General features: G+C 44.9%; 88 protein-coding genes, 1 tRNA gene and 3 pseudogenes (1 of these 92 running past the window's edge). 41 read left to right on the top strand and 51 right to left on the bottom strand.

Going from position 1 to position 115343, the window contains the following annotated elements; genetic code table 11:
* From BN3912_RS08675 to BN3912_RS08635, 9 genes are all read right to left on the bottom strand, one after another.
* A protein-coding gene (locus BN3912_RS08675; RefSeq protein WP_023983676.1) for an electron transfer flavoprotein subunit beta/FixA family protein crosses the window boundary here: on the bottom strand, positions 1-670 show its 5' portion. 200 nt of this gene lie to the left of the window's left edge; 670 of the gene's 870 nt are visible here — the first part of the coding sequence; the start codon lies at positions 668-670; its stop codon lies beyond the left edge, outside the window.
* Positions 671-2065: 1395 nt separating this feature from the next.
* Positions 2066-2479, bottom strand: a complete 414-nt coding sequence (gene tsaE, locus BN3912_RS08670) for a tRNA (adenosine(37)-N6)-threonylcarbamoyltransferase complex ATPase subunit type 1 TsaE (protein ID WP_004369774.1) — start codon at positions 2477-2479, stop codon at positions 2066-2068.
* A gap of 18 nt (positions 2480-2497) precedes the next feature.
* On the bottom strand, positions 2498-3289 hold the full coding sequence (locus tag BN3912_RS08665; protein WP_023983680.1) for a hypothetical protein: 792 nt from the start codon (positions 3287-3289) through the stop codon (positions 2498-2500).
* Positions 3290-3298: 9 nt separating this feature from the next.
* Positions 3299-4852, bottom strand: coding sequence for a T9SS response regulator signal transducer PorX (gene porX / locus BN3912_RS08660; protein ID WP_023983681.1), 1554 nt, complete (start codon positions 4850-4852; stop codon positions 3299-3301).
* Positions 4853-4855: 3 nt separating this feature from the next.
* Entirely contained in the window at positions 4856-8299 is a 3444-nt protein-coding gene (gene porW / locus BN3912_RS08655) for a type IX secretion system periplasmic lipoprotein PorW/SprE (RefSeq protein ID WP_036859057.1), read from the bottom strand.
* Positions 8283-9110 carry a metal ABC transporter permease gene (locus BN3912_RS08650; RefSeq protein WP_023983683.1) on the bottom strand — a complete coding sequence of 276 codons (828 nt, stop codon included), beginning with the start codon at positions 9108-9110 and terminating at the stop codon, positions 8283-8285. The genes porW and BN3912_RS08650 overlap by 17 nt, the downstream gene beginning before the upstream one ends.
* A 1-nt stretch (position 9111) precedes the next feature.
* Entirely contained in the window at positions 9112-9504 is a 393-nt protein-coding gene (locus tag BN3912_RS08645; protein WP_023983684.1) for a hypothetical protein, read from the bottom strand.
* A 4-nt stretch (positions 9505-9508) separates the two neighbouring features.
* Positions 9509-10753: a 3-phosphoshikimate 1-carboxyvinyltransferase gene (locus tag BN3912_RS08640; RefSeq protein ID WP_023983685.1), complete on the bottom strand. Its 1245-nt coding sequence runs from the start codon at positions 10751-10753 to the stop codon at positions 9509-9511.
* Positions 10754-10772: 19 nt separating this feature from the next.
* Positions 10773-11945 (bottom strand): zinc-dependent metalloproteinase lipoprotein, encoded by a 1173-nt coding sequence (locus tag BN3912_RS08635; protein ID WP_023983686.1) that lies wholly within the window; start codon positions 11943-11945, stop codon positions 10773-10775.
* Positions 11946-12363: 418 nt separating this feature from the next.
* Between BN3912_RS08635 and BN3912_RS08630 the strand changes: the two genes are divergently transcribed.
* A tRNA-Pro gene (locus BN3912_RS08630) sits at positions 12364-12439 on the top strand.
* Positions 12440-12747: 308 nt separating this feature from the next.
* Here BN3912_RS08630 and BN3912_RS08625 read toward each other — a convergent pair.
* On the bottom strand, positions 12748-13482 hold the full coding sequence (locus tag BN3912_RS08625) for a hypothetical protein (RefSeq protein ID WP_023983687.1): 735 nt from the start codon (positions 13480-13482) through the stop codon (positions 12748-12750).
* Positions 13483-13487: 5 nt separating this feature from the next.
* Positions 13488-14369 carry a hypothetical protein gene (locus BN3912_RS08620; protein WP_023983688.1) on the bottom strand — a complete coding sequence of 294 codons (882 nt, stop codon included), beginning with the start codon at positions 14367-14369 and terminating at the stop codon, positions 13488-13490.
* A gap of 423 nt (positions 14370-14792) precedes the next feature.
* On the opposite strand from BN3912_RS08620, the gene BN3912_RS08615 reads away from it, so the two are divergent.
* The 9 genes from BN3912_RS08615 to BN3912_RS08575 are packed head-to-tail and all read left to right on the top strand — an operon-like array spanning position 14793 to position 28064.
* Positions 14793-17048, top strand: a complete 2256-nt coding sequence (locus BN3912_RS08615; RefSeq protein WP_195906776.1) for a TonB-dependent receptor family protein — start codon at positions 14793-14795, stop codon at positions 17046-17048.
* Between the two features lie 50 nt (positions 17049-17098).
* Entirely contained in the window at positions 17099-20473 is a 3375-nt protein-coding gene (locus BN3912_RS08610) for a SusC/RagA family TonB-linked outer membrane protein (RefSeq protein ID WP_023983690.1), read from the top strand.
* A gap of 12 nt (positions 20474-20485) precedes the next feature.
* Positions 20486-22006: a RagB/SusD family nutrient uptake outer membrane protein gene (locus BN3912_RS08605; protein ID WP_023983691.1), complete on the top strand. Its 1521-nt coding sequence runs from the start codon at positions 20486-20488 to the stop codon at positions 22004-22006.
* Positions 22007-22030: 24 nt separating this feature from the next.
* Entirely contained in the window at positions 22031-23002 is a 972-nt protein-coding gene (locus BN3912_RS08600) for a putative zinc-binding metallopeptidase (RefSeq protein ID WP_023983692.1), read from the top strand.
* Positions 23003-23007: 5 nt separating this feature from the next.
* Positions 23008-24042 (top strand): DUF4302 domain-containing protein, encoded by a 1035-nt coding sequence (locus BN3912_RS08595; protein ID WP_023983693.1) that lies wholly within the window; start codon positions 23008-23010, stop codon positions 24040-24042.
* A 54-nt stretch (positions 24043-24096) separates the two neighbouring features.
* Entirely contained in the window at positions 24097-24723 is a 627-nt protein-coding gene (locus BN3912_RS08590; protein ID WP_023983694.1) for a hypothetical protein, read from the top strand.
* 12 nt (positions 24724-24735) lie between these two features.
* Entirely contained in the window at positions 24736-25929 is a 1194-nt protein-coding gene (locus BN3912_RS08585; protein ID WP_023983695.1) for a DUF4856 domain-containing protein, read from the top strand.
* Between the two features lie 23 nt (positions 25930-25952).
* Positions 25953-27125: a fibronectin type III domain-containing protein gene (locus tag BN3912_RS08580; RefSeq protein ID WP_023983696.1), complete on the top strand. Its 1173-nt coding sequence runs from the start codon at positions 25953-25955 to the stop codon at positions 27123-27125.
* Between the two features lie 24 nt (positions 27126-27149).
* Positions 27150-28064 carry a hypothetical protein gene (locus BN3912_RS08575; protein ID WP_023983697.1) on the top strand — a complete coding sequence of 305 codons (915 nt, stop codon included), beginning with the start codon at positions 27150-27152 and terminating at the stop codon, positions 28062-28064.
* Positions 28065-28590: 526 nt separating this feature from the next.
* Here the strand turns inward: BN3912_RS08575 and BN3912_RS08570 are convergent.
* From BN3912_RS08570 to BN3912_RS08550, 5 genes are all read right to left on the bottom strand, one after another.
* The gene (locus BN3912_RS08570; protein WP_023983699.1) at positions 28591-29652 is read right to left on the bottom strand and encodes a relaxase/mobilization nuclease domain-containing protein; all 1062 of its coding nucleotides are present in this window, start codon (positions 29650-29652) and stop codon (positions 28591-28593) included.
* Positions 29642-30067, bottom strand: a complete 426-nt coding sequence (locus BN3912_RS08565) for a plasmid mobilization protein (RefSeq protein ID WP_023983700.1) — start codon at positions 30065-30067, stop codon at positions 29642-29644. Before BN3912_RS08565 ends, BN3912_RS08570 begins: the two co-directional genes overlap by 11 nt.
* A gap of 361 nt (positions 30068-30428) precedes the next feature.
* Complete coding sequence (locus tag BN3912_RS08560) at positions 30429-30863, bottom strand: DUF3408 domain-containing protein (RefSeq protein ID WP_023983701.1); 435 nt, start codon at positions 30861-30863, stop codon at positions 30429-30431.
* 4 nt (positions 30864-30867) lie between these two features.
* Positions 30868-31872: a toprim domain-containing protein gene (locus BN3912_RS08555; protein ID WP_023983702.1), complete on the bottom strand. Its 1005-nt coding sequence runs from the start codon at positions 31870-31872 to the stop codon at positions 30868-30870.
* Between the two features lie 237 nt (positions 31873-32109).
* On the bottom strand, positions 32110-33495 hold the full coding sequence (locus BN3912_RS08550; RefSeq protein ID WP_036859219.1) for a virulence-associated E family protein: 1386 nt from the start codon (positions 33493-33495) through the stop codon (positions 32110-32112).
* Positions 33496-33846: 351 nt separating this feature from the next.
* On the opposite strand from BN3912_RS08550, the gene BN3912_RS08545 reads away from it, so the two are divergent.
* The 10 genes from BN3912_RS08545 to arsB all read left to right on the top strand — a co-directional run bounded on the left by BN3912_RS08545 (position 33847) and on the right by arsB (position 40140).
* Positions 33847-34149, top strand: a complete 303-nt coding sequence (locus BN3912_RS08545; protein WP_023983704.1) for a helix-turn-helix domain-containing protein — start codon at positions 33847-33849, stop codon at positions 34147-34149.
* 11 nt (positions 34150-34160) lie between these two features.
* A complete protein-coding gene (locus BN3912_RS08540; RefSeq protein WP_023983705.1) occupies positions 34161-34466 on the top strand; it encodes a helix-turn-helix domain-containing protein in 306 nt (101 codons plus the stop codon).
* A 276-nt stretch (positions 34467-34742) separates the two neighbouring features.
* Positions 34743-35069 carry an ArsR/SmtB family transcription factor gene (locus BN3912_RS08535; RefSeq protein WP_005800946.1) on the top strand — a complete coding sequence of 109 codons (327 nt, stop codon included), beginning with the start codon at positions 34743-34745 and terminating at the stop codon, positions 35067-35069.
* A 76-nt stretch (positions 35070-35145) separates the two neighbouring features.
* Entirely contained in the window at positions 35146-35379 is a 234-nt protein-coding gene (locus tag BN3912_RS08530; protein ID WP_023983707.1) for a thioredoxin family protein, read from the top strand.
* Between the two features lie 9 nt (positions 35380-35388).
* A complete protein-coding gene (locus BN3912_RS08525; protein WP_023983708.1) occupies positions 35389-35832 on the top strand; it encodes a nitrophenyl compound nitroreductase subunit ArsF family protein in 444 nt (147 codons plus the stop codon).
* A 1-nt stretch (position 35833) separates the two neighbouring features.
* Positions 35834-36541 carry an aromatic aminobenezylarsenical efflux permease ArsG family transporter gene (locus tag BN3912_RS08520; protein WP_023983709.1) on the top strand — a complete coding sequence of 236 codons (708 nt, stop codon included), beginning with the start codon at positions 35834-35836 and terminating at the stop codon, positions 36539-36541.
* Between the two features lie 35 nt (positions 36542-36576).
* The gene (arsD, locus tag BN3912_RS08515; protein ID WP_023983710.1) at positions 36577-36903 is read left to right on the top strand and encodes an arsenite efflux transporter metallochaperone ArsD; all 327 of its coding nucleotides are present in this window, start codon (positions 36577-36579) and stop codon (positions 36901-36903) included.
* Positions 36904-36928: 25 nt separating this feature from the next.
* Positions 36929-38641 carry an arsenical pump-driving ATPase gene (gene arsA / locus BN3912_RS08510; RefSeq protein ID WP_023983711.1) on the top strand — a complete coding sequence of 571 codons (1713 nt, stop codon included), beginning with the start codon at positions 36929-36931 and terminating at the stop codon, positions 38639-38641.
* A gap of 5 nt (positions 38642-38646) precedes the next feature.
* Positions 38647-39075: an arsenate reductase ArsC gene (locus BN3912_RS08505; RefSeq protein ID WP_023983712.1), complete on the top strand. Its 429-nt coding sequence runs from the start codon at positions 38647-38649 to the stop codon at positions 39073-39075.
* Between the two features lie 12 nt (positions 39076-39087).
* Complete coding sequence (gene arsB, locus BN3912_RS08500) at positions 39088-40140, top strand: ACR3 family arsenite efflux transporter (RefSeq protein WP_023983713.1); 1053 nt, start codon at positions 39088-39090, stop codon at positions 40138-40140.
* 234 nt (positions 40141-40374) lie between these two features.
* Here the strand turns inward: arsB and BN3912_RS11990 are convergent.
* The 3 genes and pseudogenes from BN3912_RS11990 to BN3912_RS08490 all read right to left on the bottom strand — a co-directional run bounded on the left by BN3912_RS11990 (position 40375) and on the right by BN3912_RS08490 (position 43360).
* Positions 40375-40789 (bottom strand): annotated as a pseudogene (locus BN3912_RS11990) (hypothetical protein).
* A 63-nt stretch (positions 40790-40852) separates the two neighbouring features.
* A complete protein-coding gene (locus BN3912_RS08495) occupies positions 40853-42079 on the bottom strand; it encodes a site-specific integrase (RefSeq protein ID WP_023983715.1) in 1227 nt (408 codons plus the stop codon).
* 51 nt (positions 42080-42130) lie between these two features.
* Entirely contained in the window at positions 42131-43360 is a 1230-nt protein-coding gene (locus BN3912_RS08490) for a site-specific integrase (protein WP_023983716.1), read from the bottom strand.
* A 432-nt stretch (positions 43361-43792) separates the two neighbouring features.
* On the opposite strand from BN3912_RS08490, the gene dnaG reads away from it, so the two are divergent.
* Complete coding sequence (dnaG, locus tag BN3912_RS08485; protein WP_023983717.1) at positions 43793-45733, top strand: DNA primase; 1941 nt, start codon at positions 43793-43795, stop codon at positions 45731-45733.
* Positions 45734-45984: 251 nt separating this feature from the next.
* Here the strand turns inward: dnaG and BN3912_RS08480 are convergent, their stop codons facing one another.
* Together BN3912_RS08480 and BN3912_RS12325 are read right to left on the bottom strand one after the other, a co-directional pair.
* Positions 45985-47457, bottom strand: coding sequence for a fimbrillin family protein (locus BN3912_RS08480; RefSeq protein WP_023983718.1), 1473 nt, complete (start codon positions 47455-47457; stop codon positions 45985-45987).
* 2 nt (positions 47458-47459) lie between these two features.
* A complete protein-coding gene (locus tag BN3912_RS12325) occupies positions 47460-47621 on the bottom strand; it encodes a hypothetical protein (RefSeq protein ID WP_004369738.1) in 162 nt (53 codons plus the stop codon).
* 602 nt (positions 47622-48223) lie between these two features.
* Here BN3912_RS12325 and BN3912_RS08475 point away from each other — a divergent pair.
* From BN3912_RS08475 to cls, 3 genes and pseudogenes are all read left to right on the top strand, one after another.
* A pseudogene (locus BN3912_RS08475) lies at positions 48224-49531 on the top strand (alpha-L-fucosidase).
* 105 nt (positions 49532-49636) lie between these two features.
* Positions 49637-51340 carry a hypothetical protein gene (locus tag BN3912_RS08470; protein WP_023983721.1) on the top strand — a complete coding sequence of 568 codons (1704 nt, stop codon included), beginning with the start codon at positions 49637-49639 and terminating at the stop codon, positions 51338-51340.
* A 5-nt stretch (positions 51341-51345) separates the two neighbouring features.
* Positions 51346-52770 (top strand): cardiolipin synthase, encoded by a 1425-nt coding sequence (gene cls / locus BN3912_RS08465; protein ID WP_023983722.1) that lies wholly within the window; start codon positions 51346-51348, stop codon positions 52768-52770.
* Between the two features lie 113 nt (positions 52771-52883).
* Here cls and BN3912_RS08460 read toward each other — a convergent pair whose 3' ends face one another.
* Genes BN3912_RS08460 through BN3912_RS08450 form a run of 3 tightly spaced genes read right to left on the bottom strand, consistent with a single transcriptional unit; the run spans position 52884 to position 54698 of the window.
* On the bottom strand, positions 52884-53423 hold the full coding sequence (locus BN3912_RS08460; RefSeq protein WP_023983724.1) for an RsmD family RNA methyltransferase: 540 nt from the start codon (positions 53421-53423) through the stop codon (positions 52884-52886).
* A complete protein-coding gene (locus tag BN3912_RS08455; protein WP_023983725.1) occupies positions 53420-54247 on the bottom strand; it encodes a DUF3822 family protein in 828 nt (275 codons plus the stop codon). The genes BN3912_RS08460 and BN3912_RS08455 overlap by 4 nt, the downstream gene beginning before the upstream one ends.
* On the bottom strand, positions 54222-54698 hold the full coding sequence (locus BN3912_RS08450) for a hypothetical protein (RefSeq protein ID WP_023983726.1): 477 nt from the start codon (positions 54696-54698) through the stop codon (positions 54222-54224). The genes BN3912_RS08455 and BN3912_RS08450 overlap by 26 nt, the downstream gene beginning before the upstream one ends.
* 180 nt (positions 54699-54878) lie before the next feature.
* On the opposite strand from BN3912_RS08450, the gene BN3912_RS08445 reads away from it, so the two are divergent.
* Both BN3912_RS08445 and BN3912_RS08440 read left to right on the top strand, forming a co-directional pair.
* Complete coding sequence (locus BN3912_RS08445; protein ID WP_023983727.1) at positions 54879-56354, top strand: ATP-dependent DNA helicase; 1476 nt, start codon at positions 54879-54881, stop codon at positions 56352-56354.
* A 194-nt stretch (positions 56355-56548) separates the two neighbouring features.
* Positions 56549-56953: a hypothetical protein gene (locus BN3912_RS08440; RefSeq protein WP_023983728.1), complete on the top strand. Its 405-nt coding sequence runs from the start codon at positions 56549-56551 to the stop codon at positions 56951-56953.
* Positions 56954-57076: 123 nt separating this feature from the next.
* Here BN3912_RS08440 and nadB read toward each other — a convergent pair whose 3' ends face one another.
* Positions 57077-58660 (bottom strand): L-aspartate oxidase, encoded by a 1584-nt coding sequence (gene nadB, locus BN3912_RS08435; RefSeq protein ID WP_023983729.1) that lies wholly within the window; start codon positions 58658-58660, stop codon positions 57077-57079.
* A gap of 143 nt (positions 58661-58803) precedes the next feature.
* On the opposite strand from nadB, the gene BN3912_RS08430 reads away from it, so the two are divergent.
* Genes BN3912_RS08430 through BN3912_RS08420 form a run of 3 tightly spaced genes read left to right on the top strand, consistent with a single transcriptional unit; the run spans position 58804 to position 61665 of the window.
* A complete protein-coding gene (locus BN3912_RS08430) occupies positions 58804-59208 on the top strand; it encodes a PH domain-containing protein (protein WP_023983730.1) in 405 nt (134 codons plus the stop codon).
* Positions 59205-60476 (top strand): D-alanyl-D-alanine carboxypeptidase/D-alanyl-D-alanine endopeptidase, encoded by a 1272-nt coding sequence (gene dacB, locus BN3912_RS08425; RefSeq protein ID WP_004369716.1) that lies wholly within the window; start codon positions 59205-59207, stop codon positions 60474-60476. Before BN3912_RS08430 ends, dacB begins: the two co-directional genes overlap by 4 nt.
* A 16-nt stretch (positions 60477-60492) precedes the next feature.
* Positions 60493-61665 (top strand): mechanosensitive ion channel family protein, encoded by a 1173-nt coding sequence (locus tag BN3912_RS08420; protein WP_023983732.1) that lies wholly within the window; start codon positions 60493-60495, stop codon positions 61663-61665.
* A 24-nt stretch (positions 61666-61689) separates the two neighbouring features.
* On the opposite strand, the gene BN3912_RS08415 is transcribed toward BN3912_RS08420, so the two are convergent.
* The 3 genes from BN3912_RS08415 to BN3912_RS08405 form a co-directional block, all read right to left on the bottom strand.
* On the bottom strand, positions 61690-62913 hold the full coding sequence (locus BN3912_RS08415; protein ID WP_023983733.1) for an aspartyl protease family protein: 1224 nt from the start codon (positions 62911-62913) through the stop codon (positions 61690-61692).
* Between the two features lie 17 nt (positions 62914-62930).
* A complete protein-coding gene (locus BN3912_RS08410; protein WP_023983734.1) occupies positions 62931-63485 on the bottom strand; it encodes a peroxiredoxin family protein in 555 nt (184 codons plus the stop codon).
* Between the two features lie 115 nt (positions 63486-63600).
* On the bottom strand, positions 63601-64548 hold the full coding sequence (locus tag BN3912_RS08405; protein WP_023983735.1) for a DMT family transporter: 948 nt from the start codon (positions 64546-64548) through the stop codon (positions 63601-63603).
* A 149-nt stretch (positions 64549-64697) separates the two neighbouring features.
* On the opposite strand from BN3912_RS08405, the gene BN3912_RS08400 reads away from it, so the two are divergent.
* Both BN3912_RS08400 and BN3912_RS08395 read left to right on the top strand, forming a co-directional pair.
* On the top strand, positions 64698-65519 hold the full coding sequence (locus BN3912_RS08400) for an AAA family ATPase (RefSeq protein WP_004369711.1): 822 nt from the start codon (positions 64698-64700) through the stop codon (positions 65517-65519).
* Between the two features lie 28 nt (positions 65520-65547).
* Entirely contained in the window at positions 65548-66585 is a 1038-nt protein-coding gene (locus BN3912_RS08395; RefSeq protein ID WP_023983736.1) for a DUF4435 domain-containing protein, read from the top strand.
* On the opposite strand, the gene BN3912_RS08390 is transcribed toward BN3912_RS08395, so the two are convergent.
* The 7 genes from BN3912_RS08390 to dxs form a co-directional block, all read right to left on the bottom strand.
* Positions 66539-67360, bottom strand: coding sequence for a hypothetical protein (locus BN3912_RS08390; protein WP_023983737.1), 822 nt, complete (start codon positions 67358-67360; stop codon positions 66539-66541). The two genes, BN3912_RS08395 and BN3912_RS08390, sit on opposite strands and share 47 nt — an antisense overlap.
* Before the next feature lie 15 nt (positions 67361-67375).
* Positions 67376-68176 (bottom strand): hypothetical protein, encoded by an 801-nt coding sequence (locus BN3912_RS08385; protein ID WP_023983738.1) that lies wholly within the window; start codon positions 68174-68176, stop codon positions 67376-67378.
* Complete coding sequence (locus BN3912_RS08380) at positions 68166-68894, bottom strand: ABC transporter ATP-binding protein (protein WP_023983739.1); 729 nt, start codon at positions 68892-68894, stop codon at positions 68166-68168. The genes BN3912_RS08385 and BN3912_RS08380 overlap by 11 nt, the downstream gene beginning before the upstream one ends.
* 441 nt (positions 68895-69335) lie before the next feature.
* Positions 69336-70298 (bottom strand): type I phosphomannose isomerase catalytic subunit, encoded by a 963-nt coding sequence (locus BN3912_RS08375; RefSeq protein WP_023983741.1) that lies wholly within the window; start codon positions 70296-70298, stop codon positions 69336-69338.
* Positions 70299-70350: 52 nt separating this feature from the next.
* A complete protein-coding gene (locus BN3912_RS08370) occupies positions 70351-71808 on the bottom strand; it encodes a TrkH family potassium uptake protein (protein WP_023983742.1) in 1458 nt (485 codons plus the stop codon).
* 41 nt (positions 71809-71849) lie between these two features.
* Entirely contained in the window at positions 71850-73193 is a 1344-nt protein-coding gene (trkA, locus tag BN3912_RS08365) for a Trk system potassium transporter TrkA (protein WP_023983743.1), read from the bottom strand.
* The gene (dxs, locus tag BN3912_RS08360; protein WP_036859075.1) at positions 73190-75097 is read right to left on the bottom strand and encodes a 1-deoxy-D-xylulose-5-phosphate synthase; all 1908 of its coding nucleotides are present in this window, start codon (positions 75095-75097) and stop codon (positions 73190-73192) included. Before dxs ends, trkA begins: the two co-directional genes overlap by 4 nt.
* 510 nt (positions 75098-75607) lie before the next feature.
* Between dxs and BN3912_RS08355 the strand changes: the two genes are divergently transcribed.
* Positions 75608-77014 carry a C1 family peptidase gene (locus tag BN3912_RS08355; protein WP_023983745.1) on the top strand — a complete coding sequence of 469 codons (1407 nt, stop codon included), beginning with the start codon at positions 75608-75610 and terminating at the stop codon, positions 77012-77014.
* Between the two features lie 99 nt (positions 77015-77113).
* Here BN3912_RS08355 and BN3912_RS12590 read toward each other — a convergent pair whose 3' ends face one another.
* From BN3912_RS12590 to BN3912_RS08335, 6 genes are all read right to left on the bottom strand, one after another.
* A complete protein-coding gene (locus BN3912_RS12590) occupies positions 77114-77242 on the bottom strand; it encodes a hypothetical protein (protein WP_262502680.1) in 129 nt (42 codons plus the stop codon).
* Complete coding sequence (locus BN3912_RS12585) at positions 77239-77367, bottom strand: hypothetical protein (RefSeq protein WP_023983746.1); 129 nt, start codon at positions 77365-77367, stop codon at positions 77239-77241. Before BN3912_RS12585 ends, BN3912_RS12590 begins: the two co-directional genes overlap by 4 nt.
* Positions 77367-78977, bottom strand: a complete 1611-nt coding sequence (locus BN3912_RS08350; protein ID WP_023983747.1) for a RagB/SusD family nutrient uptake outer membrane protein — start codon at positions 78975-78977, stop codon at positions 77367-77369. The genes BN3912_RS12585 and BN3912_RS08350 overlap by 1 nt, the downstream gene beginning before the upstream one ends.
* Positions 78978-78981: 4 nt before the next feature.
* The gene (locus BN3912_RS08345; protein WP_023983748.1) at positions 78982-81684 is read right to left on the bottom strand and encodes a SusC/RagA family TonB-linked outer membrane protein; all 2703 of its coding nucleotides are present in this window, start codon (positions 81682-81684) and stop codon (positions 78982-78984) included.
* Between the two features lie 121 nt (positions 81685-81805).
* On the bottom strand, positions 81806-82207 hold the full coding sequence (locus BN3912_RS08340) for an FMN-binding protein (RefSeq protein WP_023983749.1): 402 nt from the start codon (positions 82205-82207) through the stop codon (positions 81806-81808).
* 634 nt (positions 82208-82841) lie between these two features.
* Complete coding sequence (locus tag BN3912_RS08335; RefSeq protein WP_023983750.1) at positions 82842-83741, bottom strand: diaminopimelate dehydrogenase; 900 nt, start codon at positions 83739-83741, stop codon at positions 82842-82844.
* Positions 83742-83947: 206 nt separating this feature from the next.
* Here BN3912_RS08335 and ruvA point away from each other — a divergent pair, with 206 nt between their 5' ends.
* The 4 genes and pseudogenes from ruvA to cysK all read left to right on the top strand — a co-directional run bounded on the left by ruvA (position 83948) and on the right by cysK (position 95063).
* Entirely contained in the window at positions 83948-84562 is a 615-nt protein-coding gene (gene ruvA / locus BN3912_RS08330) for a Holliday junction branch migration protein RuvA (RefSeq protein WP_023983751.1), read from the top strand.
* A 289-nt stretch (positions 84563-84851) separates the two neighbouring features.
* A pseudogene (gene sov / locus BN3912_RS08325) lies at positions 84852-92261 on the top strand (T9SS outer membrane translocon Sov/SprA); the annotation flags it as partial.
* 526 nt (positions 92262-92787) lie between these two features.
* The gene (locus BN3912_RS08320; protein WP_023983753.1) at positions 92788-94083 is read left to right on the top strand and encodes an O-acetylhomoserine aminocarboxypropyltransferase/cysteine synthase family protein; all 1296 of its coding nucleotides are present in this window, start codon (positions 92788-92790) and stop codon (positions 94081-94083) included.
* A gap of 32 nt (positions 94084-94115) precedes the next feature.
* Positions 94116-95063, top strand: a complete 948-nt coding sequence (gene cysK, locus BN3912_RS08315; RefSeq protein WP_023983754.1) for a cysteine synthase A — start codon at positions 94116-94118, stop codon at positions 95061-95063.
* A gap of 99 nt (positions 95064-95162) precedes the next feature.
* On the opposite strand, the gene BN3912_RS08310 is transcribed toward cysK, so the two are convergent.
* Positions 95163-95681, bottom strand: coding sequence for a hypothetical protein (locus tag BN3912_RS08310; RefSeq protein WP_036859222.1), 519 nt, complete (start codon positions 95679-95681; stop codon positions 95163-95165).
* A gap of 492 nt (positions 95682-96173) precedes the next feature.
* On the opposite strand from BN3912_RS08310, the gene BN3912_RS08305 reads away from it, so the two are divergent.
* The gene (locus tag BN3912_RS08305; RefSeq protein ID WP_023983756.1) at positions 96174-96770 is read left to right on the top strand and encodes a GNAT family N-acetyltransferase; all 597 of its coding nucleotides are present in this window, start codon (positions 96174-96176) and stop codon (positions 96768-96770) included.
* A 49-nt stretch (positions 96771-96819) separates the two neighbouring features.
* On the opposite strand, the gene nhaD is transcribed toward BN3912_RS08305, so the two are convergent.
* Both nhaD and BN3912_RS08295 read right to left on the bottom strand, forming a co-directional pair.
* The gene (gene nhaD / locus BN3912_RS08300) at positions 96820-98160 is read right to left on the bottom strand and encodes a sodium:proton antiporter NhaD (RefSeq protein WP_023983757.1); all 1341 of its coding nucleotides are present in this window, start codon (positions 98158-98160) and stop codon (positions 96820-96822) included.
* Between the two features lie 104 nt (positions 98161-98264).
* On the bottom strand, positions 98265-99932 hold the full coding sequence (locus BN3912_RS08295) for a formate--tetrahydrofolate ligase (RefSeq protein ID WP_023983758.1): 1668 nt from the start codon (positions 99930-99932) through the stop codon (positions 98265-98267).
* 577 nt (positions 99933-100509) lie between these two features.
* Here BN3912_RS08295 and BN3912_RS08290 point away from each other — a divergent pair.
* Positions 100510-102060, top strand: a complete 1551-nt coding sequence (locus tag BN3912_RS08290) for a thiol-activated cytolysin family protein (protein ID WP_023983759.1) — start codon at positions 100510-100512, stop codon at positions 102058-102060.
* A 287-nt stretch (positions 102061-102347) separates the two neighbouring features.
* On the opposite strand, the gene BN3912_RS08285 is transcribed toward BN3912_RS08290, so the two are convergent.
* The 7 genes from BN3912_RS08285 to BN3912_RS08255 form a co-directional block, all read right to left on the bottom strand.
* Entirely contained in the window at positions 102348-103355 is a 1008-nt protein-coding gene (locus BN3912_RS08285; protein WP_023983760.1) for an L-rhamnose/proton symporter RhaT, read from the bottom strand.
* 12 nt (positions 103356-103367) lie between these two features.
* Positions 103368-104618: an L-rhamnose isomerase gene (locus BN3912_RS08280; protein WP_023983761.1), complete on the bottom strand. Its 1251-nt coding sequence runs from the start codon at positions 104616-104618 to the stop codon at positions 103368-103370.
* A gap of 20 nt (positions 104619-104638) precedes the next feature.
* Positions 104639-106114: a rhamnulokinase gene (gene rhaB / locus BN3912_RS08275; RefSeq protein WP_023983762.1), complete on the bottom strand. Its 1476-nt coding sequence runs from the start codon at positions 106112-106114 to the stop codon at positions 104639-104641.
* A gap of 357 nt (positions 106115-106471) precedes the next feature.
* Entirely contained in the window at positions 106472-107281 is an 810-nt protein-coding gene (gene rhaD / locus BN3912_RS08270; protein ID WP_023983763.1) for a rhamnulose-1-phosphate aldolase, read from the bottom strand.
* Between the two features lie 150 nt (positions 107282-107431).
* On the bottom strand, positions 107432-109018 hold the full coding sequence (locus BN3912_RS08265) for a Na+/H+ antiporter (RefSeq protein ID WP_023983764.1): 1587 nt from the start codon (positions 109016-109018) through the stop codon (positions 107432-107434).
* Between the two features lie 189 nt (positions 109019-109207).
* Entirely contained in the window at positions 109208-109750 is a 543-nt protein-coding gene (locus BN3912_RS08260; RefSeq protein WP_023983765.1) for an outer membrane beta-barrel protein, read from the bottom strand.
* Positions 109751-110043: 293 nt separating this feature from the next.
* Positions 110044-111153 (bottom strand): DUF3239 domain-containing protein, encoded by a 1110-nt coding sequence (locus tag BN3912_RS08255; RefSeq protein ID WP_023983766.1) that lies wholly within the window; start codon positions 111151-111153, stop codon positions 110044-110046.
* A gap of 363 nt (positions 111154-111516) precedes the next feature.
* Here BN3912_RS08255 and BN3912_RS08250 point away from each other — a divergent pair, with 363 nt between their 5' ends.
* Genes BN3912_RS08250 through BN3912_RS08240 form a run of 3 tightly spaced genes read left to right on the top strand, consistent with a single transcriptional unit; the run spans position 111517 to position 115338 of the window.
* Positions 111517-112086, top strand: coding sequence for a sigma-70 family RNA polymerase sigma factor (locus BN3912_RS08250; protein ID WP_230204604.1), 570 nt, complete (start codon positions 111517-111519; stop codon positions 112084-112086).
* Positions 112083-112763 (top strand): DUF4974 domain-containing protein, encoded by a 681-nt coding sequence (locus tag BN3912_RS08245; RefSeq protein WP_023983769.1) that lies wholly within the window; start codon positions 112083-112085, stop codon positions 112761-112763. The genes BN3912_RS08250 and BN3912_RS08245 overlap by 4 nt, the downstream gene beginning before the upstream one ends.
* A gap of 37 nt (positions 112764-112800) precedes the next feature.
* The gene (locus BN3912_RS08240; protein WP_064972300.1) at positions 112801-115338 is read left to right on the top strand and encodes an outer membrane beta-barrel family protein; all 2538 of its coding nucleotides are present in this window, start codon (positions 112801-112803) and stop codon (positions 115336-115338) included.
* Positions 115339-115343 lie beyond the last annotated feature (5 nt).

Here is a 115343-nt window from a genome sequence, read left to right as displayed (position 1 = left end):
GACGCTCTTCATAGAGCGAACTCCAAGGCTCATCCCCCTTACGTTCCATCGGACATGTGGCATACTTGTACTTCATTACGAGCTTGGCATTGCAAGGACGTGCGGGGGCTGCACTGCCATTCACGGTAATAACCACCGGTAACGGAGCCTCAACGGTCTCCACACCTCCATCGATATGACGCCTTATAGTAGCCACACCGTTCTCTATCTTGAGTATTTCTTCGGCATAAGTTACTTGGTTCAAGCCCAATTTCTGAGCCACCTGCGGCCCCACCTGTGCCGTATCGCCGTCGATAGCCTGTCGGCCACCGATCACCACATCCACGTTTCCGATCTTCTTAATAGCAGTAGCTAAGGCATAAGAAGTAGCCAGCGTGTCGGCTCCGGCAAACAGACGGTCAGTGAGCAGCCACCCTGTATCAGCCCCGCGGTACAGTCCTTGGCGTATAATTTCACCAGCGCGTGGAGGTCCCATAGTGAGTACGCCAACGGTCGAGCCCGGGTTTTGCTCCTTTAAACGGAGAGCCTGTTCCAAAGCATTCAAGTCTTCAGGATTGAAGATTGCGGGAAGTGCAGCACGATTTACGGTACCTTCTGCCGTCATGGCATCCTTACCCACATTTCTTGTGTCAGGTACTTGCTTGGCAAGTACAACAATTTTCAAACTCATATAATACTAATAAATTGTGATAGTTGCATTTATACGATCTTTCGTTCCGGCCGGTCGACTCATCGAAATTATTATTTTCTATCGGCCGAAGCACCATAATCCAGCGTGCAAAATTAGTGCTTTTTTACTTGTCAGCCAAAGAAATATCTCTAAAAATGCACAAAACAAGGTTATATGTGCACAGAATAGATGTTTTGTGCAATACTTTCAATTTTAGCAAATAAATATAGCGACCAATATTAGCAATACAAGGTAAACGCAATACTCCTTCCAGTGAGAGGAGATGAAACGATATACGAGTTTAACGATATTAGACAAATTGACATTTTTATGCAAACATTTAATTCATAAATAAAGTTTCTTGCGGGCATAATACGTATGTTCTTGTTATTCTTATCACTTTACCATACCAGAAATAGACATTGATTATAAAACAATTACAGCGTCGTTAAAGCTGATTACATGACAGCAGGATTTAGCTTAAACACGGTTTCTCTCAACCTTACACCCCCTTTATAATAAGTATATGTATATCCTGTATCAACGATACAACATAGCTGAAATTGTACTAAGAAATAAAGATAAAGCAACTTACTGCGTAAAAAGCCGTTTTTTCTCCTTTCTTCTAAACAATGTAAAAAATGAGAAAATCTCTAAGAAAAAGTAAATGAATGCAAAAAACACTTTTGCTCTATAATGGAAATCGTTCTTTTATTGTAATAATATTGAAGGTAAATGCCAACTGCGAAGTCCGCATTTTCCATTTTTAGTAGTTATTTCTTTTATAACTCTCTATGAAATCCCGATCCATTTTCTTTACTCGTCGTGATGACGAGAACAGGATCGGGATTATTGTTTTCGTAGTATTAGAGCATTGAATTCATGAGAAAAAATATAATTTGTGCAGATTATAATAAAAAATGCAGATAATATTTAAATTATTTATTTTTGTATTTGAAGATTATTATTCGCAGAAATTTAATTGTATTTATACAAAAAATAATGGAAATGAAACAAAGATTATTTACAATGGTCGTTGAGTTGTACCGATTTTATTGCATGCCATAACGGTAACCTAATGTCGAGAACAGGAGACCAAGAGTAGTAGAGAGGCGGCAAATCCATATAGCTATTGTGTGAAAGAAAATGGCATCGCCATGACTTATTATATTCAGGAAATAGATATTGTCGTTAGTTTAAAAGCAGACTTTAAGCATCTGTTCAAGCGATTCCCTAAAATGGTAGAACATATCGATAGTAAGGAATTCTGTCTTAAAGAAATGAGAAAACTTCCATTTTCACTATTGGTGAAATTAGATACGATCCTTTCTAAAAAGCAGAATAGAACCGAAAAGCGTAGAAATGTATTCATTTCTACGCTTTCCGATTTAACATCTAAAACTCAACGGTTCTGGAACCATCGTTATTTGTGGTAATCGTTACCTTCGTTGCATCTGCAGGCAAGAGCTCTTCAATCAGCTCCGGCCATTCGATAAAACATAGATGTCCGCTGTAGAAATAATCCTCGTAACCCATATCGTACACCTCTTCGAGTTTTTTGATGCGGTAGAAATCGAAATGATAAATATGCTCGTTATTCTGAAGACAACTATATTCGTTGACGATGGCAAATGTAGGCGATGTGATTACATCGTCTACTCCCAAGCATTCGCATAAAGCTTTGATGAATGTAGTTTTGCCTGTACCCATTTTTCCATAAAAGGCGAAAACGGTTCCGTTGCCCTTGTGTTCAAGAAACAGCTTAGCTGCAGCATGAATGTTATCTAAAGATTTGATATTAATTTTCATATTGATAATTTTTATATGTTATATTAAAGTGTTGAGCAGGTATATAACCAATGCGATGACTAAGAAAACAAAACTTGCGGAAAGATAGATATGCGCACTCCTCGGTTTAGATTTATAAAAAAGCAACATGCATAAGATACCGACCGGTGGTCCGAACAATAAGCACACTATAAGTAGTATCCATGATATTTTGTCTTGCTCGGCAATTGTGATCGCCTTTATATCGTCGTGACGTAAAAAGTGCATCGCAATCTTATTTTTCACTTCCATATCACTCGTATTATAAAAGGTGTAATAGGTATGCTCTTTACTTATAATTTTGGCATAACTACGGTATAGAAAAACTTGTGTAATATTCTGCCACGGCGTTTCGTACACTATTTCTGCCGGTCTTACCCATTCGTAAATCAACGATACGCCTTTGTCGGAGAGCTTTATTGCAGGGAATTTCTCTTTTGAACAGTTAAATTGCCACGATAACCTGACGAGTTTAAAGATACATATGAAAAGAGTTATGAGCAGTGCTATCAGCCCTACGGCGACATGTATGGTACTCCCACCCAATACACCTATAAAGGCGAAAAGCGTTCGAAAGTGCATATCTTTGGGATTGAAAAAGATCAATTTGAGATATATCCACAAACTATCGGGATAAGGACAAACGATTGTTTTATTTATCTCTCTCTGCAACGGCAACGGGATACACGAACGACGTATGCTGATGATACGCCACACGAGGTCTATCAATGTAACGAAAATCAGCAATTCTATGATTACTGCAAAGAAAACGATAAGAGTATTCGATGTCATCAGTTTTGTTTATCTCTTTCTCGGCGTAACTGTTATCAACGGAATGAGCATTTCTTCCATACTGATACCGCCGTGCTGGAAAGTGTCTTTGTAGTAAGAAACGTAATAGTTGTAGTTGTTCGGGTAAGCAAAGAACATATCGCCCGAGGCGAATACATACGATGTACTGAGATTGGGTGCCGGCAGTTGCGCTTTCTTTGGTTCCTTAATAGTAAAGACATCTTTAGAATCGTAGTTGAGATTTTTGCCCAATTTATATCTTAGGTTGGTATTAGTGTTACGGTCGCCTATAATCTTGATGGGCTTAGATACTCTGATGCTGCCATGATCAGTGGTAATAATAATTTTGTAGTCGGATTGTGAAAGTTGTTTAAAAAGTTCCGACAGCACGGAATGACGGAACCAACTGAGCGTAATGCTACGATAGGCAGATTCGTTATTAGCCAGCTCGCGTACCATTTTAGATTCTGTACGTGCATGAGAGAGCATGTCTATAAAATTGATCACCAATACATTCAGATCATTTTTTTGTAAGGTATTCAGTTTTTCCATGAACTTTTCGGCCCCCGTAGAATCGTTGACTTTGTGATAACTATAAGTATCATGACGCCTGAAACGCTCTATCTGCGTTTGTATAAGTGGGCCCTCGTTGAGATTTTTACCTTCTTCTTCATCTTCGTCAACCCACAGGTCAGAAAACATCTCTGCTATTTTATTCGGCATCAATCCGCTAAAGATGGCATTACGAGCATATTGGGTTGCAGTGGGAAGAATACTCATGTAGATATCTTCTTCGATATCGAACATATCGCCAATTTCCTGTGCAAGCATTCTCCACTGGTCGTAGCGAAAGTTGTCGATAACGATGAGAAAGACCTTATTACCGGCATTGAGCAATGGAAAAATCTTCTTCTTAAAGATGTCGGGACTCATTAAAGGACGCTCTTGTGTCGCCTCATCTACCCAATCCAAATAATTATGTTTGATATATTTGGCAAATCCATTGTTGGCTTCTTCTTTTTGCATCTTAAGCATTTCGGTCATATTGCTGTCGGTAGAACTAAGTTCGAGTTCCCAATGCACAAGACGTTTATACACATCTACCCAATCTTGAAAAGATCGACAGGTCATTATTTTCGTTGCAATATCTTGAAAATTCTGTTGATAACCGCTTTGTGTAACCTCCGTAACTATCTCCTTACGATGGATATTTTTCTTTAATGTAAGCAGAATTTGGTTAGGGTTGACGGGTTTAATCAGGTAATCGGCTATTTTAGAACCAATAGCCTGATCCATAATATTCTCTTCCTCGCTCTTGGTAACCATTACCACGGGCGTCGCCGGACTGATTTCTTTAATGCGCTGCAACGTCTCCAATCCGGAGAGGCCGGGCATCATCTCGTCTAATAGAACGAGGTCATAAGTGCGTTGCATACACTGTTCAATGGCATCAGTCCCATTGCTTACCGTCGTTACATCGTATCCCTTCTTCTCTAAAAAGATAATATGACTTTTCAAGAGTTCTATCTCATCGTCTACCCAAAGTAATAATCCGTTGCTCATATTCTAAAATCCATCTAAATCATAATATTCGTCTTCAAGATCGAATTGCTTTTTCTTATCTTGCTTCTTATCTTCTTTTTCCGCGTTGTTTTTCTTATTATTCGCATCTTTTGTTCCGTCCTTGCGGTTCTTTGTTCTCAAACCGTCGTCGAAATATATGCCGGTGTCTTCTTTCTTATGCGTTATACTCTGCGGCTGTTTCTTAGGTTGCGGTTTAACCGGCGCAACAGGCACCGTCGTCGATGGGTTTGTCTGTATAGTCGGCACATTAGCAGAGGAGGCTTCCGACTGACTGTTATCAGTCTTTATTTTAGGTACAGACTCCGGTTGCGGCTTAACAATAGTTCCTTCTTCAACAACAGTCGTGTTCGTTTGTTCTTTCTTGTTACTCTCCGGTTCTTTTACAACAACAGTTCCCGATTGCCTTTGTGTACTCGTATTATTTTGCGGTTCATCAGGAATAACTGTCGTGCCCGAGTTTGCAGGAAGTGTTTCTTTTTCTTCATCGGGAATAACAATCGAACTGTTGCCGGAAGGAGATACATCAAGCCCGTTATCAATAAAAATGCCATCGTCGAGCATATTATCAATGTCACGCTGCGTAGGTACATTGTTCGCCGGCTCCTTCTCTGTCACGATTTCCTCAGGTTCAGAAAGTAACCGGAAAGTACTTACTTTCAATGGAGCAAAGTGTTTGTTGTAGAAAGCATCGTAATCATCATAGCTATATTGTCCGCCCAGCAATTCAAGGTTCTTATTGCTGATGATTACCATACGACTTTTACCCAGCCGCTGGGTAATACCTTTCTGTTTAGACAGCTGCCTGCCGTACTGCAATGCCTCATCATAACTGCGGAAACCCGATACCAGCATGCGATGCAGGCCGTCGGCATCTTCAATTTCGATACCGAAACTTCTAACCATATAGCTCGTAAAATTGTACTTTGCAATTTCGTAAAGAAGCTGATGCTCGTTAACAGAATCGGGATTATACACGAGCATGAAAACAAAATCAGCATTACGCTCGTTGGAGAATTTGCGTGCGGCAATGGAATCACTGTCGCTAAGTACGGCTACACGACGCTGCCATACGTTGTCGATATCGAACCTGCCTCCCCGAAGTTTCTTCCCTGCATTCACGCCGTTTACAATCATGCCGGCCATCTCGCTCAACTTACTTTCAGGATATTTTTCTATGATTGTTTTCATGTTGTCAAGACATCCGTTCGCATTCCCGTTGTTGAGTTTGCTCAATCCATCGATAAAAATAAACTTATCACGGTTCTTTCCAAGCGGGAAACGCATTTCGGATATATGTGTATTTCCGCTTACTTCCGAATATCGATCTGCTTTGAAAGCAGCGTAGGTAGCTGCATAAAGAGAGTCTTCGATATGCTTTCCCAAAACTGCATTTTCTTTAAAATAAGGATCGGTAAGTATGGCAGTCCATTCGCTTTTGGGGTATTGCAGTTTTAGTTTCTGAATGTAGCTTTCTGCCAATGAAGGCATATTAAGCCTCGAATATAGCAGGAACAAGTGATAATAAGCATTATCCGTATGTTCATAGTCGGGATATGATTCGGTAAGTCGCCGCAACGCTCTCTCACTTAGCTTCAGATTATCAAGATAATCTTTAAAGATAACGCCCGAATTGTAAAGACCATCTTCTATTATCAGGTTACTCGCCTGAAGCTGTTCTTGGGTAAAAGGTATCTGTGCAAGGTAATATTCTCGTTTATGAGGATCGTTCTGTGCATCGTTTGTCAACTGTTTCAACGAGTCTTCTATTTCAGCTTGTCGTGCTAGAGAGTCACGAATGGCATCCGTCATGGTATCAACTTCTCCGGTATGAGCAACAACTGTTTTGTTAATGCGTTGCCAATTATCAATATTTTCGCGCTTTCCCCAAAGCTTTTGAAAAGCGATTTTCCCTTGATTTACCGCCATTTGATTATAGAAATACCATTCTCCGTTTTGACTATTGATACCGAGTGTCGATGGATTGGTATTGTTCTGCGGATTATTTATATCTCCCATACCGCTATTGGCTGCCTGCACTGCTTGCGAATTTTGCTCTGCCAACCTATTGGCTTCTTCCTTTTCTTTCTTTTTTAAAGCCTCAATCACTCGGTCAATGGCGGCATTACGATCATGCTCGTTCATCTTTGCAAGAACCTGCAATGAGTCTTGTAAATGCACCGCATCGGTATACGGTACCAATTTATCGAGCACCTTAGAGCGTTTCTCCAACTGTTCGTAATCGTCTCTCTCCTTATCGAGCAGCCCAATAGCAGTATTATAGCAACGTTGGGCATCGCTGAACTTTTCTTTTATCCAATACAGATCGCCCAACTTCAGTAGCAGTACACCTTTCTCAATACTATTACGAGTAGATTTTATATTGCCTTTTTCATAGGCAGATATAGCATTAGAAGTATCTTTCTGTGCCAGATAGATATTTCCTATAGCATAATATACTTGGTCGAGATAGTCTTTGTTATTGTCTGAAACAGCCATACGTTTCAGACGATTGATCATCTGTTTCGACCGACTACCTGCCATTACTTCGGTCATGGCAATACGGGCATTGAACTCCACCTCGTAAGGTGGAGCCAGCCTGATGACATGTTTATATGCTTTATAAGCAAGTTCTCGGTGTCCTAATGCATTCTCGAGCTGTCCCATGAGATACCATTCGCGTGCTTTTTGCTTTCTTCGCATCTCATGTCTGATCACTTTCCGAAGATAAGGAATGGCTTTTTCGTAGTTGCCGGTATGGATGTAATAGTCGGCATAGGTATAGTCCCATTCCTTTTGAGCACGCCAATGAATGGAGTCACGTTCCATGTTTCGAATAACATCTTCGGCATCATACAGCCATCCTTGTTCGATATAACTCTTGGCAAGCCATGCACGTGCCCGACCATAAATGGCCGGTTGCGTTTGATAGAGGCGACTCATATAAGAAAAGGTGGAAGCAGCTTCATCGAATTTACCTTGATGAAATTGCGAACGTCCCATAAGAAGCCATGCTTTCCATAGAAAGGGATTATACTCTTTGCGGTTCAACCATTCGATGTCTCTCTCTGTTTTTCGTCTGTTTTTTGTCCATTCCGGTCGCTTTTTAATACTGTGGAGTTTGATTGCTTTCTCACATTTTTCAATGGTTCTATCAAAGTTTCCCTTGCCTAACCCTATACTATTCTTATTTCCTACGGTATAGAGAGGAATCAATTCAGTAAAGTTATCTTTATTTCCTTTTTCCTTTTCAAGCGAACCGTCGATATAGGCAAGCGAACCATTATAGTATATATTATACCGTGCATTGAAAGAATGCCACCAACGATTTTTAGCAGTATTTCTCTGCGTAGAACATCCTATCAGCAATATTATTACGGCTACAGATAGGAACAGGGGGATTATATGTTGCTTATCGGGCAATCTCACTCTTATAAAACTTCATTTGTATTGTTTTTATTGCCTTAACCAAAGCATAAATGATGATACTTATAAAGATGATTGCAGCACCGGATGGCACATTCAGCCAATAACTGATGGCGAGTCCGCACAAACAGTCTATCCATCCTATCAGTATGCTTATCAATATCATGCTTTTAAAACTATCGGTAAATATGTTGGCAGTCATGTGGGGAATAGTAAGCAGACTAATGGCCAACACGATACCTACCATTCGTAGTGTAGCAACAATTGTCATGGCTATGAGGATCATCATCAGATATTCCACAGCCGTTACAGGTAATCTCTGCGACTGGGCAAAACAGCTATCAAAGGCAATACAAAGAATGGTTCTGAACAACAGAACGAACGTTAATATCACGAGCAGCGTTATTACAGCGAGCAACCAAAGGTCTTGCTGCGTAATTGTAAGAATGCTTCCGAAAAGGAATGAGGGAAGATCGGGCATAAACCCGGGAGTAAGAAAGCAACATATAATACCGATACTCATACCGAATGTCCAGAATAGAGCTATGGCCGAATCTTCACGAACATTACCTCTATGCGACATCCATTGTATGCCGCAAGCGCTGAGGATGGCATAAATAAGAGCCGATGCGATGGGATTAATGCCGCACAACACGCCAATGCCGATGCCTCCAAACGATGCATGAGTAATGCCACCGCTTATGAACACCAAGCGTCTTGTAACGATATAGGTTCCTATAAAGCCGCAAAGAATGCTTGCCAACAGCGAACCTATGATCGCATTTTGGAAAAAAGTATATTGCAATATCTCCATTTTAATTGTTGTCTATAATCATGATAACCTCATCTTTCAATTGGTTAGGCAGGTTGATACCACGAAGTATGAGACTTCGATTCCATCCTTTCACCTCGTCTTGACGCATTGTGTAAAGTACATCCGCAAATTGTTCTACCTCTTTCTCCGTATAACTATCAGACGGTCGACCTTTAAAAATATCGAGTTCTTCGTCGTTATAATATTCTATATCTTTCAGCGATGCCTCCATCATACATTCCTGTTCGCATCGCTCATCTTCTCCTGTACAAGTAGCACAGGTAGGCACCGACGGTATTACTTTCTCTTCATTTCCATTTTTATGTTTGGAAAGAACCTCTGCGAGTACGCAAATAACGCCAAGCATGACCAACGAGATAACGAGATAGACCATCTTCTTATTTTTCGAGAATGGAGAAACCGGCACTTTTTATATCGTTCCAAAAAGCGGGATAAGATTTGGTTACCACCTGCGGATGGTTGATTGTTATACCGGGAAACCTATACGCAGCCGGAGCAAACGACAGTGCCATGCGGTGATCTTCGTAAGTATCTATCGGTTCCGGCGTTGGTGTGCAGTGTTCACCAGCCCATATCAACTCACTCCCGTTACTCTCCTTTACTAAACATCCGAGTTTTTTCAGTTCTTTCCGTAGCGCCTCTATACGATCTGTTTCCTTAATGCGTAGGCTGGCAAGGCCTGTAAAATGAAACGGAATTTCCATAAGTGCACAGCATACGACAAAGGTTTGTGCGAGGTCAGGAGAATTAATGAAATCGTAATCTAATCTTGGTACGGCACCTTCATGTCTTGTTAATATGACATCGGGGGCACGGTTCTCTTTCCTATTTTCAAAGGTTGTCTTGACACCAAGCAGCGAGAAAAGATATTTCACCACGGAATCTCCTTGTTTCGAGCCGTCGGTCAAGCCTCTCAATCTAAGCTTTGCATCCTTGTTACCCAATGCCATTATCTCGTACCAATACGAGGCCCCGCTCCAGTCGCTTTCGATTGTATAAGGTCTGCTCTGGTAGGATTTCGGCATAATAGTGATAGTATCGATATCACTCCACTCCGCATCAGCACCGAATTCTTTCATCATCCAGAGCGTTAGTTCTATATACGGACGCGAAGCAATCTCGCCATTAAGTTTCAATTCGAGCCCGTTCTTCAATGCCGGACCAATCATCAACAATGCCGAAATATATTGTGAACTTACGTCGCCCGCTATCTCTAAGTGCCCCCCATCGAGCTGTCTCCCTTTTATTTCAAGTGGCGGATAGCCTTCTTTGCCTAAATAAGTGATATCGGCTCCCAGATATCTCAGCGCTTCCACCAATATTTTGATAGGCCGCTGCTGCATGCGATCGGTTCCGGTTATGATATGATGCCCATCCGTTGCTGCCAGATAAGCCGTAAGGAAACGCATAGCGGTGCCAGCTGCTTTTATGTCTATTACTTCGGGCATATATCGCAATGCATGAACAATCACAGACGTATCGTCGCAGTCCGAGATGTTTTCGGGCAACAAACTGCCACCTGTCAGCGCATGTATAATCAGCGCACGATTACTGATACTTTTGGATGCTGGAAGTTTAATAATGGTGTCAATACATTCGGGAGCATAAATAGAATATTGCATATCTGCGAATAATATAAATCTATTTTACGAATACGATGGGTAAATCGAGCACCTTACCGGTTTCTTTACCGGTTCCCTTTGTTGTAACCAACCGTCTATTGGTGCCGGGCTGTAGTTTCGGGCCGGGTATAAGCGGACTGTAATACAACACTTTTCTAATTCTTTGCTTTTGCTCCGGCGAAAAACTGAAGCTATAGCTGATGGAATAATCCATCAGATTTTCCGAATAGAAATCACTACCATTACAATTGCTCCTTCTTAAAAGATATCTTATATCAATATCATCTTTAGAATAAGCCAGATAATTCTTCAATTCTCTTTGATAAGCAATACGGTTGTAGCTTGGCGTATCCTTACAAAAATCGGTATCTCCGCACGAGTCAACCATTTCATAGCTTTGGTCTTGGGTTCGTTGTGTGAATGTATGATGGAGTCCTAAGTAATGTCCTAGCTCATGAGCCAGCGTAACAATCACGTCAGACGAATTGTAATTATAAGATTTTTTTCCCTTATCGGCATCGTATCTTGTAGACTCTTCGTCGATATACAGACTATTGATGGAGGAGCAATAGGCGTATCCCAGATTTTCCTTAGACAGTGTAGTCTGATTAACAACGCTCAAACCGGCCAAAGCCGAATCATTCTTTATGACATAAGGCATATGACTGATGCCCAAAGTAATGCCATCGGTATCTTCATCTGTAGCAAAATTGTACACCATTATATTAATATATTCGTTCGGATTCCAAATATATTTCGTGTATGCTCTTCCCTTGCTTCCCATGATTTTGTACGGATCAATTGGATAATCTTCATCCCATTCGATGTATTCAACACCCGGTGACGCAAGTTTATTTCCTTTCTCATCGTTTGTGGCAAGCTGAAACTCAACATTTATATTCTCGCTCTTTCCGTAAATATTTCCTTTATAAAGTTCGTTCACACGAGAAAGAATGGTTGCCAGTCTGCTTTGCGAGACGTATTGTTTAGAGTTTGTTCTATTGTTATAAATTACATGGAATATTACAGGAAGCTTGTACACATAGCTGTCGTTGATCTCTTGGGTAGTGTTATCCTCATCCTGATCGTATTCAGTATTGTGTACTTGTTTTTCGTCCTCGAGATTGTCATCGCTTTTACAAGAAGCAACCAACAACGTTGTTGCTAATAACAAATACAGATATATCTTCATTTTTCTACATTATAATTAATGATGCAAAGTTACGAAATAATATAGATTATACGATATTTTGGAATAAAAGAATATAATAAAACAAATATTTATCTTTTTTCTGACATATACCAGCACCTTTATAAATAATTGGTTATCATTCTAATATAATCATCCAGAGTATGGAAGCATGACAATAATCTACTGTCAGAACATCTTTTTCCGACCACAGAAAGCGATATTTATCTTTCATACAATGAGCGTGTATGCCTTATACAACATAAATGTACGGCCGACAGAAAGCATGTCTACACAGTTTGTTTCCATCACCCGACTGGCTTACATCCTTAAAAATATGATTTAAGAATTAAAAAGTATCGGTTAAATTTGGTAGATTGCAGCAGAGTATGTACCTTTGCAATCGCTGAAAGGCAATATTCGGGATTTGGCGCAGTTGGTAGCGCACACGTCTGGGGGGCGCGAGGTCGCTGGTTCGAGTCCAGTAATCCCGACCATTTTAAGGTCAATCTATTAGAAGATAACGCATTATACTTTATCGGTAGTAAGGTAATCGGTGAAAAGTCGGTGAAGTATTTTATTGCATAGTTAATTACCAATTACAGGGTATTTCATTCCAAAAACTAAAGAAATATTTAAATTGTTATCGTTTTAAAATACCAAATAAAGTATATTTTATCTTGCATACACTATTGAATGTATGCATTTGGTATCAGATCATTTTAAATCGCTAACAATATTTATAAAGCCATCTGCATAAGGCAAACTCGGCTTTTCCAAACATACTTCAGTTTGCTTTCTGCCCTTACGAACCAACTTGTTTGTCGCTATTTTGCCTCCGTAAAATTCTTAGGTTTATATAAGAAAGTACGAAAGCACATATCGACATGCCGATAAGAAAGGCGATGAAGCCATACGAAGGCACGGTCGGTTCGGAAGTGTACCATATTCTATTGGGCAATATCTGTAATAGTATGAAACCTAAAACACCCGCAATCAGCGATACAGCGACAATGGCGCACCTTTTAAAATAGGTGGCTCCAAGGAAGTAAAGCGACACCACGAAGAGGTAGGTAGGAAAACCGTAGGCCTTACTCATATCATCGAAGCCGAACCCTTCGATCGCTATACACTCGTTGGACCGGCCTACAATGAAAGCATCCATTAAATAAATGCCGAATATCATGAACAGAAACGGCAGCAACACATAAATAAGCCACCGCACAAACCATTCCATGAATACGCTTACTTTGCGATGCAGACCGTTCTCCCCGTGCTCATCGCCGGCATCCCACATTGCCAAAGAGGCGATAACGGTGCCGGCAAACAACAATACGGGGAAAAGGTAAAGGGCAACTTCTCTCCCACTGCGACCGGAATTTCCCGTGGGCGAGCCCATTCCACTTATAGCCGTTATGAAAAGATCGACCAAAAAGAACACTATAAACACACAGATCGTAAACGCTATTCTGAACTTTTTCAGCGTGTTCCACAACGACGCAAAGCACACGTTGAATGTATTATCGTATTGTATTTCCATCGTCTTTACTTGTATTTGTTCCTGATTACTTTTGCAAGGGGAATACTGTCTTCCCCATAGGTCAGGTCGCCATAGGCTTTCTCTTTGACTTTTATCTTACCGTAAGAAGCGAAAGTAAGTTCTTCTATATTACCTTTTCCGGTAAAGAGCATGCTATCCACCTTGCACCGACTATCGCCAAATCTCACATATCCGTTCGCCTCTACTTCCATCTTCTTGATATGTGCCCGTCCCAGATCAAAGCCATACCATGACGAATAGAGATAATCGATTTGTGTATTACCGTAAAATCGCACATTTCCATTGTTATAGCACCCCAGACTTTTCAGCTTGGCATCTATGAAATACACCGAACAATCATTATCTATCTCTATGGCCCAAAGCGAGTTCATCACCGTTATGTAAACGAAAAGATTCCCACCTGAGTCTTCTTGCATTTCTCTTTCGTCGTCAAGGGAATAGAGGGGATGCTCCTCGTCCCATCCTCTCAATATACGCAGATCTTCATCCGAATACTTATGAACGAGCTTATGTTTCTCGTTTGTATCAAGGGCTGCGCCTTTCTTGGTAACGGTACAGCGCAGCATGCCGCCCACTCTCGTAACCTTAATCAAGTCTTTCGGGTATGTGATCCGGCATTTCTCCTGATCGTCGGTGGTACGAATAACGATGTTGACATTGGCCCATTCCGGTTGTCCGAAATAAAGAATTTCGCGTATTCCATGCATCCTTTTCGTAACAAAGCTATCTACATCCACCTCCATCCGGCCCAGATCGGCCAAACTATGAGGATTAAAACCCAAGGGAAGCTGCATTCCGAACCACCATAGACCGGCAAACGAAACGGCCAAGAAAGCTATTCCCAGTAAACAAGCAAACCTCTTCATTGCGGTATTTTTAACTTGGTACAAAGATAGACAATATATGTATATCACACAAACGGTAGAGATATTTTTTATATTCGGTATTTCTAAAACGGATAGCCATAGGTAATGTAACGGCAAAGTAAATTGTAATTAAACAAAATATGTAGAAAAACAGCCACACGAAAAGAACATACAGTGATATAATAACAAAAGAGAAAGGCTCTAAAGAATAAGTATCTCTCGGTCAATATAGCGTGTTTTTACAAAATACTAAGAAATGATGATTGCGAAGATAAACAAAAATAATTACCTTTGCCGCGAAATTTATAATTTATTTAAGAGTGAACTTATTCGCTTTATGACAAACGTTATTTGTTTGTAACAATCGTACCAGCGTGGGTATGATGACGGGAAAGAGGCCATATAAGTTTGATTTTTTTGATTATGCGTTATAGAATGAAAATGCTGCCCCTGCTCATTGCACTGACACCATTAGGCATGTATGCACAATTACAGGAAGGCTCAAAAGACGAAAGAAAGAACGCCATGACAGATTCGGTACACAGGATAACTGAGGTGGTGGTACGTTCCAATCAGATGTTAGGTAGTAAGTTCGAGGCTCGTAACCGCACGGGATCGGCTTATTATATCTCTCCACAAGAAATAGGAAGGTTCGGTTATACCGATATCAACCGTATGCTAAAGAGCGTACCGGGCGTGAATGTCTATGAAGAAGACGGCTTCGGCTTACGCCCGAATATCAGTTTACGCGGTACGAAAGCAGAGCGAAGCGAACGTATCTCGCTGATGGAAGACGGCGTGTTGGCCGCTCCGGCCCCTTATGCCGCACCGGCAGCCTATTATTTTCCTAATGCCGGACGCATGTATGCCATTGAGGTATTGAAAGGAAGCAGTCAGGTACAATACGGTCCGTTTACTACCGGAGGCGCCATTAATATGGTATCGACGCCAATTCCTAATAAGTTTACTGCCAAACTTAACACATCTTACGGCAGCTACAATACGCTCAAATCATATTTAAGCGTAGGAAACAAATTCAAGTACGTGGGATTTTTAGTAGAATATCTGCGCTATCAATCGGATGGATTCCGCAAGGATGAGCCAAACGAACGCACAGGATTCAAACGCAATGATCTCATCGTAAAACTCTCAGCACAAACCAACAAAACTGAAGGAGTAAATCACTTGTTTGAATTGAAGTTCGGTTTTGCCAACGAAAATTCCGATGAAACTTACTTAGGACTATCGGAAAACGATTTTGCTACACGCCCCTACTTCCGTTATGCGGGCGCTCAAAAAGACAATCTTCGAACTCGACACGCCCAATGGGTTGCCACTTACCTGATTGAAGCCGGCAACAAATTGAAAATAACCACAAACCTATATTACAATTACTTCTTCCGTAACTGGTATAAACTTAACGAAGTACGCGCCGGCATTACCAAGGCAGAGCGCCGATCGATTGATGATGTGCTCGCTGATCCGGAAACCAATAAAGATTATTTCGATATTGTTACGGGTAAAAAAGATTATATTGGCGAGGCTCTGATGTTGCGTGCCAACCATCGCGTGTACCATTCGCGTGGCGTACAGTCGAAAGGTGAATACCGTACAATGTTAGGCGGCGGCTATTTCACTGCAGAGTTAGGAGTGCGATATCATGCCGACAGTGAAGACAGATTTCAGCAAGACGACGGTTATTCTATACAAAACGGCCGTATGAGCCTGTTCTTAGCAGGGCTTCCGGGCAGCAATGCAAACCGCATAACCACTGCTCATGCTTGGTCTGGTTATTGGTTAGGAAAGTGGTCGAAAGGCATTTTTACCGTAACGGCCGGCATGCGTTACGAAGACGTAAAGCTGTTGAAACGCGATTATACCAAGGCCGATCCCCGTCGTACAGGCAAAGTACGCATAGAAACACCTAATCATGCACGGGCACTTTTGCCGGGTTTGGGCATCAATATGAGGCTGCTACCCATCTTTTCAGTATTCGGCGGTATTCATAAAGGGTTCGCCCCGCCCAGCGCCACGCTCAACCAAAAGGCCGAAAGTAGTGTGAACGTGGAAACCGGACTACGCCTCACGATGCAGAAGTTGAAGTTTGAAGCGATAATATTCAATAACAATTACTCCAATATGTTGGGAAGCGACTTGGCTGCACAGGGCGGTCAAGGCACGCTCGACCAGTTTAATGTGGGCAAAGCTGTTGTAAACGGTTTGGAATTGATGTTGCATTATCTGCCATTACCCAAGCGTTTCGCGGTGCAACTTCCTATCCAACTCTCTTATACTTATACCAACACCAAGATGAAGAACGCTTTCACAAGTTCGGCATGGGGTAACGTTGCTTATGGCGATGAAATACCCTATATTTACAAGCATGCCTTCAATGCACAGGTAAGTATCGAACACAAACGAGTGGAAGCCAACTTCGGCTTGCGCTACAACGGCGATATGCGAACCATACCCGGACAAGGAAAGATTGCAGAACGTGAGAAAATCCCTGCTCATCTTATCTTAGACGCCTCGTTGAAAGGGCATATCAACAAATACGTTACTCTAACTGTGAATGCTATCAACTTAACCAATCGTAAGTATTTGGTATCGCGACATCCGTCAGGACTTAGGGCCGGCCATCCGTTCGGTATCTACGGAGGATTACAAGTGCATCTATAAGAAACTACAATTTCTATTTAAACGACAAATAAACAGTTATTAATTCAATAATGTATATACAAGCAAATATTAAAAAAGTCTTTGCCGTGTGCCTATTGGTACTCGTATCGCTTGCCGCGATAGCACAATCCGGAGATATTATAACGGGTACAGTAAAGACGGAACAAGGCGAAACACTCGTGGGAGCATACGTCAATGTCGTGGGTACACAGATAAAAGCCGTTACGAATGCGAAAGGACAATTCACGATAAATGCTACACCGGGGCAAACTTTGCAGGTGAGCTATATCGGGATGGCTACACGACGAGTCAAGATAACAGCACTATCTATGGACATTACATTATATGACAACAGCCATCAGGTAGACGAAGTAGTGATAACAGGTTACCAAAATATCCGTAACAGGGTGTACACCGGTGCTGCAACATCGGTAAAAATGAACGACATCAAGCTCGAAGGAATTGCCGACGTATCTCGCATGCTCGAAGGGCGTGTGCCCGGTTTGTCGATACAGAATATATCGGGAACGTTCGGTTCAGCACCCCGCATCAACATACGAGGGGGCGCTTCCATCATCGGAAACGTGCAACCTCTCTGGGTTATCGATGGCGCCGTGTACGAAGATCTTGTACACCTAAGCATTGATCAGTTGGCATCCGGCGACGCCGTAACGCTGATTAGTTCTGCTGTATCGGGCCTCAATCCGGCCGACATACAAGACATACAAGTACTGAAAGACGCTTCGGCCACATCGGTATACGGCGCACGGGCATTGAATGGTGTAATCGTAATAACAACAAAGTCGGGCAGAAAAAACTCTCCCCTGCGTATAAGCTACTCTACGGAGAATACTGTACGTCTGAAACCCCGCTATGCCGACTTCGATTTACTGAATTCTCAAGAAACGATGTCGCTCTATCAAGAAATGAACGACAAGGGATATTTCGGCATCAGCAACTCTCTTTACGGAAGACGAAGCGGAATATATTACCAGCTATACAAAGGAATAAGCACCATCAATCCCGCCACGGGCACTTATTATCTTCCTAACACACCCGAGGCAAAGATGGATTTTCTGCGCAAACGAGAATATGCCAATACCAACTGGTTCGATCTTCTATTTACCATGAAGCCTATCACCAACCATTCTATAACGCTTTCCGGCGGCGGTAAAAATACGGCCACCTACGCTTCCATAGGCTTTTATTACGACGGAGGATGGACTATTGCCGACAATGTTCGCAGACTTACCGCCAATATAAAGAACACCTTCTACATCAACGATAAACTCATAACCACACTTACGGCACAGGGTAACATTCGTTCACAGAAAGCCCCGGGCACTATGCCGCAACGTAAAAACAACGCGATCGGTACCTTTGAACGCGATTTCGATATCAACCCGTTCTCGTATGCTCTCGGAACGAGCCGCACCCTTCGGCCTTACAACGAAAACGGCAGCCTTGAATATTATCGCAACAACTGGGCTCCGTTCAACATTCTGAACGAATATGCCAATAACAAAATGAACATCAACGTCTTAGACTTTAAGCTACAAGGCGAGGCAACCTATAGGGTGAACACCGATTTAGCTATAAAAACGTTGGTTTCTACACGGCAAGCATACACCACAACCACGCATGAAATATACGAAAATTCTAATGTAGTACAGGCATATCGCGCAAACGAAAATCCGTTCGTAGCACAGCAGAACATCTATTTAGTACACGACAAAGACAATCCGTTGCTGCAACCAAAGGTGGGATTGACACATGGTGGCATCCTTAACAAGACAGAAGCCTCGCTAAAAAGCTTCTTGGCACGTATTGCGTTCGACTTTGATAAACGTATCGACCAGCACGATGTAAAGGCTTTTGCCTTTACCGAAATACGTTCGGCCGTGCGTACCGTCAACCCTTTCCAAGGATACGGCATCCAATACGACAGGGGAAATCAGATATATACCAACCCGTTGATATTCGATAAACTTATCAACGAAGGCAATAGCTACTTCAATCTGCACAAACGAAACGACCGTGGAGTAACGTTCTCCTTTAACGGTACGTACGGTTATGCAGGCAAATACGTCTTCAATATGGTATTCAATTGCGAGGGTTCCAATACTTCTGGCAAGGGAGCAAGGGCTTTATGGCTGCCTACATGGAACATCGGAGCCAAATGGAACATAGACCAAGAGGCGTTTATGAAAGGCAACAGTACCATTTCAAGATTGGCCTTGCGTGCCAGCTACGGCCTTACGGCGAAGATGAACGAAGAAGCTATCAACGCCAATTCTATTTTTAAAGGCGGTATTGTAAACCGCTATCATTTCAAGGACCGAGAGAATAAACTCAATATTCTGCATCTTGAGAACAGAGACCTTACATGGGAAAAGATGTACGAGCTAAATATAGGTGTGGAATTGGGCCTGTTTAACAATCGCATCAGCACAACACTCGACGTGTATCAACGCAATACTTTCGATTTGATCGACCTTGTACGCACTTCTGGCGTGGGGGGGCAATACTACAAATATGCCAACTTCGGCGATATGCGCACACGAGGCATAGAGCTTGGCGTACATACCAAGAACATCGTAACAGGAACATTTAACTGGAGTACAAGCCTTACATTGAGTGCGATGAATCAGAAAATAACACGCCTGTTGAATACGCCTAATGCCTTCGATATGGTGGCAGGAAGGGGACGCGGCAATATCGTAGGCTATCCGAGAGGTTCGCTTTTCTCATTCAACTTTCAAGGATTGAACAACAATGGCCTGCCAACATTCGACTTCGGACTATATCCTTCCAGTCAAGGAGAGTACTCTAATATTGCCGGAGCCGACTTTCTTGATACGCAATATGCCAAATCATATCTCTTATATCATGGCCCTATAGAACCGCAAGTGATAGGCGGTTTGTCGAATACTCTTAAATATAAAGACTGGGAATTGTCGTTCTTCGTAACCATGCAGGCAGGAAATAAGATACGTCTGAACCCCACTTTCGATCCCGAATTCGGCGATCTTAATGTCTTTTCCAAATCATATTACAACCGTTGGCTCAATCCGGGAGATGAGTTAAAGACCGATATTCCGGTACTTCCGTCGCAGGAATTGATTGCGAAAGTGGGCAAAGAAAACATCGAACGTGCCTATAATACCTATAATTACTCACAGAAAATGGTTGCAGACGGAAGCTTTGTACGTATGAAAAATATATCGTTAGGATATAATATTCCTGATAAATTCCTTAAAAAGATGAAGCTACATACAATGAACTTGCGCCTAAATATCACCAATCCTTTCCTGATTTATTCGGATAAGAAGCTCAAAGGACAAGACCCGGAGTATTATAAATCGGGCGGTGTATCGCTTCCTACTCCCAAACAATATACCTTAACATTGAACATAGGTTTCTAACATAACAAAAATATGAAAAGAAATATATTGCTATTCACAGTAGCTTTGCTGTGCACAGGATGTAATGGCTTCCTTGATAAAAGTCCGGATTCGGAGCTTGATGTCGACATTAATTCGGAAGAAAAGATAGCAGAATTGCTCACCGGAGCTTATCCCGAGGCAAGCTACATCCCGTTCTTGGAACCGCGTACCGATAATGTCGATGAGCGTACCAACGGCATTCATTCTCGTTTGAACGAGGCTATGTTCTTTTGGGAAGACTACGATCAGGAAGATCTCGATACCCCCTTGAACTATTGGAATGCCTGTTACAAGGGAATTGCGCAAGCCAATAAGGCCTTAGAACTTTTAAGCCGTTATCCGAAAAGCGAACGCGTAAAAGCCCTATACGGAGAGGCTTTCTTGCTAAGAGCTTACCTACATTTCATGTTGGTCAACATTTGGTCGGAGCCATATGGTGGAAAATCCACCAATCCGGGTATCCCCTATATCACAAAACCCGAGAAAAATGCTTTGGTAGATTATCAACGCGGTACGGTTAACGAGGTATACGACCGGATAGAAAAAGACCTGAAATTAGGTATATCCTTGGTTTCGGATACCTATTACAAGCACCCCAAATTCCATTTCAATAAAAAGGCAGCCTATGCATTCGCATCTCGTTTCTATCTTATGAAAGGCGAATGGAAGCAGGTAATAGCCTATGCAGACTACGTACTTGGCGGAGATCCGAAGACACAACTAAGGCCTTGGACACAATATGCCAACGAATTAGAGTTCAATCACCAAAACCTTTATCGCAAATATGCCGCTACGAATGAACCTGCCAACCTGCTGTTGGTCAGCACAGAGTCACGTCTGGCACGCACAATACCTACAGATAAGTACGGTTCTACCTTCGGAACGGTAGACAAGATATTCGCCCAAAAGGGTATTGAAGGCGGGGGCGATTACTCCAAAATGAACTTCATAGGCACTTACATTTTCACGTCATCGGTAGCACCCGTTACAACCGGCCGTTATCTGGCTAAGTTCGACGAGCTCTCCAACTCGGAAAGTACAGGCACGAAACCGCGAGGCATTTATGTTACGAATGTGCTCTTTTCGACAGACGAGGTACTCCTAAACCGTATGGAAGCCCATGCAATGCAGAAAAACTATAATCGTGCCATCGACGATTTTCTGCAATATATGCAGGGGAAGTTCGGTTTTATGCCCTCGGTCAATAGAAACGTGTACACTTCTACAAATAGCGAGAACTACAATGTTTATACTCCATTCTACGGACTTACCCTGAAACAGCTTGCTATGGTGAAACTCTTTCTCGATTTCCGGCAAAAGGAATTCTACCAAGAAGGCCTGCGCTGGTTCGACATCCGTCGCTTCCATTTGGCCGTGAAACGCTCTTCGAAGAGTTCATACTATTTTCCTTTAGAGAAAGAAGATCCGCGAAAAGTGCTTCAGATACCGACCGAAGCCATTCAAAGAGGCCTTTCTGCCAACCCTCGCGAGCGCAACGAACCTCGCAGATAAACAGTATTATATAAAACAGGAACAATGAAAACGATAACTACAAAGATAATTCTTGCCATATGTACAGTCCTTTGGCTGGCGGCATGTAACAAAGAAACACTTAACGACAGAAGCGTTATAGACGACGGCAAGCAGCAGATAGAGCCTACACAATTGGATACTTGGATTCTCGAAAATATAACCAAACCCTACGGCATAGAGGTTATTTACCGCTGGGAAAAGCATGCCGGCGCCTCCGGAACATTCATCTATCCGCCGAAATTAGAGAATGTACGCTCGGTGCTCGAAGCAGTCAAGGAGCTGTGCATAGAGACCTACCGGTTGAAAGAGGTAGGCGGAGAAGATTTCTTGCTCGGCCGTGTACCCATCAAGATGTATCTGTACGGCGGAGGGAACCCCGATGAAAACGGGGTAGAACGCCTTTATAACCCGCAACTTACGGCGGCCGAGATGTGTATATATAATGTGAACGACTTTAATCCGGGCAATGCAGACAAGGTATTTGTACTGATGCGCAGCGTTTATCATCAGTTTGCCAAGCGTTTGATGCAGCTTATTCCTTATGATCGCGATAAGTTTTTAGCAATCAGCGGGCACCGTTACACGGGTTCCACCGAACTAATAGCCCCACCATTAAGTTATGCCCGTACGGGAAAGGAGAAATTTGGATTGGCCGACTATGCCAACAAAAGAGGGTTTTATACTATGCTCTCTTTCCTTTCTGCAGAAGATGATTTTGCCGAAATCATCAGTTCTACGCTTACCAGTACCCCCAAAGAGGTGTATGATGCCGGTATCATGGCGAAAACACCCGACACGGACATCGATCCCGAAGTGAACGCACGTTATGCCAAAGAGGCCGAACAAGCCTACAAAGAGTTTACGGAGAAGCAGGCTTTTGTGGATGAATACGTGCAGAAGAGCTGGCATATAAACCTTAAACAGATGCAGGTAACCAGCGTCAGAAGGATAAACTTTTACGTAAAACAGCATTAGAAAAAATGGATAAGATACGTTTATTTAAATATAGTTATATAGTATTGGCACTGTTGTTGGCGGGATGTTCGGGCAATGACGACGCATTCGACAAATCTCCCTCGCAACGCAGTAACGAAAGTATTACGGCTTTGAAGAACGAACTCGTGGGAGCTACTTACGGTTGGCGCGTGCTCTACTTCCCCAAAACCGACTCTCTGTTGTTCTCAAACCCCTCTGAAATTATCCCTCAAAATGGCTTCCGCGGGCGTTACGGTTACGGGGGCGACAGCTTTATCATGAAGTTCTCGGCCGACAATACGGTAGAGATGCTGGCCGACTTTACAAGCCGAACGGCCGTTGAAACCATGAAGAGCGAGTATTTGATAGGCCGCAACAGCTTCACACAGTTAAGTTTCGTTACCTATAATTATATACACCAACTCGTGAACGATCGCTTCGCAGGCTCGTCAGACTTTCTATATATGGGTAAGAACGAGGACGGTGATCTGATGTTCCGCACGGCATCTTACCTTCAGCCGGCACGCGAATATATCGTTTTCACCAAACTGAAAAGTGCTGAAGAGGCTGCAGATTTCGTACAAAAAGCTTATGCCAACCGCACTTTTTTCGAACAGATGGTGAACCCACAGCTACACATTCACAAGGGTGGGCGTACCTATTTCCGCAGCGATATATACATTAAACGAAACGTAGAAACCAATCGGGCCCTGCTTAAAGAGATAAAGGAAAAGAAATACTACCTGTTCCTTTTCACGCAAAAAAGAAATCCTATACCGGAATATCCTGCCAAAGAGATGACCGGTTTGGGCTCGGGATATGCCGGAACAGAGCATGGTATAACGTTCAGGGCAGGTTTGCGATACGATAACAAAACCATGTTTTTCGACTTTGAACGTAAAGGTAACCGTTTTATTGCCGAGCTGGTATCGGTATACGAGCCCTTGTTAAGGAGCACACGCATAGTAAGTAAGCACCTTCATCCGCAAGGTGAGCCCACCGGACTGCAGGCGGAAATATGGGATGCGGCGGCAGAATGACAGACAAACACATGATGTAAAGTTAATAAGTTATAGAAATAAGGACAATAGATTATGAATATAAATTTGATAAAATATGCTTTTATCGGCCTTGCTTTGCTCACTGTGGGCTGCTCGCACAGCAGTGAAGACTATGCAGACGAGGATTATGAGAAGCTTTTTCCATTCCCCGGAGTAGAGAAACCCAAGGTTTCGTATGAAGATCAGGTAGTGCAATTGGGCGATCCCGATGCCCCTATCTCGGATTATGTATATCCGGGAGTAGATATTACCGATAATGTTCGTAATTACAAGGTAACGCTCACGTGTTCGTTCACTGAGGTGGATATTGCAGGTGAACTTATTGACGAAGACGATTTAACCTCGCGGTATACCATCAGATATATAGATACCGACAAGCGTCTGCGTATCATATCGTCTAACAAACGAGACAGTACAGCACACATATTCCTAACCAACAACAAGGAAGATACTATAACCTTCACGGCAAAGTCGGGCTACCCTATGTACCTATGCGTTAACGGTGTGGGGCCTCGCAGTTCGTCTGTCAAAGCCAAGATATTGGCCATATCTGAAGATGGTTTTACGATTGTTAAACCTCTCAGCGTGCACGAATATCAGAACGAAGAAGGGCTCGACAAGATAAAAGCTCCGTTCTGCGGTTACATTATCTTACCCTAATGTATAAAGAATATGAAAAAGAATATTGCAATTTGTATAACATTGCTCGCTATACCGTTGATGTTCGCTTCATGTAACAGCTGGGAAGGCGAAACAGTAGAGTCGGCTTACAGAGAACCACAGGTACCCGATCCCTCTTATCAGTTTAAACGTAACGGCAATAGCAGTGTAGACTATCTGGAATGCAGCCTATTGCGAGATCCAATCGACTATATCTACAGCAGTTATCTGAAGAACGCCTTGATTATGTACAATGCCAACATGGAAAAAGTACAAGACTATTTTACCAACGGCGAATTCGGGTTAAAGCCCAAAGAGGAGTTGGCTGCATCTTCGCTGCACGAAGCCGACAGGGCGCGTATATTAAAAGATGTGGAAAACATTTTTACTACTACAGGTAAGCTGAGCGGACTGTCTCAACCCAGTCCGGGCACCTATCGTAATCAAAAGGCCCGCCAAGGACAAGGCGGATACGTGGGAACTTCCATCGGTGATATAAACATCGCCTTTGCCAATGAGAAAGGGGTAGTGGTGGCAGAAGTATTTAACGGTATCGTTTGGGGTGGCATCTATTTAGACAAAATACTCAATGTGCACCTTAACGACAGTCTGTACAACGACGCCCGTTTGCGCAAAGAACACGAAAACACCACCCTCCTACCGGGGCGAAATTATACAGAACTCGAACATCATTGGGACTTGGCTTACGGTTATTACCAGTATTGGTTGCCCTTTATACAAACAAATGCATTATCTGTATTACGCGAGAGCCGTATAAAAATCTATAATGCGTTTGCGCTCGGCCGTGCTGCTCTCACCGATTTTCGTTACGAAGAGGTGCACGTCCAGTTACAGATAATCCGTGCAGAACTATCGAAGGTGGCAGCCGTACGTGCCATGCATCTGCTCATAGGCGAGATAACTACTGTAAATATAGACGAGGATTTGAACAACGCCTTGGTATTTCTATCGCAAGGTTACGGTGCTCTTTACGCTCTTCAGTTCACCTTGCAGCAATCGGGCAAGCCCCATCTTTCTTACGATGAGGTAATGCATTACCTCTCTCTGCTTACCGCCGGAAACGGTTTATGGGACAAGGAACGACTGCTCTCTGCAGAAACTGTAGACGGTTCTCTTAAGAACATAGCCGCTTCCATAGGCAAACATTACGGCCTAACACCCGACGATATCAAGCGTTCCAACTAATTTTTAATACAAAATAATATATAATGAAACATAATATATATATCGCTTTGCTGCTGATGTTCTTACCTCTTGCAGCAAAAGCCCAATTAGGGAAAGAGCTTATTCCTAACGGAGGGTTCGAAGAATATGCCAAGACAACACCTCCATCTTCAGAAGATGAAAGCGATGAAGAAGACGAAGACAAGAAGAAAACAATGAATTTCGATCCTTATCAGAAGCCACTTTACTGGTATTTCAATTCTACCTTGGCCTATTCGAGGGTAAAAGATGCGCACCAAGGCATGTTTGCTGTGAAGGTTTATCCTAACGGCGGATCGTTCTTTTCGCGCGATAAAGACTTCAATCCATACCATATTATGGCCGATCCCGGCGGTGAATATCGTCTTTCCTACTGGTATAAAGGAACAGCAAAAAAACCAAATATCGTAGTTACGGTAGATTGGTATAAAGGTTCGAAATCTATCAAAAAGGATACACGTGCGGCTTGGAACGATAAAGCAAGTAACTTCTCGGATACTTGGCAACAGAAAACATTGACTTTCAAAGCCCCTGCCGGAGCAGACAGAGCTGGTGTAGGATTGTTTTTCGAGAGCGATCCGGAATCGGCAAATACCGGCGGTTACATTCTTATAGACGATGTTTCATTCGTACAGACCAAAGCGGTAACGCCATCAGCAAAGCTGGTTCCCCCCTCTAACATTAAAGCAGTGCCGCAACAGAGAGAAATAGAATTGTCGTGGAGTGCCGTCGATGAGGACGGTGTAAGCTATCAGATACTGCAGAATGAGCAAGTTCTTGCTACCACAAAGGCTACGTCTTACATAGTTGAACAGTTGGAACCGAACACATCTTACCAATTCAGAATACGCACAGTAAAAGGACCTGACGCCTCTGAACCATCTGCTCCCGTTACACGAAAAACCCAACAAATGAGCAGAGGAATAGACGAAGAAGGGCGTATACCTTATTTATATACGGTACGAGAGGTAGGAACTTGTACCCGAACCCTACGACTTTTCTACTACGACTTGGCCAACAAGGATGCACAAATAAGCTATTGGGTAGACGGTGTTGCCGTTACACCCGCCGACAGCAGTATTACCTTCGCAAGCAAAGGCGAACATCTGTTGCGGATAGAGATTGCTGAAACACCCGAACGCAAATGGGATATAGAGTATAAATTGATTGTGGATTAACAAATTATATCTATCGGAAAAAATATGAAACAGATAATAATATTTTCGCTGTTGTTGTTGTGCACGTTCGGTTTGGCTGCCTGCGATAAAGACAACAAACAGAATTTATCGGAAATACGAGTGGGTTCTGAAGATTTAAACGAAGTATCTCTCAATAAACTTTCTACCCGAACAATCCTGCTGAGCGGCGGTAACGGCAAATATACAGCCAACGTGGCCGACTCTAAGATTGCAGGTGTAAAGATAAGCAAAGATACATTGCGCATTAACGGAATATGGGAAGGGCGCACTTATGCCACGATCATATCGGGAGATTTCAAGAGACGTGTGGAGATTAACGTGGTGGTTCCGGAGCTTAGTATCAGCCAATCGGAGATACGACTTTATCCTCGCGACGAAAGTAAATTCGTTAGTTTGAACGGCGGAGGCGATATTGTAGACCTGAAAATAGATGATCCTGACAAGATTATGGATGCCAAGTGGAATGCCAAGACGAACATTCTGGAGATAAAAGCCAACTATGAAGGCGAAGCTATGATTAAGGTTATTTCGCAAAACAAGAAAGAAAAAACGCTGAAAGTTACGGTGCGTTGCGACGGTACGGCAGGCAAAGTGGGGATTTACGGCACCACTTCACACAACATATATGTACAGATGAATACCGTTATGGCCGTGCGGAAATCGGGCATAGGAGTATGGCTTTGCAGCGGTGCACGTCCTTATTCGTCGAGAAGGGTGTTGAAGATAACTCCCGCAATTGTCAACCCTATGGCCGGAACGTATGTGGACATTTCGCTGTCGATGACCTATCCGGACGAATTTGACGACAGCAATTTAAGAGAAGGTAACTACAAATTATACGTAGAGGAGGTAAGAGAAAAGGATGTAGTGCTTAGAGGTCGCGGATATAAATTCGTAATACCGTACGAGAAGAGATAGCTGCCGGCAGCGATGGAAATTCCGTGAAACACAGACTCCACCTGCATCCGCTCGCCTTAAACATAAGAATATTTATATATTGATCATAAACGAAGCCAAAGAGATTTCTCGTTATAACGCCGGAGGCCGGCACATCCATCCCCCGCAAAAAGGCTTAAATATCATCAAACTTTCCAACGGAAAAGTAATCAAACGCATCGAGAAATAAACTTGTAAGGTTCTTTTAACAATACAATCCCTCTAAAAGTCTTCCGGTTGCTTTTAGGGGGATTTTGCGTAGATGGCACAAGAAGATAATTCTTAAAATACAACTTATTGAAAATAAAGAAGTTACATTGTTAGTATAACTAAATAGGTAACGATTTGGAAACGAGCGAGCTACTTGGCTTCGCTGTTTTCTGCCTAACAAAGAACGCTTGTTATTCTGTTTGCAAAGATAATACTTTGTTACCGAATAACAAGCGTTTTTAATGAGATATTCTTCTTTCTGCATTTTTGTAATGCTGATTTTGTCGCTGTAATGGGATTATAATCCTCGTCCTCTCTTTTTCTTGTTAGCTTGGTTTCTGAGTTTGCGCTGCCATGCAGTTTCGGCATAGTCATCACCATGAGCGGATGGTGTAATCAAATCTCCTAATCCTTCCACTACGTCATCGATTGCGCTAATGGCTGCATCTGCTATTGTATCGATAGCCTGTGCAATCTGCGGAGTTTCTTTTGATGCTAGTGGTATGTATGAACGGCTTTTAGGTACAAGCTGATAGCCCTCATCAGATTGTTCTTTCTTTTCTGTCGGCTCTTGTACTGTTAGATGTGGTTTCCTTGATTCTTCCTTGTTGGTTGTTTCAAAGTTCTTCTGCAAGGAATGGTAGCCGAACTCCCTGCCGATTTCGGAAGCCTTGAAGGATTGCCCTGCGTATGAGAACTTCAAGCCATAGACCTTGCCCTGCTTGTTCTTCATACGCTCTATGGTAATGCCGTTTTTGTTCAATTCATAAAGGAACATGGAATGCTCCGTGACGCCTGTTCCTTTGTACTTGTCAAGCAAGGTGTAGCAAATCTTCTGCACCTGCTGCTTTGTTTGCTCTCTTGTAGGGCTGGCTTTTTCCTTTTGGTATTTCCTTTCTGCCTTGATCTCTTTTGCAATGGTCAAGCCTTTTTCCCTGCTGATTTCCTCTGCCACCCTTGCAGCCCTGTTGCTCACAAAAGTAGTATCATAGACCTCTCCATACAGACTGATGCGGTTGGCGATGATGTGAATGTGTGTGTTGTCGGTGTCCTTGTGCGTTACTGCCACCCATTGGTGGTTGTCAAGTCCTATTCGTTTGGCAAACAAATGGGCTATCCGCATAAGTTCTGACACAGGTAGCTTTTTCTCGTCCTGCGGTGCGATGCCGATTTCGATACGGAGAAACTTGTTCCTGCAACGGCGGTTGTAGTCGCTGACCACTTTCATTTCCTCATAGATAGCCTTTGGCTCCCTGCTGCAAAGGTTGTGGAAGGCAAGCCGATAACCGAGCTTGCCCTCTCTGAAAATATAGTCCAAAGCCGTGCTGCCGTGAGCTATCGCCTTACATTTACTTATCATTTCTTGTTAGATTTAAGACCTTATATATTTCATCATCCACACGAAAATGCGGGTCGTAAAATCGCTTAAATGCTTCTTTGGCACATAGCGAAAGGTTCTTTGTGATGAGTACCCACCTTTCGTCCTTGACCTTGATGAGATTGGAAACCTGCCCATAGAACCTTCCAGTATGCTGGAGAATGGCAATGGCTTCCCTCTCATTGTCTGTCATCTTGGGAACGGCTGTTACTTCTCCGTTAAGGAGTATTTCCCGACAATAATCGGAGAACTTCCGTCCCGTGCTTTCCGCCCTTGATTTGATACGCTGCTTCTCTTCACTGGTACATCTTACCTTGATGAACTCCGTCTTGTTCATCCGCTCATTTTCCTTATCCTGTTGCTGCCATCGGGTAGCTTTTCCTTTGTATCTTTTCATATAAGTTTCCTTGAAAGTTAATCATTGTAGATGATTTATTACCTCTAAATTCCTGAACGCTGACCGATGAGAACGGAGTGATTATGGTCTAATCTCCCCGATAGATAGACGAGGGGAGCAAGAGCAGTTTGTGGGTACAAACTGACGTCTTGCAATGTCAGTGATAAGACCATTTACGCACAAGGCGTTTTATAGTCGAAAAGCGAATGCCGTGCATTCTGTGTTTAACTGTGTTCGTGGTGTTCCCATCATTCAGTATGTTAGACAAATGTCTGTTACCATGTTCTCTAAAAAAGGGTTGAGGGTTTTGAGTGGAATAATAGCCCCTTTTCCCAAAAGTCCTCGCCCCTTTTCCTGTGATTTACAATCTCCTCCATTTCTCTATGTCCTCACCGTACTCCTCCAAATGAATGCGCACGATGTTCTCCACGAAACTTGAAAGGTTACTGCCTCTGTCGCCCAACCTGCGCACGATGAAGTCGGCACGCTCCTGCGTTTCTCGGCTCAGATAAACCGCCTTTCTGTTGGTCAATCTTGTCGGAACAAGGTAGGCTTGCTTGTAGGCTTCGAGCGTTTCCTTTCTCATCTTGGCACTGATGCGTCTTTGAACGGTTGCACTCTCAGTGTTCTGTGCAGATTCAGAGTGCGTAGTATTCTCTGTGTCCTGTTCGTTAGTAGGTCTTTCTGTTTCGGGAACTTCAGTCCCTTTCTGTGGAGTAGATTCGTACTCTGTTTCATCTTCCTCACCCAACAGCCATGAAAAATTTTTGTCCGTTGTCTTTGTTTTATTTTCCATTTTGCTATCTAATTTTATGTTTGACTTGTTTTGATTTCTTACTTTCCTTTTGCTCCGTAACCGACACCCGTGTCCGTTCCTGCGCTTTCTGCTGCACCTGTTTACGCATACGGCTGACATGAAACTCGTTGAGGTCTTTGAACCCTTTGTAATGTACGGACATATCCTCCACCTTGAAACCTGCCTTGACGAAATCATTGGTTGCCCTCCGTCCTGCTTCATCATTGTCAAGGAAGGCACGGATATGGGGCAGGTGTCGGTCGTTCAGACAGCGGACAGTCCTTGCCACATTGCTTACGGAGTTTAGCACAAGGCAGTGGCTGGCTATCTCCTCTTTCATTGAAAGAAAAGAAAGGAAATCCATAAATCCCTCAAACACGCATACAGGCAGTGGCTTGTCTATTGCGTGTTCTGTCTGTTTGTCCGTAAATATCAGAGTAATATCCTTCGGAGCTATCGTTCCTTTGAACGAACCATTATCCCGAAGTTCATACCCTCCTGATTGATTGGCAAAGCCGATGGCTTGATAGCGCCTGCCTCTTACCTCATAGCTGATACATTTTAGGAAAGGCTTTGCCTTTTCCAAATCAATGCAGCGTACCTTTGTAAGATACTCCTGCAAATGTGGCGGCAGGGTGTCTGATATGCTTATCAGTCTCCTTGCTTCGTTTGCAGCCATCGTTGGTTGGAGATTGTTTTGTGAGAGGTCATTGCGAGAACTATATGCTGTATCATCGGGAGCGGTCTGTCCCAAGCGGTGGATGGCTTCCGATAGCGTGCAGCCCTCCAATCGCATACAGAGGTCGATGATACTTCCGCCCCTGCCTTCGGCATAATCTATCCAGAGGTTCTCCTCTGTGTCCACCTTGAAACTCGGATGTGTTTCTGCACGCAACGGTGAGCGGTACAACGCATAGACTGGTGTTCTGCGTACAGGCTTGATGCCTTTCCTTTCAAGATACTCCAAAATGGGGTATCGCTTGATGCGTGATAAATCTTCTTCTTTCATTGTGATATGTTTTAATTGAATGGATTGAATCATTTTTGTTTGAATGACAATGGTGTATTTGAATGATATTTGAATGGTAGTTGAATGATTATTGAAAGAAATTCTCTTTTCAGAAGTTTTTCCCCTCCAAACTTTTTCATCTTTCTTCTTACTACATACTATTTTAAGTTAAGTAATTGATTTTCAATATATTTTTTGTAATATCAAGTCATACTACGAACTTACTACATGCGCCTACTACATTTGGTTGCTGCAATAACTTGGCAAGGGACAAGGGAGAATCTTCCTTACCTTATATACATAGATTGGACTGCCGCCCTCACGCCTCTTGCTCACTTTCTCAAAGCCTGCCCTTTTCAGGGCTTCGCCCATATGCTTTAAGGACAAGGGATGATGCGTGTAAAGTCTCAAGTAGGTGATTATCTCGGTGGTGGTCATATAGGTACAGTTGGGATTATCCTCCGCTGGCTTCTCAAAGCAGCGGAGCAGCAGTTCCATTTCTGCGGTCTGTACTTGGAAGTCTTCGCTCTCCCTGTATAGTTCCGTGATTTCATCATCGTCAAACCAATAGCGAAAGCCTGCGTTTAACAAGGCTTTCGCTTCGGCATAGACATTATCCATAGATATTGCCTTTGCACGCTCAATGTCAATGGAAAACACCTCAAAGGGAAGAAAACGCCTGCTGCCTGTGGGGTCGGTAAGGAAGTCATTGCCATTTACCGATGCAACGAAGCTCGCCAAGTGGGGGTGTTCCTCCACATATTTGTCATAGGGCATACGGTACTTGACCATCGGGCAGGTGATGAGGTTCTTCAACTCGTTTTCGTCACGCTTGTTGAGGGCTTTGAGTTGGTCATCAATGTTTACGATGAGGTTTTGCCCGATATAAGTCAGCGTGTCTTTCTCCTGCGGATATATCTTACCCGTGTAGCTGTAACCGTGCAGGGGTGGCGGACAGAGCAAATCCAAAAACGTGGTTTTGAACTTTCCCTGCTCGCCCGTCAGCACGAGGCAGGTGTGGTTACGGCACTCACGGTCGTCCATAGCGTTGGCGACCACTGCCACGAGCCATTTGGTAAGGTACGTCAGCCACTTGTCAGAGTTACGCACCACAACGCAACTTGCCAAGTCAGGAATGGCTTTCAATGAAAGGGAGGAAGCATTGCAGCAACTATTGTATTTGTTAGTGTTACCACAACTACTGCCTATATCCAGCAAGGGCAACGCTTTGAAATACTCCTGTATGGGATTGATGCGTGGCGAGAAACTACTCTCAATGATGGAATAGAGATTATCGGAAGAAGTAACAATACCCACATAGTTGTCAAGTTCCCTGCGGAGCGTGTTGATTTCATAGCGACCCACTTTTGAAAAGTGAGCCTCGTTCTTGCCACGGTATTCGGTTCGCCCCAACACTGTGTTGTATCTGAACTCATAATGGTTGGAGAGATATTCTTCTATCTCTGCGTTCTTGGAAGAGGTCTTTCTTTGTTTAGGTGTGCTATACTTTTCTTCCGTTTTACCTTTATTTGCGTTCGTTTTCATTATATGCCTGTTTTTGTTTCCAAGAGTGAAGTTATTAAGAGAACGGGAAAGTTCCAAGCATTCGGAGAGTGCTTGCATAATGTTGCGCACATTGGCAATGAATTTCTCACGAATTTTTGATAGGAAACAGTCGGAAAGCATGGATTTAAGCCCCAAACAAGAGGATAAATGCGTAAAGGATGCAAGAAAGACAGGTGCTTATTTGCTGCAATCCGCATCATATTGCATCGGCTAAAACGGATATGATAAAATGGAGTGAAGAAGCAAAGAAAGCTAAAATTAAAACTGCCTTTCCTTGTTTTTCCCTAAATTTCCCTACTGTTCCCTTGTGCTTTGAAGTATGACAAACACTCCCTACTTTTGCAAGCAGAAACGTGCGGTGAAGCGCAAAACAAGAAAAGGAATTACAGACAAAACAACAATAGAATTATGGGATATTTTATCATTACGGATTCAAACTGGGCAAAGCTGAGGAACGAGATACTCAGCCTTGCCGAGACCTGCTACAAGGCATTCGAGGAACATAGCAGGCATACCGATTGGCTGCACAACGGTGATGTGTGCAGGCTGCTCAACATCAGCAAGCGCACCTTGCAGCACTATCGTGATACGGGCGTATTGCCCTTTGCCCAAATCGGGCATAAGTGCTATTACAAGCGTGAGGACGTGGAGCAGTTACTCCAAACCAAAACAGAGAAATCAAAAACGGATAAAACTAAAATCAACAAATAGACACGAAGATTATGGAACAGGTTAGAGATTTGAAAATGAAGGCTGACGATATGCAGGTGGTGCTGTCCGCACTAAAAGGGGTAAGCAAGCGGATTAAGGAAGTGGCAGAAACACACAAACCACTGTTTGGTGGTGAGCATTTCCTGACAGGTAAGGAGGTATGCGAGCGGCTGTATATCAGCCCCCGTACCCTGCAGGACTATAGGGACAGGGGAATTATTTCCTACACGCAATTCGCAGGGAAGATACTCTATAAGTCCTCGGACTTGGAAAAGATGCTGAAAGATAATTATAGGGAACAGAAACAAGTGCCTTAGGATATTTAGATTACATTTCAAAAGTTAATCTAAAAGCTTATGATTTCACAAGTACCCTGCAAGAAGGAAGCGGCTATTCCTATGGATTTGGAAACCATAAGATGCTTTCACATAGAATCATTAACAACTTAGACTTGCGACTATAGCATAGGATTACTACTTATATTTTTCTGAGATACAGAAAAAAACGATTTTCCCCAAAAATAGCGATATTATTTGCATGTATCAGATATTGTTCGTAACTTTGCGAACAACAAAGAAGAAAGGAGAATTGGAGTGAAAGAGAAACAGTACACAACAGAGCAGGAACAGATTGCTCGTTTTGCCAAAGCAATGGGACATCCGGCACGGATGGCTATTCTTGCTTTCTTGGCAAAACAAGATAGTTGCTTCTTTGGTGATATTCACGAAGAGCTACCTATTGCTAAAGCAACCGTTTCGCAGCATTTGAAAGAATTAAAAGAAGCTGGCTTAATTCAGGGGGAAATAGAAACGCCCAAAGTCCGGTATTGTATAAACCGGGAGAACTGGGAACTTGCCCGAAAATTGTTTGCAGCTTTTTTAGGGGACTGTAAATGTAAAGGTACATCGTGCTGTGAATAGCAGTACTTTTTTTTGGAATAGTTGTTCGTAGTTCTACGAACTACGATTATTATATTAACTTTAAAATAAAATGACAATGGAAATTAAAGTATTAGGAACTGGGTGTTCAAGCTGTAAAGCCTTGTACGAAACTACCAAACAAGCTATTTCAGAATTAGGTTGCGATGCATCCCTTATCAAAGAGGAAGATTTATTGAAAATCATGGAGTATAACATTTTAGGGCTTCCAGCTTTGGTGATTGACGAGATAGTCGTATCAGCCGGAAAAAAGTTATCTCTTGCAGAAGTGAAAGAGTTGATAACCAAATAAAAATGAACTATGAGAAAATTATTTTATCTACTGATTGCAACGCTGGTCTTAGTTTCTTGTGGCAATGGTTCAAAGAAAAAGACCGGAGAAAACCAAGCGGAAGAAATACAGACTAACCGCATAGAGGTTCTTTATTTTCATGGAGCGCAACGGTGTATCACTTGCCGGGCGATAGAAACAAATACATTAGCCCTTTTGGATAGCCTTTATTCAAAAGAAAAAGCCGACGGTAAAATTATCTATAAGGTGATCGATATTTCAAAGAAAGAAAATGAAGCGATTGCAAACAAGTACGAAGTTACATGGTCGTCTTTATTTGTAAACGGCTGGAAAGACGGCAAAGAGAATGTAAACAATATGACCGAGTTTGGTTTTTCCAATGCGAAAAATGCACCGGACAAGTTTAAAGACGGAATTAAAAGCAAGATTGACGAATTATTAAGACAGTTGTAAGATGGATTTTCTTCAATCGCTATTAGATAACAGTTCTATTCCTGCTATTACAGCTTTTATATTGGGGATTTTAACGGCGGTCAGCCCGTGTCCGTTAGCGACCAACATAACGGCAATAGGATTTATTAGTAAGGACATAGAAAACCATCACCGGATTTTTATAAACGGATTGCTTTATACATTCGGCAGAATAGTAAGCTATACGGTTCTTGGCTTTATCCTTATCCCTATTCTCCGTGAGGGAGCAAGTATGTTTATGGTTCAAAAAGCCGTAAGCAAGTATGGGGAAATGCTGATTGCTCCGGCGTTAATCATCATTGGAATATTTATGCTTGATGTAATAAAACTCAATCTACCGAAAATTAATATTGATGGTAAAAGTTTGAAAAAGAGGACTAAAGGCGGTTGGGGGGCTATGCTATTGGGTATTTTATTCGCCCTTGCTTTTTGTCCTACCAGTGGAGTATTTTATTTCGGTATGCTTATGCCTTTGTCAGCAGCGGAAACGGGCGGGTATCTATTACCTGTAATTTACGCTATTGCTACGGGATTACCCGTAATCCTTGTTGCATGGATTTTGGCGTACAGTGTTGCCGGACTCGGTAAGTTTTATAACCGGATGCAAATATTCGAGAAATGGTTTCGTAAAATAGTTGCCATCCTCTTTATTGCGGTAGGAACTTATTATGCAGTAGTCTTTTTTCCATGAATAAATATGAAGTATCATTTCAAATAAAAAACAATATGAAAAAGATAGAAATTTTCGACCCGGCAATGTGTTGCCCTACGGGTCTTTGTGGAACAAACATTGACCCTGAATTGATGCGTATTGCGGTTGTTATCGAAACATTGAAAAAACATGGTATCATCGTTACCCGTCACAATTTACGTGACGAACCGCAAGTATATGTAAGTAATAAAACCGTAAACGAGCATCTGCAAAAACATGGGGCGGATGCACTGCCTATTACTTTAGTGGACGGTGAAATCGCTGTTTCAAAAACCTATCCTACCACCAAACAAATGAGTGAATGGACGGGTATCAATTTGGATTTTATGCCAGTAAAATAAGTTTGCACCAACTAATTATATAAAAATGAAAACATTTAATTTATCAAATATAGATTTGACGAAATACCTTTTCTTCACCGGAAAGGGCGGTGTTGGAAAAACTTCGATTGCTTGTGCTACTGCGGTAGGCTTGGCAGATAATGGAAAGAAAATACTTCTTATCAGTACAGACCCGGCCTCAAACCTGCAAGATGTGTTTAATCAAACACTGAACGGACACGGCACGGATATTCAAGAAGTTCCCGGCTTAACGGTCGTTAATCTCGATCCGGAACAAGCCGCAGCCGAATACAGGGAAAGCGTTATTGCTCCTTTCCGGGGACAACTGCCCGAAAGTGTAATTCAGAATATGGAAGAACAACTTTCAGGCTCTTGTACGGTAGAAATTGCTGCATTCAACCAGTTTTCCGACTTTATCACGGATGCTGATAAAGCAAAAGAATACGACCATATTATCTTTGATACAGCCCCCACGGGACACACGTTGCGAATGTTACAACTACCATCAGCGTGGAGTACATTTATCAGTGAGAGTACGCACGGTGCATCTTGCTTAGGTCAATTATCCGGTTTGGAAGAACGGAAAGGTATCTATAAGCAGGCAGTTGAAACACTTTTGGATGCAAACGCAACCCACTTAGTATTGGTTAGCCGTCCTGAAATCGCACCATTAAAAGAAGCCGCCCGTTCTTCACATGAATTGCAATTACTGGGAATTAAAAACCAGCTATTGGTAATCAACGGGCTTTTGCTGCAATTAGATGAAGCCGATAACGTATCGAAACAGATATATGACAGGCAGCAAAACGCCCTGAAACAGACCCCTGCGGAACTGCTGGAATATCCGTCTTATTATGTTCCTTTACGGTCATACAATTTATCTAATATTGCGAACATCCGCCAGATGCTTTACAATGATAATTTAACAAATGATGCGAACTATCAGCGGATTACCGATGCCAAAGGGATGGATGAACTGGTAAATGACCTCTATCAATCAGGAAAAAGGGTTGTTTTTACTATGGGAAAAGGCGGCGTGGGAAAAACCACTTTAGCCACTGAAATAGCCCTGAAATTAACAAAACTGGGTGCAAAGGTCCATCTTACCACCACTGACCCGGCAAACCATCTGAATTATAACCTTGCTGTTCAGGCTGGCATTACGGTAAGCCGGATTGACGAAGCGGAAGTGTTGGAAGCCTATAAAAACGAGGTTCGCAGTAAAGCTGCGGAAACAATAACAGCCGAAGATATGGAATATATAGAGGAGGATTTACGTTCACCGTGTACGCAGGAAATTGCAGTATTCCGGGCTTTTGCTGAAATTGTCGATAAAGCAGAAAATGAAGTCGTAGTAATTGACACCGCACCTACCGGACACACTTTGTTGTTGCTGGATGCAACGGAAAGTTACCATAAAGAAGTACAACGTACACATGGCGACACTCCCGCTTCCGTAAGAAAGCTGTTACCACGTTTGAGAAATCAGCAGGAAACAGAAGTCGTTATTGTGACCCTGCCCGAAGCAACACCCGTATTTGAAGCCGAACGCTTGCAAATGGATTTACAACGTGCCGGGATTAATAATAAATGGTGGATCGTGAATGCTTGCTTGTCATTAACTGACACCGAAAATTCTTTCTTGCGGGCAAAGGCGCAAAATGAATTGGTTTGGATTAAGAAAGTAGAAGAATTGTCAAAAGGAAATGCTGCCCTGATAGCTTGGAAAAATAAATAAAAAACATGAAGATTTTAATTCTTTGTACGGGGAATAGCTGCCGCAGCCAAATGGCACATGGCTTTTTACAATCATTTAACAATCAACTGGATGTCTTTTCAGCAGGAACAAAACCTGCTGAAAAGGTTAATCCGATGGCGGTAAAAGTTATGGATGAAATGGGTATAGATTTAGCCCACCATATCCCTAAAAGTGTAAACCTATATATAGGGCAGGAATGGGACTATGTTATTACGGTCTGCGGTGGGGCAAATGAGAGCTGCCCGATATTTACGAGTGAAGTAAGGAACAGGGTACATATTGGATTTGACGACCCTTCGGAAGCAACCGGAACACTGGAATTTATAATCAGTGAATTTCATCGGGTACGGGATGAAATAAAAGCTCGTTTCTATGACTTCTACCTGAACGAATTAAAACCACAATTAAGCTAAATATTTGTTATTATGGAAAAGAAACAAGGAATTGGATTTTTTGAAAAATACCTGACTATCTGGGTTGCCTTGTGCATCATTATTGGCATTGCCGTGGGACAATGGCTTCCGGCAATTCCGCAAACATTACGCAAATTTGAATATGCCAACGTGTCCATACCCATGGCAATCCTGATTTGGTTAATGATTTATCCGATGATGCTAAAAGTGGATTTTCAAAGTGTTAAGAATGTCGGCAAGCGTCCGAAAGGAATAATTGTCACTTGCGTTACAAATTGGCTGATAAAGCCATTTACCATGTTCGGAATAGCTTATTTGTTCTTCTATGTGGTTTTCAAAGCCTTTATACCTGCCGGATTAGCCGAAGAATATTTAGCCGGGGCGGTATTATTGGGGGCTGCACCTTGTACAGCTATGGTGTTCGTGTGGAGTTACCTTACTAAAGGGGATGCCGCTTATACACTGGTACAAGTGGCAGTGAACGATTTAATCATATTGGTAGCGTTTGCCCCTATCGTTGCTTTTCTGCTGGGAGTTGGCGGTGTATCTATTCCGTGGAACACTCTTTTGCTATCCGTAGGGATGTTTGTTGTGATACCACTTGCTGCCGGTATCATTACCCGCATAATGGTTATCCGCCGCAAAGGTATAGAATATTTCAACAACGTATTTATTAAGAAATTCAATAAGTATACGGTAGGTGGATTGCTATTAACGCTTATTATCCTGTTTTCATTTCAAGGAGAAACGATACTAAACAATCCCCTGCATATCTTATTGATTGCAGTTCCGCTTGTGTTGCAAACGGTTCTGATATTCTTCGTTGCTTACGGTTGGGCGAAATGGTGGAAATTACCCCATGATGTTGCCGCACCTGCCGGAATGATTGGGGCAAGTAATTTCTTTGAATTGGCGGTTGCTATGGCTATCTCTCTGTTTGGTTTACAATCCGGGGCTGCATTGGCTACGGTGGTGGGTGTGCTGGTCGAAGTTCCGGTGATGTTAATGTTAGTAAGGATTGCAAATAAGACACGACATAATTTCACAGAGACATATCATTCTTAGAGGCAATTGCATAATAAGAAGATATAATAAAGGTAAGATACCCAAATATTATGACCCCAAAGGGCTAAACGGCTCTCAGTCATTCCCATATAAGATAGAATGTAGTCATAGGGTAGTAATTTTCATTTCTTGTTCTAACTACATTATAGCCCTTTTTCTTTCACTGTCTTATCTCTTGTTGTAGTAAGTAGTAGGATAATATCGGTGAAAGAAAAAGGAAATCAATACAGATTATCAGTTATCCGTGCTGCCAAGCAGAAATACCAGTGTTAGCACGGATGCAGGTTTCTGGGCTCTCTGACAGACATACTTTCTGAACAAATGCGCTTCGGTGCTGTTTAACAGAAAGGACAAGGCGATGATTGTTGAGAGCGGATAAAGTAGTGAACAACCTACAGTCTCTCCCTTCTTGATAACTTCTTCTTGACCTGCACCCCTTTCGTCGGGATACAGGCTGGAAGATTTCATGGTCGTCTGAAGCCTATGATTGAGTTTTCTCCAAGTTACTCCGAAGAACTTCGCAAGTTCTCTCCGTCATGGTTATGTCTCCGCTTCCTTTTCTGACAACCTGCATATTGCTGCCCCAATCAAAGATACTGCGATGACAGGCGGTGTTTGTTACGGCTTTTACGTTATCGTTTGCTTTCATGCCGTTTCCTCCATTTTATAGATTGATACCTCCGAAGATTCACAAGCCTCTCTCCGAAGCTTCCTATTCTTTTGCCGATTGTTTGGCAATGAGCCTGTCCATATCCTCTGATATCTTGTTGTCCGTCACCTGCGCATAAACCTGAGTGCTTGATATGGAGGCATGCCCCATCATCTTGGCTATGCTCTCAATGGGAATACCTGCGCTTAGGCTCATCGTGCCGAATGTATGTCTTGCCATGTGGAAGGAAAGTCTTTGGCGGATACCGCAAGCCTTTCCCACGATGCTCAGTTTGGAATCCATGACACTACGGCTACAATTGCGGTGAAAGACAAGACTCTCACCTTTTTCTTTCACAGTCAGTTGTTCCTCGCTTCTTTCCTGTTCTTTCCGACAATGACTGAAGATGGCTTCCGCTATGGGATGTAATGGCACGATAAACTCAACCTTGGTCTTCTGACGTTCCTTTCTTATATACAACTGTCCGTCCGCTGTCGTTTGGATATGCTTGTTTTCTAAATTCTCCATGTCTGAGATAGCCAATCCTGTAAAGCAGGAAAAAATGAACATCTGTCTTGCCAACTCTGTTTCCTTGTCGTTCATCCTCATTGACATAAGTTTCATCACCTCGCTCTTTTGCAGAAAGCGTATCTTCTTTTCCTCCTTCTCATACTTGGCATTCTCAAAGGGATTATAGCGGATAATCCTCCGGCTGACCGCACGGAACATCAGTCGGCTCAGCCAGCAGAGGTTGCTGTTGATGGTGGATGCTTTCAGCCCACGCTTTTTCAGAAAGAAACGGTATTCTTCGAACAAGTCCTCTGTAATAGCTCCGATGGGTATGTCCTGCACTCCTTTATTTTCGACAAATTCACGGAGATTTCTGTCAGAATAGAACAGATTCAGATAAGTCCCCTCTGCTCTTGACTTGCCTACTGACTCCTTGACGGATTGCAGTTCCGCCTTGCTCATGGCAAGGATCGTTGTCGGATTAGTGGCAATGCCTTGCAAGCGGTTCTTGATAAGCTCCACGCTTACCACTCCGTCCCTCGTCAGTATGTCCCGATAGGTCTTTTCTACCAAATCCCTGAACTCATTGATTCTTTGGTTTGTTTTCTTGTTGGTTGTCAAGCCCTGCTTGGTGTTCCACTCGGCAGGATGGCACTCTTCGCCTGTGGTAATGGCTGTGTTCTTTCCGTCTATGGTGATACGGCAGAGAATGGCGGTATTGCCGTCTGCCTTTGTCTTCTGTCTGTTGATATAAAACAGTATCTTGAATGTACTTCTCATTGTCTTGGTGGTTTTGAATAATGAATAATGATAAGATAGAAGAAATAGGAATCAGATTGTTAACTGCATATCTTCAGTGTAAGAAAGGAAACGATCAAATTCCTCAAAGAGTTTCTGTGGGGTTACCTTTGCATAACGCTCGGTCATGCTCACGTTGGAATGCCCCAGCATCTTACTCACGGTCTCAATGGGTACACCCTGTTCAAGTGTGATGAGCGTGGCAAATGTGTGCCTTGCTGTATGTGTGGTAAAAGGAAACGAGATGCCTGCACGAAGCCGCAGGGCTTTCAAGTATGATTGGTAGGCAGCATACCTCATAAAGGGGAGCAGTGTTTCCCTTTCATCGCTGTGGAGCTTCTCCATCAGCCGTATGGCTTCGGGTAGCAGTTTGACACGGCAAGGTACACTTGTCTTCTGACGGTTGAACTTCAGCCAAAGGCCACCCTCGTCATCACGCACAAGATGAGATTTGCTTAGTTCCATCAAGTCGCAATACGCAGCACCTGTATAACAGGCAAAGAGGAAAATATCCCTTGCCGTTTCCATTTCCTCCTCCAAGTCCTCAAAGTGGAGAGTCTTTAACTTCTCAAATGCCCTCCCGTCAAGTGCTTTGGGAAGTTTCTTGTTACCCTTGCTGATTTTGACTTTGTCAAAAAGCAGGATGTCTGCCAATCCCTCACGGTAAGCCAGCCTGCAAACTGTTTTCAAATGGGTGGCGACATTGTAGAATGAGCTTTCCTGAAATCCACACTCTCCCAAAAAGTACTGCTGAAACTCATGAATGAAATTTTCTGTGAGTTGTGAGAAAGCCAAGTCAGATACCTTGTACTTTCTTTGAATAAACTCCTGCAAATGGATTCTCGTGGAGTGATAGCTTGCCATTGACTCCTTTCTGATGTCTACACCGATATGACTTTCTTTCTCTTTGATGAGCATATCAAACCTTTCGATGAGCATGCACCGTGCCTGCACACTGCCTTGAAACTGTTCCTTCACGTCGGTTGCGTCAAATGGGTGACCATTGGAGAGCAAGGATTGATAAGCCGATTGAACAGACAACAGCAAATTTTCCAACCTGCCGTTTATCTCTACCGCTTCACGGCTCTTGCCGTCCATTCTGCTCTCACGGGGATTCCACAGGTCAGAATTACAGGAGAGCTTGCAACTGAACTGTGCGATGGAACGCCCGATGGTAATGCGTCCCATAATCGGAGCCTTGCCCGACTTGTCAAGACCGCTCTTTTTGAGGTAGAGCAACACCTTCATTTTTTCTGTTTTCATACGCTTTGATGTTTTGTGGCAAAAATACCAATTTCAAAGCGTTCATCACTTATGCAGAAAACTGCCGACCGTAGCAACAGCCACACGAGCGAAAATAATTCAGTTACCGAACATTACTCCATCGTTACCTATGGCAAAATCGGGTAACGGTTTGGTAACTGAACTTCTGCCTAAATCTGCATATACCTGCCCTTTTTGAAAAGGGAACTTCTATGCAAATCGTTCTGTTTCTCACTCATTATCAATTAGTTTACACCAACTTCGTTTTTTCTTCATTTTCAAGGATTAGTTGCACATCTACAACGCATAAACGGTAGGGATATTTTCCATATTCGGTACTTCTAAAACAGATAGGCATAGGTAATGTAACGGCAAAACAAATTGTATATTAAATAAAAATGAGTAACTTTGCAATGACTGTTATAGGAACCGATGATAGACAAACCAACCATTGAAAAGATTAAAGATGCCGCCAATATCGTAGATGTGGTATCCGAATTCGTGTCGCTCCGTAAGCGTGGCGCCAATTACATGGGGCTGTGTCCCTTTCACAACGAGAAAACACCGTCGTTCGTCGTATCGCCTTCGCGCGGTACATGTCATTGTTTCGGCTGTGGAAAAGGCGGAAATGCCGTGAGTTTCATAATGGAACACGAGCAAATGACATATCCTGAGGCGCTCAAATGGCTCGCCAATAAATATCACATAGAAATAATAGAGCGCGAACTTACCGATGATGAGAAGCGTGAACAGAGCGAACGGGAGTCGATGTTCATAGTAAATGAGTGGACAGCCAAGTATTTCCAAAGCATTCTACATAACACCCCCGACGGTTTGGCCATAGGTATGCAATACTTCCGCAGCCGAGGTTTCCGCGACGACATTATAGAAAAGTTCCAATTGGGCTACGACCTGCAAGACCGTCATGCACTGGCTGCCACAGCCATTAAGAAAGGCTATAAGCCCGAGTTCTTGCTTAAAACGGGTATATGCTACGAAAACGACCGCCACGAACTCATCGACCGTTTCGCCGGTCGCGTAGTTTTTCCGTGGATAGGCGTAAGCGGTAAGGTCGTTGGATTTGGAGGTCGCGTGCTTGACTCGCGTACCAAAGGCGTGAATATTAAGTATGTAAACTCGCCAGAGTCTGATATTTATCACAAAGACCATGAGCTCTATGGCATTTATCAGGCCAAAAAAGCCATCGCAAAAGAAGATCGAGTGTACATGGTCGAGGGATATACCGACGTTATTTCCATGCATCAGTGCGGCATAGAGAACGTGGTGGCCAACTCGGGCACGGCACTCAGCTTTCATCAGATACACACCTTGCACCGCTTCACCTCTAACATAACCTTGTTATACGATGGCGATGAGGCCGGTATACACGCAGCTTTGCGCGGTACAGATATGCTCTTGGCCGAAGGGATGAACCTTAAAGTGCTGTTACTCCCCGATGGTAACGATCCTGACAGCTTCTCTCGTCAGCATTCGGCGGCCGTTTTCCGCCAATACATCAACGACCATCAGACCGACTTTATACAGTTCAAGACCGATCTATTACTGAAAAACGAGACCGATCCCATCAAAAGATCGGAGGCAATCAACTCGATTGTGAAGAGTATATCGGTCATTCAAAACCAGATATTGCGCGATACATACCTGCATGACTGTGCACAACGCATGGGTATAAATGAGGGAACGCTCATCAATACCATGAACCGATTTATCAGAGACAGCCGAGATGCGCAGGCCAAAGAGGCCGATCGCAACCAGCAGGCACAGGAAACGCAAGTCGCACCTCGGCCCCCCATACAACCTTCTACGCCCATGCAACAGGCCAAGAAGGTAGAACAAATGCTCATACAACTCGTTATGAAGTACGGAGAGCGTATTATCGTGAAAGATGCCACCGACGAAGAAGGCAATGTTTACACGCTTTCGGTAGCGCAATTCATCGACTATAACCTGAATACAGACAACCTGCAATTCGGCAACGAGTTATATAACAAGATACTGGCCGAGGCGGTTGAGTGCTGCAGAACAGAGGGATTTCGTGCCGAGACCTACTTTATTCACCACGAAGATATAGAGGTGAGCCGTCTTGCTATAGACATGACGGCCGACAAGTTCAAACTTTCAGAGAGCTTGAAAAAGGAAGTCGACGATGAAAGATTGCTCAACAGAACCATACATTTGTTACTGGATTTCCGCATGGATTATGTGGAGAAGCGTCTTAAAGAACTGCAACAAGGCATCTCTTTGGCCGTAAACGAGCCCGAAAAGATGCTTAAACTCATGGAAGAATACAAAGATATGCAGAACATTCGCAACACTCTCGCCCGCAAACTGGGTAACAATATCATCGTATAAACAAGCTGCAGCGCAGCCATAAAATAAAGGTGCTTCTTCGGGCTCATAATCCTGTCGCCCATAGAAGCACCTTTTATTGCACATATCCGTACTATGTAAGCCTTTTATACTGCCCTTCTGTCGGCAATAGAAATATCGTCTGTCAGACCTCGAACGATATTTCGCCTGCAGCATACAGGCCGACTTGCACCATCAGATATCCCGATATGCAGTAGCAAGGCATTCATGTTATCGGTCTGATTACACTGGTATTACTCCACTTTCCATACAAAATGTCCGAAGGCTTTGGGTGCTTTTCTTAAGCCGGCAAAGGCAGTTGTGTTGTCTCCACTAAGGTCGAACTCGAGAAAGAAGGCATATCCGTCGGCATAAGGATAACAAGTACTCGCCCAATAATGGCCTCCTCGTTCCTTTAGCATAAGGTCGTTATCTTCATAACAGCCGCTTGCAGGGAGGAAAAAGTACTTGCTTATATCGCTTGGCCGCTCTGTCTTAGGGTAAACATCATTACTGCTTTCATTGTCTTTCATATCAACTTTTTTAGCTGTTCCTGCATCGAACCCGTCGATATACTGCCGTTTAGGCAGCCAAAGTCCCTTTGTATTGGCATAAATACCTACCCCATTGCTATAATATAAATCATTGGTACCGAGATACATCAATATCTGTTCCTTAGTAGGACATTCCTTACAAGAGTGCTCCGGAGTACTGCAAGCGCGGTTATATCCCTCGCCTCCTTCATGAAAATACTCCTTACTGCTGTTACCTTTCACATAAGGACTGTATGCATCCCATTGGTAATACAGGTGCAAGGGAGTAGCTGTTTTTGCGATACGATATATCTTTCCGGCCTGTAGATCGACATTGGGTTTCGTAGAGATAGAATAATTCATGCGCTTACCACGTGCAGATATGACAAGTCCATCTTTCAACTTCTGCGGAAGAATCATAGCATATCCTACGATAGGATGCCCCATATCGAACGTTACATCTTCAGCAAACTTAATCAACATGTTCCCTTTTCCATCCGAACTCCACGTATTGTAAAGCCCGTTCCACTTACGGCTATGCACCAAATTATTATCTGCTACGCTCTCTCCTTGCGCCAACGGAGTGGCTATTACCACAGAACTAATCTTGTCTTCTGTTGGCAACAAGGGATTTTGTTCATCCTTTTTAGGCATCTTTATCGTAAACTTAACGATGGCAGCCTCGTTCTTGAATTGCAGAAGATTGCTGCCTTCGGGTTGGTAATCCATCTTAGAAGTCATCATGGCATGCTCCTGTATGTAATCCAAAGAGCCCTCCTGCGAAGAATAGTCTACGTTCATAACCGCCCATCTGTCATCACTTTCGGGCATTGTAGCGGGATATACGGCACATATCTTATTCACCTGTGCAGATTGATCGAACGTTCCGGTGAAGGTAGCAAGCTTTCCACTTGCGTCAGCCGGTGCAGAGAAAATCGAAGAAGGGGCACCGTTCAGGGGCGAAACACGTATCTTGTCGCCCTTACCCCATCCTACTTTCAGCGTTTTCCCTTGCTCATCCTTGAAAATAGTGCGCGTGCTAAGATCGGGCATCATAGCCTTTAATGTTACTATCTTGCTCGGTTGTCCGCCTTTATCCGCCCTATCGTTACCGATATCGTTAATTCCCGTGCATGCAGAAACACATAGCAATGTTCCGAATAAAACCGATAAATTTGTCTTGTTTGCTTTCATAATCAATAAATAAAATTTGTTTTAGCATTCATATCATCACTTCCCAAGTCTTCTCCTTCTTCATAATCGCCAAGCTGCCCCTTATTTTTAGGATTGCTGCCTGCCAGCAATTGAGATTTTACAGATAATGAATTCACTTGTGGTTTTACATAATTAGCCTTCATACTTGTACATAAAAATTTTAAAGTAATATTAATTCATAATGTTAATTCGGTATAAGACAGATACATCTTTTTATGGCATGATAATCGTTGTTATAAAATCATTGGTTCGTTAAACATACCTTTGGGTTAACTGCATGCCGATACCAGAATTCGTTAATTACCGGAAATCTGCAACTGTTCATTTGCACAAACGGTGTTATCCTAATCATAAAATACCGAAGTTTCCTAAATAATTGCGCTGCAAAGATAAGATAATACTTTCGTTCTTACTAAAGACACGCCTGATTTTTTCACATTTTTTCATATAAATATTTACGATTCGTTCACATTAAAAGTAGTTTCTATCGTGCATACATATATAATATAAAGCTCGTATAAAGCCCGCTTGTCGACAACAGATGTACCGTGTATCACGGCACGAGGCATGCTTCGTTCACGGTAAACCTGCAAATAAGCACCGCCAAACCTCCTCTGCAACCCAACCGAATAATAAATATTTAAGCAGCAAACCCTTTAGAGTGAAGTAAAAAAGTGCCTGTGGTGTTGCAATTCCGATAATAATCGTTATCTTTGCAGATATACTTCAACACCGTTACCAAAGCATGAAAAAATTCATACCAACTATTGTCGTCTTGCTTATGAGCATTGCAGGGGGTGCACAGAACGGTTACCTGCCCGCAACGGGAAACATCGATGCCCGCAACAAATTTCAAGACAACAAGTTCGGGATATTCCTTCATTGGGGAATATATTCCATGCTCGGCGAGGGCGAATGGGTGATGAACAACCGGAATATCAACTATATAGAGTATTCGAAACTTGCCGGCGGCTTTTATCCTTCTAAGTTCAATGCCGACGAATGGGTAAAGGCAATCAAAACAGCCGGTGCGAAGTACATCACCATAACGGCGCGACACCACGACGGGTTCTCTATGTTCGGCACGAAATCCGACGGATATAACATCGTTGATGCTACACCTTTCGGGCGCGATGTGCTGAAAGAACTGGCAACGGCCTGCCGACGCGAGGGCATCTCACTGCACTTCTATTACTCGCATCTCGACTGGCATAGGCTCGATTACCCGCTCGGTAGGACCGGCAGATGGCTCGGCAGACCGACTAACAGGCAAGACTGGGGCAGTTATTATGCCTTTATGAACAAACAACTTACGGAACTTTTAACCGGCTACGGGCCTATCGGTGCGATATGGTTCGACGGTTTTTGGGATCATGACAGTGATGATAAGCCTTTCGACTGGCAGCTCGGCAAACAATATGAGTTAATCCACAAACTGCAACCTGCATGCCTCATCGGCAATAACCATCACGAAGTACCGTTCGAGGGAGAGGATATACAGATATTCGAACGCGACCTTCCCGGCGAGAACAAGGCCGGATATTCGGGCAAGAACGGCATCAGCGCCCTGCCACTCGAAACATGTGAGACCATGAGCAGGTGTTAGGGATACAATATTACCGATAGCCTGTACAAAACATCTAAGGAACTTATCCACCTTATTGTGCGTGCCGCAGGGCGAAATGCCAACCTGTTATTGAACATAGGGCCTCAACCCGACGGGCAATTACCTGCCGCTGCAGCGCAACGCCTCGGCGAGATAGGCAAATGGATGAGTACATACGGCGAAACCATATACGGCACCCGTGGAGGCATTATAGCACCGCATGAATGGGGAGTTAGTACGCAAAAGGGCAATAAACTGTATGTACATATACTGAATTTGCAGGATAAAGGACTGTTTCTTCCGGTCGACAATTCGAAAATAACCAATGCCGTAATGTTCAATAACCATACGAAAGTGAACTTTACACGCAGTAAATACGGCATTACGATAGAGCTCCCGTCGGTGCCGAAAGATATAGATTGCGTAGTCGAACTCACAGTGAAATAAAAATAACAGGGCGGCAGGATGCTTATTGTCGTTACTTCTACATTCGGATTTCATAACAAAACAAAGCTACAGAGCATAAGAAGACAAGAATTACAAGGCTGAAACATGGGTTACATCGAACTGATGCTATTGATTTGTACGGTGTGTGCTTTTGCTACATTGGCATCGTATTTTGTTTGGAAAGGGTATCTCCGTGCCAAACAGGGCCGTTATTCGAACTCGCCGAACGATAATCGCCGCATCATCAGAAGGGCGCTGCGCACACTCAACTGTAAACCTGTATGGAAGAAAGAAAACGAAGATACCTTTGCTGATTACGAATATCAAGGCGGTTCGTTCCGCATTCGTCTTAACAAGAACTCACCTTTTGCACGGCTATCTTACCTGTCTATCTATTCTGTTCATGCCGAACAGCTGGAACTTATGCGCAACATTTGCAATCAATGCAACTTGAATACCGATAACTGTCGCATCATCTATACCATCGAAAACGCCAACGGCACGGCATACGTACATATAGTATCGGGCCTGCTACTGAACGATATCACGTCTTCTTTGTTGCTTAAACGAACGATGGAGGACATGTTCCTATGGAAAAACGTATTCGTCAAGCGGTTCGAAGAGATGATAAAAGATGCCGAAACAATCGGATTTACAGATATAGAAAGAACCGGTATGGACATCGGGCGCAACATTTATCTGGTACGCGAACAGGAAATGCTGCACCAAGAAACAGGCTCCGAGTGGCGCGAACAGCCCGACGACGGCATTACCATCAAGCGATTGTTTGCCAAGGCATTGGGCATATCGCACTTTCTTCCCATACGTATGACCGTCGTCACCGACGACCGCAACGTACGGAAAGTAGATGCCGACAGTATAAGCGAGCTGGAGCTCTCGGCCGAACTTATCGCCGAAGGTAAGTTTGTGCACCGCACGGCTACGCTCTTTCTGTCGTATTTCGACCGTATCATGGCTGAAAAGGAGCGACGCCTCATCATTCATTTATCGGCAGAACAGGGAGACGAACATACTCTTTATTACCGCATAACCGTTACCCAGTTGCCTCTGTCGGCGCAAAAAACAAATCCTGTAGGCACCGATAATAATATAACCATCGCTTTGAGTACACTCGCAGCGCACGATCTCAGGCCGGCTCAGAGGCGTACCGAAGAGTTTCGTTATCTGTGGAAAGAAGCTATGGCTAAACTCGGGCACGAAGGTATCGACAGTCTTACGGACGAAGAACGCCTGCTTGTGGCATGTGTAAACCCGCAAATGGGATATTATCTTTATCGCGGAAAGATGCTCTTTAACCGAAAATGCTTTGTAGAAGCAGTCGCACTTTTGGAATATGTATATCACACATTGCGGCAATATCTGTCGCAACAACAACCCGAAATGCAACAATATTTCTTTGAAGTGAGCTATATGATAGGTTACTGTTACAACGCCCTGCACCAATACGACCGCTCATATTACTATTTAGAACTGCTACTTCCGCTGCATAACATCATTTATACCGAGGAATATATCAATTGTATGGTAAATGGAGGCGACCTGCGCGCCTATGGTATCATCGAAGGACTGCTGCAAGAGCTTGCCAATTTACCCGAAAAAGAAAAGGCGAAAGGCTATTTCGAACCTTTCAGAAACTTTCTGAAGAGGCGCAAGGCCTATATCCTTGTAGAAAGAAAGAGCTACGATGAGGCCGAAAGAATGCTGAGCAAAATGATCGATGAGCCCGAAAATGCAGACTTTGCAATACATGAATTGGCTTATATACAGAAGAAAAAGGAAGCGAAATAATAACTATGATCTACGCACATTGGATAATACTTGCCCTCTACACCATCATTGTAATTGCCACAGTGGTGCGCATTCTCATGGAAAACCGGCAGCCCGAAAAGACCATGGCATGGATGTTGGTGCTTATATTCGTACCTGTTGTAGGTATTATCTTCTACTTCTTCTTCGGACAGAACACACGCAAAGAGCGCTATATCAGCCAACGCAGGCTCGATCAACTGTCTAAACGTTCGATGTTGGAGTTCGCCGAACAACGCAATCTGCGCCTGCCTGATACCCATAAAGCGCTGATGAAACTCTTCGCCAACCAAAGTATGTCGCTGCCATTCAAAGACAATGAGGCCGATATTTATACTAACGGCTACGACTTCATCCTCGGTCTGCTGCACGAAATCGGTAAGGCTAAGCATCACATTCATCTGGATACTTACATTATAGCTGATGATCCGCTCGGACGATTGGTAGCTGATGCGCTGATAGATAGGGCACGCGAAGGCATCGAAGTGCGCTTCATCTACGATGATGTGGGCTGTTGGCGGGTGCCGAACCGTTTCTTCGAACGCATGAGAAATGCCGGAATAGACGTACATTCATTCCTTCCGGTGCGCTTCCCCGCCTTTACCGGCAAAGTTAACTACCGCAATCATCGCAAACTCTGCGTAATCGATGGCAAGGTAGGTTTTATAGGTGGCATGAACATAGCCCTGCGCTACGTGAAAGGTACCCCCCGTCAATCATGGCGAGACACTCACCTTCGCGTTACCGGAGGCATTGTCTATTCCATACAACGTGCCTTCCTTGTCGACTGGTATTTCGTGGATCGCACGCTTATATCCGACCGCAAATACTATCCCGAAGCCAATACGTCGGTCGTAAACGACTGTATAGCGCAGGTAGTTACCAGTAGTCCCATCTCTCCATGGCCCGATATCATGCAAGGTTACGTAAGAGTATTGCTCGAAGCCAAGCATTATGTCTTCATGGAATCGCCCTACTTCTTGCCCACGGAGCCTATCCTATTTGCCATGCGTACGGCATCTCTCACCGGTATAGATGTAAGATTGATGGTTCCTTTGCACACCGACGCCCGATTGGTGGAATGGGCAAGCCGCTCATACATTATGAATATCCTTGAAGCAGGCGTAAAGGTTTATCTCTACAAGGCGGGGTTCAATCACTCAAAACTACTGGTTGCCGACGACAGTTTGTGCACCTGCGGGAGCACGAACGTAGACTTTCGAAGCTTTGAGAATAACTTTGAGTCGAATATCTTTTTTTATAACAGAGATATGGCATTAAGATTCAAGCAGATATTCCTTGCTGATCAAGAGCTATGCAGCCTTATCGACAGCCCTACAGACATAGCCCGTCGTTCGTTCCTGCAACGCCTGTGGGAGTCACTCACGCGTTTATTGTCTCCTTTGTTGTAAGGATAGGAGATGAGGGATGAAAGAATAAGGATGAAAGATTGTTCGTTATTCTTCGTTATAAATTCGACTAATAAACGTTCATCTTTCATCCTTATTCTTTCATCCCTCATCTCCTATTCAGTTAAACCGAACAACGAAAAGTTCACACTGCCGTATGTACGGCGCTCAATAAAATGGGGTTCGTTAGAAAAATCGTTCTGCCGACCGTGTTCGAATACGAAAATACCGCCTGTTTGCAATAGGTTATACTCGAATACCAGCGCCGGAATTTCGACCAATTGGGGCAATGTATAAGGCGGATCGGCAAAGATAAAGTCGAATTGTTGGTGGCATGATTTCAGAAATCTGAACGCATCACCGCGAACAAGCAGACTATTTTCCGCCCCGAGTTTATCCACACAGCGGCGAATGAAGTCGGCATGATCGCGGTCAGCCTCTACGCTTACGACCGTTGCACAGCCACGCGAAAGCAGTTCGAGCGTGATGCTTCCGGTGCCCGAAAACAGGTCTAACGCCGCTGCACCATCGAAATCGATGTAACCATTAAGCACATTAAAAATGTTCTCCTTTGCGAAATCGGTCGTCGGACGCGCCTTGAACGTGCGCGGGATATCGAAACGACGCCCTTTATATATTCCGGTGATTACCCTCATCTTCCCTTTATAAATAATGTAATCAGATCGAAAGGCATTCCTTTAATGCCTGTAATGGGCGAACGGTTGAACTCGGCAGAGGCGTTGATTGCATAAACTTTCTGCACATAACGGCGCAATTGTTGCAAGAGTTCCTCGCGTTCGTCGGAGATATCGCCGGCAAGATGCATCTCATCATGTTCCACATCGTAGCCCAACAGTTTCCATATATAAAGCAAAAAGTATATGGCATCGTGCGGATGAGATACATCATAGCTGTTGGTAAACCTGAACCTGTTATGATTAAAACTGAAAACTTCCAGCTTCTTATCGTGGAAATAGCCGTACAACTTGCGCCTTCCACCCATGAAACTGCGCTCATGCAGATAGCTCCAAACGGGCTGAACGAGCGGATAGAAGTGCACATCATCGAAATGATCCGTAAGCACTAACTTCAGATCTTTATTGATAGAGAACACCGCAACGGCATTCAGATTGGGTAAAACCGTATACAATATTTCCTGCGAGTCATGTCTCGAAAAGACATGGTTATAAAGTATATCGGTCTCACTCTCATCAAATTCCTCCACCGGAACCATCAACACAGGTGCATCGAGCATTACCTGTGCCCGCTGATATCCGCGCATCAACAACTCGCTCTCATTAAAGGCTTCACGCAAATTCGCCGCCATCGACATGCCGCTTTTTACGGCGTAAGGCTCGTAGACAACCTGTGTTTCGGTGGTAGTATCGACCACCGAGAACGACAGAGCGCCCTTACTGATGCGTATTACCGGCCTCATTCTCGAAACAAGTGTACTATTCCCAGTTTCCTGCATTATCATTTGGTGTTGTTAAATCCCCTATCTTCAATCCTGCAAAGCGCCCTGAAGCGTTCGCATCTTCAGTTATATCGGCAATCTGCGAGGCATCGAGCCCATGCAGATAGTCTGCATACGTCGCGCTGCACTCCATCAAAGGCACGCGATTGCCCGTCTTCGTCAGCTGTACGGATACAGCAAGTCGGAAACGTTTGCCGCCCGAATAAGGTATATATTGTACAGAATCTGCCAACAGACGTGCCGCCGTGAGCGCTCTGAAATTATCGGTATATGTGCCGTATGCCTGCAGATACTTCATTTCCGCCCTACGTATAGCCACCAAACAGCGTTTTACTTCGACCTCTCTCTGTTGTCTCTGCCTCCGGAACCTCACCGGAGTACTCACGCTAAGCACGCAGAGCACCGCCAACAGCAGTACACAGAAGCCCAATATATAATTATTCTTTATTTTCATCTACATTCGGAATACTTTTCCTACTTTTGCATTGTATTATACACAAAGCAAACTTTCAAATCGCCAAGGCATAGCCTATTTTCTGCAAAAATAGTGCAAGTCGAATGCAAAGAAGTTCGCTTCAATTTGCTGAGATGCCGCCTATATTCTGCAAAAATACAAAATACTTTTCTAATTTCAATGATAGCTGACGAATTATCATCTTTAATCTGTCGACAATTCGACTTTACTCCGACGGCAGAACAAGAGCAAGCCATCTGCACTTTCACCTCGTTCATGGCCGATCGCGATGCCCATACAGCAATGATACTCCGCGGCTCTGCGGGCACCGGAAAGACTTCTATCGCTGCTGCCATAGTAAAGTCGCTGGCAAGTTTGGGGCAAAAAATGCTGTTACTCGCACCCACCGGCCGCGCTGCCAAGGTGTTCTCCATCAACAGCAACCATGAGGCATTCACCATACACCGCCGCATCTACCGCGAAAGGTCTTACTCCGGCATCGGCGGAACATTCAATCTGAACGACAACATGCATACCGATACGCTCTTTATCATCGACGAATGTTCCATGATATCGAACGGTACAGGCGGCGAATCGGCATTCGGTAGCGGCCGACTATTAGACGATTTGATACAATATATATACAGCGGACGCAACTGCCGCATGCTGCTTATCGGCGACAGAGCGCAGCTGCCGCCCGTCGGAGAGCAAGAATCACCGGCGCTGAACAGCAGGGTTATTGCCGCTTACGGACTTAAATTATACGAACAAGACTTGAACGAAGTACTCCGACAGAGCCAAAACAGCGGCATTCTTTATAATGCCACGGCCATACGCACCATGATTATGCACGATGAAGACACACTGCTTCCCAAGATCAGACTGCACGGATTTGCCGACATCAGTATCGTTACGGGCGACGAACTCATAGAGTCTTTGGCATCCAGTTATAGCGAAGTGGGCACCGATGAAACCATGGTAATTACCCGAAGTAATAAACGTAGCAACATTTATAACCGCGGAATACGCAACATGGTGTTAGGAAGAGAAGAGGAACTGACCGCGGGCGACATGCTTATGGTAGTAAAAAACAAGTATCTGAATAATGCTCTATCGGCATCATCCGTACCCTCTGCGACCGCCGATCGCGGCATTTCGTTCATCGCAAACGGCGACCGTGCCTGCGTCAGACGTGTGAGAAATGTGCGCGAGCTCTATGGTTTTCGCTTCGCAGACGTAGCGCTCGAATTTCCCGATTACGACCACTTCGAGCTCGATACCACCGTTATTCTCGACACGCTTGCCGCAGAAGCGCCCGCTCTTACGCACGAACAGCAAGAACAACTCTACAACCGAGTGATGGAAGAAGATTACGGCGACATCACCGTAAAGGCCGAACGTATCAAGAAGATGAAGGGAAACGACTACTTCAATGCCATGCAAATAAAATACGCCTATGCCATTACCTGCCACAAGGCGCAGGGTGGACAGTGGGCACATGTATATCTTGACCAAGGTTATATGACCGATGAAATGCTTACACCCGACTATCTGCACTGGCTCTACACAGCATTTACGCGGGCCACAGAGAAGCTCTATCTCGTGAACTGGCCCGAAGCGCAGACCATAGATCATGCACCTATCGCAGACAGATAGCCCGTCTGGCGGCCACAGACAGTACGTTTATCGCACACAGACAGCACGCCTATGCTTCCTTAAATAAACATAATAATGTAGCGCACAGGCCGCAGAACATGTGTATTTTGACTATTTTTGCACGAAATAGGTGTGTTCCGAGCCACGTAGAAATATATTATCTCGCAGCAAACATCCCTATTCGATATTGATATATGAAGAAGATATTTTTCGTTATTTTCGGCTTTATGCTTGCCATGATGTCCGTTTCGTCGTGCAAATATGCCCCTAAAGAAGAATTAGGCGATACGGTTGCCGCAAGCGTTTTCGATGTATTCGACACTCAAGACAAACCGGCAAAGCCAAAGAAAGCCCAAACAGCAGTGAAAGACAGTGCCCACATCTTCGTTATCGGCGATGGTTCCGATCGTCATACGCTGCAACTGCTCTCTTTCCCCTCGCGGCGCGACACGTTTACATACGGCAAGGCGCGCCGTCTGAAGGTGGATGGAAACGCCGAAATCGGCAATATTATCCGCGTAAAATTCTTTGTTTTAAAGTCTGGCGACAGCATTGTAAGTCGCATAGAGCAGGTGTCGGTCACCGGTAAGGATGAATGATGAAAGACGAACGATGAAGGTTTAATGGCCGCATCGCAAAAAGTTAGCTCACTTAAACACCCCATAATTAACTGCTTTAAGATAATCATCCCCTCTCTGCCTTTACTTCTCAAATGAACAAGCCTATTCGTATGCGTGCACCGGATAGTCTATCGTGTAATGCAATCCGCGGCATTCTTTGCGCTCAATAGCCTGCCGCGTAATCAGATAACCCACGTTAATCATGTTTCGAAGCTCACATATATCGCGACTTGCCTTTACGTGTTTGAAGAGAGTTTCGGTCTCCTCGTACAGCAAATCGAGCCTGTTCCAAGCCCTCTTCAGGCGTATATCCGAACGTACAATGCCCACATAATTGCTCATGATCTCGCCAACTTCTTTCACACTTTGCGTTATAAGCACGCGTTCTTCATTGGTTAACGTGCCTTCATCGTCCCACTCGGGCACTTGTTCGTTATATGTATAATCGCTAAATCGAGCTACACTGTGCTTAGCAGCCATGTCTGCATACACCAGAGCCTCGATAAGCGAGTTCGAGGCCAGCCGGTTACCGCCGTGAAGTCTCGTACAAGCGCACTCACCTATGGCATATAAGCGGCTTATACTGGAGCAACCGTCGAGATCTACCTTAATTCCACCGCACATATAATGAGCTGCAGGGCGCACAGGTATATACTCTTTCGTTATATCAATGCCTATACTCCGGCACTTCTGATAAATGTTAGGGAAATGAAGTTTGGTCTCTTCCGCCTCTTTATGGGTAACATCGAGGCACACATGGTCTATTCCGTGTATCTTCATCTCCTTGTCTATCGCCCTTGCCACAATGTCGCGGGGCGCCAAGGAGAGCCGTTCGTCGTACTTCGCCATGAACGATTCGCCCGTCGGGAGGCGCAATATACCGCCGTATCCGCGCATGGCTTCGGTGATAAGATACGCGGGATGCGTCTCTTTAGGATAGAACAAAGCCGTAGGATGGAACTGTACGAACTCCATATCCTGCACGGTTCCCTTGGCCCGATATACCATCGCTTCACCGTCGCCCGTAGCTATAACGGGGTTAGTCGTAGTCTGATACACCGCTCCGCAGCCCCCTGTGCACATCAAAGTTACCTTGCTAAGGTAGGTATCTACCTTCTGTGTGTCGGGATTAAGTACGTAAGCACCGTAACATTCTATACCTGTAGTGCGACGAGTTACCTCGAATCCGAGGTGATGTTGGGTAATAATCTCCACCGCGAAGTACCTTTCTCTCACATCGATAGCAGGGTTTAGCTTTATTGCTTCTATCAGTTTGCGCTGGATTTCGGCACCTGTATCGTCGGCATGATGCAATATACGGAACTCAGAGTGCCCGCCTTCTCGGTGTAGATCGAACGTTCCGTCGGACTTCCGGTCGAAATTAACGCCCCAATTCACCAGTTCTTCGATCTGTGCGGGGCCATTCTTTACCACTTGTTCCACGGCTCTCGGATCGCTGATATAGTCGCCTGCCACTATCGTATCATGGATATGTTTCTCGAAATTGTCTGTTCCGAAATCGGTAACAGAGGCCACTCCCCCCTGCGCAAATGCCGTGTTCGCCTCTTCGAGCGACGACTTGCAGATGATACATATCTTGCCTTTGCAAGCTCTTGCTACTTTCAAAGCGTAACTCATACCGGCAACACCGGCCCCGATAATAAGGAAATCGTACTTAAAAACCATTACATATTATATATATATCGTTGCAAAAGTAGCAATTTATCTGTAATTTGGCAGAAGAAAGCAGATATTTTTGTAATTTTGCACGGTGTATGTAACGCCCTTTCCGGCACCGCACAAGCGGGCTGCGGGGGTAATTTAAGTTTATGAACAGAGTCTTTCATCAGCGCTTTACGCTCGTTGCAAAGTGCAGCATCGCCCTATTTTCGTTGCTTGCCGCATACCTTTTCTGGATTAAGAGCGCCCTGACAGGCACCGTAGTTCTGATAGTTGTGGTAGGTATAATAGAGCGCGTGGTTCATTCTTCCTACACTTTCGCTACCACAGACCGAGGCGAAATGCTTACGATAAACCACGGACGTTTTTCGAAGAACATAGTTATTCGGGTGAACGACATTATCAAATGCACAAAAATGACAACGGTCTTCGGCATTTACTCCTACCTGCTATTGGAGTACGGAGTAAGACATTTCGTCAGTATACAGCCCGACAGCGCCGACGGGTTTATGGAAGAGCTGAGGAAAAGACAAGAAAAAGACTTGCTAAAATGAATATGTTTTTAAGATATATCATCGGTCTTGCGCTCATATTTGCCGCAGCTTTGCCCGCTGCAGCGCAGATAGACGACGAGAATATAGAAGATGAAGACCAAAGTAACATAGCCGATTCGGCAATGATTGCTACCATCGAAGCCGACAGTATAGCGCTGCCGTGGCCGCAATCCGTACAAAGAAACATCGACAGACTGTTGCAGAGCAGCATGTTCAAAACCTCCCAAATAGGCCTGATGGTATACGATTTGGACGCCGACAGCACCCTCTATCGCCACAACGAGCGGCAACTGATGCGGCCAGCCTCTACGATGAAGATCATTACAGCTATCGCCGCGATCGATAAGTTGGGCGGTGATTACCAATTCAAAACGGAACTTTGCTACACCGGAAAGGTAGAAAACAACACGTTGACGGGCGATGTATATTGCGTAGGTGGCTTCGATCCCCGCTTTAACAGCGACGACATGAACGCTTTCGTAGAGAGTTTACAGAAGATGGGAGTAGACACTATCCGCGGTCATCTGTATGCCGATAAGAGCATGAAGGACCAAAATACGCTCGGAGAAGGATGGTGTTGGGACGACGATAACCCCATCTTATCGCCGTTGCTCATATCGAGAAAAGACAAATTCGTGGATAAATTCATGGATAAACTGCGCGAATCGGGCATTATTGTAGATGCTTTCGGCTCTACAGGGCGTAAGCCCGAAGACGCTTTCTGCATCTGCCGTCGGTTCCATACCATCGACCAAATCTTGCTGCGCATGATGAAAGAGAGCGATAACCTGTATGCCGAATCGATGTTCTACCAACTTGCAGCGTCGACAGGCAACCGTCCGGCAACGTCGAAGAGTGCACGTGCCGTCATTAAACGCCTCATCAACAAGCTCGGAATGAACCCTGCAAGCTACCGGATTGCCGATGGTTCCGGCCTTTCACTATATAATTATGTGAGCGCAGAGCTCGAAGTAGCCCTGCTGCGCTATGCCTATCGCAACGGCAACATCTATCTGCATTTGCAACCTTCGTTGCCTACGGCGGGCGTAGACGGCACACTCGAGAAACGCATGCGCGGCCCCTTCACCCGCGGAAGGGTATGGGCAAAGACGGGAACCGTTACGGGTATCAGCAGTTTGGCGGGCTATTGCAAGGCTTCCAACGGGCACACGTTGTGCTTTGCTATCATCAATCAGGGGCTTATGCATGGCAAGAACGGCCGCGCTTTCCAAGATCAAGTGTGCGAAAGTTTATGCTCTCCCCAATAAAAACAGTATATATAATATGGATAGAATTAGGATCTATGTAGAACACATCCTACAAATAAGCGGCATAGACGGTACATATATCCCCGTTCTGCGCCACGTGTTGCTGGTCGCCATTGCCATCCTATTGGCATGGTTAAGCAACTTTATCTGTCGTAAAGTATTCGTTCCGGTAGTTTTGAAACTAACAAAAAAGACGCCACTCAAATGGGACGACGTGCTTTTCAACCGCAATGTACTCATCAAGGCATGCAACATTGTGCCGGCAATTGTTATATGGGAACTCCTTCCGATGGTATTCTATCAGTTCCCTGCGGTACGCGAAACGCTCGCACGCCTTACAGCTATCTACATTACCATTATGACCGCACGGCTGTGCATCGTGCTGATCAATGCTTTCAACACGCTCGAAACCACCGATAACAGTTCCACCCAGCAGTACATAAAGTCGTTCTGCGGGGTGTTGAAGATAGTTGTAATCTTCATAGGCGCTATTGTCGGCATCGCTATCATATTCAACAAGAACCCGATGACATTATTTGCAGGCCTTGGAGCCACATCGGCTGTGCTCATGTTAGTATTCAAAGACACCATTTCGGGATTAGTTGCAGGCATCCGACTTACCAGTAATAACATGGTTAGTGTGGGCGACTGGATCACCGTACCCAAGGCTGGAGCGGACGGAAACGTAGAGGAGATCAGCCTTACAACGGTAAAAGTACGCAACTTCGACAATACTATAATAACGGTAACCCCGCAAACTTTAGTCGACGACTCGTTCCAAAACTGGATCGGGATGCAACAAAGTGCAGGCCGAAGAGTAACACGTAAGATATATATAGACTTCAACAGCATCTGCTTGGCAGAGGGTGAAATGCTGCAAAAGCTAAAAGATAAGGGTTATGCACCGGCCGATACGGACGACGGAACAATAACTAACGTAGGCCTATACCGTAAATATATCGAGGTCAAACTGCTCAAAATGCCGCAGATAAACACCGACCTAACGTGCATGGTGCGCCTGCTCGAGGCTACTACAACAGGCCTCCCGATGGAACTCTACTTCTTCCTACGCAACAAAGAGTGGGTGCATTACGAACACGAACGCTCCGCCCTTATGGAATGGGCGTATGCTCTTGCACCGATATTCGGACTGAAAATATACCAACAACTGGCTGCTTCGGGCGAATAGACCGCATTATTGTCTGCGACAAGACTATTGTCTTTCGTAGACAACCGCTTTCTTTACGCCGTCTCCAGACTGTAAAGAAAACCTGTACATGGGCTTCTCGTCCTCGGTTTTCGTTACGAATGTGCAGAAATCGTCTATCTTTTTCCCATCTACTTCCGTAACGGTATCGCCCACACGCATACCGTCTGCATACACTTTACTCTGTTCATTGATCAGACTCACTATAGGTTTACCGTCGACAGGCACCACGAAAAAGTCGGACGGTTGGCGATCTACATGGCACGTATCGCCATCATGATAAGGTCGGAAAATAAGTCTTTCGCGGAAAGGATCAATAATTACCGATCCATATTGCAGCATCCGACAGCCCAAGAGCGAGTTTCCAACGCCGGTACTTGTCGGTACACCGAAGAAAGACATCCTGCCTACGCGCAATCTATCTAACTGCAACACCACGATTTCGTGCTCTTTTCCCGTACCGAACACCCCCATACTCGTGCGTCCCACGCCCGTCCATCGCACCTGTTTGCGCATTTTTTCGGCAACAGGCATAAACTTTTCCTTGTCTGTTTGGACAAACACGTCGAATGCCCCAACCTTGTTCATTGTATAGAAGCCATTGAAACCGGTATCAAAGATAGCTTTATCTTTACACGAAGCCGATGGCTCGAGCTCTACAACGGGCACTCCGTGCATCTCGTAAGGTAGCATTATGCCCTTTTCCTTACGGAAGAAGTCTTTGCGGTCGGTCAGTATCAGTACCTTATTTCTTAGGTCGATCTTAACCAAAATGCCTTTGCAAAAGAGGTTAAAACCGATAACACCGTCGTTGAAACAATCTGAAATGACCGACGGAGGCACCGTTGCAGCAGGATAATCAGTAATGGAAAGACTGCCTAAGCGCATGAGCGGGAGCCTTACCAACCGCGTTTTCCGCCCGATATTATGGCTATCGGTCACGACAACCGATGTATCTTTACACAACGATCTTATGGCGGAATTATCATGAATGCCCCCCATAGTGGCGCCTGTATCAAGACATAAGTTGTATGTTTCGCCGTCTATCGCCACTGCAAGAATGATCTGTCCGCGACGGTAGTTGATGGGAATAGTGTCGACAAAGTCTTTTCGATCGATCGTAAAGTCGATGTATGTGCTGTTTTTTGATTGTGCAAAGGCCGTAAACGCAAGTACAGAGCCTACGAGGAGTAGCAGATAACGCAGACGAATAACGGATATGAAAACCATAAACGACAGATATGCCTTTATTTTCCTTCGGCCAATTCGGTCAAGAGAGCCTCTAATTTATCGGAAACCACGGTGCCTAATACCACTTTACCCTCCTTGTCGATAAGATACATCGAGGGTATCCACTTCACACCGTATGCTTTCGAGATGTCCGTATCGTGGAACTTCTTGAGTTCGCTCACCTGCCTGTAAGCAATACCATATTGCTTTATCGCCTTTTTCCATGCCTCCTTGTCGGTATCGAACGATACTCCAAGGAACTCAAATCCCCGTTTATGAAACTTATCATACATGCGTACCAAGTTCGGAGCATCCTTCCGACAGTCCGGACACCACGATGCCCAGAAGTCGAGTATAAGGTATTTGCCTTTAAAATCGCTCAACTTCACGGTCTTCCCATCGGGTGTTTTCAGGCTGAACGCGGGCACTGCGGTTCCTACCTTGAGCAACTCCGTGGCGTACTTCGCATCGGGATCGGCGTCATCTGCCGTCTGTGCCGCTGCTGTTTGCTGCATTGTCATCATCATTAGCACGGCTATAAGCCACATTAAATTCTTCTTTATCGGTTTCATTTTTCCGGTCTGTTTTAATCGTTTATAATGCCACAAAGAAACAAAAAAAGCAGGAAACAGCCAAATCTTCGGGGTGTATTAATTCTTTTTACAGGAAATAAAATGCCGGCGAGGCCTATTTATCTGTTCTGTTCGATGCAGACACGGCAGCTTTTTCCATATCCCGTCGCGATTTGGACTTGGTTACCATCCACACACCCGTAAAGACCAAGATCGTTGCAAGGCCCTGACTCCACTTGAAAACACCTATGCCGGTAAGCACGCTTACTACTACCGACACCAACGGTTGTACGTAATTGTAGATGCTCACCACCGTAGGACGGAGCGTCTTCTGCCCTACCATCGTAAGCAGATAGCTCACATAAGTGCCGAAGAAGACCACATAGCCAGCCTCCCAAAGCGTAGTATCGGCGATGTTCTTCCACTCTATGGCTCGTATATGGCCGTTGGTAAAGGGCAAAACGAACGCCACAGCCCATGTAAACATCCATTTGTTGACCGTAAAAACGCTATATTTCCTGATCAGTTTGTTGAACAACGACAGATAGAGCGCAAACGAAAACTGCGCGGCAAGGCAAAGTACGTCGCCCGATATACTGCCCACCTTGGCATTTACTGCCCCCATACTCGTCATAATCAGTATCAATGCGCCGCAACAACCTGTAAGTACGCCCAACACTTTCTTGCCTGTAAGCGGTTCATGCAGAATGGCAAACGAGAGTATCATGGCAAAGATCGGCATCGAGGTGGTCATGATACTGGCATTGATAGGCGATGTTATGCCCAGTCCGATGGTGAAACAGCACTGGTTGCACACCAGTCCGAACACGGCAGCACCGGCAAACAGCAGCACATCTTTTAAGGGAACATGCTCTTTGGGGGCAAATATAGAGGTGATCCAGAATAGAACTGCGCCGCCAAGAACGCGGAAAGAAACCATGCAGAAGCTATCTATACCGTGCGTCATGGCATCTTTTCCCACGGGCGACATCAGTCCCCAAAAGGCACATGCCATAAACATACTTAAATGAGCAATAAGAGGTTGCCTGTTTATCTTTTCCATCTGTTATTCGTTAAATCAAGCACAAAGGTAGTTATTTAATTCTTGTTTTGCCATTCGTAATTGGTAATAAATTGCTATATTTGCCATGTCGGGCAAGACAGACGGTACATCTGTCTGCAACAGACAATAAATGTAACACCGATAAAGCTATGAAGTATGCGGATTATATAGTACAGATAGAGATAGAATCTCTATGGAGCGGGCAGAGACATGTGGTGTGGAACCTCGATCGGCAGGTAAACATATTGAGCGGAGTCAATGGGGTTGGCAAGAGTACAATATTGAACAAAGTGGTAAAGGGATTGGCTGCAGGAGGCGAATTTCCAAGCCATATGCTCAAAGGAGTGCATCTGAAAGTGAGCCCGGAAGACGCTAAATGGATACGATACGATATTATTCGCTCGTTCGACCGGCCTCTTATCAACGCCGACACACTAACTAAAATGGACGCAAGTCTGGCAACCGAGCTCGATTGGCAGTTGTTCCAGCTGCAACGGAAGTATCTCGATTATCAAGTAAATGTCGGTAATCGCATCATACATATACTGCAAAGCGGCGCTGCAGATGCCGCCTTGGAGGCTCAACGCATATCGGAACCGAAGAAAATATTCCAAGATACGATCGATAAACTGTTTGCCGAGACCGGTAAAAAGATTATCCGTAACGAGAATGAGATACGTTTTACACAGATAGGAGAGACACTTTTCCCCTATCAACTGTCGAGCGGAGAGAAACAGATGCTCGCTATACTGCTCACAGTTCTTGTGGAAGACAACAAACCTTATGTGCTCTTCATGGACGAACCCGAGGTTAGTCTGCACGTAGACTGGCAACAACAGCTCATCGACCTGATACTGCAGCTCAATCCCAACGTGCAGATAATACTTACAACCCATTCGCCTGCCGTTATTATGAATGGCTGGATAGACAAGGTAACCGAGGTTTCAGACATTACAGACCGAGAGAATTGAACCCGTAACACTAACGAAAGGCTGCAATATGGGGCACAGATTGCAAGAACATTTATCGTCGGTATACTTGGAAGCCGCCAACCGTTTGAACTCTAAACGGTCGAGGCGTCGCATCGTGGCATACGTCGAAAGCTACGATGATGTATTCTTTTGGCGGTCTGTCTTAGGTAAATACGAGAACGAAAGACTGTATTTTCAGGTGATGCTCCCCTCGCGCGTCAGGCATTTAGAGCGCGGAAAGAAGGCCGTACTCATGAACCTACTTTCGGAAAAAGTCGGTACAGACATGATAGCCTGTGTAGATGCCGATTACGATTACCTTATCCAAGGCGCCACATCGACCTCTCGAACGGTCGTAGACAATCCGTATGTGTTCCATACTTACGCATACGCCATCGAAAACCTGCAGTGTTATGCGCCTTCGTTGCACGATGTATGCGTGATGGTTACACTGAACGATCACGCTATTTTTCCATTTACCGAGTATATACGGCTGTTTTCCGAGGCTATCTATCCCCTCTTCGTATGGAATATATGGTTTTATCGCACGCCAAACTATGGAGAATTCACCATTACAGACTTTCTCCGTGTAATAGAAACGGGCAATTTCAGCGTTCAACATGCCGAGGATATTCTGCAAAACGTGCGCAGGAAAGTGGAAAAGAAAGTAGGACAACTGAAAAGAAACCACCCGAACGCTAAGGATAGTTACCTAAAATTAAAGGACGATTTGCGGCGTCTTGGCGTAACACCCGATACCACCTATTTATATATACAGGGGCACCACCTCTTCAACAAAGTGGTGCTACCGATGCTGAACAAAGTATGTAACCGTCTTATAAGGGAACGTGAGAACGAAATATCGTACCAAAGTCTGCACTATACCCAACGGAGAAACGAGCTGTCTTGTTACAGTAACAGCGTCGGAGATATCGCCTCGATGCTCAAGAAGAACACCGGATACCTGTCATCCGAACCTTTCGCGCGCATTCAAGCCGATGTGGAACGCTTCGTAAACGCTATTTTACCTTCCACAGAGCCTTCACTTCATCGAACGACACATTAAGTCCGCCATCCTTACCCCTATCGGGATCGATAATCAGATGGTCGCATTTTGCGGCATCTATCCCTGTCATGTACCCGTTTCCGGCAATGGTCAGCGTACCTATACGGTAATTTTCGCCGTACAAGGCGCCACTTTCGTTTTCGTCACCCGGTATAAGCCGATAGAAGATATTGCCCGCTTTAGAATTGTAGAGATGCAGCGTAGGATGCCCAACGATACGGAGTCGGCCGATTTCCGTGCCCGTACTAAGGGTGATAACGCCCGGTGTACGAACGGTAAGTTCGGGAAGTTTCGCACCTTCGAGCACAATTTCGTGTTCATATTTCAAATTGATATTCTCGAGACCTCGGTCTGCCAAAAGTTTTATCTTCAACGTGTCGCTACTATAAATAGTATCCGGATCGATCTTGTTCATATCGGCATTCTGCAACAGTCTCAAGTTTTTTCGCAGCAAACTCTTGCCTTCATCAGATACGCGGATACGCAACGTGTTGCCTATCTGCACCACCTTGAATACTTCCGAAGGATAATTAACGCTGCAGCCATTACCGGTTGTGTCGGGTACAATAACTAACTGCAGCTGCACATTCGCACTGTCGAGCAGATCAATCCGCCCGTCGAACACGACATTATGTACCATCTTGAGCTTACGGTCGGCCATTTTTGTTAGGTTAAACACGTCAGACAGCTCCTTTTCAGGCACCAAAAAGAGCAAGATAAATATAAAAGGTATAAGGATAAGCATACCCAATGTGATGTATGTAGTCTTCTTCATCTTCTGTTCCTCCTATTATAAACGGTCGATAATTTCAAGTTCTTTGAGCCGTCGGTACGACAACCACCAGCTGAAAAGGATAAGCACAACAAAGAAAACACGTAACAACGTGTTGCGAACAACAAACTCCTCATTAAAAAAGCCAGTAAATACACCGGAGAAAGACATAAAGACAAAGGCATAATACCATATTAGAAAGAACAGAACAACCGACGATGCAAGCACGGCACGCCGTGGAAAAAACACTCCTCCAAGTAAATAGAAAGAGACGCATCCCCCATAAAATATAAAGAAATCTATTATATCCGTCGCAGTTTCATATTTCCCGCAAAGGCTGAACAGCGTTATAGGGAGCTTGCTATAGATAGGAGCAAACACCGCTACGCGGATAAGGTCGGCGGCATAGAAGCACGCGAAAAACACGACAAGGAACATGGGAACCTGCATCACCCACCGCACCAACCAGCTTTCGAACATGGAAACGGGTGTGGTAAGCACCCCTATTCGTTCGCTTTTACGCCTGCTGTCGTGCAAGAACCTCGATGCAACAAAGCAGCCAAGTATAACGATCACCACTTTAAAAATAACTTCCTCCACCGATCGTTGGGGATCTATATCGGGAATTTTTATGTTGTATTTTACGATTTCTTCATTACTATAAGAAGAATAAGTTTGTATGGAAGTCCACATAATACATACCAATAGGCCTGCAAAAAGGATCACAGAGCGCATCAAGTTGGTGCGCCAACGTTCGACAAACAACTTTTTGAAGTAGCCTGCAAAGCGGCTCCATTCATAGAATTCGTTATTGCTCATGATTATTCTCCTTACTCTTTAAAGTATCTTTGTAATATTGTTCGAGGTCTATCTTGCCGTCTTTGCGAATGCTGTCGGCATCTGTTTCGGCGATAATGCGTGTTCCATCGATCATTACAATATGGTCGAGCACCGCCTCGATGTCCTTAACTTGATGCGTAGCCACCACGAATATGCTTTCTTCATTGCGGCCCTTGGTAAGGAAAGTGCGGAACTGTTCCTTGCTAAGTATATCGAGTCCGTTGGTCGGTTCGTCCATCAAGAGCACACGGGTGTGGGTTGCCATAGCGAAACTCATAAAGATTTTCTTGCGTTGACCGAGCGACAACTCGCTCAATTTGGCATCTGTATGCGTATTAAACACATCTAAATAGGTGTTCATATCTTCTTCCGAGAAGCGCGGATAGAACATACGGTTGGTTTCTATGTAGTGTTTAAGGGTAACGTTCGGCAGTTCAAACTCGTCGGGCACGATAAATATCTCGCGCATCGTGCCGGGCAACCGCTTCCTAACGTCCGTTCCGTTGTAGGTAACCAGCCCGCTTTGCGGCGTCAGCAGGCCCGACATAAGGTAGAGCATCGTAGACTTGCCCGTGCCGTTGGCGCCGAGCAGTCCGTATATATGCCCGGGCGACAACTCCATATTGAAATCTCTAAACACGGCACCCCTTGTCTTTTTGTAGCTGAAAGTCAGCCTCTTCACTTCCAATGTACTCATATTATCATTGTTGTTTAGTTGAAATAATTGCGCTTTTAGTGCTGTTCTAAGTACTCTAATATAGGCTTTTGAGGATATATCCGGGAAAAATAGCCGTCTCATCCGTCTCATTCAAAAAGAGAGGGGTTACCCCCCGAAACAGAAACCTATACAAACTACTTTTATTAAATGCCCCGTCTAAATATCTTACACTACCCATCTAAAACATTTACATAGCCTGTTTAAAAACGATACTTATAATATATTTGCAGCAAACAGACGACAAACGCCGTTCTGAAAACACGCTCTTTCCCTTGGAAAAACGAGGGTGGAAAGAGATTGTACGTAGAAAGTAAAAGAATTCGGTTCACTCCGTGCCTCCCCTTTCCAAAGGAATAAATACGATTATAACAGGATTACGCTCCTACGGAAGAGGCAGGAGAAAACCCTTTCTCTCCATGCCTACACGTAGGTTTCGAGGAACTTAACGGTTCCAGACACCTTGATCGTCCGTGTTGTTGCCGGCAACAGAATGCTCTCTCCTGCACGGATAACGCATTCGTTTCCCTCATTATCGACGATAGTTCCCTCACCTTTCATGCCTATAAGTATCACAAAGCTGTCGAGTTCGCTGTAATCGATGGTCATAGGTTCGTCGAGATCGTAAACCGCAGTGCAGAAATACGGGCACTGCACAAGGCTCACGCCTTGGTTTTTCTGCGGAACATACTCTGTTCGATAGTTATTCTCGACCTTGAAGTTGATACATTCGGCAGCCTCTTTCGTATGCAATTGGCGGTAATGACCGTCCTTATCTTTGCGCTTGAAGTCGTAGATACGGTAGGTAACATCGGAGGTTTGCTGTATTTCGGCCAAGAAACAGCCGGTACCGATGGCGTGAATACGACCGGCAGGAAGGAAAAACACGTCGCCCTCTTTTACGCTGTACTGCGCCAAGGCATCGGTGATAGTGTCGTCTTCCACCTTCTCTTTATACTGTTCGGGCGTAATCTGTTCCTTCAATCCGCAATAAAGTTTGGCATCAGGTTCGGAGTTCATGATGTACCACATCTCTGTTTTTCCGCGACGCTTGCCTTGTCTGTGGGCAATCTCATCGGTGGGATGCACCTGTATACTCAAATCCTGACGGGCATCGATGAACTTGATAAGCAACGGAAACTCATCGCCAAAGCGTTCATAATTGTCCTTTCCCACGAGCTCGCCCTTATATCTGCGCACGATATCATTGAGCGATTGGCCTGCAAGATAGCCCTCGCTCACCATCGTTTCGTTATCTTTAACACCGGAAATCTCCCAACTTTCTCCCACATTATCGAGCTTCTCGCTGAGATGTTTGAACGGTATAATCTTGTCTCCCCCCCAGATTGTCTGCTTTAGCAGCGCTTTGAATTTTAATGGTTTCATGCGTTTATTTTATTTGTTTATAGTTATGTGGATCGCTTTTCGGGCGATATAATCAGTTTTCTTTCCAGAACTGCGGCGTAAAGATGACGAGAACGGTAAAGATTTCCAAACGGCCTATGAGCATCATCAGCGAGCACATCCACTTCGCAAGGGCCGGTAACATGCTCCAAGACATGGTAGGTCCGATTTCTATACCCAGTGTAGGACCAACGTTTCCGATACTGCTGAGGGTGATGGTTATGGCATTCGTATTGTCTACTCCTACCGCTATCATGGTGAAAGACACAATAAGACAAAGAATAAGGTACACGGTGAGGAAAGCCAAAAGCGTAACACGTTTCTGCTGCTGTACGTTCACACCGTCGATTTTCATAGGCAACACCGCATTGGGATGCAGTATCTGTCGGAATTCGTTCTTAATGATTTTGAGCAACATTACGCCACGTATGCACTTCATACCGCCGCTTGTACTGCCCGAACAGGCACCGAAAAACATGCAAATGGCAAGGATTACCCATGTTACATGCGGCCACTTGCCCGCATCATCGTTGAAGAGACCGGTGGTAGTGATAAACGATACTACTTGGAAAATGCCCGAACGGAAGGCATGTTCTATGTCGTAATGATTACGAATTATCAGTTCAAGCATGATAAACAGTGAAAACGAAACGATCAGAAGCAAGTAGAAACGGAACTCTGCATTGCTGAAAAGCTGCTTGAACTTAAACTTTGCTGCCGAAAAATATAGCAAAGTGAAGTTCACTCCTGATAGGAAAGTAAACACGGTGCATACATATTCCAGCGTAGGAGAATGAAAATAGCTGATACTCTCGTTATGAGTAGCGAACCCGCCTGTGGCTGTTGTCGACATCGAAAAGTTCAGTCCGTCGAACCAGTTCATACCTCCAAGCAGATAACACCCGAAACATGCTGCCGTAAGAACGAGATATACCATCCATATCCATTTGGCACTCATCGACAATCTCGGGTGTAATTTGGAATTGATCGGGCCGGTTGCTTCTGCCGAAAACACCTTAACGGAGCCGCCGACCATCGAGGGAAGGAGGGCAATCGTGAAGAATACGATGCCAAGACCGCCTATCCACTGCGTTAAAGAACGCCAGAAAAGCAAGCCATGCGGCAATATATCAACGCTATCTATTACGGTTGCGCCGGTTGTAGTGAACCCCGACATGGTTTCGAAATAGGCATCTGTGAAGCTTGGAACGTAGCCGCTGATGATGAAGGGTAACGTTCCGAAAAGGCTGAACACCATCCATGCCAACGTTACAACGAGGTAAGCATCGCGTAAGGATAGGAAATTATCGGCATTACGCCCCACATGTCGGAGCACGAAAGCGCAAAATAACGTCGTTATAACCGATACAATGAAGGCAAAGAGATCGTCTTCATTGTAACAAAGTGCCATAACAAGGCAGCATATCATCAGCGATGCTTCGATGAAAAGCAACGATCCTAATATCTTGTATATGATTTTAAAATGAATCATTCCTCCTAAAAAGCCGCCTCGGGCGGCATTGTTTGTTATGCTTAAATGAAGAACTTCTCGATATTCTTCATATTCAGACCGTAGCAGAACACCACAACCGTGTCGCCTGCCTGTATCAAAGTGTTGCCCGAGACAAGCATTCCTTCGCCGTTTCTCACAATACCTCCGATGGTCATACCGCGCGGCAAGCCCAGTTCACGCACCGGTTTTTTGGTAACTCTTGCACCCTCTTGCGGCACAAACTCGGCCACATCGGCGTTCACTGTCATAAGAAATCTTACGTTCATCACATTGGCATCGAGCATCATCTGGTATATATGGCTGGCCGCAATGGCTTTCTTGTTGATGATGGTTCCTATATCCAAACTCTCCGCCATGCTCACATAATCCAAATTTTCTACCACGGCAACGGTCTTTCTCACACCGAGTCGCTTGGCTGTGAGGCATGCAAGAATGTTCGTTTCGGCATTTCCGGTAAGGGCAACGAATGCCTGTGTGTTGTTTATTCCCTCTTCCTTGAGCAAATAGGTGTCGCGTCCGTCGCCGTTAATCACCAATGTTTTGTCGGTTCTCAGTAGTTCATTCAGCTCTTCACAGCGTTTCTCGTCGATCTCAATGATCTTTGCATGCATGTATTCAGGCATGGTTTCAACGGCTCGAATGGCCGTCGAGCCGCCTCCCATTATCATTACATTCTTCACATCTACATAATGTTCCTTCCCTACCATCTTACGAATAAGGGGAATATACTGCTTTGTAGTCATGAAATAAACAAGATCATAGAGCTTTAATTCATCGTTTCCGCCCGGAATAATGGTATCTCCGTCACGCTTAATGGCCACGACATGGTAAGGATCGTCGGGCCCGCAAAGGTCTTTCAACGGACGGTTAAGTATCTCACACGTCTCGCGCAACTTAATTCCGAGCATTACCAAAGCTCCGTCGTGCACATCCCAACGCTGCCTAACCCATGACATTTTCAAGCCATTATTAATATCCTTTGCGGCCAACATCTCCGGACAAATGATGGAACTTACCCCAAGATTCGAGAAAAACTCATGCAACTGTGGCTCCGTGTACTCTGCATCATCGATCTTAGCCACGGTCTTTTTAGCCCCCAGCGCCTTGGCCAACATGCACGAAGTCATATTCAAATTTTCGTCGGGCGTAACGGCTATGAACAGATCAGCATTGCTCACGCCCGCCTCCTTCAACGCTTTTATACTGTTAGGCATGGCCTGCATGGTAAGCAGATCGAACTCGGTATTGATTTTGTTCAACCGTTCGATGTCTTCATCTATTAGCGTTATGTCTTCATGATCGCGCGACAAGAGCTTGGCCAAATGGGTTCCGATGACATAAGCACCGATAATGATTATCTTCATTGCAGCAATACTTTCTTAATAGATTTTTTATCCAATCCTACGATTTCACGGAGCTGTTCTACCGTTCCGTGCTCTATAAACTTATCAGGCACACCCATTCGCACCACTTCGGGCTTGAACTTGTGGTCGTTCATCCAATCTAAAACAGCCGAACCCATACCGCCATTGCGCACTCCATCTTCTATCGTGACGATTTTCGAGAACCGTGTGCCCACTTCATTCAGTATATCTTCGTCGAGCGGTTTGGCAAAACGCATGTCGTAGAGCGCAATCGAACGCGGCTCACCGGCATTTGCAGCTTCGGTTTCTGCCTCGGTTATCGCTTCAAGAGCATCGTTCCCGAGCGGTCCGAGGCTCAACACAGCCACGTCGTTGCCACTCTTTATCTTACGTCCGGTGCCCACCTTGATTTCTTCGAGCGGGCATCTCCAGTTCACAGTATCGCTGTTTCCGCGCGGATAACGTATCACGAACGTACCTTTATCGGGCAGTTGAGCCGTGTACATCAGTCGCCTTAACTCATGTGCATTCATAGGAGAAGCGATGGTGATATTAGGAACAGGGAGCAAAGCAGCAAGATCGAACACGCCATGATGCGTAGGACCGTCCTCTCCCACCAAGCCTGCACGGTCGAAACACAGTACTACCGGCAGGTTCAACAGCGCCACATCGTGAATGATATTATCGTAGGCACGCTGTGCAAACGCACTGTATATGTTGCAAAAAGGTACCAATCCGTCCTTCGCCATGCCGCCCGAAAAGGTAACGGCATGCCCCTCTGCTATACCTACATCGAATGTCCGATCGGGAAACTTCTCCATCATAATGTTCATAGAGCAGCCTGTAGGCATCGCAGGAGTTACGCCTACGATACGTTCATTGGCTTCTGCAAGCTCTAAAAGCGTATGCCCGAACACCTCTTGATACTTGGGCGGTCGCTGTGAGCAGTCGGTAACAAGCCGTTCTCCCGTAGAGGCATCGAACTTCCCCGGTGCATGCCAGATGGTTGCACTCCTCTCCGCAGGCTCGTAGCCCTTGCCTTTGGTGGTATGAAGATGCAGGAGTTTCGGCCCTTTCATGTCTTTCAACTGTCGCAACACACGTACTATTTCCTTCACATCATGCCCATCGAACGGTCCGAAATAGCGTATATTCATGCCTTCGAAGATATTCTGTTGATGACTGATGGCCGATTTGATGGCATTATTCAGGCGGATAATGCCCTTACGTCTGTTCTCGTTAAGGTAGCCTTTTGCATGCAACCATTGCGACGCCTTAAAGCGCAAACGGTTATAGGTTTCGTTGGTATCGAGATTGAGCAGATATTTTTCCATTCCTCCTACGGCTCGATCGATGCTCATATCGTTATCGTTAAGCACGATCAACAGGTCGTTCGGTGTAGACGAAACATTATTCAATCCCTCGAAAGCCAGCCCTCCACTCATAGAACCATCACCGATTACGGCCACTACATGGCGGTTTTCGTGGCCTGTTTTCTTAGCCGAAACGGCCATACCCAGCGCTGCAGAGATGGAATTCGATGCATGTCCGCAGGCAAAAGTATCGTACTCGCTCTCACAGGGCGTAGGAAAAGGCCTGATACCTCGCAATTTACGATTGGTACAAAATATATCTCGCCGCCCTGTAAGTATCTTATGTCCGTAAGCCTGATGCCCTACGTCCCACACGATACGGTCGTTTGGCGTATCGAAAACGTAGTGTAAAGCCACCGTTATCTCCACAACGCCTAACGAAGAAGCAAAATGTCCCGGATTTACCGATACCTCTTCGATGATATCTCTCCGTAATTCTTTGCAAACATCCGGCAACTGTTCAATGTCTAACCGGCGCAAGTCTGCCGGATAATTGATCTTGCTTAATAATCCAAATTTACTTTCATCCATCGAAATTCGGTATGAATAACCATGCAAAGGTAATGCAATTCGGGAACAAAACAAAATAAAAGGTACTTTATTTAGAACCGGATATCTTGCTTCTATGTAGTATATATGTTTATTAAAATAAATCGGCATCATATTGCGAATGACTATATAAACAAAACAAAAATATCCATTCGCAGTATTACGTCTACTTTCTTTCGTCGGCGGACAGTATATCTGTCGCCGGTAGAAGTACTATTTATCGGCGACGTTTTATAGACCTATTAAATATAAACCGTATATCTGTTTCTTAAAAAGATATCTCTTTCTTGTTCAAAATCTTTTGCGGAACCAAGAAAAAAGCACTATCTTTGCAGAAGATAGGCTGCATTCGGCAATTTGAAAACAAGCTTTCATTGCACTCGTTTGCACTATCTTTGCAGAAAATAGGCTGCACTCGGCAATTTGAAAACAAGTTTTCATTGCACTCGTTTGCACTATTTTTATAAATTAAATGAATTCTACAAAGCACCTATGAACAGGAAAATCGCATTATTAAGCACTTGTTTAGCAGTTTCAGCAGTTATGATCGCACAAACTAAAGATGGCGGAATATCGCCACAGATGCTCGAAAAAATAGACATGGCGCAGGTTCATTCCTCCACCAGCAAGGCGCTCTTCAACGCTATTGCATCCAATAATATCGACGATTTGGCAAAGAATTACGCCAATAAAGGAACGATAGATACTTATTTCAGCGTAGAAACACCCAAGCAAAACATACACAATCAGCAGAGTAGCGGGCGCTGCTGGATGTTTTCCGGATTAAATGTATTGCGCGCAAACTTCGCTAAAGCGCATCAAGATACACTGTCTGTGGAGTATTCACAGGCTTATCTCTTCTTTTACGACCAGTTAGAAAAGGCTAATTTGATGCTTCAAGGCGTGATAGACAATGCAAAGAAGCCTCTTACAGATGCCCGTGTGCAATTCTTCTTTAAGAATCCAATCAACGATGGCGGTACATTTTGCGGCGTTGCCGACCTCGCAGAGAAATACGGACTGGTACCTATGAGCGTGATGCCCGAAACCTATTCTACCGATAACACCAAGACCATGGCCCGCATGATATCATCTAAACTGCGTGAATATGGCTTGGAATTACGCCGAATGGTGGCAGATGGCAAGAAAACAACGGCCATCCAAGCCCGCAAGACAGAGATGCTGTCTTCGATATATCACATTCTAACGCTCACAATCGGCGATCCTGTTAGAGATTTTATATACGCCTTCACCAACAAAGAGGGCAAGGCACTTACGCCGGCCAAACGGTATACGCCGCTCACATTCTACAAAGAAACGGTCGGAAAGGCCCTCAACGGCTCTTTCATTATGGCTATGAACGATCCGCGCAGGCCATATTACAAGACTTACGAAGTGGAATACGACCGACACATGTACGACGGACATAACTGGAAATATGTGAATTTGCCCATAGAAGATATTGCCCGAATGGCCATTGTATCGCTACAAGACGGGCATAAACTGTACTCCAGCTACGATGTGGGTAAGCAATTAGACCGTAAGCGGGGCTATCTTGATACCGAAAACTATGATTATGGTTCGCTTTTCGGTACCACTTTCGGCATGAATAAGGCCGACCGTATTGCCACATTCGATAGTGGCAGCACCCATGCCATGACGCTCACAGCAGTTGATCTGGACGAGAAAGGACAACCAAAGAAATGGAAAGTGGAAAACAGTTGGGGCACCGACTACGGACAGAAAGGCTATCTCATCATGACAAACCGCTGGTTCAACGAGTTTTCTTTCCGCATGGTTATCGACAAGAAGTACGTTCCCGAGAACATACTCAAGGCCTCTGAGCAGAAAGCAACGATGGTTGCGCCCGACGATCCGCTGTTCGGAATGGATGATTAAATCCGATCTACCGGAGCAGATCGGCATATCTGTCTGCAATCAATTCATCAAGTGTTCGTTCTCTTGCAAACAGTTGCGTCGCTCTTTCTCTCCAAGTATTCACATCATTGCTTCGAACAATCGGATGAATTGTTTGCTACCGGTAACGGTATTTGTCCGCACTTCCTCGGCCACAGGCTTCATCAACCGATGCAATTCGTCAGCATAAGGAAGCAAAGGTTCTATCAATCGCAGTCGATGAATGCCGCTAATGCACACGTCATCGGTACTTTTAACGGGAGAAACTCGTCCCTATCGCGGTTTTTTACCAAAGCCGAAAGGGCGGCATACTTATAAGACACGGTGGCTGTCATTACTTATATCCGGAATTTTGCTTTAGGTTTACATTCAGTTTGCATGCCGCATCGGGAATGGGAAATACGGTGGTATAGCCGCTGCTCTCGCCATCCAACTGCGGTCGTTGGTCGTAAGACAAGGAGAATTTGCCGAACCTGATGAGGTCTTGTCGGCGCCATCCCTCCCACATCAGTTCCAACAAACGTTCGTCGAGAATATTCTTAAGCGTGGCAGAACGTGCCGGCATGCCGACTCTTGCCCGCACTCGGTTCAATTCCCTATCGCCATTTTCACCGTTACGCACCTTGGCTTCCGCCGTCATCAACAGCACATCGGCGTAACGGAACAGCACGATATCGTTATCTTGCAGCTTTCCATCCGAGTATGCAGTGCGGTCTATCTCGTACTTGCTCATACGTGCACCGGCGGTCTTTTCATATTCCGTGCCCGTCAGATCGAGCTTTACCTCCAACGGCATATACACCAACGGCTTGTCTTTGCTAAGGTAAACAACGCTTCCATCCACCCGCAGCGTGTCTGAATAGAAGTTCAAGGCGTAACGGGTGTCCACGTTTCCCGTACCATAGCCATAGGTTTCGACTGTTGAAACGGTAGCACTCGTCCCGTTTTCAGAACCCATTCCCAACATATCCCCATGCCTATAATGCCGACTTCTGAACAAATAATGGAACTGATTGGCATAGACAATCTTGTTCATCGGTATGATAAAGATGTTTTCCACACTGTTCTCATTGTGCACAGAGAAGTTTTTAGCGTAATTATCCTCAAGGGAATAGCCGGCCGAAGCTATCGAATCGGCGTAACATTCCACTGTCTGCCAAGCGTTGAGTCTACGGCCTGCCACCGTAAAATAGATATTCTTACCATCAAGTTTTGTGCCATCGGTCCAATCGTCATCGGCATATACCTCCGCATTCAGTGCGAGTTTGGCCAGTAAGAACCACACTACAGGACGGGTGATGCGCCCGTAATAAGCGCCTTCGCGGTTGCTGTGTTCGTTCGGAAGCAGCGGTGCAACAGCCTGAAACTCATCGAATACAAAACGAAAAACCTTACTCCGGCTGCTCTGTTCTATATCTTTAATAGAGGTTTCCTCGGAAACTACGAGCGGTATATTGCCGAACATATCCATAAGGTAATAATAATACATGGCCCGCACAGCACGTACTTCAGCCTCATAAGCCACCTTTTGCGCATCCGTAAGCAGCGCCTTATTCTCTTCAATACGCACCAGAGAACGGTTACAAATCACGATCACCTTATACAGATAGCCCCAAGTATCGTACAAAGAGCGGTCGGTAGACGTCCAACGGTGTAGGTATAAGTTCTGCCAGAAGCCCCCGTCGTACCAGTCGCCGCCTCTTGTAGGGAGCATAGCTTCATCGGTCGTGAACGTATTATAGTCGTACACGCCGCGATAGGTGCCCTGCAATCCCTCACTATCAGCATGCCCTCCTATATAATTATATAATGTGGACACGGCATTGATATACAGACTTTTTGCCGAAGTGTATGCCTCTGTCTCCGGTATCTGGTCTCTCGGGTGCTCATCAAGACACGATGTAAGCGACAATAACACCAATATAATGACTGCAAAATGTTTCATATTCTTAGAATTGAATGCTTAAACCGAATGAATAAGAGCGATACAAAGGATAAGAACGCTTATCGTCTATACCCAATGTATTGCTCACCACATAACTGTTGATCATAGGTGTAAGACCGCTATAGCCCGTTATCGTGGCAAGATTGTTAACGCTTAACGACAGTCGAAGCGAGCTGATATGTTTGGAATGCAGCGGAACATTCCACCCAACAGTAAGATAATCGAAGTTTAGATAGTCGCCTCTCTCCAGCCAATAATCGGTTGCAGTCTGGTCTTTGATATTCTGCGTCGGCGCTTGAACCATTACATTGTAATCCGGAAAGCTCGACATATTCATGTAAGTCAGTGCGGTTCCGTTGTATATCTTGTGCCCGAAAGCGCCGTTCATCTGCAAACTAACGTCGACATTTCTGTATCTGAAGCTGATATTCGAGCCTAACGTCAGCTTCGGAGTGGCCTGTCCGGCGATATAGCGATCACCGCCGTCTTCGATATTCACGGTTCCGTTCTTATCAAGATCTTCTATCTGATAGCGATAAGAGCCATCGTTATTCTTCACAAGTCCCGTGCAATGAGGCAAATAAAACACACCTAACGGCTGTCCTACTATCTGATACACGATGTTGTTATTACCTCCATGGAAGCCAGCTCCATTTAGAGAGCCGATACTCGTGATGTCTGCCGCCGACATATAGGCACCCTTATAGTTTCCACTCAACGATATAAGCTTGTTCTTTTGGAAACTAAGGTTCACGTTCACGTTAAGTTCCATGTCTTTTCGTTGCAAAGGAGTGAGCCCCAAACCTATTTCGAGACCGCTATTGCTCATCTCTCCTATGTTTGCAAGTAACTTGTTATAGGCATAGGGGGGCACCGGAACGTCGTAGAGATAGAGCATATCGCTCGTTTTCGAATAATAATATTCCGCTGTAAGTACAACACGATTGCCCCAGAAGCCCATATCGGCGCCGATGTTGAATGTACTACGCGTCTCCCACCTTAGGTCTGGGTTGGCATTTCTTATAGTCCCCATCGTCACGGTGGGCGTTCCGTCATGCGAAACGATACCTATCGGCCGTACAAGTTGCAGCGAATTGTAGGAACTGATACCACCGAGATTGCCCGAAGTTCCGTAACCCGTACGCAGTTTCAGCTGGCTCAACCACCGCAAAGAGCGCATGAAAGGTTCGGCTTTCGCATTCCATTCCGCCGATACAGACGGGAAGTAGCCCCACGTATTGTTCTTCCCGACCATGCTGCTGCCATCGGCTCGTGTGGTCAGAGTGAGCGAATAACGGTCTAAAAGCGTATAAGTAAAGCTGCCCATCAGCGATCCGAGTGCCGGACTTTCATAGCTCGATCCCGTTCCACCGTAGGGAATGGTGGAACCTGCGGCCAAGTTATCGTAACCGAAAAGGTTGGTCGTAAACCCTTTTACAAGCGTCCAAAAGCCCGACCGATTGCTTTTTTGATACTCACCGAGCAGGGTTGCCGCCAAATGATGCACTCCCCACGTGTGCCGGTAGTCCAAAGTAAGGTTGCCAAACCAGTCTTCTTGCTTGTGTTCTCCGCGATATGCCTGCCCTTGCGCCCACACCCATGTGGGACAGAACTGCGCATTTTCGGTCGAGACATACGTATACGAGCCGAACAACGTAAGTTTCAAATCCTTCATGACATCGAAGGTAAGTTTAAGATGCGTATTGAAATTCATGCTTTTCTCATCGTTTTTCTCACCCAACAATGCCATAGGATGGTTTATTTGCGATGCAGTCGTGTTCTTATCCCAGCCCCCCTTGGCATTCATTCCTGTAGAGAAAGTGGGATTTTGCGAGGCTGCCGAGTAGAACAGTTGCTGCACATCGAAGATATCTTTGCTGTGCATAGACGAGCCGAACACACCGAGATCTACCGTCAGCAGATTGTCGAACGCCCGCTGCGAGAGGTCTAATTTTGCCACAAAGTTATCGTATTGCACTATTTTTATTACCGTATTATGCTCCATAAAGCCAAGCGAAGCGCGATAATTGGAACTTTCCGTACCTCCGCTGAATGCCACATGGTGGTTTTGAACAAATCCGGTACGCGTAATAGATGCGGGGAAATTGGTGTCGAAACCTCCGTCGTTATAGTCTATCCCCAATGCTTTAGCGGTAGAAATATAGCCATCGCGGCGCAACATTTTCATGTTTTTGTACACCGACTCGAAACCCATGTTACCTTCGTAAGATATATGGAACTGTCCGCCATGCCCCTTCTTGGTGGCCACAACGATAACTCCCGAGGCACCGCGCGAACCGTATTGCGCCGTTTCAGCGGCATTCTTCAAGATGGTGAAGCTCTCGATATCGGCTGGATAGATGCTGCTCAGCGCAGCCAGATCGGACGATACGCCGTCGATGATTACCAGCGGATCGTTACCACCCGTAAGCGATGTGGTTCCTCTTACGCGCACACTGCTCAACATGGCCATATGTTCGGCACCGCTCGAGGCAATGTTTACACCCGCCGCCTGCCCGTTCAACGCGTCGAGCGAATTGATTACGAGCCCCTTGTTCATACGCTCCTCGGTAATTCTATCGACCGAGCCCGACCGCAAAACACCCAAAACAGAATCGGTATTCAGACTTAGATATCCCCTTTGAGCATACAAAGGAAAGGTCAAACAGAACAAAAAAGAAAAGATAAACATCCGCAATATCCTCATGGCTCACAATATTTAGGATTAGAAAACTATACAAAGATATATATATTTTCGGATATATACCAACGAAAAAAGGGAAATCTTTCCGATTTCCCTCTACATTTCAGTTCTGACAAAAGACTAATTATTTGTGCTTTTTATAATACTTCAGCCCTTCTTGCACGTTCTTGATAAGCCCACGAGAAGAGAATGTAGCGCCGCTAACTGCATCGACATCCATCTTTACAGCTTTGTTTACCGGCACACCTTCGTACTTTGCAAGCAGCTCTTTTGCACGGTTGAAGTATTTTGGAGTTTCCTTATTGGGCAACGGCTCTATCTTTGTAACCTTATTATCCGAAATAAATATCTTCACCGGAGTAGGCCCCTGAAAGCCCTTAACATTCTTGACAATGAGCTGAGTATTTACAACTGTCATGCCATCACTTTTAGAAATAACGCCATCAGAAGGCATTGCACTGACGAATAATGCCACTACCATTACGGCGATTACTGTGGCTATCATGCCGATTGTTTTCTTATCCATAACCTGTTTACCTTATTATTTATTTCGCATGCAAAGATAAATATTAATGTCGAAAGCAAGAAAATGGAGCCCTAAAATTAGCTTTTTTTGGCACAAAATACCTAATTCGAGGTAGATTTGTCAAACGACAAATAGGCATGTCAGAACAGAGAAATATTGATAACTGCAACCTTTTGAGTTTGAATAAGCTAAATCTTTACAAAGCGCATAACACCCCTTCGACAAGATACCGAAAGAAACAATGGAAATAAATAATATATCTATGAGGCATAGACTATAAGTCTGCCGTCGACACGCCGCATATATACCAATTATAGATGGTACATACAACGAAAATTCCTATCGGAAATTGGCTTTCTACAGAGCAGACATTGGGGCGAAGCACCTACCCGCCCACGATAATGACAATAACCTGCAATTCCGCAGGCGCTGTATTCTTTCCTCCCCTTTTGGTACTTATAAGAAAAAAGCACAACACAGATAGGGTTGGATGGTTAAATGTATATCACACACAGGATAGGTGCATACTCTTTACATATTATATTCACAACACGTACAAAAACAGAATATCCGCCTGCGAAACCATATATATACATGGCTCACAAGCGGGTATTCGCAATGCTCTGAACGGCAACTATACCAAATGCTCTATAAGGTCGGCACGCTCACCCGGCAGCATATCGATCACCGGAATTTCTATCATCGTGTAACATCCGGGCTGTAAACGCACGGAAGCACGAGCAACATTGACCAGTACCTGTGCGGTAAGCGCAGGGTTGTTGATACTCATGCGGAACTCGAAACGCTGGTTTTGCGTCTTTCCGCTTACCCCTTTGCGCACCAAATTCACGCCATGCCCCATATCGCGCACATCGTCTACTGACGGTACTTGGAACACATGTGTCTCGTCGTTGGCGAAATACGGATCGGCTTTGATATCTTTAGCAACATCATCCAGCCTTATACCGTCTTCAAGTTCTACATATACCATGCGTCGATGTATGCCCTCGCCCAACGGAATGGTTACCGAAAGGGCATTCTTTACGCCTTTCTTGCTGCGCACACATACGCTGTGCCCCATCGACATGCCCGGGCCGAAGTTGGTGTACGACAGACCTTTGGGCGCAAGGCTTTGCAAAAGAGTACGCACAATGCTATCCGAACCCGGATCCCATCCGGCACTTATCACGCTCACAACGCCGTTTGCCTTGCATAGAGGCATCAGCTCGTCGCGATAGGCACGAATGCCGGTATGAATGTCGTAACTGTCTACCGTATTGATACCCAAGGGCAATATTTGCTTGGCATACTCCGGACAGCTACGAGTAGGCGTAGCAAGAATAGCCACATCTACTCCCTGCAGCTCCTTAATGTCTTTCACCACTTCGTATTGTGCCAGTTCTGCAGGCTTATCTACCGCCCCTTGGCGACGCACAATACCTGCAATCTCAAAATCTTCCGATGCTTCAAGTGCCTCGATCGCATACTTTCCAATGTTTCCGTAGCCTACTACGGCCGCTCTGATTTTCTTCATATCTTGAATGTTTAATGAGTTGAATATTCTTATCGGTTGCAAATTTACACGATTATTGCGTAACATCTACCATTCGGATACATTTTTTAATCGTTTTAAAACAAGCAGGCAAAATGAAAGTTATTATTGTTAAATTCGTCTGAAATACAATAAGAGAGAGTGCAGGGCGTTATATTATCGTATATATACAAAATAAAAAACAGATCATGATAGAATATATCAGGGGCGAACTTGCAGAACTTACCCCCGCTCTGGCCGTTGTAGAAGCGGCGGAAATAGGCTATGCGCTTAACATATCGCTCAACACTTACAGTGCTATACAAGGCAAAGAAAAGGTGAAACTGTATGTTCATGAAGCATTGGTTACGGGCGGTCGCGATGACAGTTTTACGCTCTACGGCTTCGCTTCTAAACAAGAACGCGAACTCTATCGCCTTTTAATCACGGTATCTGGCGTAGGTGCCAACACTGCCCGTATGATACTCTCCACCATTTCGCCCGCCGAACTGTGCAATGTCATAGCAAATGGCGACGAAAGAATGCTGAAAGCGGTGAAAGGGATAGGCCTGCGAACGGCACAACGTATCATTGTCGACCTGAAAGACAAGATAGTTAACAGCGGTATTGCTACTGAATTCCACGTAAGCAGCGAGCCTGTAGCGATGGTAAACAACGGTATTAAAGATGAAGCAGTAAGCGCTTTGACCATGTTGGGCTTCTCTCCGGCACCGTCGGCCAAGGCTGTTACCGAAATTCTAAAAAACGATCCCGATCTTCCGGTGGAACAAGTAGTGAAGTTAGCCCTAAAACAAATTAAATAAAAGAAGAGGAATTAGGAAGGAGAGAGGAGCGATGTTTTAGGATGAAGAATAAAAGATGAGGGATGAAAGTTTTATGTTTTCATTCGTCTTTTGTCTGTTCTACATACGTTATTAATAAATGAAATCTAAGGTCCGGATATATAGTATATTGCTCATATCGTTTGCTATCAGCGTGGCAAGCTATGCCATATCCGCACCATTCTGGCAGGATAACCGTACTCGCAGGTATTCTCAACAGCGCGACACCATGCGAATAGCCGCTCAACCCATTATAGATAACGAAGATTCTATACCCGACTCGCTGCTCAACAGCCGGTGGAAAGTGCAACGAACCATACCGATTACTTTAGACGACCTTGATCAGAATGCCATGGATTTGAAACGTCCGGACAACTTAAAACAAGATGTTGTTTACAACGACACGCTAAATCGCTACATTATAGGTACTAAAATCGGCTCGTCTTACATATCTGCACCCATTATGATGACACCGGAAGAGTTCCGTAAATGGAGCGAAAAGCAGCAAATGAGCCAATATTTCCGGTCGAAAAACGATGAGATCTACAAAGCTAAAGGTAAGGAGAAGTTCGACTTTACCGACATGCACTTCGACTTGGGCCCCGCAGAAAAGATATTCGGACCGGGCGGTGTGCGCATTAAAACACAGGGAACGGCCGAATTGAAGTTCGGTGCAACAATGAAAAACATAGAGAATCCCTCTATTCCGGAGCGTAACCGTAAGACGACTTCGATGGACTTTAACGAGAAGATAAACCTGAATATGAACGGTAAAGTGGGAGATAAGGTTAATATGAACCTGAACTACAACACCGATGCGACCTTTGATTTCGACGCACAAAGCCTGAAATTGAAATATGACGGTAAGGAAGACGAGATTATAAAGCTCGTTGAAGGCGGCAATATATCATTCCCATCCAATTCATCCCTGATAAAAGGTGCCAGTTCTTTATTCGGATTACGCACCGATTTGCAGTTCGGAAAGCTGAAACTCCAACTGGTTGCCTCGCAAAAGAAGTCGTCCAACAAGAGCGTTTCATCCAAAGGAGGTGTGCAATATACACCTTTCGAGATAGATGTATCCGATTATGAGGAAAACAGACACTTCTTCTTATCGCAATATTTCCGCGACCATTACAATGCAGGCATGAGAAGTTTGCCTAATCTTACTACAGGAATTAAAATGAACCGCGTGGAGATATGGGTGACAAACAAAACCGGTACAACTACGAATACCCGCAATATCGTTGCTCTGACCGACCTCGGAGAAAATGCGAAAGTATCGAATACGCGGTGGACGCTTACCGGTCAGCCTGTACCTTCGAATGCTTCGAACTCGGAATATGCCGAAATGGTGAACGCTTACGGTACGGCACGTAACATCGACCAGACCAATTCAACGCTCGATGGAGCAGGACTTATCGGCGGTACAGATTACGAAAAACTGGAGAGCGCACGCCTTCTGAACAGTTCGGAGTATACAGTAAATACGGCTTTAGGATATATTTCGCTCAAACAGGGCCTGCAAACAGACCAAGTGCTTGCCGTGGCTTACGAATATACTTACGGCGGATTGACCTATCAAGTGGGCGAATTCGCTGCTGATCTGACCGATGTAAATCAAGCTCTTTTTGTAAAGTCGCTGAAAAATACGAGCAATAATCCCGAACAGGGTAACTGGGATTTGATGATGAAGAATGTGTATCGTCTCGGTGACAATATCGAACGTGCGAAGTTCCGCCTCGATGTAAAATTCCAAAGCGATACTGCCGGCGTATATCTTACCTATATCCCCGAACCTCAAGTTAAGAGTTATCCTCTGATAAGGGTATTGGGTGCCGATCGTCTCGATAATAACAATAAGCCTCATCCGAATGGTTATTTCGACTTCGTAGAGGGATATACCGTAAGTAATGGGCGCGTATTCTTCCCCGTAACAGAGCCTTTCGGCAAATATATCTACGACTATCTCATCGATAAAGGTGTATCTATTGACAAGGCTTCGCGCTATGCATTTACGGAACTCTATAACTCTACCAAAACTGCAGCTAAACAAATAGCCGAAAAAGACAAGTATATATTGACTGGACAGTTCAGGGGTTCCTCCGCTAATGTCATCTCTCTTGGCGCATACAACGTGCCTCAAGGTTCGGTTGTGGTTACGGCCGGCGGCGTCACCCTGCGCGAAGGCACCGACTACTCGGTAGACTACAGTGCGGGAGAAGTCACTATACTGAACCAAAGTATTATAGATGCCGGCACTAATCTGAACGTTTCATTGGAGAGTAACTCCGATTATGCGCAAGAACGCAAGACTATGTTTGGCATGAATTGGGAATATAACTTCTCTAAAAACTTCCAAATGAGCGGAACATTGCAGCATCTGTCGGAACAAGCCCTTACAACTAAGGTAAATATGGGTTCGGAACCGCTGAACAATACGCTGTGGGGAGTGAACATAAACTGGAAAAAAGAGAGCCAATGGCTCACTAATATGCTCGACAAACTGCCATTCCTACACCTTACGCAGCCTTCGAATATCTCGTTCACAGGCGAGTTTGCACAGCTTATAGCAGGCCAAAGTCACGGCACACAGGACAATGCTTCGTACCTTGATGATTTCGAAAATACCAAATCCTCGATCGATGTAAGTACCCCTACTTCATGGATCATCTCGAGCGTACCGTCCATGTTCGCCGAGCACAACGACAAAACAACGCTGGCAAGCGGCTTTAACCGCTCGTTATTGGCATGGTATAACATAGATCCGTTGTTCACCCGTCGCAGCAGTTCGCTTACCCCGGGCCACATAAAAAGCGATTTAGACCAATTATCCGACTTCTATGTGCGCGAAGTTTATGTCAGAGAGCTGTTCCCGAACCGCAACCAAAGCTCTTATAACGGCGCTACGTCTACCATACCCGTACTAAATCTCGCTTATTACCCTAACGAGCGTGGCCCTTACAATTTCAATCCCGACCTGTCAGCCGATGGTTCTTTGAATAATCCAACACAGCATTGGGGCGGCATGATGCGTAAATTAGACACGAGCGATTTCGAAACAGCGAACATAGAGTATATAGAATTCTGGATGCTTGATCCCTTCATCTACACCAAGGATGCAGGAACAGCCTCGGATTATGGAGGAGATTTCTATATTAACCTTGGCGAAGTGAGCGAGGACATTCTACATGACGGCAAGAAATTCTATGAGAGTGGCATGCCTGTAGATGGTTCCCAAGCCTACACGACGACGCAATGGGGCAAGATTCCTACCCAGTCAACAGTAACATATGCCTTTGCTACCAGTAAAGGATCGCGTGCCTTACAGGATGTGGGGTTCAATGGGCTCAACGATGAAGAGGAACGTAACTTCCCGTCTTATCAAAACTTCATCAGTTCCATACAAGGGAGAGTGAATCCGGCTGTACTCGATTCCATTCTTAAAGATCCTGCCAATGACAATTACCACTACTTCAGAGGCGCGGATTACGATGCTGTCGAGGCACCCATCCTCCGCAGATATAAATACATCAACAACCCTCAAGGCAACTCACCCGACACCGATACCCGCAGCGAAAGCTACGATACATCGTACAAGACCACGCCCGATGTAGAGGACATTAATCAAGATTACACCCTCAACGAGTACGAAAAATATTATCAATACCGCGTTTCGATACGCCCCGAAGACTTGGTCGTAGGGCATAACTTCATCGTAGACAAGCGCGATACCAAGCCTTCGCTCCGCAATGGTAAAGACCGTACCGTCACTTGGTATCAGTTCCGTATCCCTTTGGATCAGTTCGAAAGGCGCGTAGGTGCCATCTCCGACTTCACCAGCATACGTTTCATGCGCATGTTCATGACCGGTTTCAAGCACCCGATTGTGCTGCGTTTCGGCAGTCTCGATCTCGTTCGAGGCGAATGGAGAGTATATGAGCAGAACTTAGACGACTCCCCTTCAACCTCGGGGAAGATGGCCGTAAGCGCCGTAAATATAGAAGAGAACAACGATAAAACGCCGGTCAATTACGTCTTACCCCCGGGAATACGACGCGCACAAGACCCTACACAACCGCAACTTGTGGAAAGTAATGAGCAAGCATTGGACATGACACTCACCAATTTGGGAACAGGAGAAGCGAAAGCCGTATATAAGAAAACCAATTTAGACTTGCGCCAATACAAACGTTTGCAAATGTTCGTGCATGCAAATGCCATGGAACAAAACATTACGAACCTTACAGATAACCAACTGGCGGTATTTATAAGATTGGGAAGCGATTATAAGAGCAATTATTATGAGTATGAAATTCCTTTGAAACTCACCCCTCCGCGGCGTTACGACACTTATTCTTTAGCCGATTGCAAGGCGGTATGGCCGGAAGAAAACATGCTTAATATTCCGTTAGACGTATTTACCACTCTAAAAAAAGAACGTAACAAAGCCAAAGCAGAAGGGCGTGCGTCGTTCAACCGTGCCTACAGTGCCTACGATGAAAGTAAGCCCCAAAACAGAATTACCGTAAAAGGAAACCCGACACTTGGCGAAGTAAAAACCATGGTTATCGGTGTGAGGAACAAAGCAGGCGACATAAAGAGCGGCGAGGTATGGCTCAATGAGCTACGACTCAAGGAATACAACAACGAAGGAGGATGGGCTGCGCAGGGCAATCTGAACGTTCAACTGTCGGATTTCGGTACGGTCAACATGCAAGGACGTTACATGTCGAACGGTTTCGGCGGGCTTGAAGAAGGCGTAAGCCAGCGTTCTACCGACGATTACAAGAACTATAGCGTTACCGCAAACTTCGAATTGGGCAAATTCTTCCCCGACAAAGCCAAAGTAAGTGCACCACTCTACTACAGTATTACTAAGGAAGAAAAGAGCCCGAAATATAACCCGCTCGACACAGACATGAAACTCAGCGATGCCCTCGATGCCGCCGAAAGCAAATCGGCACGCGATTCGATCAGGAGCATTGCCGTAACAAAGTCTACAAATACTAACTTCTCACTATCGAATGTACGTGTAGGAATACAGACAAAGCGCCACCCTATGCCCTACGATCCGGCAAACTTTTCGTTTTCTTACGCCCACTCGCACCGATACACGAGCGGTAAAACCACGGTATATGAGAAAGAAGACAACTGGAGAGGTTCACTCAATTACAGCTGGACACCCGTTTACAAGCCGTTGGAGCCTTTCAAAAAAATAAAAAACCGTTCGAAATGGTTCGATATACTAAAGCGGTTCGGACTCAACTGGTTACCGCAAAACGTGGCATTCAATACAGAGATTACCCGTAACTATTATGAATTGCAGGAACGGGATATGGAAAGTACGGACAATTCTAAACTTCCTTTGACTTTTAACCAGCAGTTTCTTTGGAATAGAGATTTTACCTTGCGCTGGGATATCACGAAGAATATCCACATGAATTTCCAAAGTGCCACCCATGCAGAGATAGAAGAGCCCTACACACCCGTCAATAAAGACCTCTATCCCGACCGATATCAGGCTTGGAAAGACTCTGTTTGGAACAGTATTAAACATTTCGGAACACCGTTAGATTATAACCAATCTTTCTCTCTTTCTTACCAGTTGCCGCTTAATTTGTTACCTCTATTCGACTGGATCAATGCAGATGCCAACTACACAGCCGTATACAACTGGGTAAGAGGCACCGATCTCGAAGACGGAACATCGCTCGGAAATACCATAGCCAACAACCGCAGTCTGAATATCAACGGCACGTTCAACTTAGAGAGGATGTACAATCACATCCCGTTCCTCAAGGCTGTCAACGACAGGTTTAACAAACCGCTGAACCGCAATGCCAATACAAATCGTAAACAAGTACAGAAACAAAAGCCCATCAAAACCAAAAACGAAAAAGACAATAATGAAAAAGAGGCAAAAGATAGTAAAGCCGAGCAACAGAAAAAGGCACTCCCCAAAAACAAAAACAGTTTTGAGCAGGAAATAACGCTCATGCCCGACACTACTATCACCGTGAGCCACGGCAAAAGAAGCAAACGCCTTATCATTTCGGCAAGAACACCCGAAGGCAGAATATTTAAGTTAAAATACCGCAAGATCGACCAAAACAGCATACGCATCAAGAATAAAGTAGACTCAGCCCTTAAACTTAAGATTACTGTATTGCCCAAAGAACCGCTCGAAAACAAGAGCTGGTATCGCACGGCACAAACCGTAGCACGACTGCTTATGATGGCTCGCAACGTCAGCATATCCTATCGCAACCAATACTCTATGTCGTTGCCGGGCTTCATGCCTACCATCGGCGACGCTTTCGGGCAGACACGCGGTGCCGGAGTTCTATCTCCGGGCCTCGACTTTGCATTCGGTCTTACCGGCGATTCTTATATAAACAAGGCACGCGAACATAATTGGTTACTGCAAAACGACTCTGTTGCCACCCCTGCCACCACCAACAAGACCGAAGACTTGCAGATAAGAATGACCTTAGAACCCATAAGAAACCTTAAAATAGACCTGAATGCAAGCCGTACACAAACTATAGCAAAGAGCATACAATATATGTACGCCGGCAATCCAACCACGCAGAGCGGCACCTTTACCATGACTACAATTTCGTTAAGAAGCGCTTTCGAAGGCATAGGCAATGCAAACAACGGCTTTCACAGCAGTTCCTTCATCCGCTTTTGCAACTCTCTCGATGGCTTCCGCGACCGTGTAGAAGCCTTATATGCCGGTTCTATCTACCCTGCAGGTACATCTCTCGCCGGCAGACCGTTCAATCCGGCCAACGGAACCGTGAACAAATACAGCGCAGATGTAATGATTCCCGCATTCATCTCCACCTATACGAGCATGTCGGGCAAATCGCTAAGCCTCTTCCCCGCCCTCTCTCGTTTACTTCCCAATTGGACTCTGCGCTACAGCGGATTATCTTCGTTGCCGTGGTTCCGCGATGTTTTCAAGAGCGTAAACATCAACCATTCCTATAAGAGTATCTTTGCCATTGGCTCGTACAACACGTTCAGTACTTTTCAAGAATACATGAACGGGCTCGGTTTCATAACAGATGCCACAACAGGCAACCCTACGCCCAACAGTATGTATAACATTTCGGCGGTTAGTATTAACGAGGCGTTCTCGCCGCTTCTCGGTATAGACCTCACATTCAACAACAACTTAACCACTAAAATAGAGTATCGCACCACACGGGTGCTCAGCTTGAGCACCACGAGCATACAGATCAACGAGGCTGTAAGCCGCGATTGGGTGATCGGACTGGCCTACAAACTCAACGATTTCAACCTTTTCGGCATGGGTAGTTCGCGACGTATCAAGTCGAAAGCGAGGAATAAACAACCTCAACAGAACCAAACTCAAAGCACATCTACACGCAACAACAGCAATCCCAACCACGATTTAAACCTACGTCTCGACATCAGTTACCGACGTCAGGCAAGTATCAGCCGCGACATTGCCTCGATGACGAGCGCTGCAAGCAGCGGAAACACAGCCTTCAAGCTTAGTTTCATGGCCGATTACACACTGTCCAGAATGCTCACCATGAGTTTCTATTACGACCATCAAACCAACACACCGCTTCTGTCAAGCAACAGTTATCCTACTACAACCCGCGACTTCGGATTGAGTCTTAAGTTTTCACTTACGAGATAAGCTAATAATAAGCAACTTCCCCGCTCTCTATCTTCTTCCTCCCCTCTCTCTGTAGGAAGAGAGCAAGTTTTGCGAAAGCCGATATAACATATAGCATATCACCCCATTCTCATCCGTCCGATCGAAAAAGAGAAACTTACTGAAACAGATATTTCTATAAGGTAATTCTGTTAAATGTATGATTTACGCCCTACAGGCACACTATCTATTTTTGATAAATAAACAGTATAATCAAATTGTAGGAGATTAAAAAAGTTAAGTTCCCATATATGTATCATTAAAACAGTACATTCTTCAAAAACTCAGACAAACAAAAATTCTGCAACACATACATCTAACATTCATCGTTATTCATTCATCACTTATCCTAACTCCCCTTATCTTCCATCTCAAACATATACCACAATCGTGGTATGCAGAATGCCCTATTTGTGCTATTTCGTATCATTAAAAATCACCGTACCTTTGCATCGTCGACAAAAAGGTAATATATTTTGGAAACAACAAGCAAAAAAGGAGACGAATTATGAGCAACGAAAAGAAACTGCACTTCGAAACACTGCAACTACACGTGGGACAAGAACAGCCCGATCCGGCAACCGACGCACGCGCTGTGCCTATTTATCAAACGACATCATACGTTTTTCGCAACTCTCAACATGCTGCCGACCGCTTCGGTCTGCGCGATGCGGGAAATATATACGGTCGGCTTACCAATTCTACCCAAAGTGTTTTCGAAAACCGTGTGGCCGCTCTCGAAGGCGGAGTTGCCGGACTTGCCGTTGCTTCTGGTGCCGCTGCCATTACTTATGCTCTGCAGAATATTGCGCGAAACGGCGACCATATCATCGCCGCAAATAATCTCTACGGCGGCACTTACAACCTTATAGAGCATACGCTCAGTACGCAAGGCGTAGCTGCAACGATCGTAGATCCTGCCGACTTCGACGAAGTGGAACGTGCATTTCGCGATAACACAAAAGCAATCATCATAGAAACTTTCGGTAATCCCAATGCAAGCGTTACCAACATAGACCGTATTGCAGAGATAGCCCATAGGCATAGCACGCCGGTAATCGTAGACAACACCTTCGGCACCCCCTATCTAATCCGGCCGATCGAACATGGCGCCGACATCGTAGTGCATTCTGCCACCAAATTTCTTGGCGGTCATGGCAGCAGTCTTGGCGGTGTAATCGTGGATGGCGGGCGGTTCAATTGGAAAGCCAATGCCCGCAAATTCCCCTCTTTGGCACAACCGGAGCCCAGTTATCATGGTGCTGTGTTCGCCGATGTGGCCGGTGCGGCAGCTTTCGTTACCCGCATACGTGCGGTACTCCTGCGCGATACCGGTGCCGCTATATCTCCTTTCAACGCATGGATATTGCTCCAAGGACTCGAAACGCTAAGTCTTCGCGTAGAGCGGCATGCCTACAACACGCAGAAAATAGTAGAACATCTTGCCCACCATCCTAAGGTTGCCAAGGTTAATCATCCCTTGTTGGAGAGTCATCCCGACCATGCGTTATACCAAAAGCTATTCCCCAACGGCGGCGGATCCATCTTCACTTTCGAGATAAAGGGTGGTGAAAAGGAGGCATGGGTATTCATCGATCACCTTAGAATCTTCTCGCTCTTGGCAAATGTGGCCGACGTGAAGAGCTTGGTTATCCATCCTGCCACCACTACCCACTCGCAACTCTCGCCCAAGGAACTCGAAGAGCAGCACATCTACCCCTCGACCATCCGCCTCAGCATAGGTACGGAACACGTGGAAGACCTGATAGATGCCCTCGACGAAGCATTTACATACGTAAAATAAACAATTAAACATACATAGAAAGGAAACATGTTATGACAAGGATTGCAAAGCAAATAACCGACCTGATCGGCCGAACTCCATTGGTAGAACTGAACAAGTATTCGGCATCACGCGGCCTGCAAACGCCCGTCATTGCCAAGGTTGAGTATTTTAACCCGGGCGGAAGCGTAAAAGACCGCATTGCCCTGTCGATGGTAGAAGCGGCAGAAAAGAACGGTAAACTGCGCCCCGGCGCTACTATCATAGAACCCACGAGCGGCAATACCGGCGTTGGATTGGCATTGGTTGCAGCAGTAAAGGGATATAAACTTATCCTCACCATGCCCGAAACCATGAGTGTAGAGCGCAGAAACCTCGTAAGAGCTTACGGTGCAGAGGTAAAACTGACAAGCGGGAAAGACGGTATGCAAGGCGCCATCAAGGCAGCCGAGGAACTTAAAAAGACCATTCCCGACTCTATTATACTCGAACAATTCGAAAATCCGGCCAATCCAAGGAAACATTATGAAACGACTGCCGAGGAAATATGGGCCGATACCGACGGGCAGATAGATATCTTTGTGGCCGGAGTGGGCACGGGCGGTACCGTTTCGGGCATAGGAAAACGATTGAAAGAGAAGAACCCGAACGTGAAAATCGTAGCTGTGGAGCCCGCTGCATCGCATGTATTGAGCGGCGGAAAGAGCGGCCCGCACAAAATTCAGGGTATCGGTGCCGGCTTTATACCCAAAACCTATGACAGTTCGGTGGTTGACGAAGTGGTGCAAGTAGAGAACGACGAAGCCATTCTGGCAGGTCGCCAGCTGGCTCGGCAAGAAGGTCTGCTGGTGGGAATATCATCGGGTGCAGCCGCTTTTGCAGCCACTCAGCTGGCTAAACGCCCCGAAAATACCGGCAAGAAGATAGTAACATTGCTGCCCGATACAGGGGAGCGCTACCTTTCCACAGTGCTCTACGCGTTCGAAGAATATCCACTGTAACCGAAAATTGATGAGAGAGATTTCTGTGAGGGGTGCATCCAAATGGTGCGCCCTTCTTTTCTTATATTCATAGCCGCAAGGCTGTTTTTCAAAATGTGGTTATGATCCGAAACTTATACCTATCGAAGCATAAAAGCGTGTATAGTTTTTGAACAACGAATTACGCGAATGATAACGCCTTATGCCAAAACCCACACAGGGTTTTAACTTATATTTACCAATATGAGCATATACACCTGCATCATAATAATTGTACTTCCAATCCTGTTTTTTACGCAAGTTATCGCCAAACCCTACGCGTACGTCAAGATTACAAATATCGTTTTTGAGCATTGTATATCCCGCATTCGCCCCATAAATGTAATTAGTGTAATAGTCTTTCTGTCCTCCTATCTTAAACAAGGCTATGGCGCTCTCGCCTCGGAGGTTCACAAACAGCCGGTCAGTAAGGTTATATCCGATGTCGCAACATAGCTCATAAGGTTTGAACTGCTGATTGGAAACAGAACCTTGGGTATGAATTTCCACTCTAAAATCCTCTTTCTGTCCATACGAAACCACCACTACCGTCAATAACCACGACAGCAATAATACCCTCAGAATATATTCTTTTTTCATTTGCGTATAACTCCTAAAAGATAAATAATTAAACACTATCAATAAATTACTAATTTTCTCATAATCATAAAAATTAAATAATGCTATGCTTCTCTTAAACTTTTCGCAATTTTCTATAGCCTTATAATCTGAATTTTTAGAACCACAATGCAAATATACGGATTATTCTTTTAAATAAAAACTTAACATGTAATTATTCTTACAATATTTATCATACGAGCTTATTTTCCTTTCACATTCTATTAAAATGACTATTATATATAAAAACCATAAAGGTGTATTCAAGACTTTCTGAAGATTTACATTCAGACAATACACCCGCTATAACCGAAAATTGATGAAAGGAATTTGAAAATAGGGGAATTCTTTCGGAGATTTCGTCATTTTTTATTCTCGCCGCCGATTATGTCCGAACTCGTTTTTTCTCTGTTCCGAAAGTTTAATCCATAAAGAATGGTTATCTTTGCAGCAATATTATAAGGAAATAGAAATATGACTACGACAGATTTGCATCTCCATGATATCTCCATATGCCAACCGCCAAAGCTGTACGCAAGCACCATCGCCTCGCTCATCATGACGGCAATGGACCACGAATGCTGTCGAAATCTGGCCGGCAACGAGCATACGTTAGAAGATTTTCACCGACTGATGACGGAACTGGTTGCCGCAGAAGACAGCCAATATAGCTACAGAAACTGTCTGTCGGCAATGAAGGAAAATGAGATAGTCGGCGTATGTGTAGGCTACGATGGGGCAAAACTGCACAGCTTGCGCCGCGCTTTCATAGACGGAGCACGCCATGCGTTCGGCATAGACTATAGCGACATGCCCGACGAAACTGGGGCGGGGGAATTCTATATAGACAGTCTTGCCGTGAAAGAAGCCTATAGAGGCCGCGGCATAGCACGCATGCTGCTGCGGCAAACCATAGAGAAAGCCCGTCAGACGGGCATTCCGCGTGCGGGATTGTTGGTAGACAAAGCAAATCCCAATGCCGAACGTTTATACAAGACATTGGGATTTGAATATGTAGGTGATGCCATTTGGGGCGGTCATGCCATGAAGCATTTACAATATATATTATAATATGGCTCCCTATCAGTGCGCGATAATGGCACAACAATGCCTTTTTCTATTACCAAATAAATGTACGTATCACCCAATAAGAGAATATTCCGGAAAGATAACCCACTAAGGCAATCCAACTGACACGCTTCATATACCAGCCGAAAGTGATCTTTTCCAAGCCCATGACCACCACTCCGGCCGCGCTTCCGATAATGAGTATCGATCCGCCCACGCCAGCACAATAGGCCAACAGTTGCCAGAAAATGCCGTCGACCGCCATGTCGCCCGTAGGAGCAAGCGGATACATACCCATACATCCGGCCACCAATGGCACATTGTCTACAATGCTTGAGATGATACCGATAATACCTGTCACTACATAATGATTACCGTTCGAAGCCTCGTTCAGCCATTGCCCCACAGTAGTGAGCACGCCTATTTCTTCTAAACAACTCACAGCCATCAGTATGCCAAGAAAGAAAAGGATGGTAGACATATCGATACGCGAAAGCAGATTGCTCACACGCTTCGACATACCGTCTTTCTCACGGCGCACCTTGCGGTAAAAGATTTCGGTAGTGGCCCAAAGTAATCCGAGTATAAGCAGAATACCGACAAACGGAGGCAGATGAGTAATTGATTTAAAGATAGGAACAAAGATCAATCCGCCTACACCTAAAAAGAAAATAATCTTACGCTGACGGCCTGAGAAATCGAGTACAGCGTAATCAGACTTCATCATTACGTCCTGCACATTGAGCTGTCCGCACAGAGAACGCTGCAGGATAAGCAGCGGAATAATGAGCGATACTAACGATGGAATAAATATTTCCCTGATAACTCCAGCCGCAGTAATCACGCCGGAGTTCCAAAGCATGATGGTCGTAACATCGCCAATGGGCGAAAAGGCACCGCCCGAATTAGCCGCAATGATGATGATCGAGGCATAGATAAGCCTGTCTTTATGGTCTTCCACCAATTTTCGAAGCACCATAATCATAACGATCGAAGTGGTAAGATTATCGAGAATAGCCGAAAGAAAGAATGTCATAAAGGCGATGCGCCACAACAGCACCCTCTTACTTTTGGTCTTCATCGTATCGCGCACGAAGTTGAAGCCACCGTTCTGGTCTACTATTTCTACGATCGTCATAGCTCCCATCAGGAAGAATAACGTGGTAGACGTACTCCCCAAATGCCGTTCGATAACGGAACTCACCTCGTTAACAAGGTCTTGACCGGCAAAGCCACTAATATAACTGCCCGGATCAACCATGAATAATGTCCAACAGAAAACAAACATCAACAAGGCTATTGCCGCCTTATTCACCTTTGTCATACTCTCAAGCGCAATGAACAGATAGCCCACCACGAACACGATGATAATAGATACAGTAAGAATACTCATTTCGATGCTTTTACATTTTAACTATGATTATTGCGTACAAAGGTAGAACATTTTATTGAGAATATAGCTCGCCGAAGCACTGAATTGATGATATTTTTACGGTCTTATGACAGTCCTTCAATTCTTCCATCGACTACTTTTATCCTCTCGGCCTGTGGACTCTTAGGCAATCCGGGCATACGCATGATTTCTCCGGCTACGGCAACAATCATTTCCGCTCCTTGATTGATAATAAAATCGCGGATGGTAATATCGAAATCGATAGGCAATCCGTAAGCTTTCGCATCTTCCGAAAACGAATACTGAGTTTTGGCTATGCACACAGGGAAGTGTTCCAAGCCCAACGTTTTGATCTGACTCAACTTCTTTTTTGCCGCAGGTTTCAGCACAATGCCACGGGCACCATAAACATTCTGTGCCACCTTGAGCACTTTCATCTCTACACTGTCGCTATCTTCATACATCAACCGCAACGGTGCAGACGGACGCTGTTCGATATTCTCTACTACTAAACGAGCAAAATCTTCAGCCCCCTGTCCCCCTTCAGTAAAAGCAGTGTTGATGGCGAAGCCTACGTTCAACCGTTCGCAATGCTCACGCACGATTGCCAATTCTTCATCGGTATCGGTATCAAAACGATTAAGACATACCACCACCGTCTGTCCGAAAGCCTGCATATTGGCAATATGCTTATCCATATTCGCCAATCCGCGGCGCAGGCCTTCCGCATTCGGGCGCTTAATCTCTTCCACATCCACGCCTCCGTGCATCTTCAAAGCCTGAGCCGTAGCCACAAGAACGGTGAGCTTAGGCGCAATACCTGCCTTACGACACTTGATATCAAAAAACTTCTCCGCCCCCAAATCGGCACCGAAACCGGCTTCCGTAATACAATAATCGCCGAAAGTCATTGCTATCTTGGTCGCCATTACGCTGTTACAGCCATGAGCAATATTGGCAAACGGACCGCCATGAATAAAGGCAGGCGTATTTTCCGTGGTTTGTACGAGATTAGGATGGATGGCATCATGCAGAAGGGCAACAATGGCACCCGTCACGCCAAGGTCATTTACAGTGAACGGTTTGCCTTCGAGCGTAACACCAAGCAGTATATTTCCGATACGACGGTATAAATCTTCTTCGCTTTCGGCAAGACAGAAAATAGCCATGATTTCAGATGCAGGCGTGATATCGAAACCGTTCTCGCTCACCACCCCATCGTTTTTACCGCCCAGTCCGGTAATGATATTACGCAGATTGCGATCATTCACATCGAGCACACGCCGCCACAGGACTTCCTTCATGCCAAAGCCGTCGTCCCTATGCTGATAAATATAATTATCCAACAATGCGGAAATCATATTGTTGGCAGATGTGACAGCATGGAAATCACCGGTAAAATGCAGATTAATCTTCTCCATAGGCAGCACTTGGGCATACCCGCCACCTGCCGCGCCACCTTTCATTCCGAAGCACGGACCAAGCGAAGGCTCTCTCAATGTCAATATCGCATTCTTTCCGATACGGTTCATACCAAGTGCCAACCCCACGCTGACGGTTGTCTTGCCATTACCCGATTTGGTTGGAGTGATAGAGGTTACCAAAATAAGATGAGACCTTTTCACCCGCTCCTCATCTATAAGACGGTAGGACACCTTTGCAATATACTTTCCATAATGCTCGAGCGCATTAACGGGAATTCCCACTCTGTTCGCAATATCGCCGATAGGTTGCAACTTTGCCTCACGGGCGATTTCAAAATCAGTCTTCATGATACCTTACAAATTTAATTGATACTGTTTAATAATGTGACAAATATAATTCATTTATTTACATAAAACAAGCTTTTTCTGCAAAAAGTAAAGCATAACCACAGCAAATAAGACCTGAGATAAGAGGATAAAGTAACAAAATGTTAATATCTTATATTTTCCAGTTAGTCAAGAAAAACAGTGAAAGGACAAATAACTTCTTCTGTATCTTTACATTTCGTTTTCCAAATTAAGATAGAGACTACAAAATCTAAATTTCTCACAATATATAAAAGTTAAAAACAGTATAAAACATCAACTAAAATATCAATTCTCGAAACAAAATAATTACCTTTGGCCCGCAAAACACATTTATTTTTAAAAAAAACAGTAATTATGAAACTATTTAACATTTTTGTAGAAAGGCTCAAAAAGAAAGACCACCAATGTAAAAGGAGCTTAAAATGAGGACAAAGAATATCTTATAGTTAAAGTATATTTAGGATAATAGAAACCTTCAAAAAATTATAAAATACAAAACAGTATTAATTTAAAGTAACAGTAATAATTCAACAAGTAATTAAAATCAAAAAGAAAAATGAAAAGATTTGTTTTTAAAAAAGGATTAGTCTTTATTATCCCATTTCTTGTTTGTGCATGTGGAAACGATAAAGACGGAGACTTAGGAACAGGTATCGAAAAAGGAACATTCTCCACTACAATTAACTCATACGTTCAGGAGTTACCATCAGTAAAGCAAATAAATCCTTTCACAGAAAGAAAAGTCGAAGAAAGTAAAAATGCAACTCTTGCCAACATGCTTTCAGCCACAAGAGCATCTTCTATAAAAGAATTCTACGAACAAGCAAAAGAGTTTGAAGAACAGCTACTTTTCTCTGATGACAAAAACGTATTTTATCCCGGTGCATTACTTAGAGCAAAGAGTGTTGTAGAAGGTGAATATGAACCTATCGAAGCAGATCGTGCTCCAATTGTTCTTTCTACGGATCTGAACGGAAGCTCCGATCCAACCATTACCGTACAAAAGCCATCACTTTCCACTGTGAGAAAGGCCATAAACGAATTGCTCAATCGCGGTTTTAATGCTCCGGGTGCTAATCTCACCTATTCTATTGAGGAGGTTTATGACAAAGCACACCTAAAAATGGCTATGGGAGGAAACTATAAAGGGGCAGCCAATAGCGTAGAAGCAAGTACAGGTTTCAGCTTTGACAAAGAGAAAAACCGCTTCCTCGTAAAAGTACAACAGGTTTTCTATGAATTAAGTATCGATTTGCCTAAGAGCCCTTCAGACTTCTTTGCAAAGGAATTCGACTATAAAAGAGAATTCGGAGCAGAAAAGCCTTTGTTCGTTTCTTCTATTAAATACGGGCGTATCTTACTTTTAGGTATAGAAACGAACATGACGAAGAAAGAAGCTGAAGCTAAACTTCAGGCATCTATTCTCGGCGGTAAGATTGGTGCAAATGCCGAAGCTGCCTACAATGATCTTCTAAAAGAATCTACTATAAAGGGCCGTGTATTGGGAGGAGATGCAAAACTTGGCTCATTGGCAGCCATCAGTTTAGAAGATATAAAGAAGTTCATTGAAGAAGGAGCAAGGCTTAGTACGGAAAATCCCGGAGCACCTATCGCTTATAAACTTAAAGAATTGGGTACAAACCGAACCTTCAAAACCGTCATTTATTCTAAATATACCAAGAACGATCCGTATGCAGGAGAATTTTCTCAGCTAAGTTTCGATTTGCTCATTCCTGATAATTTGCAAACTTTATCCGGTCAGAAAATAAATACAGGAAGAGGATATGTACAGGTTGGAAATGGTTCTTCAAAAAAGAACGAATTCCACTTCGACTGGTATTATGGACATAAACGCTATACGATACCAAGTTACAAAAGCGAAGAAAAGATCTTTGTAATATTTGATAGAACAGGAATGAAAGACGAATATAATAAACAATATACCTTTGAACTTCCCCTGTTCGAAACATTAGTAAGAGAAGGTAAGAAAATACAGGGAGACTCCAAAAAACTTTATGACCTGAATAACAAACCGTTAAAATTAAGAGATACCACAGGCACACTTGTCATGGGCTTTGGTATAGAAAAGCTGAAATTTGAAAAATAGGCATTATTTCTCTCAAATACACAGCCGATATAAAACGACTTATAAATATTTTGAGAATATAAAAGCATAACATCGACAAGAGGCAGTAGAATTTATTTTTCCTACTGCCTCTTTATTATTTCAAACATTCAATCGACACAAAATAAGGACGAATGCATGAACGACTTTAAATAAAGTTGGCTCTCATAATAATTACCGATGCTTGATAATTGCATTACCAAGCATCGGTAATACAGATAGAAATTATCTTTATACCACGTTCACCTGCGGTCTGTCATTACCGTATTCTACAGTAACTGCGGAAGAAACGAGGAGATGATCAGAACAATTATACCGGCTATCAACACCGTGATGGTCTTACGCGAACAGCCTTTCCATTCTTTCAGAATAATGCCCCATACGTTCGAGAACACAACGTTGAGCGCCATGAGAATACAGAAAGCAAACGTAGTGAGCACAGACGATGATGTTAGGAAGCCTTTACCGAGAGAAAGACCGAAGAATTGGCTGTACCAAAGAGCGCCGGCAAGCAGGCAGAAGAGCGTATTATTGCCCCATACTGCCGTTTTACGGTAATCATTCCACGTACGGTTCTTGCTGTTTTGATAGAAACAGTAGGCAGCATTAGTGACAAACCCACCGAAAGTAACGAGCAGAGTGGCGGGCAACGAGACGAACATTGGGTTCACACCGGCGAAAGTAAGGTCGGCTCCCTGCGCCAGTCCTATGTTGAAGCAAGCACTCATGAAGCCTGCAAGCAGCGCCACCGCTATGCCTTTCGTGAAATTAAAGTCTTTTACGGCGGCTTTCTTTTCCTCTTCGCTCAACGATTTAGCCTTCATATTACCCGCAACCCCAATGATACCGATACCTATGAGCGTAACCGCGACGCCGATGAATACCGATGTAGTAAGGTCGGCGGTATGACCTGTGAAAATCGGAGCGAGCAACGTTCCGAGCGCGGCGCACGTTCCGAGCGCGATACTCTGCCCCAACGCAACGCCGAGATAGCGCATAGAGAGCCCGAAGGTGAGACCGCCCACGCCCCACAGCGCACCATAAAATATGGTGAGACCGGTGGAGCGCGGATTTTGAACGAACAGATCGAACAGATTACAGCCGGCGGGTACGGCCAACAAAGCGCCGAGCAGCGGCAGCAACAGCCATGCGAAAACGCCCTGCACAATCCAGTAACTCTCCCAACTCCAGTCTTTTACTTTATTGATGGGTACGTAAGACGATGCTTGACAGGCCGCCCCGATGGCTATAATGATAAGTCCCAATAGAATTTCCATGGCACTTGCGCTTTATCGTTTCGACAAAACATCAACCTCGTATCGTTCTACATCGGCAATAAAATCCTCGCCCACGGGCACGTTGCTGATCATGTTAAAGTAGTCGTAAACAGCGCCTATCGGCAATGTCTTGGCCTCTTCGAGCAATGCGAGCCGCTCAAATCCCTTGTCATCGTCCTCATATTGGCGCAACATGTCTAATGGTTCGAGCAGTGCGGCGAGCAGAGATTTCTGCGTAGCCCGTATGCCTATCACATATGCACCGATACGATTGATGGATGCATCGAAGTAATCGAGCCCGATATGTGCGCGGTTGAGTGCATCGGCACGTACAAGTTCTTTGAACAAATCGAGCGTCTGATCGTTCATAATCGTTACATGATCCGAGTCCCAATGTACCGGTCGGCTCACGTGAAGCATCAATTCGGGAACATAAAGCAGCAAAGAACTAATCATATCGCTTACGTTTTCCGTCGGTTCATAGTGCCCTGTGTCGAGTGTGTACATCACGTTGTTCTTCGAACAATAGCCTGCATAGAAGTCGTGTGAGCCCACCGTGTAGCTTTCCATGCCTATGCCGAAGAGCTTGGCCTCGAGGCATGTCTTCATATCAGGCAGGTTTTCGGCTAAAATCTCGTCTAAAGAAGCCTTCAAGAGCTTGCGGTAACGCAGTCTTTCCACGGTAATATCTTTCAATCCGTCGTGCACCCAAATGTTCATGATACACGGATCGTTCTGCGCTTTTCCCATGTCATTGGCAATTCTCCGGCAACGCTTGGTGTGCTCGATCCAGAAGTCGCGTATGCTTTTATCCGGGTTCGACAGCGACAGATAGCCGCTCTTGGGGTGCGAGAAGCTCGTTGAATTGAAGTCGAGTTTCATCCCTATACTTTTCGCCCAGTCTATCCAACCTTGGAAATACTTCGTTTCAACCTCGTTGCGATCTACTTGTTTGCCTCCGAACTCGCCATACGTCTCGTGCAGGTTGAAACGATAAGTGCCGCCGATGAGCGACTTAACCTTAACAATGTCTTGGCGCAGCTCGTCTATATTGCGCGCCTTTCCGGGATAGTTGCCCGTAGCTTGGATGCCACCCGATAGCGCTTCGCCTCGTTCGAAGCCCGTTACGTCGTCTGCCTGCCAGCAGTGAAGCGAGATAGGCGTATGTTTTAAAATCTCGAGAGCACGATCGGTATCCACACCGATGGCTGCATAACGTTCCTTAGCTATGGCATAAGCCTTTTCAATGAGTTCTGTTTTCATAATCTTTATTCGTTTTTTGTTTATTTTGTGATGTTCAAAAATCTTTGATAGGCTACCTCCCAAAGTGCCGTATCTCGCGGCTCGAAGCACGTTAGTTGCACGCTCTGTGCAATCATCCGGCGCATGGTAAGAATATCGCCTACAATACCTGCGGCCTTTGCCTGTAACATAATGTTGCCCAATGCGGTACATTCCTGCGGACCGGCCATTACGGCGATGCCGCACGAGTTGGCCGTAAATTGATCAAGCAGCTCATTCCTGCTTCCGCCACCTATAATGTGCAGCGTTTCTATAGGAAAGTTTGCCAGCTCTTGCAGATCGTTAAACACCTGTCGGTAGCGCAATGCGAGAGATTCAAAGATACAGCGACACACCTCTGCATGCGTCTCGGGAACGGGCTGGCGGGTAGCCTCGCAATAGCTGCGTATGGCTTTTGTCATCGATTCGGGGTTAGCGAAACGAGCGTCATCGGGATTGATAAGACTCCTGAACGGTGCTGCTTGCAAGGCTGCCTGCTGCAGTTCGGCATGGCCTACACCCGCTTCGTCTCGCCACTCCTGCCTGCATCGTTCGTATATCCACATGCCGCAAATGTTTTTCAGGAAACGTACAGTGCTCTCGACACCGCCCTCATTGGTGAAATTCCGACGGAAACTCTCGGCATTGATGATAGGTTTTTCGGTCTCGATGCCCATAAGACTCCATGTTCCGGAACTCAAGTAAGCAAAGTTCTTGTTGCTTGCGGGCACGGCGGCCACGGCACTTGCCGTGTCGTGCCCGGCCACAGAAACAACCGGAATGGGCCCAAGACTTGTCATATTTTGTACCTCCGGTGTCAGCATCCCTATAACTGTGCCCGGAAAAGTCTTCTTTCCGAACTGGTTTCTCCTTAGACCGACGCTTGCCAAAAGTCGTTCATCCAGCTCTGCAAGCACGGGGTTGAGCAATTGCGAGGTAGAAGCAACGGTATATTCACAAACAGATACACCCGTCAGCAGATAGCTCAAGGCATCGGGAATGAATAATATTTTATCGCTGTTTCGCAAAGCAGCATCGTTATTCCGGCGCATTGTGTAGAGTTGAAACAGCGAATTGAAGTTCATTAGCTGTATGCCGGTGGCGTTATACACCTCTTCTTTACCGATTTTTTCGGCGAAATATCGCTCCATGGCCCCTGCAGTATGCGGATCACGATAAGAAAGCGGGTTGCGTAGAATGCCCCCGTCGTCGCCGAAGCATACAAAGTCGCAACCCCAAGTGTCAATGCCTATGCTTTGAATATAAATACCCTGTTTAGAGATAAACCGCAGACTTTTGATGATTTCATTATAAAGTGCGAAGATATCCCAATAATAATGTCCGCTTACTTCAATAATGGTATTGTCGAAACGAGTGAGTTCTTGCAATTCGACTACGCCGTTTTCCAACGTTCCGAGAATGGCTCTGCCACTTGTGGCGCCGAGGTCTATTGCCAAAAAGCTGCTTTTATTTTCCATGAAGTATTATTGTTTGATAGAATTAATCCGAACACAAAGGTATGCTATTTATCACCTCTCGGATATGAATTTTTGATTTTAAAACCTATTGTTTTGGCATTTTTCGAATTATTACATTGTCTTGCGTTCTCGATATGCTGCCGGTATTTCCGTCCTCGCCTCCTCCGTTACAACCGGTACAACCATTATATATAGGGTATAGAAAATATATCTGAACAGAACAGGCTACCTGCCTATCGGAAATAAACGGGCCATGTATCCGCCACACACTTACGAACCGTTATACACGAAATAGCGGATACGGCCCTCGGCACCGTTGTGCCAAGAACTGTACCCGCCCTGTTTTCCATGGATATTTTACTTGGGCAGATGAAACACTTCCGAGAGTTCTTTCATCTGTGTATCACTCATACCTTCGGGTTTAAAGCCCATCATACAGGCATCGAGGTATATCTTGGCGCTCTTCGAGAGCACATCAATCTGGTCGAAAGCATCCATCACATCAAGTCCTTGGGCAAACACACCGTGTTTCTCCCACAACACAACATCGTAATCTTCAAGCTCTTGTAGCGTCGCATCGGCCATTTCTACGCTTCCGGGCAACTTATAAGGAACGATACCCAAACCTCGTGGGCAAAACGCTTTGGTCTCCGGTATCATGCTCCATAGTATTTTAGTAAGCACATCCCGACCGAGCATCTCCCTATTATGGCTCATGGCAATGAGTTCTATCGGGTGTGTATGGAGCGTGGCCCGATAAGGCGAGTCTTTTTCGAGCAGGCGGTTGTGCACCGAGAGATGCGAAGGAAGTTCGGAAGTAGGTGCAACTGGTCGGTCGGCAACGATGACATAGCTTGCACAGTCATCGAGAATACGTATCACCGAACCGTTGTCCATCGGCCATCGAGCAAGATCGCGCATGCGTTTCTGCGTACCCTTACAATAGAAATAACAGCCTTTCAGCTGTGGCAGAGTCTTGCCTATCGGCGTTACTTCGCCTATAGAAGGCAACGATCTGATGCCCTCGTCTGCAAATTCTGTTATATTTATGGTAATGTTTCCCCCATTACGTTCCGCCCAACCGTTCTGCCAAAGATATCCGGCCACCTCGGCCACGCGATCTATTTCCTGCTTCAACGCCGGTCGACCGTCTAAAATACTCTTCATAGTCGATGATATTAGTAATGCTGCAAAGATAACACTTTAACTACCTACTATATCTTTACTTTTGATTTATAAACTGTAACTTTTGGGAAAAACATAATAGTTTCGGATATTTTCGGTCGTTTCGGCACAAACAAGAAGGCAGGCCGAGCGTTATTCTTTGAGCATACGTTCTTCTTCCAAGTCTATACGGTGGATATAATGATAGATTATTTCTTTTTCGATCATGGGGTTTTCGTTGTTTAGCCGATACAGCCACAGCCGCTGTTGCTCCAAAATGCTGATATAGATGTCGCGTGCATCACCGTATAACGCCCTTACTTCTTCATTAGATATTTGCTCTATCCAGTGCGAAACCATATTGTTGATTACTTTGTTCTGCTCTATACTCGGACAAAGGTTTCTATCTTTCAGATAATCTATGCTGGTCTGTGCCAATCCTTTACGGATAATTCTTGCGGTTTCTTCTTCAGACAGATGGTCTCCAAAGTCGGGGAAATGCAGATGTTTGAGCAAAACGGGGAGCGAAAGCCCTTGCAAAACGAGCGTTAGGAGTATCACAATAAAGGTGATGCAGAGTATCATACTCCGCTCAGGAAAAGCGACTTGCTGTCCTGTAACGGTCAGCGGTATGGATAGGGCAGCTGCCAAAGAGACGACACCGCGCATACCCGTCCATCCCAGAATCAATGGAGCTCCCTTTCCCGGGTTGCGCCTGTCGGCCACAGTTATAAATCTGCCCATCACCATTATTACCACCACAGCCGCATAGGCGCACAATATGCGGCAAACAATCAGTGCAGCCGTCACCAACACACCATACCCCACAGCCGTCCACAGGCTCACGCCGTCTGCTTTCAGGCTGGCGATTATCTCCGGTAAATCGAGTCCTATCAGCAGAAAAGCGAAGCCGTTCAGCAAGAAGATCAGGTAACTCCAAACGCTCTGTGCCCGAAGTCGCGACGATGAACGTATAAAGAGCACGCTACGATAAGAGAAATAAAGCCCGCCACTCACTACGGCCAGCACACCCGAAGCGCCCACTGCCTCGGCCGATATATACATTATATAAGGTGTAACCAATGAGAATACGGTGTTTATATTTTCATCCATCGGCAATATCTTGTGCATCTGATTGAATAAAATGGAGATCAACACGCCCAATCCTACGCCTCCAACCACCATCCAAAGAAATGTACCGGCAGCTTCGTACCAAACAAACTGACCTGTACCTACGGCTATCAGGGCGAATTTTACAATGATAAGCGAACTTGCATCATTGAACAAACTCTCTCCCTCGAGAAGAACGGCCAGACGCTTGGGCACTTTCACAAACTTCATAATAGCAGCTGCGCTCACTGCATCGGGCGGAGAAACGATACCTCCCAACAAGAAACCGAGGGCAATCGAGAAACCCGGAATAAATCGATTGGCAATGAAAGCCACCACGGAGGCTGTAATAACCACCACGACAAAAGCAAACGAACAGATGATACGACGCCACCGCCAAAGCTCTTTCCACGAATTATTTACTGCAGCCTCGTAGAGTATCGGCGGAAGGAACACAAGGAATATGAGTTCGGGATCGATCTCTATCTTCGGCATATCGGGAATGAAACCGAGTAAAAGCCCTGCCAAGATGAGAAGAATGGGATAAGCAACTTTTATCTTGTTGCTGAGCATCGTCAGCAGACAGATAACCAGAATAAGAATAACCGCTAAAATAACATTGTGTTCCATTATCTGCAATCGGTATTTATAGTATGCTCTTAAATGCTCACTCGGCGTTCTCTGTTAAACACATACGCCTGATATGAACAGACTTTGGGTAACAAAGCGCCCATTTATACAAAAAACTCCTGCCCGTTCACAAGGAACAAGCAGGAGCTTATTATCGATATAAATAATTTTTCCTAATCATTTACAGAATTAGAAGTTGTAGTACACACCGAATGTTACGTTGTTTCCATTTACGTCTACACCCCATGCACTGCTATTCTTCGTATTGTCTGCCTTAGGATCGTAACATTTATAGCCAAGGAAGCCTACGTGTGCAACGAAACTGAAACGATCGTTCAGATTAACTGAAAGTCCGGGCTTGATGCCGAAAGAGTACTCAGAACCCACATTCTTATAAGACCTATAGCCAACGCTGCCATCAAAGAACACGTTTACATACTTTGAATGCAAGGCCGTGTAACGAACATAAGGATTGATTTCGAATGTCTTTGCGGCATTTTTAAGGCCCTCCTCAATCTCTACAGGATTGCCTTTACCCCAGCCTACAACCATACCTACAGCCCAGTCTCTATCAATATTGTAACCGAATTCAGGGAGAAATTTATAAGCAGTCTCACTGTCTCCGCCAGCAATCTTTACACTTGAGATTCCTACGTTACCCCCAACATAAACCTGAGCACTTGCACTTACTGCGATAATAGCAGCAGCCAAAGTCATAAAAAACTTTTTCATAATCATTCTTTTTTTACGTTTACATTAATTTATTAAACACTTAAATCCTGACTTTTATATTACTATTCGTGCACCAAGCACGGCGTAAAAGTAATATATTCTGTCAAAGAAACAGTAAGAAAAAGAACGGAAAGCGTCATTATTTTACAAACATTCACACGACAGATGCTTATATAAACACTTTTTATACGTTCTTTACGCAAAAAAACAGTTTCAAACTAAAAAGGATTGTTGCAGAACTTTCGTTATCTGCAGCAATCCCTCTCCTCTGGCTGGCAATATTCTTTTACACCTCATTTTATAGTAAAGCTATCGGTAAAGAACTTGAATTTATTCTCAAAAGCATCCTCCTCATCCTGCATCAACACGGTAAATGTCTTACCGAATACATTAAGTATGTAAATTCTTCCGAAGTATTTCGTACCCGAAAAACTACAGACAAAGCTGCAAAGTATCGCATCGTTATCGCCCAAAGATACATTCCTGACCGGTTCGGTGCACATGTTGCGATACACTTTCTGCTCCTTCATCGTATTTAAAGTTTCCTCTAATTTCGCAAAGACATCTATTTGTGGCGACACAACAGTTATGGTTATGATCTCCGAGGAGTCGTCGCCTTTCTTTTCACAATATATATAATAACTGTCGTTATCCCCCTCTTCTTTTTCTGTTTTCCATGAATCGGGATAACAGAAAGACACGTCTTCGTGCTCTATCTTATTTATTTTCCTCCTTACTTCGCCCGTATGTTTATCCATATCAAGCAGCACGATATCGTCTGTAGCAGCAGATGTATCATCTGTAATCTTACTCAAAATATCCCATTCACGCTCCTCGATACGGTCGATATTACGCTTAATAACAGCCGCATCGTCTGTTACCCAGCACAACGGTCGCGGCTCAAAGTTCGTCCATTGTCCGTTTGTGCTCCCTCCGAATAAGGCCATACAGGGAATTCGTTCACCTTCAACTGCTTTATGCATGGGTAAGCTCTTTACCGCAAAACGTTTGTAGGCGAACTGTTCTTCGCCGGTATCATTGCAACGTACATCTGCCAATGCCACCAACTCAATAGGATTTGTTCGCACGATGATGGCCGGAACAAGCAAACCGTTCGTATATGCCGAGCTTCCGCCTGCATTGCGATACATGTAAAACCTAAACAATGCAAACAAAGCTATGAGTATCGGCAATGTTCCCCATACCCAATGGGCATCCACATACAGCTTTAACGAAAGACTAAGCATGATAAGAAACAAGCCGAACTGACGCCAACTTAATCTCATAAACATGGCTCTTTGCTCATCATATTTCTTCATCAATTCCTTATTTACTTCTACATCACTCGTCCTTGAGGCCCGAGAGAAGTTAAAAGAACTCCCTGTTTCATTCTGATTTTCCATTTTATTATAAATCTTAATTTAACAATCCGTCAGTATCAGCCGCTTTGTCAGCGATATTCTCTCCACCACCTCGTTAATAACGAAATAATAATCTAAAAATATTATACCAACCATAATATCTGTACAAATATACTGCTTTTCCATTTATTTTACACAATCCAACTGAGAAATTGGTTATAAATAAGTTCATTTTCATTTATAATATCTATTGATTTCAGAGGCATTTTCCTCATTTTGTTCTTATTCCTTGGCTGTATTCTGAATTATTGTCTTAACTTTATACGGAAATTGCGCACGGCGTACCACTCAACGTGAAATAAAAAATAGGTATTAAATAAGGGAGGTTTTAGGTACGAAGGGGTGATGATTTCAACACATTGTTTGTATTACTTTAAAAAACCTATGCACCACAAGGAGAAACTCTTTGCCCTTATGTTCAAACGTCATTACGACGCAATGTACCGCTTTGCATTCTCTTTCCTACGAGACTATGAGGAGAGCAGAGACGTTGTAAGCGAGGTTTTTGCAAGGCTGTGGGACGAGGGAACGGCGCTAAAGAAGGAAACGCAGCACGCATTTCTGCTCTCATGTGTACGAAACAGGTGTCTCAACCTGATCGCACGGAAGGGAAGGGACGAGAAACTAAGGAAGCTGTATCCAATGCAGCTGTCGAACGTCGTCGGGCCGGATGACGAGGAAGACAGGCGCATCGAAGAGCTTCTAAATGCCATAGACCATGACCTAACACCGCAGGCAGGGAGAATACTGAGAATGCGTTACGGAGAAGGACAAAGCTACCGTGAGATCGCAGAGGCGCTAGGAATAAGCGTTTCGACTGTAAACAAGCACGTCGTTCAGGCACTAAAGGAGCTGAGGGCAAAATTCTCAGGCCACCGAAGAGGCCACCGCGACAACAACAAGACCATACAATGAATAAGAAACCAATCCACCATATTATGGAAGATAACACAAGACTCGAACGGCTACTGCAGCTTATCGAACGGCCGGAAGACTTCCCTGAAAGCATCAAGGACGAGCTTCTCGAAGACGATGAGTGCAGGGAACTTTACGAAAAGCTCTGCGAGGTACGACGTGCCATGGCAGCAGAGCAAGTGAATAAGGAAGACCACACGCCCGATGCCATGAGGGAATGGCGACGTTTCAGACGAGCGCATGTGACGCACCGGCGCAGTGCATGGAGAGTGGCGGTGGTGTCCGTCGCCTCTCTGGCCGTGGTATCGGTGCTGGCTTTCGCCATGCTTCATCCCAAAGGGAAGGACAATGACGCACATGACGGCGGGGGAAGGCCGGAACAGGATGTACGTACAGCCTGCAACGCCACACCCGACGACACGGCGGGAACGGCACTGCGCACGGCCATGACTCGCCCAAGACCGTACATATACGACGACGAAACGCTCGAGAACATACTCGGAGACGTGGCTTCGGTATATCATGTCGGAGTGAGATACGCACGGCCGGAGCTAAGGGCAATAAGGCTTTATCTCAGATGGAACAGCGGACAGACGATCGAAGAGGTGGTGGCTCTGTTCAATCATTTCGAGAACATACGCCTTTCTCTCACCGGGGATACAATCGTAGTGGAGTGACACAACGGGGGTAGCACTTGAAAAACAAAGGCAGACAATGAAAAAGTTAGCACTCATCCTGTACATCATTCTGAGTTCAATAACGGCACATCCGCAGCGAGTAAGCCACGTCTTCAGGGGAGAATCGCTCGCAGAAGTGCTCAAAACATTAGACCGAGAGTCAGACGAATACCGCATCAGCTTCATATTCGACGAACTGGAAGACTTCGTGGTAACAACCTCTTTCAAGAACAAGACCATTCCCGCAGCCATTCGAGACGCGGTGGGATTTTATCCCATACGGATCATTACCGACGACAGCGGGAGCAACATTTTCGTGGAATGCACACAGAAAGGAGGGAAGAGGCTCATCGGAAGGATCGTAGACCAGTACGCACAGCCCGTAATATACGCAAACATTGCGCTGCTCAATCCCGAGGATTCAACCCTCGTAACCGGAGGGGTGAGCAACGAGAGCGGAGACTTCGTAATACCGACAAGCAGATCGCAAGTACTCATGAGGGTGAGCTGCGTGGGATACAGGACGCTGTACCATCCCGCAGAAGTGGGAGCCGTAGGGACCATAAGGATGCGCACAAGCACGGTACCCGTGAGAAACGTGACCGTAAAGGCCCACAGGCCCGCATACAGAATAGGAAAGGAAGGACTCGTGGCAGGGGTGCAGGGAACGAATCTGAGTCATGCAGGGACGGCCGAGGATGTGCTGGGAATGCTGCCGGACATCACCGCTGAGGACGGACACATCGCTGTGTTCGGAAGGGCGGGAAGACCGGTGATATACATCAACAACAAGAAGGTGCTCAACAGGGACGAGCTCACGCTGCTCAAGTCGGAAGAGATTGCCAACGTGGAGGTGATTGCCAGCCCCGAAACACACTACGGAGCGGCGGTGACGGCGGGCATCAGAATCAGGACGGTAAGGAAGAAGGGAGAGGGATGGAGCGGGGCTTTCGAGACCGAAGCACGCATGGGAAGATTCGGAAGCGGGAACGCGAATGCAAGCATGAACTACAGAACGGGAGGACTGGACGTGTCGGGAAGCATGACATGCTCGATGCTGCACCGCAGGCAGGAGCAGGACACGTACTGGGACATAAGGGGGATCGTTGAGAAAAACTCGATGCTCTGCTACGACGACAGAACATCGAAATTAGGCGGGAGGTTCCGTGTAAACTATGAATTTTGCAGCGCACACTCTGCCGGAATTACCTGCCACGTACGACGCATGCACTCCATAGGACAGGGAAACAGCAGAATAAAGGGAAGGCAGGAGGGAGGTACAGCCGAAAAATACATCAACAGAATGTCGATAGACCGAAAGGGAAAGACCATGCCCACGATATGCATGTACTACAACGGGACTGTGGGAAGGATAAACATAGACCTCGACGCAGACTTCGTGTATGCGCGCAACAGGATCGGAAACGGGGCACACGTGGAGAAAAAACAAGGAGTGTATGAGGTAAACTCGCTGAACAACAACTGCACAAGGATGTTCGCTATCAAAAGCGTGATGGCATATTCATGTTATAAGGGAAAGGCAAGCGTGGGATTAGAGCATGTAAGAACGATAAGAAGAAGCATTTTCACCGGTAGCGGGGGAATTGAGGCCATTTCAGACGACGAGATAAGAGAGAACACATCGGCCATGTTTGCTGAATACGACCTCACTGCGGGAGATTTCTCGGCAGCGGCGGGCATACGATATGAGCATACGGGGACGCAGTACTACCGCTTCGGGGTGTTCAGCCACGAGCAGAGCACCAGATACACAGGATGGTTTCCGGCGCTGTCGGCGAGATATTCCAAAGGAAAAACTTCGTGCCGCATGGGATACACTACGGGAACGCAGAGACCGGAATACGAAAACCTCACGGGAAACAGGCTGTACGAAGACGAGCATATCTACGAGGGAGGAAACCCGCTGCTGCGATTCTCGAAGATACACACGCTCTCGCTGGAGGCACAGCACGGGGGTATCACAATGCTGTGCACATATGCCGACGTGCACAACGACGTGGCATGGGTTGACCAGATATACGGAGGAAAGGCAATACTGTACACACCTGTGAACATTCAAAGAAGAAGGAACCTGCACATCATGTTGACATATTCGGAGAGAATAGGAAGATGGCATCCAAGATACAGCGCAGGAATGAGCAGGCAGATATTCGACCTTTCACAAGAAGGTATTACAGCACGGCTCAACAAGCCATACTGGACGTTCAAGTTCTCAAACACGTTCTACCTCCCCGGAGGAATACATGCGGCACTCAGATACGACTGCACAACGGCCGGAAACGAAATCACCACATACAACAGGGCAAGGCACGAACTCTCCTTGACAATGCACAAAACATTCCTCGCAGACAGACTCAGCGTGCGGCTCAAGGCTGCAGACATGTTCAAGACGTACAGAAACAGCGCAATATACAAAGGGGCTTACATGACCGTAGACCGCAAGGCGTACATGGACACGAGATGCATAAGCCTTACGCTATCATACCGTTTCAATACCACTGACAGTAAGTACAAAGGAACTGGAGCAGGAGCAAGCGAAAAAGGAAGAATGTAGAAAAA

The organism is Prevotella phocaeensis (genome assembly GCF_900065875.1).
In the GTDB taxonomy this organism is placed as follows: domain Bacteria; phylum Bacteroidota; class Bacteroidia; order Bacteroidales; family Bacteroidaceae; genus Prevotella; species Prevotella phocaeensis.
Note: the sequence above shows the minus strand (reverse complement) of the source record. Positions and strands in the feature narration are given on the sequence as shown.

What these genes read in the sequence shown, in the direction of transcription:
- tsaE (WP_004369774.1), bottom strand. Translation starts at nt 2,479, where the DNA reads ATGAAAATTAATATCAAATCTTTAGATAACATTCATGCTGCAGCTAAG.
- BN3912_RS08665 (WP_023983680.1), bottom strand. Translation starts at nt 3,289, where the DNA reads ATGACATCGAATACTCTTATCGTTTTCTTTGCAGTAATCATAGAATTG.
- porX (WP_023983681.1), bottom strand. Translation starts at nt 4,852, where the DNA reads ATGAGCAACGGATTATTACTTTGGGTAGACGATGAGATAGAACTCTTG.
- BN3912_RS08650 (WP_023983683.1), bottom strand. Translation starts at nt 9,110, where the DNA reads ATGGAGATATTGCAATATACTTTTTTCCAAAATGCGATCATAGGTTCG.
- BN3912_RS08645 (WP_023983684.1), bottom strand. Translation starts at nt 9,504, where the DNA reads ATGGTCTATCTCGTTATCTCGTTGGTCATGCTTGGCGTTATTTGCGTA.
- BN3912_RS08640 (WP_023983685.1), bottom strand. Translation starts at nt 10,753, where the DNA reads ATGCAATATTCTATTTATGCTCCCGAATGTATTGACACCATTATTAAA.
- BN3912_RS08635 (WP_023983686.1), bottom strand. Translation starts at nt 11,945, where the DNA reads ATGAAGATATATCTGTATTTGTTATTAGCAACAACGTTGTTGGTTGCT.
- BN3912_RS08625 (WP_023983687.1), bottom strand. Translation starts at nt 13,482, where the DNA reads ATGGAAATACAATACGATAATACATTCAACGTGTGCTTTGCGTCGTTG.
- BN3912_RS08620 (WP_023983688.1), bottom strand. Translation starts at nt 14,369, where the DNA reads ATGAAGAGGTTTGCTTGTTTACTGGGAATAGCTTTCTTGGCCGTTTCG.
- BN3912_RS08615 (WP_195906776.1), top strand. Translation starts at nt 14,793, where the DNA reads ATGCGTTATAGAATGAAAATGCTGCCCCTGCTCATTGCACTGACACCA.
- BN3912_RS08610 (WP_023983690.1), top strand. Translation starts at nt 17,099, where the DNA reads ATGTATATACAAGCAAATATTAAAAAAGTCTTTGCCGTGTGCCTATTG.
- BN3912_RS08605 (WP_023983691.1), top strand. Translation starts at nt 20,486, where the DNA reads ATGAAAAGAAATATATTGCTATTCACAGTAGCTTTGCTGTGCACAGGA.
- BN3912_RS08600 (WP_023983692.1), top strand. Translation starts at nt 22,031, where the DNA reads ATGAAAACGATAACTACAAAGATAATTCTTGCCATATGTACAGTCCTT.
- BN3912_RS08595 (WP_023983693.1), top strand. Translation starts at nt 23,008, where the DNA reads ATGGATAAGATACGTTTATTTAAATATAGTTATATAGTATTGGCACTG.
- BN3912_RS08590 (WP_023983694.1), top strand. Translation starts at nt 24,097, where the DNA reads ATGAATATAAATTTGATAAAATATGCTTTTATCGGCCTTGCTTTGCTC.
- BN3912_RS08585 (WP_023983695.1), top strand. Translation starts at nt 24,736, where the DNA reads ATGAAAAAGAATATTGCAATTTGTATAACATTGCTCGCTATACCGTTG.
- BN3912_RS08580 (WP_023983696.1), top strand. Translation starts at nt 25,953, where the DNA reads ATGAAACATAATATATATATCGCTTTGCTGCTGATGTTCTTACCTCTT.
- BN3912_RS08575 (WP_023983697.1), top strand. Translation starts at nt 27,150, where the DNA reads ATGAAACAGATAATAATATTTTCGCTGTTGTTGTTGTGCACGTTCGGT.
- BN3912_RS08570 (WP_023983699.1), bottom strand. Translation starts at nt 29,652, where the DNA reads ATGATAAGTAAATGTAAGGCGATAGCTCACGGCAGCACGGCTTTGGAC.
- BN3912_RS08565 (WP_023983700.1), bottom strand. Translation starts at nt 30,067, where the DNA reads ATGAAAAGATACAAAGGAAAAGCTACCCGATGGCAGCAACAGGATAAG.
- BN3912_RS08560 (WP_023983701.1), bottom strand. Translation starts at nt 30,863, where the DNA reads ATGGAAAATAAAACAAAGACAACGGACAAAAATTTTTCATGGCTGTTG.
- BN3912_RS08555 (WP_023983702.1), bottom strand. Translation starts at nt 31,872, where the DNA reads ATGAAAGAAGAAGATTTATCACGCATCAAGCGATACCCCATTTTGGAG.
- BN3912_RS08550 (WP_036859219.1), bottom strand. Translation starts at nt 33,495, where the DNA reads ATGCAAGCACTCTCCGAATGCTTGGAACTTTCCCGTTCTCTTAATAAC.
- BN3912_RS08545 (WP_023983704.1), top strand. Translation starts at nt 33,847, where the DNA reads ATGGGATATTTTATCATTACGGATTCAAACTGGGCAAAGCTGAGGAAC.
- BN3912_RS08540 (WP_023983705.1), top strand. Translation starts at nt 34,161, where the DNA reads ATGGAACAGGTTAGAGATTTGAAAATGAAGGCTGACGATATGCAGGTG.
- BN3912_RS08530 (WP_023983707.1), top strand. Translation starts at nt 35,146, where the DNA reads ATGGAAATTAAAGTATTAGGAACTGGGTGTTCAAGCTGTAAAGCCTTG.
- BN3912_RS08525 (WP_023983708.1), top strand. Translation starts at nt 35,389, where the DNA reads ATGAGAAAATTATTTTATCTACTGATTGCAACGCTGGTCTTAGTTTCT.
- BN3912_RS08520 (WP_023983709.1), top strand. Translation starts at nt 35,834, where the DNA reads ATGGATTTTCTTCAATCGCTATTAGATAACAGTTCTATTCCTGCTATT.
- arsD (WP_023983710.1), top strand. Translation starts at nt 36,577, where the DNA reads ATGAAAAAGATAGAAATTTTCGACCCGGCAATGTGTTGCCCTACGGGT.
- arsA (WP_023983711.1), top strand. Translation starts at nt 36,929, where the DNA reads ATGAAAACATTTAATTTATCAAATATAGATTTGACGAAATACCTTTTC.
- BN3912_RS08505 (WP_023983712.1), top strand. Translation starts at nt 38,647, where the DNA reads ATGAAGATTTTAATTCTTTGTACGGGGAATAGCTGCCGCAGCCAAATG.
- arsB (WP_023983713.1), top strand. Translation starts at nt 39,088, where the DNA reads ATGGAAAAGAAACAAGGAATTGGATTTTTTGAAAAATACCTGACTATC.
- BN3912_RS08495 (WP_023983715.1), bottom strand. Translation starts at nt 42,079, where the DNA reads ATGAGAAGTACATTCAAGATACTGTTTTATATCAACAGACAGAAGACA.
- BN3912_RS08490 (WP_023983716.1), bottom strand. Translation starts at nt 43,360, where the DNA reads ATGAAAACAGAAAAAATGAAGGTGTTGCTCTACCTCAAAAAGAGCGGT.
- dnaG (WP_023983717.1), top strand. Translation starts at nt 43,793, where the DNA reads ATGATAGACAAACCAACCATTGAAAAGATTAAAGATGCCGCCAATATC.
- BN3912_RS08480 (WP_023983718.1), bottom strand. Translation starts at nt 47,457, where the DNA reads ATGAAAGCAAACAAGACAAATTTATCGGTTTTATTCGGAACATTGCTA.
- BN3912_RS12325 (WP_004369738.1), bottom strand. Translation starts at nt 47,621, where the DNA reads ATGAAGGCTAATTATGTAAAACCACAAGTGAATTCATTATCTGTAAAA.
- BN3912_RS08470 (WP_023983721.1), top strand. Translation starts at nt 49,637, where the DNA reads ATGGGTTACATCGAACTGATGCTATTGATTTGTACGGTGTGTGCTTTT.
- cls (WP_023983722.1), top strand. Translation starts at nt 51,346, where the DNA reads ATGATCTACGCACATTGGATAATACTTGCCCTCTACACCATCATTGTA.
- BN3912_RS08460 (WP_023983724.1), bottom strand. Translation starts at nt 53,423, where the DNA reads ATGAGGGTAATCACCGGAATATATAAAGGGCGTCGTTTCGATATCCCG.
- BN3912_RS08455 (WP_023983725.1), bottom strand. Translation starts at nt 54,247, where the DNA reads ATGATAATGCAGGAAACTGGGAATAGTACACTTGTTTCGAGAATGAGG.
- BN3912_RS08450 (WP_023983726.1), bottom strand. Translation starts at nt 54,698, where the DNA reads ATGAAAATAAAGAATAATTATATATTGGGCTTCTGTGTACTGCTGTTG.
- BN3912_RS08445 (WP_023983727.1), top strand. Translation starts at nt 54,879, where the DNA reads ATGATAGCTGACGAATTATCATCTTTAATCTGTCGACAATTCGACTTT.
- BN3912_RS08440 (WP_023983728.1), top strand. Translation starts at nt 56,549, where the DNA reads ATGAAGAAGATATTTTTCGTTATTTTCGGCTTTATGCTTGCCATGATG.
- nadB (WP_023983729.1), bottom strand. Translation starts at nt 58,660, where the DNA reads ATGGTTTTTAAGTACGATTTCCTTATTATCGGGGCCGGTGTTGCCGGT.
- BN3912_RS08430 (WP_023983730.1), top strand. Translation starts at nt 58,804, where the DNA reads ATGAACAGAGTCTTTCATCAGCGCTTTACGCTCGTTGCAAAGTGCAGC.
- dacB (WP_004369716.1), top strand. Translation starts at nt 59,205, where the DNA reads ATGAATATGTTTTTAAGATATATCATCGGTCTTGCGCTCATATTTGCC.
- BN3912_RS08420 (WP_023983732.1), top strand. Translation starts at nt 60,493, where the DNA reads ATGGATAGAATTAGGATCTATGTAGAACACATCCTACAAATAAGCGGC.
- BN3912_RS08415 (WP_023983733.1), bottom strand. Translation starts at nt 62,913, where the DNA reads ATGGTTTTCATATCCGTTATTCGTCTGCGTTATCTGCTACTCCTCGTA.
- BN3912_RS08410 (WP_023983734.1), bottom strand. Translation starts at nt 63,485, where the DNA reads ATGAAACCGATAAAGAAGAATTTAATGTGGCTTATAGCCGTGCTAATG.
- BN3912_RS08405 (WP_023983735.1), bottom strand. Translation starts at nt 64,548, where the DNA reads ATGGAAAAGATAAACAGGCAACCTCTTATTGCTCATTTAAGTATGTTT.
- BN3912_RS08400 (WP_004369711.1), top strand. Translation starts at nt 64,698, where the DNA reads ATGAAGTATGCGGATTATATAGTACAGATAGAGATAGAATCTCTATGG.
- BN3912_RS08395 (WP_023983736.1), top strand. Translation starts at nt 65,548, where the DNA reads ATGGGGCACAGATTGCAAGAACATTTATCGTCGGTATACTTGGAAGCC.
- BN3912_RS08390 (WP_023983737.1), bottom strand. Translation starts at nt 67,360, where the DNA reads ATGAAGAAGACTACATACATCACATTGGGTATGCTTATCCTTATACCT.
- BN3912_RS08385 (WP_023983738.1), bottom strand. Translation starts at nt 68,176, where the DNA reads ATGAGCAATAACGAATTCTATGAATGGAGCCGCTTTGCAGGCTACTTC.
- BN3912_RS08380 (WP_023983739.1), bottom strand. Translation starts at nt 68,894, where the DNA reads ATGAGTACATTGGAAGTGAAGAGGCTGACTTTCAGCTACAAAAAGACA.
- BN3912_RS08375 (WP_023983741.1), bottom strand. Translation starts at nt 70,298, where the DNA reads ATGAAACCATTAAAATTCAAAGCGCTGCTAAAGCAGACAATCTGGGGG.
- BN3912_RS08370 (WP_023983742.1), bottom strand. Translation starts at nt 71,808, where the DNA reads ATGATTCATTTTAAAATCATATACAAGATATTAGGATCGTTGCTTTTC.
- trkA (WP_023983743.1), bottom strand. Translation starts at nt 73,193, where the DNA reads ATGAAGATAATCATTATCGGTGCTTATGTCATCGGAACCCATTTGGCC.
- dxs (WP_036859075.1), bottom strand. Translation starts at nt 75,097, where the DNA reads ATGGATGAAAGTAAATTTGGATTATTAAGCAAGATCAATTATCCGGCA.
- BN3912_RS08355 (WP_023983745.1), top strand. Translation starts at nt 75,608, where the DNA reads ATGAACAGGAAAATCGCATTATTAAGCACTTGTTTAGCAGTTTCAGCA.
- BN3912_RS12585 (WP_023983746.1), bottom strand. Translation starts at nt 77,367, where the DNA reads ATGACAGCCACCGTGTCTTATAAGTATGCCGCCCTTTCGGCTTTGGTA.
- BN3912_RS08350 (WP_023983747.1), bottom strand. Translation starts at nt 78,977, where the DNA reads ATGAAACATTTTGCAGTCATTATATTGGTGTTATTGTCGCTTACATCG.
- BN3912_RS08345 (WP_023983748.1), bottom strand. Translation starts at nt 81,684, where the DNA reads ATGAGGATATTGCGGATGTTTATCTTTTCTTTTTTGTTCTGTTTGACC.
- BN3912_RS08340 (WP_023983749.1), bottom strand. Translation starts at nt 82,207, where the DNA reads ATGGATAAGAAAACAATCGGCATGATAGCCACAGTAATCGCCGTAATG.
- BN3912_RS08335 (WP_023983750.1), bottom strand. Translation starts at nt 83,741, where the DNA reads ATGAAGAAAATCAGAGCGGCCGTAGTAGGCTACGGAAACATTGGAAAG.
- ruvA (WP_023983751.1), top strand. Translation starts at nt 83,948, where the DNA reads ATGATAGAATATATCAGGGGCGAACTTGCAGAACTTACCCCCGCTCTG.
- BN3912_RS08320 (WP_023983753.1), top strand. Translation starts at nt 92,788, where the DNA reads ATGAGCAACGAAAAGAAACTGCACTTCGAAACACTGCAACTACACGTG.
- cysK (WP_023983754.1), top strand. Translation starts at nt 94,116, where the DNA reads ATGACAAGGATTGCAAAGCAAATAACCGACCTGATCGGCCGAACTCCA.
- BN3912_RS08310 (WP_036859222.1), bottom strand. Translation starts at nt 95,681, where the DNA reads ATGAAAAAAGAATATATTCTGAGGGTATTATTGCTGTCGTGGTTATTG.
- BN3912_RS08305 (WP_023983756.1), top strand. Translation starts at nt 96,174, where the DNA reads ATGACTACGACAGATTTGCATCTCCATGATATCTCCATATGCCAACCG.
- nhaD (WP_023983757.1), bottom strand. Translation starts at nt 98,160, where the DNA reads ATGAGTATTCTTACTGTATCTATTATCATCGTGTTCGTGGTGGGCTAT.
- BN3912_RS08295 (WP_023983758.1), bottom strand. Translation starts at nt 99,932, where the DNA reads ATGAAGACTGATTTTGAAATCGCCCGTGAGGCAAAGTTGCAACCTATC.
- BN3912_RS08290 (WP_023983759.1), top strand. Translation starts at nt 100,510, where the DNA reads ATGAAAAGATTTGTTTTTAAAAAAGGATTAGTCTTTATTATCCCATTT.
- BN3912_RS08285 (WP_023983760.1), bottom strand. Translation starts at nt 103,355, where the DNA reads ATGGAAATTCTATTGGGACTTATCATTATAGCCATCGGGGCGGCCTGT.
- BN3912_RS08280 (WP_023983761.1), bottom strand. Translation starts at nt 104,618, where the DNA reads ATGAAAACAGAACTCATTGAAAAGGCTTATGCCATAGCTAAGGAACGT.
- rhaB (WP_023983762.1), bottom strand. Translation starts at nt 106,114, where the DNA reads ATGGAAAATAAAAGCAGCTTTTTGGCAATAGACCTCGGCGCCACAAGT.
- rhaD (WP_023983763.1), bottom strand. Translation starts at nt 107,281, where the DNA reads ATGAAGAGTATTTTAGACGGTCGACCGGCGTTGAAGCAGGAAATAGAT.
- BN3912_RS08265 (WP_023983764.1), bottom strand. Translation starts at nt 109,018, where the DNA reads ATGGAACACAATGTTATTTTAGCGGTTATTCTTATTCTGGTTATCTGT.
- BN3912_RS08260 (WP_023983765.1), bottom strand. Translation starts at nt 109,750, where the DNA reads ATGAAAAAGTTTTTTATGACTTTGGCTGCTGCTATTATCGCAGTAAGT.
- BN3912_RS08255 (WP_023983766.1), bottom strand. Translation starts at nt 111,153, where the DNA reads ATGGAAAATCAGAATGAAACAGGGAGTTCTTTTAACTTCTCTCGGGCC.
- BN3912_RS08250 (WP_230204604.1), top strand. Translation starts at nt 111,517, where the DNA reads ATGATTTCAACACATTGTTTGTATTACTTTAAAAAACCTATGCACCAC.
- BN3912_RS08245 (WP_023983769.1), top strand. Translation starts at nt 112,083, where the DNA reads ATGAATAAGAAACCAATCCACCATATTATGGAAGATAACACAAGACTC.
- BN3912_RS08240 (WP_064972300.1), top strand. Translation starts at nt 112,801, where the DNA reads ATGAAAAAGTTAGCACTCATCCTGTACATCATTCTGAGTTCAATAACG.